A 94824-nucleotide genomic window follows, 5' to 3' on the forward strand; every position below is an offset into this window, starting at 1 on the left:
ACCGTCATGTGTCCGCCGCTCCGCTAAACACGGGGGCTGCGCGGCGGACACGCCGACGTCAACGCAATGCCACGCCATTTTGCAGAACTTGACGCACACAACTCCAACTTGGACGCCTGCCGCCTGTGCCGAGCCCCCGCCGAGCCATTGCGAGCATCTGCGCACGAGGCCGGATTGTCGTTAGCTTGGCATCCAAATACTTATCCTGGTGTACATATTCGCTGTAGGCGCCGCGCTCCTGCACCTTCTCACTATCGGTGCGGAGCTCCCGCATCGTCCCGGCTGACCTATACTATCTCGGGTTGCCGCAAGCCCACGCAGTCCCTTGGCAAATTTCGGGACCTGGTCAGTCCATCAAAAGCACCACAGCGGGATGCAGCTTCTTCAGATTCGGCAATGATTTCGACTGCCAGGGTATGTCGGGCGTTCCACGCACGACGAGTCGAACATCGGGATGCTTGCGCACCTCGATGGTAAATTTCGCCAGCAGGTTGATGCCGGAAGAGTTGAGAAAGTGAAGGTCCTTCAGATTGAGCGTAATGGAAGCGGGTTTCGAGGCAAGAACACTGGTCGCCAAAGCCGTGATAGGCGCACCGGCCTCGGAACTGGCAAGCCGCATTGCACCGTCGAAGAAAATTTCGCTTCCTTCAGTCCACACACGATAGTCGTCTGTCTTGATTTCCATAGCCTGGCTTCGTTTCTTCTAGTTGTGAATTTGCGAGATCGGAATGGAGGCATATGTCTCCACGCAGATCCGATCGCTTTCGTCGGCGGCGCTGAATATCCAAGCCAGGCGTGCGCCGTAGTCACTCATCAACGTCAGCAATCCAAGTCCGGAGCCTCCTACGTCGGGGTTGGCGGCATTGGCTTCAATTCGCTGTATCAGCAGGTCCATGGGGTCGCCAACCGTGATGTCCGCCAGGAGACTTTGGAACTCAGACGCATCTTCACCATCGACGTCATTCGACACTTTCAGCTTGAAGCACTCCGAATCCATCGACGCCTCGATCAAGATCTCACCCGGTGCGCGAAACTTGACGGCATTTTCGATGAGTTCGTTGACCAGATATCCAATGCTGTGCCGCACTTCCATGTAGTCATTGCGGGACGACCGGAAGCGCAATGCGAAAAGATCGGCGATGAAGTCCGAGGTCGTGGCACAATGACGCCAACTCAAGTCGAGAGGTCCGTCGAACAGCCGCACGCGACTGACGCTCTCCTTCATCCCGATTGCAACGTCAGGGGTCCCGAACAGCGTTGTCATGGCTATGTGTGCCTTATGATCACGAGGGTGATGTCGTCGTGGATCTTCTGGATCCCGATATGGGCCATGAGATCCTCGATGATCCCGGTTTTGATTTCCTCGGCGCTCCCGCCTTGACGTCTTCGTGCGCTCTGGCAGAGGCGCTCGAACCCGAACAGCCTTCTGTCTTGGTCTTCCGCCTCGGTCACACCGTCAGTGTGCAGCACGATCACGTCGCCACTGCCGAACAGGATGTCGCGCGTGGCAATGAACTTCGAGATGTCATTCTCCAGGCCAACCGGCAGACCCAGATCCATCGTATCGATGCGTTCGACGTCCCCGTCCGCACGCACGACGAGAACGTCCTCATGCTGGCCGGATAGCGTTACCCGCTCATCCTCGAAGTCAAGGAAGGCCAGCGAGAGATGCTTTCCGGTGTTCGTCCGCTCGATGTTCTTGTAGATCGCTCTGTTCAGCCGATCCAGAAACTGGTGCGGATCCGCCTCGCTGGTCTCCTGCAGCGCGCGTGCAACAGATTGGACCATCAGCATCAGCACGCCGCTCTCGAGACCATGACCGGTCACGTCGCCGATGCCGATCTTGACCCGTGACCCGTTCTGCAGGACGTCATAATAGTCACCGCCGACCTCGTCGGCCGGCCGCATATAGGCCGCGATCTCCAGCCCCGGAATCGCTTCGAGTTCGAATTGTTTCGGCAGGACCATCATCTGTATCTGCCTGGCGACCGCGAGTTCGGCGCCAAGGCGGACGTTCTCGTCCTGCAGCTTTTCGTTGAGTGCGGAAATCTCCTGATTGGCGTCCCCGAGTTCCCTGGTTCGTTCGTCGACGAGTTGCTCGAGGTTTTCCGTGTGAAAGCTGATCTGCTCGGCCATCCGGTTGAAAGCGATTCCTGCCGCTCCAACCTCGTCGCGCGTCGGAATGTTCACGCGGACTGAATAATCTTTGGACTGGAGCCGCTGGGCGGCGCTGGCAAGTGCCCTGAGGCCCGCGGTGATCCGTTTCGAAATTCCGAGCACGGCCGCAAAAACAATCAGAAGCGAAACGGCGATCGCCGCGATCTGAAACAGCAGGATACGATTGGTTGCGCGAGAAATACTCTCCTGCGCGGCGAACAGGGATGCATAGATCTCCCGTTCGGGAACGACGATCCCGACCGACATCGTTTCGGACTTGATCGGTCCCGAACTCCACAAGTTGGTCGGCTTCAATCTCTTGAGGACAACAATATAGGGAACGTGTTCGCCCTTATTGTCGAGCATGATATGCTGAATGACACCGTCATTGTTCTTGTCTAGAGGTAGTGACGCGATAGCCGGCTGCGTACTTCCCCGCAGAGACCTTTCCAAGCCGGTGACGCCCTGCGTGCCCGCATCGCTCGATGAAGTCAGGCCGATGATCGCCTGGCCCGACGGATTGATCGCCACCACGTTGCCAGTCGACATCGTGAGGAAGCCGAATCCGGTTTCAGCGATCTTCACCCTTTCGACGACTTTCGCGAGCTGATCGAGAGTGATATCTGCTCCCGTCGTACCGGCGATACCGGTGCGATCGCGCGTCCAAAGCGGGTGGAAAAAGCTGACGATCAACTTTCCCGTGATTGCATCGGTGTAAGGCGCCGTCTGGGTAATATCGTCAGGGACCGGACGTGAGGCGGGATCCCTGGCCCATTGCTGCCATGAACCATAGATTCCCGGAAAGAAGAACTCCCAGAATTCCGCCTTGTTGTGACCTGGATAGAGTCGGTCGAAGGTCTGTGCCTGATCCGTATACGGTACCGTCCGGAAGATCGGCCGTTCCTTTGGACCAATATAGTACATCTGCAGTTTGGACGACCCGCTGGCCATGAGAGTCGGCGCGACGAGATCGATCAGAGTACTGTCTTCTATTTCCTGCCGAACGCTGGGCAGCGGACTGTGGTCGGCGCCCAGCAGGTAGCCCCAGACGCTTACCACGGAAGGCGCGCCCGGCAGATTCTGCGCCCAATCGCCCTGCGCGTTGTAGACAACCTTCACGGAGCCGGGCGCCTCATGCGAAAGCGTGGCGCCGACCTGTTGCTGCCTCCTCGGATCGTCGATCTGGGCCTGCAGCACGCCAGCGAGCGCCTTGACGTCCCCGTGAACCCGATCGAGCAGCAGGTCAACGCTCAACGCTGTCGACTCGGCATAGGAACGAATGTATTCCTGGTTTGCGTTCGTCAGGCCCTCACCGACTTCCGAGGTGGCGTCGCGCGACAGCTTTTGAACGTTCCAAAGCGCCAGACCACCGCTCAGCAGGAGGTCGAACAGTACGGCGCCGCCAACGACCAATACGAATTTCGCTCGAAAGGAGCGCAGGCCGAAGCGCGGTGTAGGCTCGTTATCGGCTTTCATTGTGGCCGTCGCCCCGATGCGACCCAGATCGGCCAACCCGCATAACCCTTGGGGTGTAGTGCAGCGAAAATGTGATCCTGGAAGCCCTGCCGGAACCGTGCGACGAACTCCGGTCCGTCACCGCGTCTGCTCGCCATCTCCCCGGCATAGACATCCGCCCAGGCCGCAATGACGTCGGCGAAGTCCTGCGGATCGCCGTCCAGGTTAGTGACCATGAAGGTCTCCACAAGGATGTCTTCGAATCCGGCTTCCACCAGGTATCGCCGACTCTTGGGCCCAAACTCGACGTCCATCTCGAAATGCCCGAACAGCTTCGCCACCTCGTCGTAGGTCCAGCGAATGCTTTCGGCGCGCGGCTCGCCGAGGCAATGCGAATTCTTCTCGTTGGTGATATAGACCCGACCGCCTGGCTTGCATATGCGGTAGAGCTCCTTGAGGATGAGTTCAGGTCGATTGAAGATTTGAAGCGAATGTCGGCAAGTGACCAAGTCGAACTGCGCTTCGTCGAGCAGCATCTCCGACGCATCGCCATAGGTGTACTCGATGCCCCGGATATCGAACTCCCGCATCACTTGTCGAGCATAGTTCAGGCTTGACATGGAGTGGTCGAGGGCGACGATCCGCGATGGCTGGAACTCCTTCTGCGCGAGCACGGCGAAATCACCGATCCCGCAACAGATGTCGGCCATGACGATGCCGGGCCGCATGCCGTGTCGCGGCAAGATTGCGCGCTCGTGGCGCCAAGTCATCTTTGTCTGAGTGCGCAGGATCGGTACGAACCCTCCTTCCTCAAGGAAGCCCTGCCCCGGATAGAATTCGGTGTCATACTCCTTGACCGTTATGTTCGGTTCTATTCCGCTCAGGCGACCGAATTTTCGCGAGGTCCATCCGACGACGCTTGATGTGATGACCACGAATTTGAGATCGGGTCGAGCGCGACAAGCGTCGATGATGATCCTCGATAAGGTGTGAAACGCAGCGTTGTTCATCTGCGTCAGGCGCCTGACATTGACGTAGAGAACGCCGCGCACACGGCCAATCGCATCGCGAAGCAATGCTATCGCGGGCCCAAGCTCATCGATCGCCTGAGGCCGGACCACTCCCGATATGGAGAACTCCTGGTTGTTCGCGTCGTATTGCGCCTTGAAGCGCGGGAGAAGGTCGTAAGGGTTCAATTTTGAAAGCCCTCGAGCGGAAGATCCACGACAAGCTTGATTGCATCGCCGTCGGCCTCCTCGGTCCAGAGTGTCGCGTTGTAGTCGACAGCCAGTTCCAGGAGTACGACCTCGCGGCTAGGCGCGAGATCCCCAGACAAGGAATTGAGGTATCGTTCTCTGGCCTCTATTCCAGCAACTTGCGATACGGCTTCTTCGTAGAATTGGCGCTCCTCCGGCACACAAGGAATTGTCAACTCGATCCTATCCGTCGCGCCATGGCGAGACACCCTGCATGCCAGTTCGCCTTCGGCATGGCGCGTACGAAAGGCGACTTCCAGCAATTCGTTGAAGGCAGAGGAAAAGAGATTTGCATGATGGACCGAGTCTGACCTGTTTTGACTGATCATCCGGGCCATGTATGTCGAGACATAATCGCAATGTTTCCAAGCGGAGACAAAAGCTTTGATCTCCAAGTCGATCTGGATCATCGGCTCAAAAGTCGCCTCGCCAGTCAGATCATGATGAACGGGTCCCATCGGCATCTCACTTGTTCCATCAGTATTGAGGCCTCGCGGGCCTCCGCGAAGAAAAATTTCACCGCGCCCTTGATGAGTCAGTCTCGCACCCACTCGAAGCTATGCACGGTATCTGCCTCGATCGTTCTACAAATCTCGACTTCACCGTTAACAAAGGTGCAAGGCGCTAGAGCGCTCGATTTGCCTCCCTCGCTCGTACCACCCTCAGCGGGGACCGCTTGATGAAATCGCTGATGGCCTCGGCTCCAAGCGGCTTTCCCAGGAAGTTGCCTTGCAGGCAATCGCAATTCTCCTTGATCAGCCACCGTGCCTGTGCCGACGTCTCCACCCCCTCGGCAGTGACATTTATTCCCAGGCCGTGCGCCAGATTCATGATCGATCGCACGATCGTTTGGCTTTTGAGATCGGTCTCCAAGTCCGCAATAAAGTACTGATCGATCTTCAAAGTATCGAAGGGGAAATTCTTAAGGTAACTTAATGATGAATAGTATGTCCCAAAATCGTCGAGCGAAATTCGTATTCCCAGGACGTTCAGAGTATTTAAGGTGTCGATATTATCGATCGTCTTCTCAAGAAGAACCTGCTCGGTTATCTCGAGTTCAAGTCGGTCAGCCCGGATTCCAACTGAGTCGATGATTTGAGCAACCGTATCCGTTAGCGAACCGCTAAGGAACTGAGCCGGCGACACGTTCACTGCGACCGTCAGCGAGGAAGGCCACGTCAATGCCTGGCGACAGGCTTCCTCGAGCACCCATCGTCCAATCTCGTCCATCAGACCGTCCGCCTCGGCGATCGGTATGAACACGCTGGGTGGAATGATTCCGACCTCGGGGTGCCGCCACCGCAGTAACGCTTCGAATCCGATCACCGACGCGGGAGGTCGAATGAGCGGCTGATACTCAAGATAAAGCTCGCCGCGCTCCAGCGCGGTTCGAAGGCTGCGCCTCAGATTCTCGCGTTGCTCGAGCAAGAGCAGCATCGAACGGTTGAACGTTCGAGCGCAACCGCGTCCATCCGTCTTGGCTGCGTAAAGAGCAATGTCGGCGGCTTTCATCAACTGCTCGCCGTCGGTCCCGTGCTCCGGCCCGAAAGCAATTCCGATACTCGAGCCGACGAAGACGGGAATGCCGTTGATGACAAACGGTTCCTTGAACGCATCGACAAGCGATCCAGCGAGGCGCTCGGCTTCCGCGGGCTGATCCTTTCCCAATTGGATGACAGCGAACTCATCGCCGGCATACCGATACGCAGATTCGCCGTCCTGCAGCGCGTCGCGGATTCGACCTGCCGCGAGTTGAAGAAGCGTATCGCCTGCTCCATGACCGAGCGTGTCGTTGACCGCTTTAAAATCGTCGAGGTCGATTTGCAGCAGGGCGGCTTTCGGCTTTGGTCCGCCGATGGCCGCCAGTGCTTGCTGCAGCCGTTCACCGAATCGCCGCCGATTCTGCAGTCCGGTCAGCACGTCGTGCGTTGCCTGATGGAGCAGAACTACATGCTCCTGCTCTTCCGCCGCGCTCCGCCCGCCGCGTTCCCTTGATTCGATGATTCCCACACCATTTGCAGTGGGGAAGACGAAAACGGACCGGGGCGCTTCGCCTGATGATGACGGCAAGTCGATGCTTGCCGGAGAGCCGCCCTGGAACACACGAAGGAAATCGTCGCGATACCTCGCATTGAGAAAGCTCGGGTAGATCTCCATACGGCGGCGCCCAGCGCCACCGCGCCTCCGTACACGCCCTTGAGCCTGGTTGCGTAGTGCGTCAGGCGGAAGTCGCGGTCATAGATTGACAAAAGTTCGGTCGTGTTCGCCAAAAGGTCAGCGAGTATCCCATCGCCGGCACGTGGAGCATCGCTCGAGGAAGGCCCCTCACTCTCCGTGCCGACGCCTGATGCCTGTGGGCGCAAGAGCCACCTCCATAGGCGGTGCAAATTCGCGCCCCCAATCTAGGAATAGCATAACTGTCAACCTTAGCAAACTTTCCACTCGCAGTCTTAACAAGTGCCGCATGCAGCGCAGTTGCAATGTATGCTCCGTCGTGACTGGCGACAAATTATCGGTAACGTCGAACAGTCACAGTTCGTTAATAAATCGCGAATTGGCGGGAATCAGCTATGTGATTGATGGCGCGGTGGACGCGACACGAAGATATTCGTGCGGCGTGGTCTTCCCCGCCCCGGCAAGCCTGTTTTGGGCCCGCCCCATCAGCATCGCCGATCCTGTACTCAGCTTCCGAGCGCTTTGAGCCAACCTTCAAAGGAAGAGGCTTTCTCCTGTCCGGCAAGCGAAACAGAGTTGGCGGGGCGCGGCAACACCACAGTGCTGCGGCCTTCGCGGGGGCTGTAACCGAATTCCTTGCTGAATGCCCGGCTGAAATTAGCCGCTGAACTAAACCCGAAGGCTTCAGCAATTTCAACAATGCGCCGGCTGTCCGCCGGATCGCTTAGCGCAACATGGGCTGCCAGAAGGCGGCGACTTTGTATGTAATGGAGAACACCACCGCTTGGTTCGAACAACTGATAGAGACGAGAGCGCGAGACGCCGAGCGCCCGGCACATCGAATCCGGTGTCAAATGAGCCGCATCCAGATTGTGGTGGACGTATCGACGCGCTCGCTCCATTAGCGCGACACCCGTCAATTGTTCGACGGCCGCAGCCTGTTCCGCCGGAGGCCCGAGGCAGGCAATAATCATGCTGCGTGTTGCGTGCACGATGCGGGGCAGATCGTCAGCCGTGAGGCTGCGCAGTCTTGCTTCTATGCCATTGACGTAGTCGAGCAAGAGGTTGGCAAAGTTGCCGGACAGAATTGAATTGTTCTTGGCGTCCAGGGTTGCCGCCGCATCGGCGAACAAATCGCGCGGCAAATAGAGAAAGAGACTTTCGGAGTCCGTTGTCCTCCCGCGAAACGGGTAGCCAAGCGATCTGATCTCCAATTTGCCCGGCTGGTTCTCCGCTACGCGGCGATCGACCTCCGTCCACGACCGGCCAGTACGTGGAAAGGCGATATACCAGTGATCGATCGAGCTGGACCGAAGCTTCGCGGCAGAACGCATATAACTATGTGCCGGTGCGCGCTGTTGAACGATCAGCATGCCACCGAGATTCCAAGCCGTGTGGTCCGCGGGAAAGCCATCGTTCAGCGATTTGTCATCCGGCAACCTGACCTCTATCAGCGGCGCCATATGCGCCTGCCAAGCGGCTAATTGATCCTTTGGCGCTAGTTCGAGCGTTGAAAAGGACAGAGGTTCAGACACCGACGCGAGCGACGAAGCGTCCTCATTGTGGGACTGACCTTCGCGTGGCCAACGACGCCGATCGAGGTCCCGCGGCTGCCTCGCAGGGGCCTCGTCTCTCCTCTTAGTGTCCATCGCGTGGTGCCATATCCGAATCGGCTATGCCCCATGCCCCTCTCAATCATGTGATGTACTTCAGGATCTGGCAAGGCTGGTGAACTCGAGTCGACTGAAACGGCGATCAAGCTGGTTTACGGAAGAAATGCATTCCGAGATAAGTTTCTGGATGGGAAGCTAACGACACTCTTCAACTTGGTACGTATAGAATCGGTCGTCGTGAAATTAGTTGAGGAGTCCACCGAAATGACCGCAAAGCTCGACAGCGAAGCTCGTCGCAGGACAATTCTTGATCAATACAGTAAATTTGGTTGCATGCGAACTCCGAAAGAGGCGGCGGAATTCCGGCAAGGATTTCATGTCCCAGAACAAAGCTGGACGTCTAGAGCTCGCGAGTGCGCGCTGATTTTAGGATTATTGAAAGTACCAGTCAGCGAGTCACCTCATTTCAACAAACGCCCCAGCGGTTCATCAGCAAAAAGAGGCCCGCCGCAACCACCGGCAGCGGGCCCTGAAAGGTTCGCACAGATGCTGCGTCCGCGTTTCGCTCGCACCTGCCTCAGCCATATTGATCTGGCTATTTGTGAAAGCGTGTTTGATCAGGTTTGCGCAGATGATCTCATCGACCCTTTAAGCCGGGACGCCGAGGCCTTAGCGGTGGCAATTGTCGCAGTCTTCCGAAACATTACTACCAACGAGCGCGAACTGCTGGAGGACGTTAGGTCTTTTCGTCCCTCAAAGGGCTCAGAGACGGCCCACTAGCTTGGCGGCGTTGGGAGGCGAATTGTTAGCCCTACTTTGGCATAGCCGGATTCGCATCTGTATTGGCCATTGACGCCCGCCAAAGTGTAGCCACAGCGCTTGTGAAGGGGATGGAAATGGGTTTAGCCCAAGACTTGTCTGATGTTGCCCTCACATTCGATTGTCCGGATTGCTCGCATCCGGCGGTAAGGAAGGGCTCTGCGCTAAGAACGATCGCGCACTTCAGATGCAACGGGTGCAACGCCAAGGTGCGGATCACTTATCCGCAGAAGGTAGCGATCTTTGAAAAGCACAAATTAGCCGCCCAAGGGGCAGTGCGATAAACCCCCAACGCTGCGGGCGTGATACCTCTTGGCATGTCCTTGGGCGGTGGCCCGGCATGTTCCCGGAAGCGCTTCCACAGCCGCTCCCGCATCTCGCCCGGCCAGAGCATGCGGCTTGAGCAAGCCGGCGCCATCAAGGTCTTCTCCGACGTCAATTCCGGCAGGAGCATGGACCGGCCGGGCTTGGCCGAGCTACTAGATTATGCCCGCGCTGGCGACACCCTGGCCGTCGTGCGGCTCGACCGGCTCGGACGCTCGCTGGCGGAGCTGCTGGAAACGGTGAAGATGCTGCGGGGACGACAGATCGACCTTCTCAGCCTTGAGGAGAAGATCGATACGTCCTCGGCGCCGGCGAGTTGATCTTCCACGTGTTCGGCGCCATCGCTCATTTCGAACGACGGCTGATCTCGGAATGCACGAAAGACGGGGTGGCTGCTGCACGGGCGAAAGGGAAACGACCTGGGCGACAACCGCTCGACCTGAATCAAGCTGATCAAGGCCGAGGTATCGCCGGCTGAAGCTGCGCGGCAATTGGGTCTCGGCCGATCGACCGTTTATCGGGAAATGAGACGACTGGGGATCAGTCGGCCAGCGTAGCGAGCATTTCCAACGCTTGCAAACTCTCGCGCTGGGGAACTTCAAGGGCAAATAGTGACCGAAGTCGACCTTCGCCGTCTCGGTCTTTATGGCTTCATAACTGCTCATTCTGGCCATTCGCATTGCCGGCCGCAACATCGAGCGGGCGCGACAGCAGTGGGTCCCTATGGCGCATGGACCATAGCTACCGGTGGCGAAACCATCTTCCTTCCCTACCTGTCGGGTGGAGTTCCGTCAACGGGAGTGCGAGATCCTTAATAAATCGTTGACGCAATGGCACCTACGGTGCTGCCAGACCTTGCTCAGATGTCACGGACTACCGGGATGATGTCAGTCATCAACATGATCGAAAGCGCAGCGGTAGTCATTCTCGCCGTGCTTTTCCTCGCCTTTCTGGGTGACCGTCTCGAGCGTTCCTTCTGGGCAAAGAGCATCGTCTTCGGGATCGTGTTCGGCGCGACCGGACTGATCAGCATGGCATCGCCGGTCGAATTCGCCCCCGGGTATTTTGCTGATGGGCGCAACGTCGTGATGGCGTTCTCTGGTGATTGCAAGGGCTGGGCGCGTCGACAATTTGCCTCAGGCGGCGTTTGTCCTATCGTCGGATACCATACTCTCGTTGATTGACTCAGTTCGCGATGGAACAGAACGCAAAACTGCACGGCGAAGGCCCGCGAGTGCATTGCTTGCACAGCTAAAGCCGCTCGATGCAAGCGTTGTGAAGATGCGTCTTGAGCCTCGGTCTCAAGAGGAGACTGTTGGCGGACGCGGACGTGTATTTTAGTCGTCGTTCATGTCGCGCTATTTGATGAGCTCCCAGTGCATCTTTGACGTGATCAAGAGGCGTAACCTCACCGCTGAACTTTGGTTAGAATCCGCAGACTCGCGCGGCATCTATGCAGACGATATCTGCATCAGTGCAGTGACGCCCATGACCATCAGATGGCAACTTGAACAAGCGCTCACGGCGGCACGGGCAAAGCCCGAAGCCGCCGTGCATCCCGTGCCGGTGATCAGAGACTTCATCGACCAGGCAAGCAGGCTGTTCGAAGATTTCGCGCGCGATGACCGGATCATTGCGATGGACCATCGGATCGCCGCACGCTGGGGGGATTTGCTTGACATGAGGATCACATATTGACACCCCGACGGTCGGCCATTCGATGTGCCTAGCGCGACAAAGGTTGAGATCGCAACAGCGTTGGTTGGGAGGGGAGATTTCCCATTTGTCTACGTGGACTACCATCAGGATGGGCACGCAGAAATCCCGGGGCTAACGGTAGAAAATCCTGAAGACTTTGTTCGCAAGTGAAATGGCGCAGTCCGCTCCCAATAGATTTCAGATCTTGGCACTGAGCGGTGGGGGCTACGAGGGCTCTTCGGCGCCGAGTTTCTCGCCGCATGCGAGTCAAAGTTCAACGTTCGGTGCAATAACCGCTTCGACATCATTTCTGGAACCTCTATCGGCGCGCTTCTTGCTGCCGGCCTTTCAGCATCCGTTCCAGCGACGACATTGGCGGCAATAATGAAAGACTACGGACCGTCGGTCTTCGCTCGTGGTATCGCCACTGGGGTCAAACGGCTTGTGGTCGCGGCACTCTATAGTCCGGTTCCAATCCTTGAGGCTATTCGTAAGACGCTCGGCAAGCCCGTTGCCGAAACGCTACTCAGCGACTACGAACCTCCGCTCATCATCACGGCCATCAACTACTCCACAGGCGAAACGAGTATCTTCCGTTCCAAAGGCATTGCGGGGAAAGCGGCCAGCGCAGTGAGCATCGAAGATGCCATACTCGCAAGCGCGGCGGCGCCGACTTTTTTTCCGACGAAGAAGATTGGCCCTAGCGAGTACATTGACGGTGGTCTCGTAGCGAACGCACCAGATATCATCGCACTTCTCGACGCTTTGAACTTCTGTCACGCGCGGATGGAGGAGGTCTACCAGCTTTCGATCGGCACCGCGTCACGTCGGCAAGGTTCCGCAGTGCATGATAAATCTCGAGCTCCCGGATCTTTTTCATGGATAGCGCGCCGTGGCCTTATCCAAACAATAATGGCAGCCCAAGAACATTTGGTGCTGTCTCAGATGAGCAGCCTCCTTCGAAATCGATTTCTACGCATTGACGAAGAACCTGCGCAAAACCAGGTCGAAGCCATCAAATCACTGGATCTTGCATCTCCGGCAGCAACAGAAACGCTTCAGCTATTGGCGTCACATCGATCGATCGCAGTAACGGCATAGGAACTGAAGCCGAATATTCGCTCCGTAACTTATGCCAGTCGCGCCAACTTCGGCCTGAATCGCTTTTCCAGGGCGAAGGCTGTCATCAGAAGGCTTTCATCAAGAGAATACAGAAATGCACCAGGTGCCCGGCGACCCAGCGCTCATCGGGTGAGCGTGACGCGAACAGAACCTTGTCCGTATTTCCTGTCCATCTAGAGCCCCATCGATCCACTGCGGCGCCCCGATTGCTTCCGCGCTCCTATTTGCTGCAGGCCGGCTCGCCCGGATGCCCGCAGGACGGCTTCTTGCCTGGCGGCTGCTTCGGCAGTCGTCGCTCTTGCATCTGGGGCTTGGGCTGGACATGGAATTCTGGCTTCGGCTGGGCATGAAACTCCGGCTTCTGCGGCAGGCCTCGCTCTTGCATTTGGGGCTTTGGCGGCGCGTGAAACTCAGACTTCTGCGGCTTGGAGAAAACCTGCAGGTTCGACTTTTCCTGCAGCTTGAGCTGGCGCTGCGGATCCTCGTTCGGCTTGTTGACTTTGAAGTTCCGCTGGACGTTGACTTCCGCGCCGGCGGAACCTCCACCGCCGTTCTGCGGCTTGCGAAACTTCCTGTTCCCGTCGCCCGGCGCCAGATCACTCGGTCCGACAACGGCCTGGCCTGCGGACAGGTCCTTGCGCGTCAGCTTTTTCGGCTTGCCGCCACCCTGGTCGGAAAAGTCAGGTGGATTGTTCTCCTTGAATTTTTCCTGCGCGCTCTGGCCCAGCCGGGCTGGCGCACCGTTGACGGTCGGCAGCTTGCGAAACTTCTTGTTCCCGTTGCCCGGCGCCAGATCACTCGGTCCGACAACGGCCTGGCCTGCAGACAGATCCGTGCGGGTCAGCTTCTTCGGCTTGCCGCCACCCTGGTCGGAGAGGACAGCTGGGTTGTTCTTCTTGAACTTTTCCTGCGCGCTCAGGCTCTGCCCGGCCGGTGCACCGTTGACGGTCGGCAGCTTGCGGAACTTGCCGTTCTTGCCCAGCCCATTGCCGGCTCCGTTCTGCTGACCATTCCCCTGTCCGGTAACGCCAGCGCCGGCATTTCCCGTAGACTGCTGGCTGCCACCCAAGATCCCTCGCTCGCTAAGCAGCTTCTTGGACCTGTTGTTGGGTAAATTCTGCCCGTTGAGCACCGGCGGTTTGCCGTTGACGAGCGGCAGCGCCGTGCCATTCGCTCCCGGCAAAGCATGATCCATTGAGAGCGTCTTCGATAGCGGCTTTGCGCCTCCAGGCTGCTTGCCTTGCGCAGCCCCCTGGCCGAGCTTGCCCAGGGCGGCAGGGTTCCGGTTGGAGAGTGCAGCCTTCTTCTGCAGCAGCGGCGGCAGCGCCACTTTTGCCGTTAGCGCGGCCGCTCCTAGACCCTCGGCAGCGCCTAGCTTTTGGGCGGTAGTAAGGCCGCCCGGCGCGTTACCATTGGCCTGCCCAGCCTCACCGTTGGTCTCGTTGTTGATCGTCCTGTTGTTGATGATGGTGGTGTTGTGGATGTTGTTGAAGACGATGTTATCGCGCGGTGGCACAATGTTGCGCGGCGGGTTGACCCATACCGGCACCGGCACGAAGACGGGCACCGGCAACACGAAAATATCGACTGCCGGCCGTGGTGGCGCCAACACAATGAAGTCCGGCGGAGGCGGCGGCAGGAAGATCACTGCGACAGGCGGCGGCGGCTCGAAATGGAAATCGGGATCGCCGAAATAGAGTACGGGCCGATCGACATAGATGATTTCCTCCTCCTCCGGTGGCGGCACATCGTAGGCGTAGACGGTGAAATCCTCCGGCGGCTCCAGCGCTGCATCGAAATGCTCCAGCCGCCGGCGGGCATCCCAGGCGTGCGGACCGTGCGGATAGCGATTGAGGTACGACCAGTAGGCTTCCGGCGTATCCTGGAGCCAGGTTTCGCGCCAAGTGATCGCTTCGCGCCGCGCAGCGATGATGGCACGCACGCGCTTGGCCATTGGATCGTGTGGGAAAGCGCCGACGAAATCCTCGTAACCGCGGAGCGCGTCGTGGTCGAGGGCCGCAACATAGGCGTCGTGGGCGTCGAAGTCGCGGATCTCGCTGGTCCGGTTGGCCCGAGACTCAGCCTCCGAGACCTTGGGCGCGGGCGCATCCGGAGCGCGGTCGAAGAAGACGAAGGGCGCCGTGATCTTTGAGGCGTTCCACGGAACTTCCGCGCCCTGGGTCACCCCGTTGACGCGAAGGCGCGTGCGATCGAAAACATCGTCAAGCGGCAGACCGCCTTCGCGCATCATCTCGGCCAGCGCCTGGGCGTAGGCGCCGTACGGTCCCTTGCCCTCTGGCGCGACGGTTCCCGGAGCGGCATTGAATGCGATAAGCATGTTCGGATCGGGATCGACCAGCGCGAGGCCGCCGGCCAGCGGCTGTTTCATCTGCGGGAATGCATTCGGCCGCGCCGCATCTAGCACGACGATGTTGACCTTGGTCGGCAGTCCGGCCAGCGACTTCGAGACATCTGAGAGCCGCATTCCCTGAAGCGGGACGTCGGTTGGATTGGCGATCTGGGCATCGATTGGCAAGAAATAGTTCTCGCCTTCAAACTGCACGCCACGGCCGGCGAGATAGACGAAGACGACCGCATCGGAACCGGCGGCGGAAACCTTGCCGAGGAAATCGCGCAGCGCGCCACGCAGCGATTCCTGGTCGACATCGCGGGCGCCGACCACATCGAACCCCGCCGCCTGCAAGGTCTGTGCGATCAGGCCGGCATCATTGGCCGGCGTCACGAGCGTGCCCGAAGGATAGGCGGCATTGCCGATGACGAAAGCGAGGCGTTTTTCACCCTGGGCGTGAGCCCCCGTCGCCGAAGCGGCCACGAAAACGACGAGGAGGAAGAGGCAGAGGAATTTCTGGAGCGTCAGCATGACAATCCGCCATCCGTACAAACAATAACGCTGCAGAGACAGAAATCTTCCGCAGACGTTGCAAAACAGAATCTCGCGCCGCTTTGCGGCACAATTTCGTCTAAAAAAAGCGGTTCAGATCGGCGGTATCCAGCAATTGAAAGCGAGACTTCTATCTCGCCGTGCATGAAACAGTCAAAATGGAACTATGAAGGTTCATGGGATTCGGCTCAAGCGTCATAAGACCGCGCGAGCGCGCCACGTGGCGTTGTCAGTCGGCGCTCCGGGACTGGATACCTAAAGCGCGATGAATGCCCGCCCTCGCGTTCTAGACCTCACATGGTCGTTCACGGAAAAGAGCGGGAAGCAGCTGGCAGGCCTTCGGATCGCACCTACTCCGCGCGCGCCCATTGGTGCGACCGCCAGCACATTGGAAACTGCCGCCAGGCAAGCGAGCCGCTGGGCGACGCGCAACGATTCTCTGGGCCCGAGTCTCGATCGGTCGGCCGCTACCAGCCATAGCTGAAAGTAGCGCCACCACTGCCATTGCCGTTCTGCGCGACATTGGCGTCGGTGTTTCGGCCAAACTGGAAGATACCGTAGGCGTTCTCATTGCCGTTCTGCTGCAGCGTGGCGGAATGGCCATTGCCCTCCTGCTGGATGATGCCCAGATTGCCGCGACCGTTTTGTCCGATGCCAGCTGCGTTTCGCTGTCCGGACTGACGAATGCTGGCACCATGCAGGCCGCGATACAACGAATAGAAGCGCAGTCCAGTCGCCAGAGCGCGGGCGTCGCGGGCGTTGCCGGGGGCAAATGTCGCCGAAACCCAGCCGCCCGCGTAAGCCGGTGCGGACAACGCCGCCTGGCCGATGCTGCCGGCAACGAGAACGGCGGCAAGAGTTTTGAACATATTGCGGGTCATCTTTGGTCTCCATTTTCCGGCTGCCCAGCCTATGGCCAACCTTCTCATTTGGTGGCTGAACCCTCCCGGAATCCTTCGTTCAGCTGTCGTTCAGTCATTTTTTCTCCCGGCCTGACGCACATAGAAAAAGGGCGCCGATTGCCGACGCCCTTTTCGTAAATCTGGCGATGCGATCAGGTCGCGCCGCCGAGCCGCTCGGCACAGCTGATGCTCTTGCCATCGACCGTGAGCTCGAGCCTAGCATCATAGACGGCGCCCTTCGCGTCAAGGGTGACGGCGCCGAGCGTAGCTGGCTTGCCGGGCGCTGCGCTGAAGGCGCCGTCCTGCTCGATATTGGTGCCGCCGGTGCGAGCGGCACTTTCAACATGGAACGAGTAGGTGCCGCTCACGCTTTTGTCGGCATAGGCGAGCGCCTCCAACGAGACCATGTCGACTTCCGGCGTAGCGCGGATCTCGCAGCGCACCGGCCCGAGGGACTGATCGGCGGTGGCCATGGCCGCCAGCGCGCCGGCCGGGATCAGAACCAGGGCGAGCGCGGCCATGACGCGGCGGGGATGCTTCACGATGTGTGGCATATTCGTCTCCTTGGCGTTCGTGGGCCGCGGCCGCGGACTACGGGCCGCCCGGCATTGCCGTGTTTATGGGCAGGCCTGGACGAAAGCGGCGACATTGCCACTGCCACCCTGGCTGACATCGGCGTCGCAGCCGTGGCCCACCTGCACGCCGGCAGCAATGTTGCCGTTGCCGTCCTGGGTTAAGATGGTGGTGTGGTTCGAGCCGAACTGGGCGATGCCGGCCACGTTGCGGTTGCCATTTTGATAGGTGGCGCCGTGGTTGCCGATCCCCTGCTGGCCAATGGCCGAAAGGTTGTGGCGGCCGCGCTGCTGGCCGATCACCTTGTTGAAGCGGCCGTTCTGGTAAACCCGGATACGGTTCTTGAAGCCGTTCTGGGCGCCGCCAGCCGAATTAGACCAGCCATACTGCTCGATGCTCACGTCGTTGGCCATGGCTGGGGCAGCGACGACAATGCCGACAAGAGCGGCAAGCGCGGTTGCGATGAAAGAATTGCGGATCATGAGGGCGTCTCCTTTGGCGGACGGGACCGCGAGTTGAACGGCTTCGTTTTAGGAGATGCCGTTCGAACCGATGCTGAAGGCGGCGTTCAGCCGTGGTTCAGGAGGAGAAGCCGGAGGCCGCCTACGTCCCTGCCCCTCATAATTGGGCTGATCGCCACTTCAGGCTGAAGAGGGCGGTGGCCGAAAAGCAACGCCACCTCTTCGATCGAAAAGCCAATTTTGAGCATAACGTTCGACATCCGCAGCTTCGTTACGCCATTGCGGCGGCGGACCACGGCAGCTTCTGCCGCGCCGCGCGGGCGCTCGACAATTGGCGCTACTTGCTCGTTCCGATGCACGCTACTGCAACATTTCCTTCGCCGCCGGCATTGTACTTTTCTGAGCGCTGCACTTTGCTCGTAATTCGTATCTCGTAATTCGTATAAAGACCTGAGATTCGCGGGTCTCTATGCTGGACTCCTCGGCCAGTCTGCGGCTGGCGTACTCCTTCCGGTTTAATTGCTTGATTGCTAATGTCCCGCTAGCCTTCAAATCCAAGTGTGTGACCGGTGCGACGTCCGCGCTGCCAAGCCGGCCTCAAGGGCGAAGGTGCGCATTAACTGAAGTGCGCCGTCTTCTTCCACGAGCGCGGCGAAATCCCGCGACCGATCATTCGAAAGCCAAGCGTTCCGCGCCTCCGGCCTCAACCTCGTCGTTAGCGCGATCGTGCATTGGGATCCGGTCTATATCGAACGGGCCGTCACTCACTTGGGCAAAATGCATCGCGAGGTTCCGGATCACCTGCTGAAGCGCGTCTCGCCGCTGAGCTGGGAACACATCAATGTGACCGGCATCTACACATCTACAGTTGGTATGCAGATCATCAGATGCCAGAAGGCTTCCGGCCGCTCAGATTTCCGGCTCGGTTCCGCCACGCCGCATGAAGTTCATGCTCCGTTCGACCTTATCGTGTCGCTGGGAACAATTCTTGTTCCGACCCTAGAAAAGCCTGCCGCTCGTATTTGTGCGTGCTGATCGGACGGCGACATAGTGCGCCGTTGCGCACAGAGGGCCGTGCCCGTCCATCGGCGGGCTGGGCCTGCTATCGTACTGTCCTTGACGAGTTCGAACTGGATGGCCAGATGCTTGGCGTCATTGGCTGTGCGGTCGGTTCTTCGTTCGCCGTACTGGTGTTGAGCAGCTGTCTGCCTGACCGCTGGCCATCGCTGGGATCAATAACCCGCGCGCCAGGAGTGCCCCGCGGTGTCGTCGCCGCGGCCTCAGCTTGCAACCGCAAGCGGCGCTTTCTTCGTGACGGACGGCTGCCGGCGCAAGCGACGCTTGGCTGCGAGCTTGAGCGCTACCGGCGGCTCGCTTGACAGCGCGCCGCGCACTGCATCGACGATGCTATGGGCAACGAAATCGGCATTGATGTCGCCGGCCAGTGCTGCCGCCGCCTGGCTGTCGTCGTTGCCGGCCTCCGACCAGAACGCGATGCCAACCCTGAGCGCCGGCCTGGCGCGCTTCAGCCGGCGCGCCAGGAAGCGGGCGTGCTTGACGGAATCGGGGTTGAGGAAGCCGACAACGACGGTATCGACAGCGGCAAGATCGAGCCGGCGAATGCTCGCCGGGTCCATATCGGCGAAGCCCGCCGTCGACACCGTCGCGCCTTGAACTTCGAGCACCTGCGCCAGCATGGCAGCGGCGGCATCATCAAGCTCGCCGCGCCCGCCGCAACACAGCACTGACATGCCGACGCCGTTAGGCAGTTCGATCTCGTCCTCGGCTTCCTTGCCCTCCCCGGCTGTTTCCTTTCCCACATCCGTCTTGCCATACTCGGCGAAAGCCGGCTCATCCTCTTCGACCGCTTCTTCGTGTGCGCTGTCGTCGAGATTTGCCACCAGCGTCAGCGCGCTGGCTGCCATCTGCCGTCTCTGCTGGTCGTCCATGACGCCGCGGACACGATCCTGCTCGCCGAGCAACAAAGCGGGAATGACGATCTTGTCGTAGAACTCGACCAGATATTTCTCAAGCATCTCTTCGGCGTGGTCGGTGGCTTCGTCCGGATCGCCGGCCAGGAGCCGCTGGTAAAGCCGGGCATGCGGTTCGAGCACTGGCTGGTTGCCGAACAGCACGTCGAGGAATTCGAACTGCGGCACGTGCCTGCCGAGCACAACCAGACAGACGGTGAGGGGCGTCGACAGGACCAGGCCGAGCGGGCCCCACAGCCAAGTCCAGAAGATCGCCGCAACGATGATGGCCAATGGCGAGAGTCCCGTGCGCGCGCCATAAAGCCAGGGTTCGATGACATTTCCGGTGAGCAACTCCATCACCATGAAGAGGGCGGCGGTCCACAGCACTAGCGACCAACCGGGCGCCACCGCCAGCGCCAGGAACAGTGGTACGAGCGCCCCGATGACCGGGCCGATATATGGAACGAAGCGCAGCGCCAGCGCCAGCAGGCCCCACAGCAGCGCATTGGGGATGCCCAGAATCCAGAGCCCGATAGCGATCGGTATGGCATAGACGATATTGAGGACCAGCTGCATCAGCAGATACTGGCCGACGCGCTTGCCGGCATCCTGCAGCGCCTGGGTGGTGCGGTGCAGATCACCATAGCCGACTAGGCGGATGAAACGATCGCGCAGATCCTCGCGCTCCAGCAGCATGAAGATGACGACAACGACGATCAGAACCGCCGAGGCCAGCGGGCTGATCAACGGACCCATGAGGTTCTGCAGGATCTCGAGTGGCCGTTCTCTCGCGACGATCTCGACCGGCACGGGCTCGGGCCTCGGCGCGTCGGCGGCGGGCGGTGACGGTTCCTGCAGATCGATCTCCTGCCCGACGCGCTGGATCACCTGACTCAATCTGGCAATGATCCCTCCTCCTGCCCCGGTTTCCTTGAGCGAGCGGATCTTGGTCAGGATATTTGTCTGGTAGGCCGGGATGTTCTGCGCCAGTTCGCTGACCTGCGACGCGGCAATGAAGGAGAACAGAGCGAGTGCCGCGAATGCACCGAGCACACTGACGATGACGGCAGGAAGGCGGGGAATGCCGACGCGCTTCAGAGCCGACACCACGGGCGCGAGCGCGAAGGTCAAAAGCAGCGCAATAGCGATCGGCAGGAACACTTCGCGCCCGAAATACAGCGCCGCAACCGCCGTCACGATGGTAGCGACGGTGGGCAATGAAGTGCGCGGACGGGCATTGGGGGCGAACGGAATGCCCACCAGCCCGGGCTCTGATGGGTAAATTCCGTTTAGACGATTTGCCGCCACTGAATACCTCGCCCTGCCAGCCGCCATGATATCGGGCATATTTAGCTGGCGTGCAACATCAGTGGGTCTACGCGCGCTTGCCGGATTCAGCGAACAGTCCGGCTCGCACGTTGTCGTGCTGCGCCGGTTAGATTCAATCCGCGACACGAGCCGTCAAGTGTGTAACAAGGGCCGAAGAGGAGGCGAAGGCGCCTCCAGATCGGCCTTGAGCCTTGTTCCACCCAATTGCGAATATCGAGGACGCGCAGACGCTGTCGCAGGCCATCGTCAACACGATCGCCGAACCGTTCCTCGTCCTCGACGAAAAGTTTCATGTGCTGGCGGCCAGCCGCTCTTTCTATCAGACCTTCAAGGTCGACCCCGAGGAGACACACGGCGCCCTTCTCTATGCGCTAGGCGACGGCCAGTGGGACATTCCGGCACTGCGCCTGCTCCTAGAGACGATCATCCCTGAGAAGACCGCCATGGACGGCTTCGAGGTCGAGTATGATTTCCCCAACATCGGCAAACGCACGATGCTGCTCAACGCGCGAAAGGTACTTTACGACCACAATTCGGCCGTCACCATCCTTCTCGCCTTCAACGACATAACGGCGCGGCGTGTCATCGAGCGGGAGAAGGAAGAGCTTCTCGGCCGCACCGAAGACCTGTTGCGGCAAAAGGATGTGCTACTACGTGAGATGGAGCATCGGGTTGCCAACAGCCTGCAGATTATCGCCAGCATCCTGTTGCTGAAGGCCCGTTCGGTCACCTCCGAGGAAACCCGCCAGCATCTGAAAGATGCCCACCAGCGGGTCATGTCGGTGGCTGAAGTGCAGCGCCATCTCCACACCTCAGCAGGCATCGACGAAATCGACGTCGGCTCCTATCTGCCGAAGCTGTGCAGCAGTCTGGCCTCGTCGATGATCGGGGATGCACAGCCGATCGCCGTCAAAGTCACCGCGGAAGCCGGCAGGATCGACTCGCAGAAGGCGGTCAGCTTCGGGCTGATCGTCACCGAACTTATCCTCAACGCGATCAAATATGCGTTCCCCCGGGAGAAGACCGCAGCCCTGATCCAGGTGTCTTACGAGACCAATGGCAGCGACTGGAAACTGACGGTCTCCGACAATGGCACCGGCAAGCCAGCCGGCCGCGCACCAAATAGCGGCTTGGGAACAGCCATCGTGGAGGCACTGGTGAAGCAGCTCGAGGCCCGGGTGGATGTTATCAGCGACGCCAACGGCACGAGCGTATCGGTGTCCAGGGCAACGTTCACGTCGCGCATACCGCGGGCGGCGTAGCCCTTCCCACAACTCTCAGACCCAAAAAACAGCAAACCCGAACATCGTATTCTGCGTCAACGGCGTGGGCGACGTGCCTCTGGGGCTGGGACCAGGCCGATTGCGAAGTCTGGTTCGGCGAGCCACGCGGAGGTACGGCGAGCAAATACTATTCTCGAGACTACCTGCTTTGCTTGCTCGCCCCCGCCAATGGCAGCGAGTTCACCTCGAACGCCATCCTCTCCTGGGCGGATCAGAACCGCGTCGAATGCCATTACAACGCGGTGTATGTCCATGCCGATAATACGCACGGCTCCCTCCATCGTTGGTCACGAACAGGGAGCGAGCGGGCAACACGACAAATACGGATCCGCGCTCGCAGCGCATCCGGGCGAGTCGTAGGGGCGGCCAGATAATGTGCTCGAACTCGCAGTTCATCTGCATACGACGGACCTGCCCGCACTAGCGTGCTCCCGGTGCCCCGTGGCCCGGATGCGCCAAGCTTACCGAACCTGACGTACCGAACAAACGATGGCACCAAGAACATCATGCCGGATAATGGCTTCATCGAGAGCTTCAACGGCCGACTGCGCGATGAACTGCTCAACGAGACGCTGTTTACTTCGCTGGCTCAGGCACGCGTCGCATCGCCCTGTGGCGCGCCGACTACACAACACCGCGCGGCCGCATTCCCAAATCGCCTGGCAGACACCGGCCGAGTTCGCCACTACCTTCAATCTGCGACGGTCGCTCGCGCGTGCGCGAACTCGATCCCTTGCCGCCGGGGGCGCGCGAGCCGCTGTCCGAATGGATCGACGATTGTGCCAATGCGCTGGTCGAGGCGATCATCGCCATCACCTCCGTCATCGACATCGAGGCGATCGTCCTCGACAGCATCCTGCCGCGGCCGATTCATCTCGAGCTGCTGGCAAAGGTGCAGACCCAGTTCAACAGGATCAGCGCCATCGGCATCGTGGCGCCGGAAATCGTCTCGGGACAATTCGGCCCCGAGGCTTCGCCGATCGGCGCGGCGATGCTGCCGTTCTCGGCACTGTTGGCGCCCGACAGCGGCGTGCTGATGATCGGCAAGGACAGAACAATGCTGCTGGGCAGCCTTTCGAGGCTTGCCAGTCAAGGCCAACCAGCAAGAAGCTCAGCGCCTTCAACGGCATAAGATAGTGCCGCGAAAGAGCATCAAGCTCCAGGCATCATCAACATCAGCTCACAGTCAGGCACGGGCACGGCGGGCTTTTTGCGCCGGCACCGGAACTTTTAGCGGCTGCTAATCTTCATTCGTCACCGACATTGCAATGCCGATCGGTCCGCGCTCCGCTTCAGTGCGGGCCCAGGAAGCAAGGAGGAACATATGAACTGGGATCAAATCAAGGGAAAATGGACGCAGTTCAAAGGCAAGGCGAAGGAGCAGTGGGGTGACCTCACCGACGATGATCTTGATCGGATCGAGGGCAACCGGGACCAGCTCTTGGGGCGTATCCAGGAGCGATATGGCATCGCCAAGGAAGAGGCAGAGCGCCAGGTTGACAACTGGTCCAGAAGCATCAGCTGAGCCTTGGACGCAACGCCGTCTTCTGCCCCCACCGGGGTGAAACTCTGCGTCGCCCGTGCCGACTGGTGCGGTGGGCTCTTTCGACAGCGAGGCCCGCGAGGATGCTTTAGCCATATCTGATGTTCTACTTGCGTGGCGGGCTTCGCCTCGGCGTGCCCAGCCCGTAGGCGAAGGAGCGTAATCATGAACAACATTATCTGGCTGGTCGGCGCGATCGTGATCGTAATCGCCATTTTGAGCTTTTTGGGTCTGCGATAGCATCAGAGCCCTCTCTTCAAGCCGGCGACCGTCCCCGCTCGGCATGGCCTCAGCACGCCCAAGCTGGTCAGACTTAGGTCCCAAGCAAGATACTCCAGGATTGGACCGAAGCCCCGGCTGAGGAACGTAGCCGGCTGGCTCACGTTGTGGTGAGCTTTGGCGCGACGAAGATGCGTCCGGGCGGAAGAGTTCAAGCCAGGGAGGAGAGGCCCGACGCTCCGAACGGGCATCGGGCCTGGGCGTAAATGCAAACAATCAGCAGACTGTTCAATTCCCATGCCCAGGCAGCACGTGCCGTGGCCAGGCTTCAGGCTGCCGGGATTCGTCGCCGGCAAATCAGCGTGGTCGGATCTTACAACGACAATGATGAACCGATCAGCGTTGCTGGATATTACGACGATGAGATGAGCGCTCTCTGGCGGGGTGCGATTGCTGGTGCCGCACTTGGCGCCACGGCTGGTCTATTGGCCGGCTTCAGCGCTTTTGGAGTTCAAGACGTTGATCCTGCGGGGATGACCGGCATGGCCCTGGTCGGTGCGGCGTGGGGCGGCTTTGCCGGCGTGCTTCTCGGAACTTTCGCCAATTTTGCCCAGAAGCCGCGCAAGCCGAAGATCGCAGAAGGTGTCGTACTGGTGATGGCCCGCGTCGATGAAAGGCAGGCCGGCGCCGCGCATACGGTGCTCCGGAGTTTCGCGGAGATGCCTTCCGGGCCGATGAAGAGGAACGCTTTGCCAAGTTCAAGCCGGCTCCGCGTCCGATCCGGTGCCCGATGAAGTTCGTTTCGCGAAACGGCAATTCAAACCGGAGGCGCCCGACGAAAGCTTGGCAAACCAACACTTTGGAAGCACGCGGGCTACTTGCCGTCGTGTTGTCCTTTATTATTACCGTTCTGTTGGTTGGTCTCATCCTTGGCTGAACCATGCCCTTGCCACCGGCGACACTATGCCGGGCAATTGGCGAAGGTTGTGGCCAGTTCGAAGGATTAACCATTCGTGCTAAGCGTTTTGGCCCCGGTCAAGAGCGGCGGTGTTTTTTGCTTTCTCATGCTGTCGCCTTCGAGGGTGACGCGATGGGCGTTGTGGACGATCCGGTCGAGAATGGCGTCGGCGATTGTCGGCTCGCCGATCATGGCATGCCACTGGGCGATTGGTAGTTGCGCGGTGATCAGCGTCGATTTCCGGCGGTAGCGCTCCTCGAAGATTTCCAGCAGATCGAGACGCTGCTGGTCGGTCAGGCTGTGGGTGCCCCAGTCGTCGAGGATGAGCAGTTGCACCCGAGCCAGTTTGTCGATGAGACGGGGAAAGCGGCCGTCCAGACGCGCCAGGGCGAGATCTTCGAACAGACGCGGCATGCGCAGGTAGAGCACGGAATGGTCGAGCCGGGCGGCCTGACGTCCGAAGGCGCAGGCCAGCCAGGTCTTTCCGGTGCCGGTCTGCCCGGTGATGATGAGGTTTTCATGCGCGTTCAGCCAGGCGCCATGGGCGAGCGATAGCGTATTGCGCCGGTCGAGCCCGCGATGTGCGGCGAAGTCGATATTCTCGATGCAGGCATCGGCAAAGCGCAGCCTGGCAACGGCGAGATGGTTGGTCACACGCTTGTCGGCACGCCTGGCGGCTTCACGATCGAGCATCAGGCCAAGCCACTCGTCGCGACTGAGATCGTCGGCGTTGCTCTGGTCGGCCAGGTCCCGATAGGCGGCGGCCATTCCGCCAAGGCCGAGAGCCTGCATCTGGTCGAGGGTTGGATGTGTCAGCATGGTTGGTTTCCTTCCTTCACTGATAATAGGAGCCGCCGCGGATGTTGGTGTGCGATGGCGTGGGTTTGGCCGGCTCGGCCGCGGGCGGCACGCGGTCGAGGCCGGATTTGAGGATGGCGTTGACGGAGGAGTAGGTGATCGCATTGATGGCCAGCGCCCGCTCGCAGGCCGCCTCGAGCCTATCCCGCTCGTAGCGACGGGCCAGCGAGAGGATGCCAAACGCGGAACGGTATCCCTGCTCGGGATGGGGACGGTCGCGCATCATCCGCTCGACCAGGATGGCGGTGTTGGCGCCGATCCCGGCTGCCTGCCGGATCAGGTTCGCCGGCGTCGTGTTGGCATAGCGCTGATGCGCCTTGGGCATGTGCTCGTTGACGGTGACATGGCCGCAGCGCTGCGAGCGGCGGACATGGCTGGCGACGCGCTTGTGATCATGGAAGAGCTCGACCACCCGATGGGTGAGCCGCACATCCACGCGCCGCCCGATCAGCGCGTGCGGCACCGAGTAGAAGGTCCTGTCGATCTCGACATGGTAGTCGGGATGCACCTTCGCCGATTTCCACTCCGCATATTCGAACGGCGCCGGCGGCAGCGGCGACAGGGCCGTTCGTTCGATCTCCTCGAACAGCTCCCGGCGGCTTTTGCCACGTGGCGCATGGGGCGATTGTTCAAATCCTCCAGCAACACCGCGATCGCGGCGTTGAGATCGCCGAGACTGAAGAAGCGCCGGTTGCGCAGCCGGGCCAGGACCCTGCTCATGCGTCAGGCGCAGGATTGATTGTAGGTCTTTCACTGTCGTTCGTCTCGCTTGCTTCCGTCTTGGCATGGCCTCTCTCAACCCGATGATGAGAGGGCAAAATGCCAGAACGGTGCTCCCGAGAACCGACCGTTATCCGCCCTGAAAACTGTCCGGGAATTAGCGGAATCACGGTCCCGTAATTACTGAAATCGCTGTCCGCGAATTAGCGGAATGGGTGTCCGCGAATTTCTGAAACACGCAATCCGCCAGCAATCGGCGCCCACCGACGCGTGGACTACCGAGATCAAAGGGACGGATGCGGAGGGCAAGCGTGTCGAGGACAACGCGTGAACAGTCGCTCCCGATTTATTCCTGGCCTTTTCTGTACTCAATCTCTGAAACCACCCACCCTGCCGGTTGCCGCCACCGATGCACATGCCAGCGTGCCAATGCGCACGACCGAGTGCGCTGGTGTAGCGAAGCTTACGCAGCTACCGCGTGCTCATGCACCACAGCCTAAGCCTCATGCTAATCACCCAGCCGGTTGAGTGGAGCAGGTACAAACGTCCGCCTGTAGAATGTCCTTCTTGCCTATTATTGCAGACGCTCTACCTCGTCCCGATGATTTGGGCTGCCGCTGGAAGGTTCTGCGATGCCGGCGAAGTCGCCAATCCACCGCCGATGCACGACCTGGTCATTCTGCGGCTGGTCAAAGAAACGGGGATCACCGTCGAACAGGCGCGCGATCTCATCAACCTATTGGGCAACCTCAACTGGGACTCGCTCTTGCGAGAAGCCCGATTCCTTACCAGCGCCGCTGAGGCGATAGGCACTCAGTCACGGATATTGAAATATTGAAAGCGCCACAAAATCCGCTAATCTCAACTGGGGTCGCCTTTGCTTGCCACGGGGTGACCACCTAGCCTAACCCCGCTCCGGCCAAAGGGTCCCCCGCCCTCGCCCCAACGCCGGAGCGGGGCTTTGGTTACCCTGGGCCTTGTCAGGCGCATCGTGGTCCTTGCCACGATGGCCAGTAGCCACGGAGTCGGTGCGGTACTTCATTGTCGCTCAACGTCGGCATTACGATTTCGATTGTCGCGCTAAGGTGGGGATCGTGCCTCAAGCGTCCGTCCCGTCAAGGATCACCCGCGACCAGCATCTTCTTCTCGATGGCGGCAGCCTTGAAACCGATGCGGGCGTCGTCGGGTGATAGCTCGCCGGCTAGTGCCGCCATGCACACCCTTTCCGCTTTATTCCATTTAGGACCGCGCTTGGTCCATCTGACCACCGCCAAGCTTACCACCTCGACCATCTGACTATCTTGTCGTTGGCAAGTTGGGGACGTCTATGACTGCACTGATTTTTTGCGTTCTTATTCGTGGTGATGGTCACCTGCCTGGGTGCGGCTTGACGCTTGACGTTGCCCAGTTTCTATCCATTTTTGAGTTCGTTTCCGGCGTGGGTTGTGCCCTGCTGGGCGGGTGAAGCGATTCGAACGCCCAGCTTGCGCGTGCTGTCTTTGTCAACCGCAGAGTATGCTTCCGGTGCTCCAGTCACTGGAGCACAACGGCTGGATCGTGAGGCGCGCTTCCGCGAAACGTGGTTCACGACATTTCCTATTGGGCCGACATGCAAGCGACGACCGCCTCACCAGGGGGGAGCCGACCAAGGTCCACCATCTCGACCGCGACCCCGAATAACGGATCGAGATCCACCGTGTCATGTCGATGAGCAGGGTCTGCGTGTATTTTGGCCAAACAAAATATCGGATTGATCCAGTCAACGGAATATCCCCGTGGAAAGCACAACCCCAATTGTTATCGTTGGTGGGCGCTTAAACAGCCTGACCGCCGCATCGCTTCTGAGCCATCAGGGCGTCTCCTGCATGGTTGTGGAGCGCCATTCGCCAACATCAGGATGCCGATCCTTGTCTTGGGCATGAAAGCCACGTAGGCGCCGAACCCGTTTGTGGAGCCGGTTTTGTTGAAAGGTTTCGGCTCCGAAGGAATCTCCACCGGCGTAGTTGCGTCGCGGCATTGCCCTCCGTGATCATCGTGCCAGAGTGACCGAGCTCAGACAGATATGAGATTCCTGCAGTTGAGGAGGGGTTCTCCGCAACTCGGGTTGCGAAGCTCAAATCATAGGAGAACCACATGCAGGTTTTTCGCCTGCCCGGTCATCTTATACGCAACGCCGGGCGGGCGTCGCGGCTTCTCGGCGCGAAGACCCCAACTATCGAAGCTGAGAGAAGACGCAACGCGGTGGCGCGCGATGCTCAGGTGGCTGAAGGGTCTTTGTCGCTCTTGATCGCTCTGCTTCAACTCCGGCCCAAGCCGGTCGCCGCTAGAGCGCGGATTGTTCACGGTCGACTACTTGCCGAAGTTTGATGTGGCGCAAAGGATCACCGGAAGCTAACATATCTTGTTCTTGGAGGCTGTCGTGCGTACGAGACGTTTCAGAAAGCCCGTCGTCGTTCAACCCGGCCGGATCGATCGCGACAGAGTTGTTGCATCAGTATCCGACGCGGCCGAAGTTCTATTGAGGGATTGGCCGAGGCCGGCGGGCAAGTCGCGGCTCGCCGCAATCGAAGCATGCCTTGCCGTAATCCGTGGAGAAAAACCACCAAGGATAGCGCGCCAGGCGTTCATCGCTGCGGCCAAGGAGGCCAGGATACTGCTCGGGGAAGAAATTTAGGCTTGCCCAGCACCCGTATGGGCATGCCCTTGAAGCACGGAGCGCTGCTGGATTCAGCGGCTTTGTTGCTTAGTGGCATCGAGCAGAGTGTGACGTATCGATGTAGTGCGATTTTGTCGATATGATTTGATTGTCTGTCGAGGGCGACGATGTATCGGCTCGACTTGTCGATCGCACATTGATCGACCTCCCCTGCCCCGTCAGGATACGAGGACGTGAAGACGCAAGCCGTGCAGAAGCTTGTGTTGTGGCGTGAGCGGCGCTTACTGAACCGCGAAGCCAGGCAGCTCATTCTCAGCCAGGCCACCTAGACCATCTAGACCTAATGGCATGGCCCGAATTCGTGCACTGTCAGGCTTTGGTCTTGCGCTTTGCTGGTGCTTTCTTTGGCGGCGTTTTGTCAACCGCCTTGCGGCCGAGACCGGCAGCTTTGGCAAGCGCAGACCGCTGAGCCGCATAGCTGGGCGCTACCATAGGATAGTCCCACGCCAAACCCCACTTGGCTCTGTACTCATCAGGTGTCATGCCAAGCAAGCCCAGGTGGCGCTTCATCGACTTGAACTTGCGCCCGTTCTCAAGGCTTATAATGTGATCGGGAAAGATCGACTTCTTAGGATTTACCGCGGGCGTCAGTATTGGCGATGCTGCAGCGACCGGCTCAGCCAGGCCAGACAACGCAGAATTAACACTGGCGATCAAATTCGGCAGATCCGCCACGGGCGTTGCGTTGCTCTGGACATAGGCTGCGACGATATCTGCTGTCATCCCTAGCAGATCAGCCCTTCGCTGCCCAATTGCTTCATCCATCAAAATCGTTCCCTTGTTGATCTCCGGCGTTCCTATTTGGAAAATTCGGCCTGCGCAATTGCAAACAATGATTATTTGACGCTAGATTACTCCAAGGCCGACTGTGCTGGTCATCGCCTGCGACACGCGTGTGTGCGGCCGATTCCCTTCAGGTGTAGCACCCTCATTCACCCGAATGCGATCAGCAGATCGTTGGCTGAGGCAGCAACGCTTTTTTCTCCCCACCTAGTTGGTGCGTGAGGACGATGATCCCGCATTTACTCTATGTCGAGTCGGCGCTTGTTTCGCCTGTCACTTTCATGCCCTCTGCTTAGGCTTCACCAATCCGAAAGGCACCAACATGTCAGACAGCTTCCTTCTTCAGCAGAAGGCCCCCAAGCTGATTGTCGTCACCGCCTTCGACCCGCGATGAGAGCGGCGACTTCCAGGCAGCCTATGGGCCAGCCGAGCAGCAGACCGAAGACCGAGCGATAAGGACCGCCAAAGCTCTGGCGACGAAACATGCCGATGTCATTGCGTGGTCGCGTGATGCTAACCCGGCGCTGGACGAATACGGCGAGCCGACGACGCTCTTTGGTTCGGAACGACGTGCCCGACATGGAGTGACGATTAGGCCGGTATCCCCAAGGCTCCCCTGAACTTCTCCTCAGGGTGTAGCCGAGGGGCACAGGGACACAGGAGACCTAACCAGAGGAGCGTAACACCCCCTCCTCCTTGGCAGCAGCCTCGAAAGCCTGACGGACCTCTTCCGGAATCACACGGTCCTGGAGGGCTTCTATGCATAGTTGCACAGCCTTCCTCCACTTAGGTCCCATCCTGGTCCACTTCATAAGTTCCTCGGCGGCATCCTCGACATTGTTGCACGCGTAGGTGGCCCCACGTCGGTCGGTGACGTACACCGGAGGGGAGAACCAATGGGTTGCCATTGGGTGGAAATTGGAGGGGACTCCCTCAGTAACCAGCTTCCGATCGCGAGTTTTGATAAACTTTCAATCACCAGCTCTAATCTGAGGACCGTAACGTCCCCTCCTCTTTTGCAGCAGCCAGGAATGCCTTACGAGCCTCCTCAGGTTCCATCTCGTCGAATATCACGGCCATACAAACGCGCACCGCGAGGTGCCACCAAGGGCCACGCTTGGTCCACTTCATCAGCTCCTCGCCGGCCGTCTCGGCGTTGTTGACGTTGCGGATGATCCCGGGACGCTCGGTCTTGACCGGGACCGGAGGGTTGAACCAGTGGCGAGCCATGCGGTCACTCTTTGTCGACCTTATCAAGTTCCTCCAGCAAATACCTTTGCTCAGCCGGCAGTTCCCGTTGTACAGGCAGATTCAGCAGGTTGCGAAGGTAATTGCGGATTACCTCTGACCGTTGGAATTGGCGCAGGGCGGCGCGCCTCCGTCGCCATGCCACAGTGACTGAAGTTTGGCTGACAGCTACTCGCGACCGTCGAAAGCCACGTAGAGGCCCATGGCCGTTGCTGCCTCGACTATCGCCTCGGTTAATTCTTCGTCGGAGGCCACCAAATAAGGCGCAGCCTCCCGCGCTTCGCGTAGCGCCACTTTGATCGAGACCGTGTCGCCACGGTCCGCCCTGTTGAGGAGTACGTTGATTGCTTGCCCTAAAAGCGGACCTACCCTTTGCGCGACGCTCATCCAGCCCTCCCCAGGCACACGCCGAAGTGGACTTTACTCCCTGCCTGAGCGACATCAAGGCCATGTACGAGTCGTACAAATTGGCACGGTGCTAGGCCGCAACAGTCAGCATTTTTTAGCTGGAGTTTCTGATCGGATGATCGGGTAATTGGCTCGCGCGAAAACCCCCGTACCCCTCTCGACCTATAGAGCGCGCCCCGATTCGCCTTTCGTCCCAACCTGGGTGCTGTCGGTCCTGCCGTAGACTGGAGGGGACAACCAATGGCTTGCCATGCGGCTATTCACGAAGATCGAACCCGACAAACAGGCCAAAGGCTGGGGCAACATTGACAATAAGCTCCACCAACTCGCAGTCAGTTTCCGCCAGATGTGGCCCGTCTCGGCGCACCGCTGCAATGGTATCTTTTATGGAGATGATTTGGCCGCGACGGGCCTGTAGGATCAGCTGTTCAACAAGCTCATGTGCAGTCATTATGTCGGGTCGGCGGTTTCGTCAAAAACTTCATACGAGGCCTCCCACCTCGGCGAGAACCCAAGCGGCCATCTTATGGGTCACTCCACGGAAAAATCAATCTTCGAATCATACGAAATAAAGGACTGAATATTGGGAGAAATTTCAGCCCCTCCTACGGGGAAAGACACATCTTGGCTTCCTTAGCGGCAGCCTCGAAGGCCTTTCGTACCACCTGAGGGTCAATCGGATCGCCCTCCAGATCTGACAGGCAGAGGGTCACCGCCTTTTGCCAGCGAGGTCCTCTCCGGGTCCACCTCTTGAGCTGCTCAAGGGCTGCCTTGGCATTGTTGCAGCCACGCCTGTCGCCGGTTTCAGTCTTCACGAACACCGGAGGGACGAACCAATGGGTTGCCATGGGGGTAAGTAGGGCGGCACGAACCCGCCGACCATCCGAATCATGGTGGGTCATGCTCGGTCCCTTCTCGGCAGGGAGCGGGCAACAAACCGAAGGTGTTCGTAGAGAACGGCCTCGTCGAACTCGCCGTCCGAGAAAAGTGCCATTGCGCTCACGCTCAGGCGCTCCGCCTGCTCGCTTCCTACTGGAATGTCTTGCTCGGCGCATACACGATCAAAGACCTGCTTCAACAGAATCAGGTCGCCAGGATAGGCCGTACCACTAGTTGAGCTGCTGCTGGTCATAGGCTGTCACCATTGGGGCGGACGCGCGGTGGGCTCTCCTGCCAGAGCCGAATGCCCGAGCCCCTAAACCTTCAAGTCGCGCGACTCAGAGCAGATGAAACTACAGCCGCTTCCGTTCCCGGCAGTTCGAACAGCATGGGCAGGTGGCGACACTCGGCTTCGTCCACGATCAGCTCCTCGATAGTCGCGATGGAAAGATGGCTTTTGAGGCGCAGCCGGACAACCGCCGCCAGTTTGTGAACGGGCACTGGCACCGCCCCCGCGTGATCGTCTAGCAGACTATTGACCTCAGCAACTACCTTCGGATCGACGGCGTGGGGCAATGGCAGCATAAGAGCGCTCCTTTCGGAAGTAATTCTAAGCCGATCGCGGCGATGAGTCTTGGCGCGTACGTTTTTAACCAAATGTCGCGGACATTGGAGGTCAGTCCATGGTTGTTATCGGTCGGCGTGATTTAGAGCGACAAAGGCCTGCTGACCAACCAATTGCTAGGCAAGCGTGAACCATTCCCGCCATGGTGTGTTTGTAGGAATGCCTCGCTTTTTCTTCTTCACCGACACCGGCCAAGTCTTCCCAGACCTGGAAGGCACATATCTGCCCAACCTCGAAGCTGCAAACCAAGAGGCGGTAAGAGCCTTGGTCGAAATCACCAAAGATAAGCTGCCGGATGGTCTCTATCGAGAGTTTGTGATGAAGGTACGCGACGAAAGCGGCCACAGGTTCGCAGAGGCAATGCTCAAGTTTGAGCTGCGGGAGCGCTAGACGTCTTCAAAATGCTTTCGGCCTGGGACAAGTCTGAAATAGTAGCTGCTCGATTGAATGAGCGCCGCGCGCGCGCAGACATCGAAGACCTTCGGCAGACCATCGACGAAACCCGCCGTGTAATCGCAGCTTCGCGTAAGCTGTTGGACCGGCTAGCCGAAGACCACCCGGCCATCTTGTCAGTAAGCAGCTCCTGCCGGCCTACCAAGGCGCGTTGACGTTGCGGGGCGTCCTGTAGGGTCAGTTCCGAAAATGCAGCCCAGGGCCGGTTTCAGCTTGTCGGCGCTCTCGACGCGCCAGGAGTCGATGCCGAAGCTCTTGGCAATTTCAGCGAATTGCGGCGAGTAGGCGCCGCCATTGCCCATATTGAATTCGCTGGCGGCATGGCGGCCGAGGATCTTTCGCTGTCCGCTGCGGATCGCCATGTAGCCGGAATTGTTTTGCACGACGACGATGATCGGGATGTTGTGCATCGCTGCCACCGCCATCTCTTGCATCGACATCATGAAGTCGCCGTCACCGAGGATGACGCAGACCTTTCGGTCCGGGCAGGCGAGCTTGGCGCCGAGGGCAGCCGGCAGCGCCCAACCCATCGAGGAGTAGCTGCCGGAGGTGATGTGCGTGCGTGGCTCGTAAACCGGATAGCTCTGTTTCACGACGCCTTGCGTGTTGCCTGAGCCGACGAGAAGAATGTCCTCGCGACCCATGATTTCGCGAAGTTCCTTCAGCGGACGCTGCATCGTGAAAGGGAACTGGTTGCTGTCGCGACGTGCGGCGAGCTGCGTTTCCCAATCAGTCTTCTCACGAGCGACCGCGTTGTGGAATGCTTCCCGCCGGGCAAGTGCCTTGTTTGACTGCTCGGACGAAATGGCATCGATGATATCGGCAAGCGCCATCTTGGCGTCGGCAACAAGTCCGACCGCCGTCGGGCAGTTCTTGCCAATCTCCTGATGGTCGATGTCGATATGGACAAGCTTCGCCGGCGGGATAGAGAAACTGACGCCTTTGCGCCAACTGGACGCCGATCGGTGAAGCGGCAGCCGACGGAAACAATGAGGTCCGCCCCGGCAGCGATATTGTTGCCGGCCGAAGTTCCCGTCTGGCCTACTGCTCCTGCGTAAAGGACATGACCTTCCGGGAAGGCACTCTTGCCGTTCCAGGTCGTGACAACCACGGCGCCGGTCTTTTCGGCCAGCTTCCTCACTTCCGGTGCTGCTTCCGCCGTGATGGCGCCGCCGCCAACCACGATCACCGGACGCTCGGCCGAAAGCAACGCCGTGGCGGCAGCCTCGACTGCCCGCTGGTCAGGTCGGGCGCGGCCCATCGCCATCCTGAGATCAACGTCGTGGATGTCCACCTCGGCTGCTTCCGACTGGATATCCATCGGCACTTCGACATGCACCGGACCCGGATGACCGCTGAGCATGGCGTTGAAGGCGCGATGCATGATGAAGGGCAATTCATCGACGCGACCAGCTTCGAAAGATCGTTTGACGGCGCCGCTGGCGATCTGCGGGAAAAAATTGGTGCGGTGGCGATCGAGCTCCTGCATGACCCCGTGGCCGCGCATATGCGTCGCCGGCCCGCCGGTGAAGAGCGGCACCGCCGTCGAGTCGGCGTAGGCTGTCGCCAGGCCGATGATGGTGTTAGCGGCACCGGGTCCAATCGAAGTCATCGCCGCCATCGGCTTGCCCGAGGCGCGCCAGTATCCATCGGCCATGTGGACGGCGCATTGCTCATGCATCACCTGGATGACCGGGATTTCGCTGCCCTTCTGCAGGAAGGCATCGAGCATCGCCCAGCATCCATGCCCCGGGATGGCTGCCACGTATTTGATGCCGTACTTCTTCAATGCGGTCGCGATGACCTGGCCGCCAGTAAGCTTCATGTCTGCAGAACTCCCCTCGTCAGCGGTCGGCCGTCGCACGTCTTCGTGCGCCGGCATGCATTTGCTGCGCTCTTTTCTGGCTTGCCTCCGGTATGCACGACCACTTCTCTGGGAGGTCGGTCCGGATCGGCTGATTGTCCTGCGATATGACTTCGCCGACAGCCAACTCGCAATTTCTCAATGATGTCTAATGTGACGCAAGCTGAAGCTGCCAGTGCGTAAAATGCTGTCAGCTTATGCTGCCGCCCGTTCTGCGATGGCGCCGGGCTTGCGAAGCGAAACCAAATCGGCCGTTGAAATTTCGGCGCCAGACCCTCTGCCCGCTGTTGGATCGACGGCTCGACCATTGCCGCTGTCAGGGCAATGCCAGCCAGTGACGCAGGGCGTCTGCGAAATTGCTGAAGCCCGCCCTTTCTGTCCTTTTGATCGTCAGTCGATGTGACATGGCGACAGCGGTCGCAGGACGGCATCGCCCTACGGTCGCGATGGGTGGAGGAACGATATGAGTGTTCATCGGGGCACCGGCCTGCTGCAGCATCGATCTCTGAATTTCGCGGACGATTTCGTCGCCGCCGATTTCTTCGAAAATGGCGCCGGCCTGCACGTCGAAAGCAGCATCGTCGTCAACCTGTCGAGCGACCGGCTGATCATCGACGATGCGATCAAGACTTCAATTGCGCCGTGGCGCTCGGCTATGCTGTCGAAAGCGACGATCGAACAGAGCGGCCGGATCGCTGTCCTGAAAGTTTGCAAGACAGTCGACCTGGGCGGCGTCATGTTCCGCGGCTGGGACTGGCTCGGCAACCGCATCCGGTCTTTCCCGCGCCAGACCCCGCTCTTCATCTCGCCGCAGGACACGATCGGCGAAGTCGAGCTCGACCCGCTGTTCTTTTCCGGTGAGATCGCCGTGGAACGGCAATTGCAGCGCTTCGTGCTCAAACTAACCTCTGGTGGTCACCCGCTGGAACCGACTGGTTCATTCACCACAACCCTCCCTTCCTCGAGGTCCACACGCAGATATTGGGAACCGGCCGCATGCAGAAATTCCGGGAGAAAGACCAGGCAACGCTTTATTGAGATGTCCCCATGGTGCCGGGCTTTACCTATGAGGCGTTTTGCCGGGTCAGCGGAACGAACCAGTGGCAATATCCGTGGCATCGCTATTTCGCCGACGCCGACGCGGTTTGGTTGGCTATCGAACTGCACCCGATCAGCTGAGTTGATCGTTATGGTGAGCGACTGTGGGCAGTTCTTGCCGTGGGCTCGAATCGTCCAGTCAATGGTAGAAAATGTCCAACCGCATCAGATCGTTCACTGACTCGGTAACTGCCCTCAGGGTCGCCCCGCGCCTCCCCGATGCTCTGGCAGCGGCCCGTTTTGTAAGATCCGACGCACGGCTCGCCCCATGCTTGTCGACGAGGCGACGAGCAAAGTCGTGAACCCTGGCCAAATATCGCCACCTTTGAGATATGCATTCGACTAATGAGCCGACGTCAAAATGCTGCAGTTCCAAACTGTGTAGCGCTTTGATTTGCATTTTCGATCTCCATCGATGGAATCTTTGAGAATTGACCTAAAGTCCTTTTGTGCTTGCGGAACCTCCTTGCCTTGGTGGGTTTCATCTGAACGGCTTTTTATTGTACCTTTTTGGAAATAGACGCCCTTCGACCGCGAGCTCGATCTAGGAGCGCTTCTGCCGATTCCGGTAGACATCAATGGTCACGGCCGTGACGATGATCAGGCCCTTGACGATTTCCTGATAGTAGGCGTCGACCCGCAAAAACGTGAATCCTGACGACATCACGCCCAGGATCACCACGCCGATTACGGTGCCCCCTATCCGGCCGACCCCGCCGGCAAGCGACGTTCCGCCGATCACGGCTGCGGCAATCGCATCGAGCTCATACATGTATCCCATGCCGGATTGAGCCGTCTGCGCGCGCGCTGCGGTGACGATGCCGGCGAGCCCGGCAAGCATTCCGGCGATCGCGTAGACCTTAACCAGATGCCTTTCGACATCTATGCCGGAGACCCGCGCTGCCTGGACGTTCGCGCCGATCGCATAGGTGTACTTGCCGTACCGGGTGTAGCGAAGCGCAACATGGAAAATTGTTGCGACGACTATGAAGACAAACACCGGCCAGGCAGCCGAGCCGATGGCGGTGAATTGATCGGTCAGCCCCGAAATGGGCTGGCCCTTTGTATACCATTTCGAAATACCCCGAGCCGAAACCATCATTCCGAGCGTTGCGATGAACGGCGGGATGCGGGCATAGGCAACAAAAACGCCGTTGGTTATGCCTGCAATCAAACCGATCAAGACACCAACGGCGATCGGGACGATCGCCGGCAAACCGGTCAGTGATGGATAGAGAGCTTTCGACCATTCCGCGGATTGCGCAAACCCAGCCGCCATCATCGCACTTGCCGCCACGACGGACCCCGAAGAAAGGTCGATGCCGCCGGTAATGATGACCTGCGTCACGCCGATTGCGATGATCCCCACCACGGACACCTGGAGGATGGTGATCGTGAGGCGTTGCGGATTCCAGACGAAACTCTGCCCGATCAAAAGCCAGCCGCACACCTCGCAGAGAAGAACGATCCCCACCAGGACCAGGAAGATATTGAGCTCCTGAGGTTTTCGCCAACCGTCAAAGCTGCCACGGTAATCAGGAATGGCGGCGGCTGTTGTGTCTTTTCCCATCGTACAGTTCCTCTTTCCTCGCCTACTTCGAAGCGAGTTCCATTATTTTGACCTGCGTCGCCTCATCGCGGTCCAGAACGCCGGTGATCTTGCCTTCATGCATCACCATGATGCGGTCACTCATTCCGAGGATCTCCGGCATCTCCGAGGAAATCAGAATGACGCCGGCGCCCGCGCTGGCGAGCGCTGAGACCAGAGCGTGGATCTCGGCCTTGGCGGCAACGTCGATGCCGCGTGTCGGCTCGTCGAGGATGAGGATGCCCGGTCTGGTCAAAAGCCAGCGTCCGATCAGCACCTTCTGCTGGTTGCCGCCGGAGAGATTTTCGACCGTGGTGTGGATACCTGAGCTCTTGACGCGCAACGTCCTGCTCATCTCGCGGCATGCCGCGGCAATCGCCTTGCCGTGCACGAAACCGGCATTGACGAATTGGCTTTGAAGAGCCGCAATCTGCATGTTCTCGAGAATGTCCAGGACGAGAAAACAGCCGCTTTGTTTTCTGTCTTCTGTCAGGAAGGCCATTCCGTTGGCGATCGCATCGCGTGGCGATCTCAGATCGACGCGTTGCCCCCTTATCCGTATCTCGCCGCTGGTGGCGGGTGTCACCCCGAAGATGGTTTCGGCAACATTGGACCGCCCCGACCCAATCAGACCGGCGAGGCCCAATATCTCGCCCGCCCGCAGATCGAAAGAGACGCCCGAGAAGACGCCGCGCAAAGTCAGGTCCCGAACCGAAAGCAAGACATCGTCGGTCGGCACGTTCTCTTTCGGAAACAGCGTCGAGATGTCTCTGCCGACCATCATGTGGATGATCTCGTCCCGGCTGGTGGCTGCTGCCGCATGGGTGCCGATATATTTGCCGTCACGAAAAACGGAGATCTCGTCCGATATTTCGAAGATCTCGTGCATCTTGTGCGAGATGTAGACGATGCCGATGCCCTGCTTTCTCAAATCCCCGATTATCTCGAAGAGATGGGCCGACTCGCGCTCTGTCAGTGCCGAGGTGGGCTCATCCATGATCAGGACACGCGAGCGATAGGAAACCGCCTTGGCGATTTCCACCATCTGCCTGCTGGCAATCGACAGATGGCGAACTTCCGCCTCCGGATCCAGGCTGATCTTCAGCTCCGCGAGAAGATCGCGCGATAGGCGATTCATGCGCCGATGATCGACGGTCCCAAATCGATTGCGTGGCTCTCGGCCGATCCAGATGTTCTCCGCGACCGTCATCGAGGGCATCAGGTTCAATTCCTGATGGATCATCCCGACACCCTGTGTCAGCGCGTCGAGCGGGGTCTTGAACTGGGCGGAAATGCCGTCGAGGAAGATTTCTCCTGCATCGGGTTGGTATATCCCCGCCAGGATTTTCATCAGCGTGGATTTGCCGGCGCCGTTCTCGCCCATCAGCGCATGGACGGTACCCCGCCTGAGTTGAAAGCTCACGTCGTCGAGAGCCACCACGCCCGGAAACGACTTGCTGATTCCGATCACGCTCAGCAGGCAGGGCTGACGCTTGTCCTCAAGACAAGGTGGGGTTGAGGTAGCGGCGACTGTGGTCTGCATCGAAGTCGTCCCAAATCCAGATCGAACGGAACAGTCCGCGCGCCGATCAATGACCGGCGCGCGATGCTGGCGGTCAGTTCCTTTTCAGGTATTTGTCCATGTTGTCCTTGGTGACGAGTTCGAGCGTGGTGAAGACCTTCTTGTCGGTCTTCTCGCCTCGCGCCAGCTTCAGAACTGTGTCGAGCGCGCCTTTTCCTTGGCTGATGGCGTCCTGGAAAACGGTCACCTTGAGGTCGCCTGATTTCATGGCTGTCAGGGCGTCCTGCGTTGCATCGATGCCGGCAACGACATAATCGCCGGTTGATCCCCCGCTTGCCTTGATGGCCTGAAGCGCACCCAGTGCCATCTCGTCGTTGTTAGCAATGACAGCGTTGAAGTTGAGACCAGCTGACATCCAGTTTGTGGTCAGGTCGAGCGCCTGCGTGCGAGACCAGGTCGCCGTCTGCTCTTCGACGATTTCGATGCCCTTGCATTCGTCGGACTTGAAGACCTCGTGCACCGCCTCGGTGCGGCCACGCGCAACCAGCGTTCCGAGTTCACCCATCAGAATCACGGCCTTGCCCTTGCCATCCAGCAAACGACAGACCTCGCGCGCCTCCAGGCTGCCTGCCTGGATCTGGTCCGAGCCGACGAACGCCTGCTTCTCCGGCAACTGATCGACGTTGGAAGGCTGATTGTTGGCGAAGACCAGAGGGATTCCGGCTTTGTCGGCCGTCTTGGACATCGCGACGCCGGCATCGGCCTCTACCGGGATCACGATCATCCCATCGACCTTGGCGGCAATAAAGTTTTCGATCTGGCTTTGCTGCCGGGCGATGTCGCCCTGCGCATCCTCGATCAACAACGTCACATTCCCAAGGTCTTTGGCGTGTGCCTCCAGGCCGCTGCGAAGAATCGCAAGAAAATTGTCGTCGAACCGCTGCATGCTGAAGCCGATCGTTTCGGCGTGAGCAGGGACACCGAGTAACGTTAGACAAGCGGCAGCTAGCAAAATCTTTTTCATGTTCCGTCTCCGTCGGTTTTTGATGATTGAAAGTTTGTCATTGCCAACTTCGCCCCGGTACCCGTCGGACTAGCGGCGGCATCGCAAAAAACGATCGTGCAAGTTTCAGGCGTCGCGTTGCCCTTTGCCAAACATGTTCGGCGCCGTTCAGCCTGCTGCGAAGCTCTTCGGCTTGCTTACAGTAGGTAAAACGATACACTAGATTTTTTTCATCTGTCAACTGCCACTTGAGGAGTTTGCCTCCCATCAGAGTCAGGTGATTCCTGCAAACCCCATAATACCAGCGGCATTACCTCCGATAGCCTCAGATCGACCCTCGATTGACACAGACGATTTTTAGTGTACCGTTTTACCGACTTTCTCGATCGCACAGCTGCGGGGCCGGACTCGCGACCATCGAGGTTTCGTTCTCCTTCGGGAGTCGTAGAATGAGGGTCTCTGGGACCTTGGGAGATTTGAACGTCATGCCGCCGAAGAGTGGATCGCCCACAGATGCTGCGGACCGCGCCACCATTCAGGACGTTGCGAAAGCGGCGAGCGTATCGGTGAGCAGCGTCTCGAATTACATGAACAATCGATTCCATCGGCTCGGGACGGAGACCCGGACGCGGATTGCGACGGCAATTGCCGAGCTTGACTTCCGACCAAACCAGGCAGCGCGCCAACTAAAGACTGGCAAGGCCCGGGTAATCGCCCTGGTCGTGCCCAGCATTGTCAACCCGTTCAATGGCCAAATGGTGTTCTCGATAGAACAGGCTGCGGTGAAGGCGGGTTACAGGGTTCATCTGTGCAACACCATGCGCGATCCGAAGCTCGAGAAAGAGTTTTTGGACAATCTGGCCGCCATCGGCGTTGCCGACCTCATCACCATTGCACCCCTAAACACCAGGCGCGGTTACTACTCGGCGTGGAGCGATCTTTCGATCGTTGCCGTGGACGCCAACAGGCTCGATTTGAAGCTTGCTCGGCTCGATACGGTCAATCTCGATCACGAGGCGGCAATCGGGATTGCCGTGGAACATCTGTTTGCTCTCGGTCATCGGCGGATAGCCTATGTGACCGATCCCCTCATCACCCACAGCCGGGTGATGAGGTTGTCCGGTTTCAAGAAAGCAATGAAGGATCACGAACTCGACGACAGTCAGGCTGTCGTGCTCGAGCGTCACCAGAGCGCACTTGATATCGCAGACGCTCAGATGGTCGAGGTCGGTCGTGATGCCGCTTCCGATGTGGCGGCGCTGTCGCCCAGGCCCACAGCCATTATCGCGTTCAACGACATGATCGCGCTGGGGTTGCTTGCGACTTTCCGTTCCGCCGGCATTGCCGTTCCAAAGGACATGTCGATTATTGGCGTGGACGATGCCTGGATCAGCCAGCTCTCATTTCCCGCACTGACGACCATACGTCAGCCTATCGAGGCGATGGCCAGCGCAGCCGTCGAGCGTGTTCTCAAACCGAATGCGGCGCCGGCCAACGCCGGCTCCGACACGGTCTTCCTGCCCGAACTCGTCATTCGAGACACATGTGCGCCGCCACAGGAAGATGCCGCCACGCGTGTCGGCAAACGACACTTGGAATAGCAGTCCCAAACAGCGCCCTTCTTCCAACAACCCCAGAATATCCGGCCGGATGCATCCGCGCCGGCACGAAAGAGGCTTGCCTTATGGATACCCACGCCACCGAGATCAAACCCAGCGCAAATCATATCAGGATGGCGTGCGACACCGGTGGTACTTTCACCGACCTCGTCGTTGAAGATGGCAACGAGATCAGGCTGTTCAAAGCGTCGACGACACCTGACGACCCGGTGCGCGGCGTGCTCGATGCCTTGGATCTCGCAGCTAGGCACTATCGACTAGGCCTCGGGGATTTCCTCAGCCGCGGCGCCATGTTCGTGCACGGCACCACCCGGGCCATCAATGCGATCATCACCGGCAAGACGGCGAAAACAGCCTTCATCACGACCAAAGGTCATCGCGATATCCTGGTCATGCGCGAGGGCGGGCGTATTGAACCGTTCAACTTCACGGTCGCCTACCCTGAGCCCTATGTGCCTCGGCGATATACGTTCGAAGTCAATGAGCGCGTCGATGCGCGCGGCAACATCGTCGAGGATTTGAACGAAGCCGACTTCATCACGACAATCAAAAAACTGGAGGCACTGAAAATTGAAGCGGTTGGCGTTTGCCTTCTGTGGTCTGTCGTCAACTCGGCTCACGAGCGACGCATCGGAGACCTGCTGAAGGAGCATCTGCCTGACGTTCCATACACGCTCTCGCACCAGCTCAATCCAACCCTGCGCGAATATCGCCGAGCTTCCGCGACCGTCATAGATGCATCGCTGAAGCCGCTGATGTTCAAGTATCTCGATGGCTTGACCAACCGGCTGCAGGACGCCGGTTTCAACGGCCGGACACTGATGGTTACCTCAAGTGGCGGCATCATGGATGCCTCGGCAGTTGCACGCGCTCCAATCCACTCGATCAATTCTGGACCGGCGATGGCGCCCGTCGCCGGCCGCTACTACGCAGAGCGCGATTTTGGCAACGCCATCGCGATTGTCGCGGACACGGGTGGAACCACCTTTGACGTCAGCCTGGTGCGTGACGGGCGCATCCCCTGGAGCCGCGAAACATGGATTGGCCAGCGCACGCGCGGCCATATGACCGGCTTTCCATCTGTCGATATCAAGAGCATCGGCGCCGGAGGTGGCTCGATCGCATGGGTCGACAATGGCGGAATTCTGCAGGTCGGTCCGCAGAGCGCGGGCTCGACGCCGGGGCCGGTCGCTTACGGCCGCAGAGGAACCGAACCCACCGTCACGGACTGCGCCTTGATCCTGGGCTATATCGACCCGGACTTCTTCCTGGGCGGCGCCATGGTCCTCGACCGGGAGGGCGCGACCCGGCAATTGCGTCTGAAAGTCGCCGAACCGCTCGGCATCAAGGTTGAGGAAGCCGCTGCCGCTGTGTTGAGGCTTTCAACCGAAAAGATGGTCGGAGCGATCGAGGAGATCACGGTCAATCAGGGTATCGATCCCACCTCGGCCGTCATGATCGGCGGCGGCGGTGCCGCCGGACTTAATGCGGTCGCAGTTGCCAGGCGCCTTCAATGCGCTGGTGTCCTCATCCCCGAAGCAGGTGCGGTCATGAGCGCGGCCGGGGCCTTGATGTCGGAGCTTTCGTCGGACTATGCGCAACTGCAATTTACGACCAGCGACAGATTTGCGGGCGACAAGATCAACGAGGTTCTGGCAGAGCTGAGGAAGCGATGCCTTGAGTTCGCGGAAGGGCCCGGCGCCGGGGCTCTCGACTACCACATCGAGTATTCCGTAGAGGCGCGGTATCCGCATCAGATCTGGGAAATCGACGTTCCTCTCCCGCTTGATCAGGTGAAGAGCGACGGCGATTTGAAGCAGGTCTCGGATGCCTTCCATGACACCCACCAGCGTATTTTCGAGATCAGCGACCGCAATTCCAATGTCGAATTCGTGACCTGGCGCGCCAAGGTCAGATGCAGACTGACTGATCGGGCCACCGGCACGCTCCCTCCTGAGGGTGATTTTGCCGGTGGTCGCGCAAAGCGGCCGGTTTACTTCACGGAACTCGGCTGGAGCGACGTCTCGGTTCATCGCTACGAAGCCATGCAGCCGGGCGAACCGGTTGCCGGCCCGGCCATCATCGAATCGTCGTTCACCACCGTCGTGGTCGATCCGGGCACAGTCGCAGAACGCACGGCCAGCGGTGGCCTGCGTGTGACATTCTAAGGAGGCGCTTACCCATGTCTGAGCAAGTTTTGAAAAAGGCGCCTGACGGCGTTCAGATGGCGATGATTTCCAGCCGTATGGAGACCATCGCACGCAAGATGCAAAACACGCTTTTCCGAACCGCCCGCTCCGGTATCCTCAACACGGCCCATGATTTCTCATGTGTTGTTCTGACTGCTGACTGCAAGCTTCTGGCGGCTGCGGAAAGTCTGCCGAACCACACGCTCATCGGCCCTGATTTGATGTGCCGGGCGGTCCTCAAACACCATCCGATGCTCAAGCGCGGCGACTGTTTCCTTCACAACAGTCCATACGAGGGAAACTCCCACGCGGCCGACCACTGCATGATCGTCCCGGTCATCGACGACGAAGGCATCCTGCGCTTCTTCGTGCTGGCCAAAGCACATCAGGCGGACTGCGGTAATTCCCGCCCTTCCAGCTATCTGGCGGACGTGAAGGACCTGTATGAAGAGGGTGCCCTGATTTTTTCTGCGACGAAGATACAGGAAGACTACAAGACCAACGACGACATCGTGCGCATGTGTCAGGCCCGCATCCGGGTTCCGGACCAATGGTGGGGCGATTTTCTTGCGAGCCTTGGATCCGTCCGCATCGGCGAACGCGAACTGCTCAACCTTGGCCGCGAGATCGGCTGGCATATGCTTGAAGGCTATGCCGACCGCTGGTTTGACTATTCCGAACAAAAGATGATTGAGGCAATCAGGAGATTGTCTTCAGGACATGTCGTTTTGGTGTCTGCTCACGACCCGTTCCCCGGTATCCCGGAGGGCATTCCCGTCAAGGTGGACGTTGAAGTTGATACGCACGAGGCCAGGATCATTGTCGATCTGCGCGATAATCCCGATTGCCAGCCCTGTGGCCTCAATCTTACTGAGGCAACCGCCAAAAGCGCAGCGATGATCGGGATTTTCAACGGCATCCTCGATCACCGCGTTACCGCCAATGCGGGCAGCTTTCGACGAATTGACATTCGGGTTCGCGAAAATTGTTGCGTCGGCATACCGAGGCATCCGGCCTCTTGCTCGGTGGCGACCACCAATCTCGCCGACCATGTCACCAATCCGGTACAGCGCGCAATAGCCGAGCTTTCGGCTGGCTTTGGGCAAGCCGCGACCGGTCCAATCCAACCACCAGGAATGGGTGTCATCTCCGGGCGCGATCCCTACAACAATGACGAGCCCTTCATCAATCAAGTCCACATCGGCATTAGCGGTGGCGCCGGCACGCCGGTCACCGACGGCTTTCTGACCATGATCCATGCCGGCAACGCGGGCATGTGCCATATCGACAGTGTCGAAGTCGATGAGCTCCACCATCCAATCATCGTCTACGATCGCCATATTCTCGACGACAGCGAGGGAGCGGGCACGTTTCGCGGCGCGCCGTCGGTCTACAGTGAGTACGGCCCGTGGGGCGGAAACTCCTTGACGGTCCTCTATACCGCAGATGGTACCATCACGCCTGCCGCAGGCGCTCGCGGCGGTGGCCCCGGCGGTCTGTCCAGAGCGGCAATGCGCAAGGCCGATGGTTCGGTCGTCGATCTTCCCCCCTGCTACGGGGTCACTCTGCAGCCGGGTGAGCACATGGTCTCTCACTCCGCAGGCGGTGGTGGATATGGTTCTCCACGGGAACGCGATCCCGCGCGCGTGCTGCACGATCTTGCAGAAGGGTGGATCAGCGTGCAGCGCGCACGAGACATCTACGGAGTAGCCGTCAAGGGATCTCCCGAAGACGACAATCTTCAATTGGACATCGTCCAAACACGCATCCTGCGCGCCAGCCGGAGCGAACTGGCGGTGGCCGTTTAGCCCGGCCGATACGCCGGGTGTTTCTTGTCAGGCTGCCCGACAACGGGCACGATTTTCAGGTCAAGGAGAACTACGATGACAGACGTCGATTGGTCCGCTGGCGCGGCCTACATTGATGGTGAATTCATGCCTCTCAAGGATGCCAAGCTCGGTATCACCGAATGGGGCTACCGCCGGTCCGACGTTACCTACGATGTCGCGGGCGTCTACTACGGCGCATTCTTCCGGCTCGACGATCATGTCAAACGCTTTCGCACCTCGATGACGAAATTGCGGATGAATCCGAAGGAAAGCGACGAAGAGATCAAGAATATTCTCGCCGAACTGGTGCGGCGTACCGGGTTGCGCGAGGCTTATGTGGCGATGGACTGTGTCCGCTCCCGCCCGCCGCGCGGCGTGCCGCTTCATCCCATAAACGGCCGCAGTTATTTGATTTGCCATGTCATGCCTTGGGTGTGGGTATTCACCCCCGAGCAGCAGGAACGCGGCGTGCACGCAATGATCGCGTCCCCCCAACGGATTGCGCCGGAATCACTCGACCCGACAATCAAGAATTTCCATTGGGGCGACCTGACGCGCGGGAATTTCGAGGCGCACGATCAAGGCGCCGAAACCTGCATTTTACTGGATCGTGATGGAAACGTCACGGAAGGACCGGGCTTCAATGTCTTCGCCGTCATAGATGGCAAGGTCATCACGCCGAAACGCGGTGCGCTGGAAGGTATCACTCGAAGAACAGTTCTGGAACTGTGCGACGAGTTTGGAATTCGCTGTGAGGTCCGGGATCTCTGCCGCGACGAATTCGAAGCCGCCGATGAAATCTTCTTCTCGACAACCGCTGGTGGCATTATGCCGGTAAGCCGTCTTGGAAAAAGGATCCTGGGGAACGACCGACCGGGTCCGATTTCCGCGCGGCTGAGAACAGCTTTTTGGGACAAGCGGAAGGACGGCTGGCATGCGACGCCAGTGTCTTACGCTTCCTGATCGAAGAGCGAAATGCAGATGCGATGGCTTTTCGACCTCAACGGCAAGATTGCCCTGGTTACAGGCTCGGGCCAGGGCATTGGCCTGGCGCTTGCCCGTGGCCTGGCGGAGTGTGGTGCCCTGGTTGTCCTGAACGGTCGTCGTGAACAGTTGTTGAAGGACGCTGCCACAGACCTGCTCAAGGACGGTCTGTCGGTGGAGGTGGCGGCCTTCGACGTCACGGATGCCCTGTCTGCGCGACACGGGGTCGAGCGGATTGAGACCTCGATCGGTTCGATTGACATTCTCATCAACAATGCCGGCATCCAGCATCGATCAGCATTGGAGGATTTCCCGGAAGAGAAATGGGACGATCTTGTTCGAACCAATCTCTCCAGCATTTTCTATGTGAGCAAAGCCGTCGCCAAAGGCATGATAGGCCGCGGTCGCGGAAAGATCATCAACATCGCCTCTGTTCAGAGCGAATTGGCTCGTCCGGGTATCGCGCCCTACACGGCGACAAAAGGGGCTGTCAGAAATCTGACTCGAGGCATGTGTGCGGATTGGGCAAAACATGGTTTGCAGATCAATGCCATCGCGCCTGGCTATTTCAAGACGCCGCTCAACGAAGCACTTGGTCGGGACCCCGAGTTCTCCACGTGGCTGGAACGGCGCACGCCGGCCGGTCGATGGGGCAATGTTGAAGAACTCATCGGGGCTGCAGTGTTTTTCGCCAGCGACGCCTCCTCATTCGTCAACGGGCACACGCTCTACGTGGACGGTGGCATGACAGTGACGGTGTGAATGACTGGCCATGCTTGGGGCAAGCATGTCCTTTCGCTTCTCCATCATCCACAAAGTGGACGCGGATTCTCATGCAGGGAAGACATTCTCGAAGAAACTCAGCCTGCTACCCTTCGCTCAAGGGCAAGGTCATCTTTGTCACCGGAGGCTGCTCTGGTATTGGCGCAGCGCTGGTCCAAGGATTTTCCTGGCAAGGAGCTAAGGTAGCCTTCGTGGATATCGAGAAATCTTTGGCTGAGGCGCTTGTGACGTCCCTGTGCGAGCACGTATTTCCCCCGGTGTTCATCGAATGTGACATCCGCAATATCGATGCGCTCCAGATGACGATAGAGCGCATCAGGAGAGACCTCGGTGATATTTCAGTTCTCATCAACTATGTCGCCAATGACAGACGCGACAACAGGATGGCAGTCAACCTGCGGCCGATGTTCTTCGCTGCACAGGCTATTATCCCGCAGATGAAGCGTCTCGGAGGCGGGTCGATCATCAACTTTGGATCGTTGAGCGCGCGTACAGCGTCGAACATCCCCACATACATGACCGCCAAGGCTGGCGTGCACGGCCTGACAAAGGGGCTGGCTCGAGAACTTGGTCCTTTCAACATCCGGGTCAACACGCTTCTTCCGGGATGGGTGATGACGGAGAAACAGAGGCGCGCACATCCGACTCTGGAAGGAGAAGCCCAGATTGACGCGATACAGTCCATTCGAGCGCGCATTCGGCCCGAAGATATTGCAGCGATGGCACTGTTCCTGGCCAGTGATGATAGTGCGCTCTGTTCGTCGCAAGAATTCGTCGCAAATGGCGGATGGACCTAGCCCTCTGCGCGGCGACTTCACGGTTCCAGTGTTACAAATCTGACAGGCTGAATTGCCGCAAATCGGCATCAGAAAGGCTGAAGGGCCTTTGCGAGACTGGCTCCGGCCCGCACTAAATCGTCGAGGCGGTTTGTTGGCGTATCGTGCTCGAGCACGAGACAGTCGATCTCGCTGATCTTGCACCCGATAGGCCCTTGTCATTGAGCACCATGATTTCGCCGACGATGATGGCGTTCTCGACGTCTACCGTTTTTTGGCACTACGGGCGACGTCGCGGTATTTCGACGTCCAGTCGACGTCGCGGCGGGTGGAGATGCGAACGCCGCCGGCGTCTATAACAATCTGGAGCGATAGCCGTCGAACTTGACCTCGTGAGACCACCCGTCGTCCTTCGGGCGGCTTGGCGACGAGCTTGCGTTCCATCGGCGGAATGAACCGAGCGGGCCGGAGCCGGCACTTACAATTTACGCACTTCTTCGATTCTAGGCGACCTGATTATATTAGCCAGAACTAACAAAGATGATTCCGCACGTCGCTAGCAACAAAACGTTCAGCATCGCGTTGCAAATGAGCCAAGCCTTTGGAGGCACAAAATGGGCGACGACAACAGCAAGCGAGACTTCAGTGACCGCAACCGTGTCGGCGGATGAGTAGCACGAGGTCGAATATTTCGCGCGGGAAACGGCGCTTCGCCAAGCCAGGTGAGCAAGCGATCAAGGCCTACGGCAAATAATCGCACTCGCCTGACCCAAGCCGCCAAGTCTTTACTCGATGCGAATGAGGCGTCGCGGCGGGGGCGTCTCACATAGACGAGGACATTTCCGACCGAGACCGACCAACTGAAATCGGCGTTATCGGCAATGCCGCGATATTTTTTCGACTTCGCAGATGCGAACGAACTGTACCCCGACGATCAAGGTACCGATCTGCCGGACGTCGAATCCGCCAGGCTCGAGGCAGCAAAGGCTCTGGCGGCGATAGTAAAAGACAAGGCGGACGGATCTAGCCGCGACTTTACGATGATCGTTCGCACCGAGACAGGCCAGGTTTTGCTACACGCTAGGATCAAATTCGAAATAGAGATGGCGCATTAGGGGCGGGGCGTCATAGAAAATACGAACGAGCGACCGTGTACCCTGCCAATCGTAGTAGCGAGAGCACATACAAAACCAAGACCAACGCAACCACAGACCTGCTTTTCAGCGGGACGTTAGATCGCCAGCGCTGCTGTTTTTCCCCGGTGTACAAACCCCCTTTTTGAGCGGCCAGTTGACGGCCGTCGAAAATGATTATTAAGTTCGGTCATAGAACGAATTAATCGGAGCTGCTGTTGAACGACCTGCCGCGCATTTCTCGTCAGTTCTCGCAGCGCTCCGTCATGGAGGCGATCGTGCAAGGTGGGCCGATCTCGCGCGCTTCGATCGCAAAGCAGACCGGCTTGTCCAAGCAGACAATCTCCGAGATCGTCAGGACACTTGAGCAGGAAGGCTGGGTGCAGGAGACAGGGCGCACGAGCGGACATGTCGGACGCACGGCTGTCACTTACGAACTCGTATTTGACGCGGCCTACATCGCGGCCGTCGACCTCGGCGGCGCCAAAGTCCGGGTCGCGCTCACCGATCTTGCCTGCCAGATATTCGCGGAGGAAACGGCGCCGACCGATCCTCGGGGCGGACAGTTCATCGTCGACCAGATCGTGGATCTAGCGCTTCAGGCGGCCGAGAGGCACCGAATCTCGCGCACAAAGATAAGGCTGGCGGTGATTGGTGTTCCCGGTGCACCCGACAAGAAGACGGGCCGCGTCCTGCTTGCCCCGAATATTGCCGGCTTTGGCACGATGAATGTCGTTGGCGCTTTCGAGCACGCATTCGGATTTCATGTGGTGATCGAGAACGATGTCAATCTGGCGGTGCTCGGCGAAAACTGGCAGGGGTGCGGCCGGGGTATCGACAACCTCGCCTTCATTGCGCTGGGTACCGGTATCGGCAGCGGCCTCATGGTTGGAGGCAATCTGGTGCGGGGCGCCAGCAATGCAGCCGGCGAGATGGGCTTTTTGCCGATTGGCGCCGATCCATTCGCGCCGACATCGTTGCGCGCCGGCGCTTTCGAGCGCGTGGTCGCAACCAGCGCCATGGTTGAACGCTACGCAACGCTGACGGGCAACATCGTCAACGTGCCGACGATTTTCCACTGTGCATCCGCTGGAGACAGGCATGCCGCGACGGTACTTGACGAAACCGCGCGCTACCTCGCACAAGGCATTGTGGCCATAGCGGCAATTGCCAATCCGCAAAAGGTCGTCCTAGGCGGCTCGATCGGGCTGCGGCCGGAAATCCTGTTGCGCGTTAGGGACCTGCTGCCGCGCTGCTTCCCCTACCCTATCGCCGTTGAGGCCAGCGAACTCGGGTCGCGGGCAGCGCTCATCGGCGCTGCCGCGATCGGGCTCGGCCAGTTGCACAACACACTGTTCGGCGTCGACGCGCCCGACGGACGCATTTCGCTTCCCCCAGCCAGTTCGGCCGTGCTGCGCGAGGCCACGCTATGACCGCCTCAAAGGACATCACCACCCGCTTGCGCGCCGCCCTCGATTGGGACGCAGCGGTTGAGCTTCTGCAGGGGGCAATCGGCCGCGAAAGCATAACCGGTCACGAAGAAAATTTTGTCGCCTTCCTTGAAGACCGCATGCGCGTGCTTGGCTTGAGCGAAATTCGGCGTGCGGAATTCGCGCCCGGCCGGCCCAACGTCTGGGGTGAGCGCAAAGGTGCCGGCGCCGGCAAGCGGCTGCTCTTCATCGGCCACACCGATACGGTCCATGTCGAGGGCTGGCGCGAGCACTGGGCTGGCACCGCCAGGCAGGATCCGTTTGCCGCGCCAATGATCGACGGGCAGATCTGGGGCCGCGGCGCCGGCGACCTCAAGGCCGGCATCTGCTCCGCGCTGTCGGCACTCTCTCTGCTCGACACCGCCGACATCCAACTGGCCGGCGACGTTGCCTTTGCCTTCGTCGGCGACGAGGAGAGCGGCCAGCCTGGAACCGGCGTCTCCGCCGGCATCAAGGACTTCGTCGGCCGCATCGAGAAAGGCGAAGTCGTGGCGCCCGATTTCGTCGTCTATGTGGAGCCTACCCGCCTTTCGGTTTATCCGGCCCAAATTGGCTTCTTCATTACCGACATCACCATCACCGGACGATCAGCCTATTTCGGCGTACCCGAACTCGGCAAGGATGCCTTGCGTGCAAGCCACGCCGTCATGAGCGCGCTGTGGAAGCATTCGGAAGATGTTGCAACAAGAGCCGAGCACCCGCTGATCGGGCGTGGCTTCCTGCTGATCACCGGGCTTGCGGGCGGCGGCTACATCGCGGTGCCCGAACGCTGCACGTTGTCGCTGATCCGCAAGCTGTTGCCGGGCGAGTCGCTGGACGAGGCCGCCGCCGAAATCGAGGCAGTGGTGCGCGGCGCCGTCACCGATCCCGAAATCATGTTGGCGTTCGCCTATCCGGCCGGTCGCGATCATCCGCTCGGGGGTAACGCCGCCGAGATTGCACCTGACAGGCCGGAGGTCGGCGCTCTTGCTGCCGCCATGGCCCGATCGATGGCTGGTCGCGGCGCCATCGAAGGCGCGCCATTCTGGTCAGAGTCATCATTTTTCACCAACCGGCTCGGCATCCCCGCCGTGTACTGCGCGCCAGGCGACATTCGCAACTGCCACACCTTCAACGAACACGTCGATGTCGAGGAATATCTGGCCGGCGTCGTCGGCTTCGCCCGGTTCATGGTGGAGTATTGCGGCGTTACGGAATGAAGGACAACTGAGAGCGAAAATGGGAGAACTATCATGCTGATAGACAGACTTGTTGCTACAGCACTTGCAGGTAGCCTGATGCTCATGGCCGGTGGAGCCGGCGCACAGACAGTGGGACCGAGCGGCGAGACGGCGACACCCAGCGCCGAGGTTAGATTGTCGGATGCAGACCTGGCCGCAGTAAAGGAGAAGGGCTACAAGGCCGCGCTGCTGTGGCACACCTCCTCCGACTTCACCAATGCGGTCACGTCCGGTGCCAAGGATGAATTTGCCCGTGCCGGCATTCAAATCGTCGCCACCACCGACGCGGGCTTTGACGCCGCGCGCCAGCGCAGCGACATCGAAACCGCGCTCGCGGCGAAGCCAAACGTCATCCTGTCACTGCCCCTCGATCCGGTCACTTCGGCCGAGGCGTTCCGTCAGGCGCTCACCGACGGCACCAAGCTGGTATTCCTTTCCAATCTGCCGAAAGGCTACAAGCACGGAACCGACTATGCAGCCATCGTCACTGACGACCTGTTCCAGATGGGCAAGCAGGCGGCCGATGCACTGGCCAAGGCGCTCGATGGCAAGGGCAAGGTCGGCTACATCTTCCACGACGCCAGTTACTATGTGACGAACCAGCGCGACCAGGCTTTCAAGACAACGATCGAGAAGGATTATCCCGGCATCAAGATCGTCGCCGAGCAGGGGATCTCCGATCCGGCGCGGGCAGAAGAGCTGGCCAGCGCGATGCTCGTGCAGCATCCCGATCTTGACGGCATCTACGTCACCTGGGCCGAACCGGCCGACGGCGTGCTGTCGGCCTTGCGGGCAAGCGGAAACACCAAGACCAAGATTGTCACGCTCGACCTCGCCGAACCGGTGGCGCTCGATATGGTCAAGGGCGGCAATGTGACCGCACTGGTGGCCGACAAGGCCTATGAGCTCGGCCGCGCCATGGCCGCTGTCGGCGTCAAGGCGCTGCTCGGCCAGGAGACCCCGGCCTTCGTCGTTGCCCCGGCGCTTACCGTGACCAAGCAGAACGTTGCGCAGGGCTGGAAGGATTCGTTGAACCGCGACGCGCCGCAATCGGTGCTCGACGCGGCCAAATGACAGGGCAATGCCCGGCGGCCAATCAGGGCCGCCGACATCATAAAAACAAGGGGAACCGACATGCGCATAGCAATTGGAATGTTGTCGGCACTGGTAGCACTCGTCGCTGCCAACGCCTTCGCAGCCGAGGGCACCACCACGGGACCGAACGGGGAAAAGCCGACGCCGGCAAAGAGCGTCGTGCTCACACCAGCTGAGGAGCAGCAGATCAAGGACGGCAAATACACCGCCGCGCTGGTCTGGCATGAGATGAGCGAATACACCAACGCGGTGAACAGCGGCGCCCAGGACGAGTTGAAGCGGCTCGGCATCACGGTCGTCGCTCAGACCGACGCCGGCTTTGATGCGGCCCGTCAGAAATCCGACGTCGAGACAGTACTCGCCAAAAGGCCCTCTATTATACTGTCCCTACCGGTCGATCCCGCAAGTGCGGCCACCGTCTATGATCCTGCGCGCCAGGCCGGCGTGAAATTGGGATTCGTCGACAATTCGCCGGCAGGCTACGTTCACGACAAGGATTATGTGACCATCGTTTCGGACGACCTTTTCCAGATGGGCAACAAGGCCGGGATCGCAATGGCCGACGCGCTCGGCAAGCAGGGCAAGGTCGGCTACATCTTTCACGATGCCGATTTCTACGTCACCAACCAGCGTGACGGAGCATTCAAGCACACGATCGAGCAGGACTATCCCGACATGAAGATCGTGGCCGAGGCCGGAATGGCCGACCCCGCGCGCAGCGAGGAAATCGCGCAGGCGATGATCACACAGCACCCGGACCTCGACGGTATCTATGTCACCTGGGCTGAGCCGGCGCTTAGCGTGCTGTCCACTTTGCGGGCGGCCGGCAACAGCCACACCAAGATCGTCACGCTCGACCTGAACGAACCGGCGGCACTGGACATGGTGAAAGGCGGCAACGTTGCGGCACTCATCGCAGACGAAGCCTACGACATCGGCGTGACGCTGGCGCGCGCCACGGCCGCCTCGTTGATCGGCAAGAAAGCCGCGCCGTTCATCGTGGTCGATTCCCTCGCCGTCACCAAGGACACTGTCAAGGACGGGTGGAAGCGGTCCCTCAACAAGGACGTGCCCGCGACCATCGCGGCCGCCATGAAATAGCGGCGGACAATGGCGCCCCGCCGGAGGAAGTGAGAATGTCGAGTGTCAACACCAGCCCCGGCCGGGCAGCGAGCTTGGTCAGCCGCTTCAACCTGCAGCAATATGTCGTCTATCTCGGATTTCTGGCGATCTTTCTGTTCTTCGCGATCGTACTGAAGGACAGCGGTTTTCTGACGGTCCGCAACCTGTCGAACATCGTGCTGCAGACGGCACCCGTGACGATCATGGCGATCGGCCTTGTCTTTGTCATGTCGGCTGGCGAGATTGATCTTTCGATAGGTTCGATCGTTGCCGTGGCAGCCCTTGCCGCCGCGGTGGCGATAAACGCCTACGGCTTGGTGGCTGGGGTGCTGGCCGGCCTCGGCGCCGGCCTGCTGATCGGCCTTCTCAACGGCGCCCTCGTGGCTTACGTCAAGTTGCCTTCATTCCTGGTAACGCTGGCGACGCTCGGGCTGTTTGCCGGCGTATCTCGCTCGATGACCGATTTGCGGTCGATCCCGGTCACCAACGACGCCTTCACCGGTTTCTTCGGCTCGGGTTCTTTGCTGGGTGTTCCGTCTTTGATCTGGTGGACGGTAATTGCCGTTGCGATCGCGCATCTCATCTTTCGCGAGACGCGCTTCGGCGCCCATGTGCTGGCCACCGGCGACAACAGCCGTGCCGCCAGTGTTTCCGGCATCAGCGTGGCGCAGATAAGGCTTGCCGTTCTGACCACAAGCGGCGGGCTCGCCGGCCTTGCCGGGCTGCTCTATGCGGGCCGGCTGCAGGCTGCGAAATACACGCTCGGCGAAACCGACCTTATGACGGTGATAGCGGCCGTCATTGTCGGCGGAACCCTGCTTAACGGCGGCAAGGGATCGATTGTCGGTGCGCTGGTGGGCTCGCTGATGATGGGCATGCTGAACAACGGCCTCATCCTGATGGGCCTGTCCGTCTCCGACCAGATGATCGTGCGCGGCTTGATCATTCTTGCGGCCGTCGCCGTATCGCTGCGCGAAAAGTCCCGTTGAAGGAGTTTTGTCATGTTCCTCGATGTTCTGCGGCGCCGCAATCCGAGCTTTATAGAAAGCGCCATGCGCCTGCACCAGGAAGGAAAGCTGCCGGCTAATTCCTATGTGCTCGACCTCGATGCCGTCGAAAGCAATGCCCGGGTCCTGAAGCGCGAGGCCGACCGGTTCGGCCTGAAGATTTTCGCCATGACCAAGCAGGTCGGCCGCGCCAGTTCGTTCTGCCATGCGCTCAAGCGTGGTGGCATCGATCAGGCCGTCGCCGTCGACATGGCCTGCGCGCGGGCAACGCACAGAGCAGGCCTGAGGCTCGGTCATCTTGGCCACCTGCAGCAGATCGCAAGGCACGAGGCCAATGCGGCGGCCAAAACGTTCAGGCCGGACTATTGGACCGTCTTCAACGACACCAAGGCTGAAGAAGCCGCTGCCGGCGCAAGGCTCGCCGGGTACACGCAAAACCTGCTTGCCCGCATCCGCGCCGATGGTGACGTTTTCTACCGCGGCCACGAAGGTGGTTTTGAGGCGGCTGATATCGCCGCGGTCGCCGAAAAACTGGATGGTCTCGACGGCGGACGGTTCGCTGGCATCACCACCTTCCCGGCGCTGTTGTTCGACCAGACCACGCGAACGGTCCTGCCGACACACAATCTGGCGACACTGGGCAGAGCTGCCGAAGCGCTCGCCAAGTCCGGTCGCAGCGACATAGAGGTGAACGCGCCCGGCACAACGTCGAGTGTCCTGCTTGGCGCGCTGGCCGAAGCCGGCGCCACGCAATGTGAACCGGGCAATGGCTTGGCCGGCACCACTGCGCTGCACGTCATGGAAGATCTGCCGGAGCTCCCTGCCGTTCTGTATTTGACCGAGATCTCGCATTTGTCTGGCGGCAAAGCCTACTGCCTGGGTGGCGGCTTCTATATCGATCCGATCTTTCCGGACTATGAGGTGAAGGCAATCGTGTCCGCAGAACCCACCACGGCCGCCGCCGCGCTCAGAAGCGTCGAGGTGCCGCCGCCTGCGGCAATCGACTATTACGCAATGATTGACGCTAGCGGCGCCAATGCGCCACGCTCCGGCGACACGGCGGTGTTCGGCTTTCGCGGCCAGGCGTTCGTGACCCGCGCCTACGTGGTCGGCATCTCCGGTGTCTCAAAGGGGGCGCCCCAAGTCGAAACGATCGAAAACGGTTTTGGCGAAACCGCTGCCTGGCCTGTCTAGGAGCAAGTGATGAACGCGACCACGACCGGCACGCCCCCTGTTTTGCAGCTGCGCGACATCCGCAAGAATTTCGGCGGCCTCACGGCAATCGAAAATTTCTCGCTCGAGCTCTATCCCGGCGAGATAGTGGCGTTGGTCGGCGATAACGGTGCCGGCAAGTCGACGCTGGTCAAGATCGTGACGGGGGTGCATGCTCCGACATCCGGGACGATCATCATCGAGGGGCAGGCGGTGGCAATGTCGAGCGCCACCATGGCGCGCGCCCACGGAATTGAGGTGGTCTATCAGGACTTGGCGCTCGCCGATCAGCAGACCGTCTACATGAATATGTTTCTTGGCCGCGAGCCGGTGAACCGCTTCGGCCTGCTCGACCGACGCCGGATGATCGACGACACCGAAAAGCTGGTGAAGGATCTCGACGTTCGCATCCCATCGGCTCACGCCACCATCCGCGATCTTTCGGGCGGCCAGCGCCAGGGCGTGGCGATCGCGCGCGCCACGCACTGGGCAAGCAAGCTGATCCTGCTCGACGAGCCAACCGCCGCGCTCGGCGTTGCCGAGACCGCCAAGGTCGAGACGATTGTTCTGTCGCTGAAGCAGCGCAATATCGGCGTGCTGATCATCAGCCACAGCCTCGACCAGGTGTTCAGGCTCTCAGATCGGATCTGTGTTCTGCGACGTGGCAAACAGATCGGCGTGCGCAAGACCAGCGAGACCGACAAGAACGAGATCGTCGCCATGATCACCGGGCTTCAGCACTAGCCCGGTCCGACAGAGGCGCGCCGTTCAGATATTGCGTTACCCGAGCAGCGAGTGGCATGATTTCAGATCCACGATCAGGCCTCGGCCACAGAATGTCGTCAGCATCAATCCAGCGCGCGCAGATGGCGGATGGGGCGCCCACCAGCAATCCGGTCGGCGGCTGTGGCTATGGAATTGGCGTCGATGCCGAAGTGGCGGTAAAGGTCGCCGATAGTCCCTGACTGGCCAAAATGCTCGACGCCGAGACTGCGCGTGCGATGGCCGTACACCGAACCCAGCCAGCCGAGTACCGCCGGATGACCGTCGGTGACGGAGATGATGGTGCAATGCGCAGGGAGATCGGCAAACAGCCTTTCGATATGACTCCTGGCGTGAACGAGGCCGCGTTCGCGCGCGCGACTTGCCGCTGTCCAGCCTGCGTTCAAGCGATCGGCCGAAGTCACGGCCAAAAGACCGACGTCGCGACGGTCCTCTGCCATCATGCCGATAGCTTCGATGGCCTCCGGCGCAACCGCGCCGGTATAGGCAACAATCACTTCGGCATTGGGACCCGGAGCCCGCAGCCAGTAGCCCCCGTCGATGATGTCCTGCTCGAGCTGTGGCATCATGGGACGAATGATCTGCTCGACCGGGCGCGTCGAGAGCCGCAGATAGACCGAGCCGCCGGTCTCGTCGCGCAGCCAGGTGCGCTCCGACTGCACGGCGTCGCCGTCGCGCTGCATATAATCCAGCGCAAAGCGCATGATGACGCCCAACTCGTCGACGAAGGCCGGCTCGTAAGCCGCAAGCCCGTCTTGCGCTATGCCGATCAACGGTGTGGCGATCGACTGATGCGCCCCACCTTCCGGCGCCAATGTGACCCCGGATGGCGTCGCGACCAGCAGGAAGCGCGCATCCTGATAGCAGGCGTAATTGAGCGCATCGAGACCGCGCTGGACGAACGGATCGTAGAGCGTGCCGATCGGCAGCAGCCGTTTGCCGAAAATCGAATGCGACAGCCCAAGTGCCGACAGCAGGATGAACAGATTGTTCTCGGCGATACCCAGTTCGATGTGCTGGCCGGAGGGGCCGAATTCCCATTTCTGCGCCGAGGCGATGCGTTCGCTGCGGAAAGTGTCCGCAAGTGACTGACGCGCGAACAGGCCGCGCCGGTTGACCCAGGGACCGAGATTGGTCGAGACCGTGACATCGGGCGATGCCGTGACGATCGCGTCGGCGAGCGGCCCGCCAGCGCGCGCAATCTCGTCCAGAATTCTGCCGAAGCCGACCTGCGTGGAGACGCTGCCTTTGGCTTCCGCAACGAGACGACCGGGGACCACGATGCGCTGGGCGTGCCGGCGCCGCTGGCCCTTTGCCGCGAACGGAACGGCGTCGAGGAACCGTTGCAGCTCCAGATCTCCAACAGCCAATCCCTCGAAGGCGTCCCACTCCCGCCCGTCGCCGACCGACATCGAGGCACGAAGGACCGCCATCTGATCCCTGGTCATCAAGCCGGCGTGGTTGTCCTTGTGGCCGGCGAGCGGCAGGCCGAAGCCCTTGATCGTATATGCAATGAAGCATGTCGGTCGATCGTTGCCGCGTGCCGTCCCGAAGGCCTCGATCAGGCATGGCAGGTCGTGGCCGCCGAGATTGGTCATCAGCGCGGCGAGCTCGGCATCGGAGCGCCGGTCGAGAAGCGATGCCAGGCCCGGCTTGTCTCCGATGTCGGCGACCAGGCGCTTGCGCCAGGCGCCGCCGCCTTGAAACGTCAGCGCCGCATAGAGCTGGTTCGGGCAGGCCTCGATCCAGGCCTTTAGCGCCTCGCCGCCGGGTTCGGTGAAGGAGGCTTCGAGCAGCGAGCCATATTTCAGGATCACGACGTTCCAGCCGAAATTCCGGAAAATGTTTTCGAAGCGTTCCCAAAGGCCTTCGCGAACCACGGCATCGAGGCTCTGTCGGTTGTAGTCGACGATCCACCAGCAGTTGCGCAGGCCGTGTTTCCACCCTTCGAGCAGCGCCTCGAAGATGTTGCCTTCGTCCATCTCGGCATCGCCGATCAGCGCCACCATGCGGCCCTCGGGCATGCTTTCGTCGCGGGCGCCGAGATAATCCTGCACAAGCGAGGCAAACAGTGTCTGCGCGACGCCGAGGCCAACTGAGCCGGTGGAGAAATCGACGTCGTCGACATCCTTGGTCCGCGACGGATAGCTTTGCGCGCCACCGAAGGCGCGAAACCCTTCGAGCTTCTCCCTCGTCTGATTGCCCAGAAGATACTGGATGGCGTGAAACACTGGCGAGGCATGCGGCTTCACCGCGACCCGGTCGTGTGGCCTCAGCACCGAGAAATAGAGCGCGGTCATGATCGTCACCAGCGACGCCGAGGATGCCTGGTGTCCGCCAACCTTCAAGCCGTCCGTATTTTCCCGCAGGTGATTGGCGTTATGGATCATCCATGTCGACAGCCAGAGCACCTTTTTCTCCAGTGCCGAAAGTGCCTCCAGTTTTTGTTTGTCCATGCTGCAAGACTCCCGGTTGCGATGTCTCAATCCTAGGGCTGAGCAAAAGCCAATTGTCGCTAAACTTGCATGAGATTGGCAGCCGCGTTAGCTGGTTGTGTCAATATCAGCCAATGGAGTAACGTTCGATGCCAAAAGGTCGACTGGACAATATCGACCGAAAGATCATTGCCGCGCTGCAGGTCGATGGCAGGATGACGGCGCAGCAGCTTGCCGAGCGGGTCGGCCTTTCGGCCTCGCCCTGCGCCCGCCGGGTCCGCCTGATGGAGGATATGGGGGTGATCACCGGCTATGCCGCACTGATCGACCAGGACATGGTCGATCTGCCGATCTCGGTGTTTGCCTCGATCAAGCTTGAGCGCCAGCGCGAGAGCGAGCTGAACCGGTTCAACGCGGCAATCGCGCGCTGGCCGGAGGTGGTCGATTGCTATCTGATGACTGGCCAGCGCGATTATTTGCTGCGTGTGGTGGTGCGCGACCTGCACGCCTATGAGCGCTTCCTGAAGGAAAAGCTGACGCGGCTCGATGGCGTCTCCTCGATCGAGTCCAGCTTCGCGCTTGCCCAGATCAAGCGATCGAACCGGTTGCCGGTAGAGCCATGATTTTTTGGACGGACCCGCGTGTCGCAGGTCTTGCAGCAAGTGGGCAATATGGGTTCGGCACGCCTCAATACTGACTGTGATTTCTGGTATTTCCGCCGGCTGCAATTGGAGCTTATGCGTCATGATTGCGGCGATTAGATAAAGAATTTTTTGTTGCGCCTGGCGAGCATCGTCTGCCTTCCGGCGCATCAGCCGCCGCCGCGCGGATTGCTCAAGAACCTGGCTGACCGCCAAAGCCAGCCAGGCTGCAATGGCGCGGGACGTCCACCATTTGGCGGTCCTGTTCCGGGAAAACCGGTCAGAGGCGATCAGAAAAGCGCCGGTGCCGCTCGACATAGCGCGCCATGGCACTGGAGGGGTCTGCAGATTTTGCGCAACGAAGAACGCCGTCTTTCCGGTGCGACGGCGGAACGTCAACCCGGAAGGGACAAGGACAATGCGAGTTGAACCCAAGAAAACGAAACAGGCAGCTTCTGACGCTATGAATGCGCTTTGGGTGTAACGCCGGGAACAACAGTCTTGGCGATCTCGCACAGGTGCTGGTGATGCGTCAGATAAATCACCTGGCCAGCGCTTGCCATCTGACCAAACAACCTGAAAACCTCCTCGGACCGGAAATGGTCGAAGGTCATGATCTCGTCGGCAATGAATGGCACAGAGGGGTCGAAACTGGGCGAACTCGTAATATCCGGCAAGCCGCAGGGCCAGCTAGAGCTGAAAACGCGCACCCTTTGAGAGCGCGTCGGCGACCTTGGACTGCCCGTCGCGCTGCAATGCGATGAGGACTTCTCCGCCCTTCACGGGTTGGGTCGCAAGCCCCGAATACTGACCGCGCGTGATAAGTGCGAAAGCATCAGATGTCCGTTTGATCATCCCGGAGCGATGGTCCCGACGGCCAGCGGCTACTAAGCCTTGCCTATGCGTTCAACGCAATCTATATTCTGTTCAACACAGGAGGTTCTCATGGCTGCGCAGACACGGACGGCTGCAGAAAGCGAAGCAACGGTCGCATCGACCCGCAATAAACTTGTACTGGAGCAAGCGAAAGCCGCCGGCCTCCTCGGCGCCGCGAAGAATACCCGTCTTTCGGCGCGGGTGCCCGCGGAGTTGATCGAGGCGGCCAAGAAGCGCGCCCATGTCACCTCGGACACGGAGCTGTTGGAACTGGCGCTGTCGCGCCTGGCCCTCGAAGATGACTTTGGCGCCCGCCTGGTCGGACGTAAGGGCAGTATCCCGGCGGACATAGATCTTGGGGTTTGATCTTTCCGAAACGCTCCGATCGCTAAAGCCCCAAAAGCACAACGGAACGCTGAAGCGCAGGGCCGACGACGATCTCCCATGGGTTGCTGACGAACCTGCGATCGGGGGACCGCTGTTTCTGGATACGAGCGTCTATCTGGATGTCCTGCAGGGACGATCGCCGGTTGAAGTCGATACGCTGCTTACCTATCGCCGATGCCACCATTCCGCTGCCTGCCTGTCTGAGCTGACCCAAGCCTTTGGTCGGCTGGACCCTAAGCATGCATCCACAAAAGCTGTCCTCGAGACGATTGAAGCCACGGTAGAGGACATTCCGGACTACCGACTTCATGCACCGGACGATGCGATCTGGGGACAGGCCGGGGTCTTGGCTGGCTTGCTCTTCCGGCTGAGCAATCTGCCCAAGAGGGAGGGGCACGAGCGGCGCTTCCTAAATGACGCCCTCGTGTTCCTGCAGGCGCGTCAGTTGGGTGCGAGCGTGCTGACCGGCAACGTCCGCGATTTTGATTTCCTCACCCAGGTTCTGCCGACGGGACGGATCATCCTCTATCGAGCTCGGCCGGAACGGCGGTCATCATGAACGTCACGGTTGGTCCTCCTGTCGATATTCTTCACGAACTGGAACAGCTGGATCGGGGGCCGGCGACTGAGGTCAATCATCTGCAGAATACGCCGGCCTTTCTGGGTTTTGTGAAGCTGGGTCAAACTCGATACCCCACATTAGATCCGGCTCTATTTGGCGGTTTTCGCTTGCCTTGGCGGCCCGCCAGCTAGGCTTGCCTGTCTCGTCCGTGGCCAGGGTTCCGGTTTGGCGGCGAGTGCAACCGGGATCGCGGACCGGCTTGATAACGCGACGAAAAGTACAGCGTCGAGGCGACTGCACCTCTGCCCGCTTTATCTGGCATCACACCTTCCGGCAATCTCGTTCGGTCCAAACCAAGTGCAGCGCTTTTCTGCGATCGAGCTTGAGCAGCTTTTTGATGTTCCGCAGCTTCACCGCGCGAATGAAAAGTGGTCGTTCGATAGCGGACGTTTCTCCCAGTTCCGACGCGGGCGTAGCTTATCCGGCTCATAATGTGTCACCTCAATGTCTAGACTCGAGGCTTGGTCACAAATAGTCGATGCCAACTCCGACGTTACGCGCCCAAAAAGCCATTGATCCGGAGCACGACCCCTGCAAAGTCCGACCTTTACAGGAACATTTCGCCTATGGCGGAGTTGGGCGCGTTGCCCGCGATAAGGTGCCAACGGTGGTCCCGGCGGACTTTTGGGAGGAAGCCATGATACGTGCCATCCCTTCACTCCACCTTTCCCGTCGCCGCGCATTGCAATTTGGGCTGGGAGCCAGCCTCGCCGCCACGACGGGCCTGGCGCCGGTTTCTCGCGCCTATGCCAAGGAGGAAGTGCAGGACGAAGACATCTTCCGTTTTGCGCTCAACCTGGAATACATGGAGGCCGAATACTACCTTCGCGGCACCACCGGGAAAGGCATCGACGCCGCCGATGCCGGTTCCAAACCCGGCGATGTCGTCGGCGGAAAGAAAGTGTCCTTCGAGACACCCGCCATCGGCGAATTCATGCAGGAGGTTGCTGAAAACGAACTCGCGCATGTCCGGTTCTACCGCAAGACGCTTGCAAAGAACGCAGTCGACAGGCCGGCCATCGATTTCGATGCGGGGTTCAAGGCGGTCGCGGAGGCAGCGGGCCTCGGGCGGGACTTCGATCCCTTCGGCAACGAAACGAACTTCGTTCTGGGCGGCATGCTGTTCGAGGATGTCGGCGTCACCGCCTATGCCGGTGCTGCGACGGTTCTGAAGGACAAGGACTTCCTCGCAGCCGCCGCCGGCATATTGGCGGTCGAGGCCTATCACATGGGAATGGCGCGCTCCACTCTATACCGGAAAGGAGAGAAAGCCTGGAAGGCCGCCAACGCCGTCTCCGATGCACGAGACAAGATCGACGGGCCGGAAGACAAGGACCAGGGCATCCAGGTGAATGGCAAGGCCAATTTCGTTCCTTCGACGCCCGACGCGATCGCGTTCACCAGGACGCCGCAGGAAGTGCTGCGGATCGTCTATCTCACCGATAAGGACGGCGTAAGCAAGGGCGGCTTCTATCCGGAAGGGATGAACGGGACCCTGAAGAGCACCTGAGTCGCTCGCGACAGGCGATCGGATCGCCGGAAGAGATGCAGCGGGCCTGCGGGCGGCACTGCTGGTACGGCTGCGCGACGATCACGAATCAAATCCGCCGCAGGAGTCTTACGCTCCCGGTTTGTCCATCCTAACGATGCCAACCCCGGCGGAGCGGGAGCCTTCCATCGCGTCGATTTTGAGCAGCTCTTGTTCTGACCCTTTGTTGACCGCGGTTTTGAGACAAATGCAGGAGCTGTCCGGTTCAGCGCGATTCCTGAATTGACATCAGGGCCGCCGCGCCCTGACCTTACCGGGGCCGCAGCGTCTCGCACTTGGCGAAGTCTTGCGCTGCCGAGTTCTGCAATAGGGACAGGCAGGCTGTCAACTCACCCCAGCCAATACCTCGGCCCCGGCCCCTTGCGTCCTGCCATATCGGCAGGGTTCGCAAGGCTACACCGGTCCATCGACAGGCAGCCGCAACCGATGCACTCGGTAAGCCCCGACCTCAGGCGCTGCAACTCGGCGATGCGCTGGTCGATGCGCTTGGTCCACTGGCCCGACAACCGCGACCAATCCCGACGCGACGGCACGCGATCGGCCGGCAACTTGGCCAGCTCGGCGCCGATCTCCTCAAGTGTCAGCCCAATTCGCTGCGCGAAGACGATGAAGGCGATCCGGCGCAGCACGGATCGCGGGTAGCGTCTGTGTCCCGAGCCGGCCCGCTCGGACGCGATCAGCCCGCGCTCCTCGTAGAAGCGCAGGGCCGATGAGGCGACGCCGCTGCGCCGTGACACGTCGGTGATGGTCAGCATGGAATCCATGCATGAACCAAAGCACAATTCCCGCTTGACTTCAAGTTAACTTTAACTTGTAGCAAGAGGCATACGGATTAAGGGAGCACTGGCAATGCAGACGAATATCGAACTTCAGGGACTTCGCGTGGCGGTTACGGGCGGCACGTCCGGTCTCGGACTGGCGCTTGTGCGGCAGCTTGCCGCACAGGATGCGTGCGTCGCCTTCGTCGCCCGCACCGCCGCGAACGTCGCACGCATCGCTGACGAGACGGGCGCGCACGGCGTTGTCGGCGACGTCGGCAAGAAGGAGGACACCTACTCGATCGCGCTACAGGTAACCGCGAGCCTCGGCGGGCTCGACGTCCTGATCAACAATGCCTCGAGCCTCGGCCCTGTCCCTCTGGCGCTCCTCGCCGATACTGAGTGCGAGGAGCTGGAAACAGCGCTCGCCGTCAACCTGGTCGGCGCGTTCCGGCTGACGAAGGCTCTTTTCGGTGCGCTTGCGGCGTCCGCGCGCGGCGGCCGTGGCGCGATGGCGATCAACATTTCCAGCGACGCCGCGGTGAACGCCTATCCCGGCTGGGGAGCATACGGCGCGAGCAAGGCCGCTCTTGCCCATCTGACGGCGATTTGGGACGAGGAGGCGAAAGCAGACGGCATCCGGCTCCTCGCACTTGACCCCGGCGATATGGACACCCCACTGCACGCGCTCGCGATCCCTGATGCTGATCCGGCGACCTTGAAGCGCCCCGAGGAGGCAGCTGCCGAGATCATCGAAAAGATGCTCGACGCGTTGCCGGTCCGCTCTACGCGTCTCGCCGGAGCACATGCATGATCGCCGCCGATCGTCCCGATCAGCGCTCCGCCAGGCTGTTCGTCGTCGAGGCGGACGGCACGATGCGCGACCTGCCGCGAGCTGGACTCGCGACGCTGTTCAACCCCGGCGATCTGGTCGTCGCCAATGACGCCGCGACCTTGCCTGCCAGCTTGCACGGCACGCATGTCCCAAGCGGTGAGGCGATCGAGATCCGCCTGGCGGGCTGGCTATCACTTCCCGATCCAACCCGTTTCGTGGCGATTGCCTTCGGCTCGGGCGATCACCGCACGCGCACGGAAGACCGGCTGCCTCCACCTCCGCTGTCACCAGGCGATCGCCTCCGGCTCGGCTCGCTTGACGCCGTCGTCGAGCGCCTTCTCGACCATCCACGCCTTCTCGAATTGCACTTCCCAGGCAATCGCGCAGCGCTGCTTGCAGGACTGGCGCAGCACGGCCGGCCGATCCAATACGCGCATGTTCCCGAGCCGTTGGCACTGTGGGATGTTTGGACGAAGATTGCCGCCGGGCCGGTCGCGTTCGAGGCGCCATCGGCAGGCTTCGCGCTCGACTGGCGCACGCTCCAAGCCTGGCGTCGGCACGACATTGGCTTTGCAACACTCACGCATGCTGCGGGCGTCTCTTCTACCGGCGATCCCGCGCTCGACTCGCGCCTTCCCTTCGACGAGCCATACCGCATCCCTGGGCGCACCGCGGCGCAGGTCGCGTGGGCGAAGCTGCGCGGCGGCCGCATCATTGCGATCGGCACGAGCGTAGTGCGCGCACTTGAGGCAGCTGCCAATCCCGGCGGCAATGTGCGTGCCGGAAATGGCATTGCAACAGGGCGCATCGCGCGGGGCACGCGGCTTCGCGTGGTCGATGCGGTTCTCACGGGCGTCCACCAGCCCGGCGAAAGCCATTTCGAGCTCTTGCGCGCCTTTGCCGACGATGCTCTGCTCGCCAAGGCCTCCGCAGCCTTCATCGCGTATCGATACCGCGCGCATGAATTCGGCGATTCCATGCTGCTCAATCGCCAACCGCTGCTTCTATCGCGCGAACGGAACCGTGCCGAGGTGCTCCCGAGATGCGCGCCATGCGCAACTATGCGGGCCATCGGCTCTCGCCCTGGCTTGGCCATCTGATGGTGTCGCGCTCCGAGACCGCCAGACCGCTGCTAACCCGGGCGAGATCATGCAGCTCCCGCCCGCCGACGAGATCGTCATGGTGGCGGGCACGCCGCCGATCCGCGCGAAGAAGGCGCGCTACGAGGATCGCCGTTTCAAGGACCGGCTCATGGCGCCGCCGGTGCTTGCCAGGCCGGCACAGCCGGGCACGGACGACTGGAGCCCGGCTGCCGCTTCGGGCCAGGCCGGCGAGCATCGTGTGATCTCGTGAAGCCAATCGGCGCCGTCGGGCGCTTCGTCGACCAGGCGCGTCAGCTGAGGCTCGATCCATTTCGGCGGATGCGTTTTATTCGGCTGAGGGATCCACCGTCTTCCGCGCCAATTGAGATAAAGCGCCGTCATGCGGGCCAGACTACCACATGATGACGGTATATCCGCTGCAGCTTCTATCGGAAATTCCGCGTCTTCACCTTGATGCCGTCGATGTGCTCGTATGGATCGACGATGTTTCGGCCCTTCGACAGGCTCCGCGGATCGACACTCGGCGCGCCGTGATGGGCTTCGTCACCGCGGCCATGCGGCACGGGAAACGGCGTCTCGCGGTTTCCCAGGCTGGCCAGCTCGGGCGACAGGTCGGTCAACTGATGGGAGACGAGATGCACCACCTCCCCTTCCCGCTGGATGCGGCCGCGCACGCCGAGCATGGCCGACGAAAGAAGCACGCGACGGAATTTCTCGAATACCTTGACCCAGACGACGACGTTGGCGGCGCCCGTCTCATCCTCCACGGTGAGGAACATGAGGCCTTTGGCCGAGCCTGGCCGTTGCCGGACCAGAACCAGGCCGGCAGCCTCGAGCCAGCTTCTGTCTCGCGCCTGCATGGTCTCCTGACAGGTCACGATGCTGCGCCGGCGAAGATCGGCACGCAGAAACGACGCCGGATGGCTGCGCAAGGTCAGCCCAACATGGCCATAATCCTCGACAACGTCGCGGCCGGCCGTCATGGGCCTGAACGCAACAACAGGCTGGTGGATCTCAGGCAAAGTCTTCTTCTCACGGCAAGCAGCGGCCGCAAACAGCGGCAGAGGTTCGTCGCGAAACCGGCAACGCTGTCCAACGGCGTGCGCACCCTGGTACCGCTATACATCAGCACCGGCACCCGCGTCGTGGTGATGACTGCGGATGGCGCCTACGTGGAGCGCGCGAAGGAGGGCGTGCAGCGATCTTCAGGGCGGTCAAACAGCTTTGTGCTGGCGTATCGCCAGACGAACCTCGCTGGCGACCTATCGAGTTCGCGCCTCGGTGCGGACGCTCATCTCTCACTGAGAACCGGCATTTAATCAAGAACTAGCTAAATTAGCACTTTCTTGCACACCTTTGGAACTTTGTAGCTTTCGTTACATTTTCAACCGCATGCGAGACTCTGTGGTCCACGGCCCTGGAATGACGGTGAACAGATCACCGCCTCGCTACTCGCTCGTCCTGCCCATATACAATGAAGAACAGGTGCTGCCTCGGCTGATCGAGCGGATCAGTTCGCTTATCGACCGGCTGGACGGCGAGGCCGAGGCCATCTTCGTCGATGACGGAAGCCTTGATGGAAGCGTCGAATACCTCCAAAAAGTGGTTGCCGCCGAGCCGCGCTTTCGGCTGATCGAATTTTCCCGCAATTTCGGCCACCAAGTGGCGATTACCGCCGGTATGGACGCCGCTGCGGGCGATGCCGTCATCGTCATGGATGCCGACCTGCAGGATCCGCCGGAAGTCGTTCTCGATCTGGTGGCCAAGTGGAAGGAAGGCTTCGAGATCGTCTATGCCCGCCGGGTCAAGCGCGAGGGCGAATCCTGGTTCAAGCGCTTTACGGCAAGTCTTTTCTATCGCCTGCTGGAGAAAATGACGTCGGTCGATATTCCGCGCGACGTCGGCGACTTCCGCCTGGTCGGCCGCAAGCCGCTGGAAACCTTCAAGCGCATGCCCGAACATGACCGCTTCGTCAGGGGCATGTTCGGCTGGATGGGCTTCAAGCAAACGACCGTGCCATTTGAGCGCCACGCGCGAACCCTGGGCCAGACCAAATACCCATTCTGGAAGATGGTGCACCTTGCGGTTCACGGCATCGTCAGTTTCTCCGAGAAGCCCTTACGCCTGGCGCTCTGGGGCGGATTGGCCATTTCCGCGCTTGCGGTGGTCTTTGGCGCCTATGCCATCTTTGCCTCGTTTTTTGAAACCGGCATCATTGCCGGGTGGACATCCACGGTGGTGATCGTGTCGCTCCTGTGCGGCATCAATCTTTTCATGACCGGTGTGGTCGGGCTCTACGTTGGCAGCATCCACGCCGAGGTGAAACGCCGCCCGCTTTATGTGATTAATCGGCTCACCGGCTTCGACGAGGCGATGCGTACCGTCTCTGGTAAGCGCCGCCTATCGTTTCACAAGCCCAGGAGTGGAGTCCCCGCCAATGGCCGAACTCTTCGACAGCTATAATTCCAACTATGGCGAGGCGGTCGAAGGGTCCATCCGATTTTCCGGACTCGGGCACGACTTCTTCCTTGTCGCCAAGGCGGACCTGCTGCGGCGTCTGGTGGTCGAGCGAAAGCTTCGGCGGGGTGGGGCGGCTGTAAGGGCGCTGGATATCGGCTGCGGCGTCGGCTCGCTCCACCCCTACCTCGACGGCGCTTTCGACAGCCTCGATGGCTGCGACGTGTCGGAGCAATCAATTTTGCGCGCCGGCCAGGACAATCCAAGTGTGACCTATAGGGCCTGCACGTCGCCGAGTCTGCCCTACGAGGATGGCGCGTTCGATCTGGCTTTCGCCAGTTGCGTCGTCCATCACGTTCCGCCCTCCTCCTGGTCCGATTTCTTGCTGGAATTGCGGCGTGTCGTGCGGCCAGGTGGCGTCGCCTGCATCATCGAGCACAATCCCTATAATCCGCTGACGCGTCTTGCGGTGTTCCGGTGTCCGTTCGACCACGACGCGGTCCTCCTCAACGCTGCCAACGCAGCGTCCCTCTTTCGGGAGACCGGGTTCCGGGACATCCGATCCGAGCATTTCCTGCTGCTGCCGTCGGCAAGGCCTTTCGCCAGAAGAGTCGAGCGCGCGCTCGCGTCGCTGCCGCTTGGAGCGCAGTATGCCTGCAGTGCGCAAGTCTGAGGGCCCCTCGACCAGCGACGCCGGCCTGAAACTGCTGGTGCGTTTCGGGTCGGTCGGCATCGCTGCAACGATCCTATATGCAGTGATGGCCACCGCTTTGGTCGAATGGCAACGGTTCGGCCTCTCGCCGGTCGGTGCCTCGCTCGCAGCTTATACCGCTGCCGCCCTGTTTTCTTATCTCGCGCATAAGTTCGTGACCTTCGCGTCGAGCGGATCGCATCGATCGGAGGCTCCGCGTTTTCTCTTGCTGACGGCAACCGGCTTCGCGGTGGCTTACGCGGCGCCGGCGCTTTTGACTGCGAAACTCAGTCTGCCGCCGATCATTGCCATCCTGGTGACATGCTTGCTTGTTCCAGCGGTCAATCTCCTCATGCTCGACCGATGGGTTTTTGCGCAGCGAAGACGCGGCCGGCAGCGCGATCGCCCGCCCTAATCCGCATCAGTGGGATCGAGCCGGAGCGACAACAATTTGATGGAGCGCTTATAGATGTTGCTGGCGGCAGGAGTTTGCGGAATGCCGTCGAGGTAGTCGAAGGCGATGTCGAGTGTCTTGGCCTTGGCGAGGGCCGCCGGTGGAATGACGAACGATACCGTGCGTGGCTCTTTGCCGGTCAGCGTCACCGCATGTACCCGAACGCCGTTCACCGAGATCACAACCCTTTGCGTGATCTGGGGCGGACGAATGACGGCGGCCATTTGCAGCGTGGCAGTCAGACCGTCGCGAAGCGGCGGTATGTCCAGGCGAAGCCGCGAGGTCTCGCCCAGCGAATGGGTGCCGTCGGCTACCGGCCCCGACCAGCCACAGACCATCATGCCGGTTGCCTTTTTGGCTCCGTCGGACCGGAACGACACCGTCTCGCCAAGTGTGTAGCTGCCGACCGCATCGCGATTGAGGCAGGTCGTCGTCCGGTCGATGTAATAGGCGCGATAGTCGGCATTGACGTCTGGATTGAGAGCAAGCGCAAGCATGATGATTTCTGTCCCGGCCAGAACCGCCGCCAGCGCGTAGCCACCAAATCTGGCCGCGCGCCGATACCGGCCCGAAATGTCAGACCAGGGCAAGATAACCCCCGATCCATGCGACGGTCATGAAATAGCAGGCGCTCAGGAAGAGACCCAGAGCCGCAAGAAAAGTCAGCTTCGACGCCGACAACAACGTGGTCAGCAACATTGTCAGAGGCGCAAGCCCAATGACGTATCTGACCATCGAGGCCAGGTTCGTGATCAGCGGCAGGATGATGCAGCAGGCGCAGAACAACGCGGCGCCATATTGCCTGCGAACCGCCAGAACCGCCGATAGTGCCAGTCCTATGAGTGCGGCGAGCGCGCTCCATTGCGGCGCCGTAGGCAGCCACCCAGTCGTCGGAACGGCCGAGAGTCCATCCCATATGAAGGCGAGCGGATTGCCCGCCACACGTCCAAACGCACGCTGGACGTGCAGGAAGGCAAAGCCGTCCCCGACCGTCAGATAGAGGAACAGGATGTAGGCGAACAAGCCGGCAGGCGAGATGAGAATTGCAACGAGCAGATCCGGTCGGCCAAGCACCCAACGTGGGAACGAAAGCGCCGATCCGCCCTTTGCGCGGTAATCCCTGAACATCTGAATGACGGTCGCAAATACAACAAGCACTCCGACGAGCCTGGTTGCCGACAGCAGAGCCGATGACAGCCCCGCGGTCAGATAGCTAGAGCGTTTGAGTGCCAGAAAAACGCACGACGTCAGGAGCACGAAAAGAGGTTCGGTCAGGAAAGTCGTGAAGTGAAAGGAGAACGGGCCGCTGAGCAGAAAGGCGCAATATAGCACATAAGCGCGCATGTTCTTCTCGAGCAGCGGCCACGCCACCAGACAGGCCGCGTAGCTGCACGCAACCGATGTGATCGACGCGAGCAGTATCGTCGGCAAAGGGAAAACAGACCGGATTGCCGCCACCAGCATCGGATACAGTGGAAAGAAGCCCCAGCGTCCGACATTGCTCTGGTTTGGAATGGGAAAGCGCTCATAACCGTGTTCGGAAATGTCGACATACCACGCGCAATCCCACCGGCAGAGCGCCTGGGCATAGGCTGCGAAGCCTGGTTCCGCCGAGATCGAGGCAAATGCCGCATAGCGAATGGCCAGTCCACCGACGACGAATAGCAGCGGCACCACCACGACCGCAATAAAGCGGCCACCGGCGTTCGGACGCGCGACAGCTTCGAGCGCCACAATCTGCCTCCACCCGTTCAAGTGACTGGCGCCACTCAAAGCTAGATGACGCGCGCCCAGGCGAATTCAAGGCATGCAACGCGGCTCAGATGGCATAGAGCTACCCCGCGCTTCTGAGCCAGACCAGCATCTCGCCGGGGTCGCGATTGTCCCAGGTAAAGTACGGCACGGCGGTGAGTTTCGCTTCCGCCACCGCGCCAGGAGATGCCGGCCGAACAGCTTGCCGAAGATAAATTGCAGCACGTCGCTGCCTTGCACGGTGATAATCAGGAAAGCGATCAGCAACAGGTTGCGGCCTTCGAAGCTTGGGCGATCCGGGTGAGGTGATCGATCATTCAACATAAGCGCGTTTCCGCTGAATCGGCGGCGGAAATTAGGTCGAAGGTATCGCCCGGGTCCTGGAATCCAAAAACCTGGAGGACGCGAATGCCTTCTGGCGCAGTACCGCCAAGACAATTCTCGTTCAACTCCGGCAGGCACCAACTGAGCGGCCGACATGCGGGCGCTTCTCTGAGTTTCAGTTCTCCTCGCGGGCCGCAGTTTAATAGCGGCCATTCGACAAAAGGAACAAAGTGCGGTGTCGCTGGTTGAGATTTGTTGAGACCAGAGCGGAGGCTTTCGCCGCTGTCTCATCCAGCGCAAGGATTCGCCGTGGGCATTCTCGAGAGCCCGAAGAAAGCTACCGAGCAGGCGACGGGTATCGCGCGACCGAGAAAGCAAGAACTCGCCGAATTCGTGAAGATGAAGAAGCCACTCGAATTTCGGTTCAAGGATGACGGCCTCGTCCCGAACCAACCCTTCTGGCCGTTTGTCGTCTATCGCGGCGCCGTAAGGTCGGTGGAACAATTTGATTCCGCAGCGGTGCTGGAAGAGCTTTTCGAGGCCAATGGCTGGAGTAGCGGCTGGCGGAACGGCATCTACCACTACGTCCACTACCATTCCCGCAAAAATAAAGTGTTTGGCGTTGTGGGCGGAACCGGCAAGGTTCGGTTCGGGGGCAACAGGGGCCGTACATTATCCTGGAAGGCCGGCGATCTGGCAGTTCTTCCGGCCGGTACCGGTCACCAATGTTTCTCCGCGTCTGTTGGTTTCCTGGTGGTCGGCGCTTATCCCGCATCCGAGGCTTATGACGAATGCACGACAGCCCAGGAACATGAGCGGGCATTACGAACGATTCCGCTGGTGTCAGTGTGGAAAAAATGAAGCTTGAAGATGAAGTCCGCCACGTTTCCGAAGACTTGGACGATGATGTACTGAGTGACGCTGTGCGGGCGCTGCATCGTCGGGTGAAGATCGTTCATGATTTCGATATCCCCTACATTGCTGGATACAGCAAAGATGGCAGGACGATTTATATCGATCGCCATATGCCTCGCACTATGGATTGGAAATCGGCCAAGGTCCGGCTTGCCCCATTTCTGCTAACGCACGAAATCGTTGAAAAGGCGCTCCTAGACGAACTCGGGCTTCATTATCTGCACGCGCATCAAATCGCTCTTCGAGCCGAACGCGATGCAGTGAAGGCGGCGGGTGTTGGCTGGTCCGCTTACCAGGCCTTCAACAAAAAGAACGAAAAACCGATCTCCGAAGAGAAGCTCAAGAAGATCCCCAAGGATCTTGACCTGACGCCCTACCGCGACATGAGTGACTTTTCAACGCTCGAGCGTCTGCTGAAGGCGCAACGATAGCGGACAAGCCAATGGTCCTCGCTTGCCAGTTCTATGACCGCCGCCTCGACAGTTCAGCATCGACGAGCTCGCGGCACATGTGCAAATGAGCGCATCGACCCTGCACCATCGTTTTCGCCAGCTGCAGCTCGTTCGCATGGCGCTGCGTGCATCGAACTTTCGCGGCGGTCCCGTGTTCTCAACCGAGATACACAAAAAAAGTTACCCGTAAAAGCGAGTCGTTCAAGCCGCTTGGGTTTTCATGTCTTCGCCGCTCACCATTTTGGTCACAGCGGAGAAATCGAGCTTGCCTGAGCCGAGGACAGGCACTTTCGCAACGACGCGCACTTCGGCCGGCACCATCAGGTCCATGGCGCCGTTGGCCCTGGCGAAGGCCAGGAATTCGGCACGCGTGGCGTTGACCGCCTCGGTAATGAGGACCAGCTTTTCGCCCTTGCGCGCATCTGGCACGGCGGCGACTGCCGAGAGCGAGCCTTTCCACAATTCGCCCGCCAGTGCCTCGACGGCGGCCAGCGAAACCATCTCGCCACCGATCTTGGCAAAGCGCTTCGCGCGGCCTCGAATGGTGATGAAGCCGACGTCGTCGACGGCGACCACGTCACCGGTGTCATGCCAGCCGTCTTCGAGCGGCTCGAGCACGCCCGGCTTCTCGGTGCGCAGATAGCCCGCCATGACATTGGGCCCGCGCACGAAAAGCCGTCCGCCATCCTCGACGCCAGGCACCGGGTCCAGGCGGTACTCCATACCCGGCATGATTTTGCCGACACTGCCGGAGCGGTTGTACATCGGCGTGTTGATGGAGATCACGGGCGCGGTTTCGGTCACGCCATAGCCTTCGAGGATGCGCAGGCCGAACTTTTCCATATAGGTCGCGCGCGTAGAAGCCTTGACCGGTTCCGCGCCGGCAAAGCAATAGCGCACTGAGCGGAAGTCGTAAGGGTGTGCCGTACGCGCATAGCCGCTGAGGAACGTATCGGTGCCGAAGATGATCGTCGCGTTCGATGCGTAGACCAACTCCGGCACCATGCGATAGTGCAGCGGGGAGGGATAGAAATAGACCGGCACGCCCGATATCAGCGGCAGCACCGTACCTGCTGTCATGCCGAACGAGTGGAAGATCGGCAGCACGTTGAAGACCTTGTCGCCCGAATGGAAGTCGATACGCGAGGCGGCCTGGGCGGCATTAGCCAGGATGTTGCGATGGGTGAGCACCACGCCCTTAGGCGTGCCTTCAGAACCTGAGGTGAACAGGATCACCGCCGGTTGGCCGGGCTTGCGGGCGACCCGGGGTGCATTTTTGCGCAATAGGCCGAGCAGCTTGTCCTTGAGGCCAATGGTGGCCCTCAGATCATCAAGCCACACAATATCGACCGAGCGGCCGAGTTCCTCGACCACGGCGCCAAGTTTCGCTTGTTCGACAAAGGCGCGTGAAGTCAGCACGGTGCGCACCTCGGCGGCCTTGCAAGCGGAGAGGATGTTGGCCGCACCGGCAGTGAAGTTCATCATCGCCGGAACCTTGCCGGCGGACATGACACCGAGCAGCGTCGCACAGGCGCCGTTGGCATTGGGCAGCATGATGCCGAGCGTCTGCTGGCCGGCATAGAGGTTCTTGAATTTCTCTCCAAGCACGGCGGCGGCTGTCAGCAGCTTGCCGTAGCTCAGCGAACCGGTGACGGGGTCCTGCACGGCCAGTTGCTTCATGCCGCGTTCGCTCGCCGTCTGGATGATCTTCTCCAGCACAGTCTTGTCGATGTCCTGGGTGCGGAAGACGAGATCCGACATGACCTGGTAGAGGGCAGCACCCGCCGCTGCGCGGCGCTTCCGGCCCTTGAGGTCCGGCGGTACTTCAAGTTTGGCCGGTTCTAGTATCGTCACCCTGACCTTTGGGAACAGCTGGCGGCGCACATGCAGCGAACTCAGCCGCGAAAAATAGCTCTTCTCCAGGCCGTCGATGCGCACTGGCACGATCATCGAGCCGGTCTTGTCGGCCACCATGGCGCCACCGTCATAGACCTTCATTAGGCCGCCGGTCACGGTGATCCGGCCTTCGGGGAAGATGACAAGCGGATCGCCGCCTTGCACGGCCTTGATAAGCGTGCGGGTCGACATCGGCTTGGCCGGATTGAGCGGCAGGGCGCGCGCAAGTTTCATGAACGGCTTCATCCACCAGGCTTGGGCGATGGTGTAGTCGATGGCAAACACCGGCTCCTCATCCGTCAGCGTCAAAGCCAATGGGCCGTCGAGGAAACTGACATGGTTGAGCGCCAGGATGGGTGCCGGGCCGGCCGCCTTAAGGTTTTCCAGCCCCTCCACCTCCAGACGATGGAAGGCTCGGAACAGAATGGAAACGAAGTCGCGGAAGGCGTTGGTTGGCAGATATCTCAGCATCAGCCAGGCGGCGACCACGTTGAGTGCGGCGAGGCCGAACAGGATACCTCCAGTGGAGACGCCCACTGCTTGAATCGCGGCGACAAGTATGCCGCCCACCGTCATAAAGCCTGCATTGACGATGCTCACCGCGGCGACGACGCGAGCGCGGCTGGCTTCGGGCGCCCAGGCTTGTACGGCGGCGAAGGTTGGTACGACAAGAAAGGCGCTGGCAATAGCCATGCCGGCAAGGTCGATCGCAACATGGACCGTGTTTGGCCTGGCGAAGAATATTGCGAGCGTTTCGGCCCCGATCGAAGGCTGCATGCTCCAGATGGTCCAGGCCAGGTCCAAGCCGAACAGTGCCATCAACGCAGTGCCAACCGGGGCTGGCAAGAGCACGATGCGGCCCTGCGACATCCATGCGGCTATGGCAGAGCCAATGGCGATCGACACGGCGAACACCGCGAGATAGGCGGTGACAGCGATTTCTCCGCCACCGAGCGAATCCTTGACCAATGTAGGCAGGATCGAAAGGACAATGGCCCCGATCAGCCAGAACCACGACGTCATCAGTCCGGCGCGCCAGATCCGCTTGTCGGCACGCAAACCGTTCACCTGTCGCCAGGTCGAGCGAAAGATGTTTTTGTCGATGACTAGGTCGGGAGCCGCAGAACCGGTGGACGGGATGTAGCGGCTGACAAACCAACAGGCCACGGCAAGGATCATCATGATCGGCCCGAACACCGAGACGCCAATGCCATCGGCCGAGACGACGCCTCCGGCGATAGTGCCGCCGAGGATGGCGGCGAAGGTTGCCGATTCGATCCAGGCATTGGCGCGGGGCAATTCCTTGCGCTCGAGGTGATCCGGCAGGATGCCGTACTTGATCGGTCCGAACAGTGCCGAGATGATGCCGAACATGAGCAACGCGATCATCAGCACCGGGATCGACGACAGGGTGATTCCAACGACAGCGACAGCCGCAGCGGCGATCTCGGTGAATTTCAGCCGACGGGCGATGAGCGCCTTGTCGAACCGGTCGGCGATCTCGCCACCAACGGCGGACAGGAGCAGGAAAGGAGCCATGAAGACGGCACCCGCCAGCGTGACCAGTGATGCAGCCTTGTCCGCCGCCAGGGTGAACAGAATAAGGAACACCAGCGTGTTCTTGAGGAAATTGTCGTTGAAGGCGGAAAGGAACTGCGTCCAGAAGAGAGGTGCAAAGCGCCGTGACGTCATCAGATGGCTAGTCGTTTGGCCGTTCGTGGCGATTTCCATTGGGGCGGCTTCCGTTAGGGCAAGACCGTTGAAGATCGTGGCCGTATCGATCAGCGGTCTTGCGCGGTTTGAGCTTCTTGTAGTGGGAACCCGGTTACACTTCGTTACTGCGGCTCAAATCGATCAGCGGCTTTTGGGTTTGGGGTCTTCTAGCCGCTTCATGAAGCGGCTCGCCTCTTCTGCGTCTCGCAGGATCTTGGTGATGGTGATCGAGGTATGCACGAGCCTGATCGCCGCCATCGGGCAGAACCCCTTGGCGGCAAAGCTTGCTCCATGAAATTGATGGCGCCGTCATTATCGAAGCGGCGATGGCGAAATTGGCACGGTGAATGTTTGCAGGCGCTTGAACCCTTCGGAGCATAGCTGTTGAAGGTCATCGATATTGTCTTTTGGTTTCAGGGTGAGGTTGCGCCGGCGTTTGTCTGTCTCCAGGCCGGATACAATCAAGCGGTCTTGCGACGGTCCGGACGAACGCAGCGTCAGCGCTGCTCCGCAGCAGCGGGCTGCAGACGGCGGTCGCCAGCCAGCTTGAGGCGCAGTTGCCGCAACCACTCGCCATCCTCTCCGAGCGGATCGCAGGACAGCTACGCGATTCTGAGCACTGCCAAATCGGCCTAATTTTCCACTGCCGAATGGACGATGAGACGCGTAAGCGAGTTTCCGGACCGGAAGCTATGGTTGGGTTGCCCAAACGATGCAGAGGCGCTGCTGTGTTGGCGCGACACGCTCGACCGCAGGTGCGGACGGCATAAGAATTTTGGAGAGGCCCGTGGTGACTGGGGATTGCCCCGGTATTGACGACGCGCGAAGACTGGGTCGATATCTGGGCGAAGGCAGCCCCTGCGACGCAGCTTCATACCGGAGAATGCGCTGGGAGGTTGTTGCCTCGGCTACCAACTCAAAGTGATTGTCCGGGAGAGTTCGGCGATGTCGCCATAGATCATCGAACCTGCGACGAGAAAACATTTATCACCGAGGACTTCGAAGAGTGAGCTTGCCGCGGTACAAACCGGCAGGTTCTTCGAATTGGCGTGCGTGCCGAGGGTCGCGGTTTCGACCTTACGGTCGGTCGCGGTTTCGACCTTACGGTCCTTGGCTTCGGCACAGCCGACACCGATCGCGAGGATTGCGATAGCAATGAGAGTCGTCTTGCTCATATTTTGCCCCTGGAGCCAGCTCTTGTCGGGTAAGTCGCGCGATGCATCAAGTAGCACCGGCCCACGATCGGCTTCATCCATCGATTGGAGGAAGCGGGCTCATCCATAATTAGCAATATCTTGAGTAAGGCGCCGAGCGCACCAGACTCATGGAACGGCGCGCGGAATTTCCATTCGTGACGAGGTGGCGATCCCGGCCGCCTTCGCAAACGGGTCACTCAGCACTGCGTAAACGTCTCGATTCCGAGCTATAGCTTTCCGCATTCGGTCATCGATCATACCAAGGTGAAGAAGGGGCAGCAGATCGAGCTTACCGGAGAGATCACGCGCGTAGACGAGGAAGGCGGCAGGGTGACTGTCGATCTGGGACCGCTGGTGACGATCGACATCGACAAGGTCAGGCTGGTCGAGAAGTACAGGACGCCAAAGCGCAAGAAGCCGCTGCGCGACATGGTGGATTAGCTCGCGGACCGCCGCTTATCCACGCGACATCGGTACCACTCAAACGAATGGCAATTTTCTGTCTGAATGCGTTTAGGGTCCATGCTCGCAGACCACGCATGGGTATCGCGCGGAGACAGGTGACTCTCGGTTTCAAGGCGTCGAGATGCTACGAGCACTGAAAAGTCAGTTCCTTAGACCTAAAGATCGGGCGATCTGCCAGCGGGTTGTCGACCAGGTAACCGCCGACGCCAAATGGTACAGCACCCCGATAGACGGTCAGATTCTGGCCTCGACCACGCTGAATCTCTTTCAATCAGGGGTCGTAAACGAAACGAATTTGCTGGCACATGTTCGCGCGCGGCGCCACGACTTCACTAAACTGACAGGCTAGTTCTTCACCCTCGCGACATGGGCGCGAAATGCGGTTCTTCGTAATCCGCCGGGCGGTCATGCAGCAAGTTGAGCGCCCGCTTTAGGCCCCGATGCAAATTGTCGATGGCGTCGTAGTGCGGACAGAACGGCCTTGGGGACAACTGCGCGACCCACAGTTCCTTCGTCAGTAGCCAAGCCTGCCGTTCGATCTTGGCAAGCATGATACTCGGAAATCTGTTCATGGCGGCGACGGTGCGGCATCCCGCAAAATAGGAATATATTCTGCATCCCGTCAAGGCACATAGACTCGTCTCGCCCTCAACGCATGCTCGCCGCGCACATTTTGGGGAAGCCCCCGACCGCTATCCGCGTCGATCTTGCCGCAATATTTGGCTCGTTAGAACTGTCTCGTTCAAAATGGCTCGTGACTTCGCTTTCGCCAGGTGGGGGCGAGAGAATGTCGAGACACCTCGTGCCGGGGGCGACATTCCGGGTTTGCTCGATCACTTCGCAGAGCTGCAACGAAAGGCGGAAGTGCGGACAGGGCAGCGTTTCCGGGTCATATCAATCCAGGAAGCTGGTCTGGATGGATTCTGGATACATCGGGTCCTCGAGCGCGAAGGCATCGAGAGTTATGTCGTGGACCCGGCATCCATTGCCACATCGCGTCGCCGCCCGCGGGCCAAGACCGACAGGATTGACGGGAAGCACTGGTTCGAGCGTTGTTGGCCTACAACCGCGGCGAGCTTCGGGTTTGCGCGATGTTGCGAGTGCCAACGCCGGAGGAGGAAGACCGTCGCCGGTTGGTGCGGGAGCGGAAGGCGCTGACGAACGAGCGGATCAGGCACGTCAACAGGAGAAAGGGCCTTTTGTTCAGCCAAGGTGTGTCCGGATACGAACCGTTGAAAGGCGATCGAGGCAGATGCCTCGACGCGCTCATTACCGCAGATGGGCGTCCACTGCCGCCAGCGCTCATGGCGCAGATCAGCCGCGAGCTTGATCGCATCGAGTTGCTGATCCAGCAGATCAAGGATGTTGAAGAGGCACGCGACGCCTTGCTCGCGGCAGATGAGCCAACACCGGCCCTGCTGCTCAGCCTCAAGGGAATAGGTCCGGAGTTCGCGGCCGTCCTGTGGTCTGAGGGATTGTCGCGCAAGTTTGACAATCGACGACAGGTTGCCGCCTACGCTGGTTTGGTGCCAACGCCCTGGCAAAGTGGGCAGATTAATTGCGAGCAGGGAGTCTCGAAGTCCGGCAATCCTAGGCTCCGGTCGACGCTTGTCCAGGTTGCGTGGCTCTGGGTGCGCCATCAACCCAATTCCGCACTCAGCCAGTGGCGATCATCGCCCTCGCTCGGAAACTGCTTGTTGCGCTGTGGAAATACGTGAACGCCGGAGTCGTTATAGAAGGAGCTTTCCTGACGGAACCATCAGCGTAGACGCCAATCGATTCTAACAATCTCCAGGACCGATCAGGCCTGGCAGATCCTCGGTAGACGAACCGACGAAACTCATGGCCTCAAACAGCCGCCGCTGAAGAATGGTTTCGTCTCTTGGGTCCGAATCCGCCGCAAGCGGGATCATGGAACAGGTGTATGCGCCTGACCGAATATAAGGTGGACTGGGTTCGTTCGCGAACCGCGTCACGCAAACGGACTCATCGAATGGATCTACGGATTGCGCGGAGGTACATGACAATGTCGACGTGATGCCGCTTTGTAGTTGACCATCCCCATATAAGAGTTTCGAGCGCCGGCAGGCGTCCTGAGCGCCCAGTCCGGTCGGTGACGTGGTTGCGATCCCGGCCCGCGGTACGGAGGGGGGTCACCGACGACCGTATCAGCGATACACGCACTTCCTTAGCAGGCGGCCCAGCAGCTTGGGTTAGGGGGCCGCTGAGCCTGACCAGCGAGCCTTCGGGAATGCCCGACTGGCTGGTTAGTACATTAGATAAATGTAATGTAATCGAACAATGTGAACGAAGTACTCGGCGGTAAGAAATTGACTGGCACGATTCACTTACCGCGCGCCTTTGCCTTGGGTTCTGGCGAGCTTTCGGACGGGTTTGCAGCCAATTTTGCAGATCGCCGATCTGTTACCCACAGGGACTTTTTCCTCGCCACCAAATCGTCACGATCGCCCTCAGGGGTCGCTCGGCTATGCATGGCAGCTATGGCGAAGTCGGCTCTGTTGGTTCGATAGTCTTCTTTTTGGACAGTCATCGTTTTCTCCCAGTTTCATAGCCCCTCTTTTGCCCTTGCGGGGAGATTAACTGCCTGTGCATTACGGGAGTCAATCGATGGAACGACCACTCCGCAGTCGCGAGGGCGGGAAGCAAGCCGACAATTTTAACGTTGGAGCGGCTTACAGAGTGCCGGCAACACAGCCGCCCTTTCGTCGGGCTGCGTTGATCGCGTCCATGTTGCGCTTCAGCTCGCCGATCTTGGCTTCACCTGCCTTGATGTCTGTGTTGTCCATCATGGCGATCGAGCACTGCCGCACCGCGACCCTTGGCGGTCACGTGGAGGCCTGCGAGGATGCGGCCAGTGGGTCCCAAGCCAGTCCGCACGATCACAGCGACGCATCGGGAAATTTGGCCAGGCCCTCAAGAATTGTGTCCGTCGCCTTCACCAGGCTCTCGGGCGTGAACTGCCCAAAAAAAGAAATTGGATCGAAGGAGAAGTCGTACGCTCCAAGATCCGGTGTGTCCTTTTCCCAGACCTTCTTCTTCGATTTCGATGCCAAGGCTGGTACCGCTTGCCCCGGAGCGCCCGTCTTTGGACACCTCCGCCTTTGAATGGCTGTTATGGCGCGAGGCAGACAGCCGATTTGCACGCGATAGTACATCGCCGCCCTCTGCGAGTGCCAGGCAGCATGTTCGTTCGAGGCGTGACGCCCAAAAGCGGACGGCCCGCGGTCAGGCCAGCCGCTTGAATGGCGTTTCGGCCCAAATCACAGGCTCCGTTATGCGGTAGAATTGTCGCGTCGCGATCAAGGCTGACGGGCTGACATCAACCATCAGACCGATGATCGTCATATCACCATGTGCGAGCGCAGGCCCAAGCTGCTTCGGATTCCAGCCAATCGATGCGAGGCGGTCGAACCAGTACTCCTCGCACACGATTGTCAGATTGCTGATATGTCGCTGGATACAGAATTCCAAAATTCCGCAGTAGATCACGCCGGCTGCCTGGCAAGGTCGGCCGGGCTCACGAAGATCCCGCGCCACGAAGAACCTGGTCCATTCAAAGATATTGGGTCGGCGCGGAACGCCGCCGTCGGCGAGTTGCGGAAAGGTTTCGCTCATCAGATGTGGCCGAAGGCTCGGCACGAAACGGGATCCGGCAACGACGCCTCTTCCTGGCTGGATGCCGAGCAGATGAATCGCTTCTGGAGTATCGAACGCGTCGATCTCGCGACCGTCGGGGCGTCTCAGGTCCTGCCATCCACGTTCATCGACATAGATTTCATGCCGCAGGCGGAAGTAGCTGTCGAGATCCCCTCGATAGGCAAAGCTGTTTGACGCGTCAACGACATGGACCTGAATCATTGCGGTTCCTCGCGATGGAACCCCATCCGACCACGCGACGATTGCCCGGGAAATACCCAGATCTGGGGATGGATCAAAGTTCGATTTCGTGCCTGCGAAACGCCTCCACGATCGCGTGCACAACGTTGGCGGTGCTGAGTTTCTGCTTGATGTTGCGCAGGTGGGTCGTCACAGTGTTTTCCGAGATGCCAAGTATTCGGGAAACCTCCCATGCGGTTTTTCCTCCCGCGACCCACTGCAGGATTTCACGCTCTCGTTGGGAAAGCTTCTGTCTCGGCCGCCTGCGCGAGTTATCAACGAGGCGTTCGGCAGCCGAATAGGCATGGCGCGCAAGGGCATGAATGGTGCAGCGCACCGTCGGCGCCAAATCAATTTCATTTCCGGCAACCGTTACACAGGCCGGATCGCCAAACGCGGGCTGGATCGGGATACAGATCCCGTCGCAAAGCCCAAACTCTTTCGCTTCATCCATCACCCTCCTGGCATTTCGGTCCGTCAAGCCATGATGGACGTCCCGCCAGAGGAAGGGCCCGATCGCACCACGGCACACAGCAACACAAGGGTCATGGCGATAGTGTCCGGCAGCCATATAGCGGTCGTACCATTCCTGCGGCCAACCGTTAACAAGGATGTGTCCATCCAGTGATCCGGTGTCCTGGCGTGGCAATTCGGTGACGAGACAGGCTGCGTAGCCGTGACATTCGATGCTCTTGCGCAGTTGCCGAATGATCTCGGGGGCGCTGGTTGCACGGTCAATCTGTGCGGTTGCTTCAAAGATTTGTATTAGCTGCTCCTGTAAGACGCCCCCGTGAACCGCCGCCATTGTAGGCCCTTTCAATGTACTGAGACAAAGAAAACAAAATAAATAACTTAGGTCCGACCGCAACGTCCGGCATGACTTTTGCCTACTATAGTAGGTGGCACTAAAGGGCGCGTTCTGACTGCCTCGCTGCATGAGGCTGAGGTCTGTTTTTGCTCGCAATCTGAGGTTGCTTCGCCAAGGCACCGGCTTGTCGCAGGAGCAGCTCGCGGACCTTGCCGGCCTCGACCGCAACTATGTCGGCAAGCTCGAGCGGGAGGAAAACTCACCGACCGTCGATACGCTGGAGGTACTGGCGTTGGCATTGCAAGTTGACGTGGAGCAGCTCATCCGTCGAAACGCGCCGTGATGCGCTGGTCAGCAGGCCGCCGAGAGCATCAGGATTTTCCCTTGCGCCGCTCACGCGGCGCCACAGCACAATCACCAGCTGGGGCTCGGGCGTTTTTGCCGGGCCGTTTCGTCAGCTCCTCAATGTCGACGCTCAAAGCGGTGGCAAGCTTTGCGAGCGACAGGAGTGTGGGATTGCGACGGCCGGCCTCGAGACCACTCAGATAGGCGCGCGTGAATCCTGAACGGAACGACAGTTCCTCTTGAGAGAGGGCCTGTGCGCGCCGAATCCTCTGTACGTTGAGGCCGACAACCAACCGTAGGTCCATGACGACATGGTCGTCGATGGGCACACTTTAGGACGACACACTATAATGAACATTCGTCATTGACAGGCGCGGCCATTGCTGCTTTTCTCATCATATTAAGGAACGCCATTCCGAAATAAGGAACGCCAGTGACAGGAAATCTTTCGTTGGAACGTGGGCTTGCGGTTCTCAATGTCCTCAAGGAAGCGGACGAAGCTGTCGGGGTGCGCGAACTCGCCCGCCGGCTTGAGCAGAGTGCTCCCGCCGTGCAGCGAATTCTGAACACCCTGGCAGAGCAGGGCTATGTCGAGCAGTCGCCAGACTCGCGACGTTACCGGCTGGGTCACTCCGTGCTGGCGCTGGCGCGGAAGGTCCTGGGCAGAGATCGCCTGGTTGGTTTGGCTGAAATCGAACTGCAGGCGCTGGCCTCCGAAGGGTGCTTCAACGCATTCCTCGGTATCAGGCGGGGCAGCTGCGGAATTTATCTTCTGACCGTGCAAAGCAAGAGTCCGGTCGTCATTCGTTCTTCACCTGGCGAGACCTTCCCCTTGCACTCCACCGCATTGGGCAAGGCGCTCCTGATGGAGCTGAGCGGCGAGGCGGTCATTGCGATTCTTGGACGAGGTCCACTGGAGCAGGTTGCCGTACGCACAGTCACCGATCCGCACAAGCTCGTTGCTCAAATCAGAGCGTCCGAGCCCATTGGTTACACAACATCCCTGGACGAGAACTTTACCGGGCTGATTGCGGTCGGCGCACCGCTTCGCGATGCATCAGGCACAATCATCGCGGCTATAAGTGCGGCCTACCCCCGGTCAGTGGGACCGCATGTGGAGATCGCTGAGATTGGAGAGGCAGTAATGGCGGCTGCGGCGCGCATTTCCGCCGGCCTCGGCTTTCTGGAAGCAAAACAGGCCCGGGATTCCCATCATGCTGCTTAACGAAGCGCGCCTGAAACAATGGATGACGGCAGCCGGGCTTGACGCAATTATAGCGACTGCCCCGGAAAACGTGACCTACATGAGCGGCTTCTGGGCTCTGCCGCAATGGATCCGTCGCGGCCCGCAGGCTTATGTGGTGTGGCCGGCTCCTGACAAGGGCACGCCTGAAATCATCGCCAGCTCCAGCACGCTCGACCTCGTAGCCGATCAGGAACTGTGGGTAAGCAAGGTCCGGCGCTACGGCGACTTTTACGCCGATGTCGGTTCCTCGACGACCGTGGACCTCGCCAATGAACGGCACCTCCAGCTTCGAGACCTGCCGAGGCATGGCAATGCCATCGCGGCTTTGGTCGCCGCATTGGAAGAAGCTCAGCTCGGCCGTGGGCGGATCGGCATAGACGAGGCCGGGCTCGCACCAGGATACCAGGAAGCCCTCAGAGCCCATTTTCCCAATGCGTCGTTCCTACCAGCCACCGCATTGCTTCGCGAGGTTCGTGCCGTAAAAACGGCAGATGAAATCGAACGGCTCGGCCAAGTTGCCCAGATTGCCGAACGCTCCATTCAAGCAGCACTCGGCGTTGCTCAGGAAGGCGCCACCGAAGCAGATCTGGCGCGCGCTTTTCATGTCAGGACGGTCGAGGAAGGCGCCCTGCCCGTACTGGGATGCATCGGCTTTGGCGAGCGCAGCGCGCTCATGAACGTCCAGCCGTCTGACCGCAGGTTGCGCGCTGGAGAAATCATCCGCTTCGACGTCGGTGGCCGGTTCCGGCACTACCGCGCCGACATTGCCCGCATCGCCACGCTGGGCGAGCCGCCGCCGCAGGCGCATCGACTTCAGCAGGCGCTGCTGCGCGGCGTTCAGCATGCCTGCGACATTATCCGTCCGGGCATGGCAGCAGCACAGCTCTTCGAGACGGTCGTGCGTGTGGTGAGGCGCGAAGGAATTGCCCGCTACGAGCGCGATCACGTCGGACATGGCATCGGCCTTGATGGTTATGATGCGCCGACGCTCTCGGCGCGCAGTACAGACATCCTTGAAGAAGGAATGGTGCTGTGCGTGGAGACCCCCTACTACGAAATCGGCCGCTGGGGACTCCAGGTGGAGGACATGGTGGTTGTTCGCGAGCGCGGAGTGGAGCGGCTGACGCAGACGCACGATGCAATCACGCGGGTGCCGTTATGAGCCGCGCGGCAGGGTTTTCCTGTATTCGATGCGGCGCCTTGTTCCGGATCGATACCAAAATCGACTCACGCGGCTGCCCGAAATGCTGTGCCGAAGCACCGGCCAATCTTAAGGTCGTCTACGATCCGTCCGGAGCTACATCGGCCGCTTCCGCAGTGGGTGCCGCCCTGCCCTCGCTCTGGCGCTATGCCGACATGCTTCCTTGTGGACTCAGCGATGCAATCTCCTTGGGCGAGGGCCTGACGCCGTTGCTGAGCGCCGAGAAGCTGGGAAAGCAGCTCGGCGTCCCCAAGCTGCTTATCAAGGACGAGGGCGCAAACCCTACCTGGTCCCACAAGGACCGCTTCTCGACGGTGGCGGTGTCGATGGCACGTTTGAGTGGCGCACGCGTGGTGGCGACTGCTTCGTCGGGGAACGCCGGGGCCTCACTTGCCGCCTATGCTGCACGGGCGGGCCTGAAATGCGTCGTTGTCACATTCTCAGGCACCGCCGGCGCAATGTTGGCGCAGATCCGCAAATACGGCGCAAGCGTCGTATCCCTGGCCGACAAGTCCCATCGCTGGCCATTGCTTGCCGCTGGTACCGAGCGCCTCGGATGGTTTGCAACATCACCGTTTCACAGCCCCGTGGTGGGCAGTCATCCTGTCGGGATCGAGGGCTACAAGACCCTGGCTTACGAAATCGTCGAACAAATGCACGGTGCAGTGCCGGACTGGTGCGCCTTGCCTGTTTGCTACGGGGACGCGCTTGCCGGGCTGTGGGCCGGATTCAAGGATCTTCTCAGCCAAGGCAAGATCGAGCGGTTGCCGAGACTCGTGGCGGCGGAAGTGCATGGATCTTTGGCCAGAGCCCTTGCCGGCAAGGGAGATCTGGTTGCCGAAGTCCCCGCAAGCTTCGACACGCTTGCCATCTCGATCGGCACCACACGAAGCACGTTTCAGGCGCTCAACGCCCTGCGTGAATCTGGCGGCACGGCAATGCCAGTCGGCAATATCGGCTTGATAGCGATGCAGCAGCAGCTTGCGGCCACCGAGGGTGTTTTTGCCGAGCTTGCCTCGGTGACGCCATTTGCAGCTATCGAATCCTTGAGGCGAGAAGGCACCATCGCGCGGTCGGACAGCGTCGTTGCCATCGTGACAGCGAGCGGCCTCAAGGATTTGGATCGTTCGACCGGTCCGAACAAAGCACAACCATCGTTTCAGTCAGTTGCCGAAGCGTGGGAATACGTTGCCGAGGGCGGTGACTATTTCACGCCCTCACTTGAACGACGCGCGACCAAGATGTCTTGAAGAGAAGATAGAGGCGATCATGAACGGATGCGATTTCTGATCGATTGATGATCTCGTCCACCATTGGACGGTATTGCGACTTCCTAAAAGCTATCCAGGAGAGGCAAATTCAACTCGCTCAGCGAGCGGAACCTCGATTATTCAAACATGATGTAAGGGGAATGTCCATGCTTCACAAAACGCTCATCGGCTGGCTCGCAGCCCTCAGTGTCGCAATGGCAACTCAGACGATGGCTGAGGAAACGCTCAGAGTCGGCGTCACGCCAACCGGAGTGCCGTTCACGTTTGTCGACACCGCAACCCAAAAGCCGACAGGCGCGATGGTCGATCTGGCAAGTGCGATTGCCGCGAGCCTTGGCACGACCGCCGATTTTCAAATAAACGCTTTTCCAGCCCTGATCCCGGCACTGACGACCGACAAAATCAATCTGATTTCCGCCAGCATGTTCATAACGGACAAACGAAAGCAGGTAATCGATTTCAGCACGCCGGTTTACGCCTATGGCGAGGCGATGTTTGTTGCTGCCGGCGATAGCAAAAACTACACGATCGAGGAACTCAGAGGTGCGACCGTCGGGGCGCAGATCGGCTCGACCTACGCTGATGCTCTGGAAGCGCTTGGCGTCTTCGGTCAAGTCAAGCTCTACGACTCAATCGCTGACATGATGCGCGATGTGGTTCTGGGCCGCATCAAGGCCGGTTTCGGTGACGCCCCGATCGTCGCATATCAGCTTTCAAAGAATCCCGGCCTGGGTGTTCGCCTCGTCGACGGCTATCAGCCGATGAAAAAAGGCGAGGTCGCGTTGGCAGTTGCCAAGGAAAATCCACTGCTTCTCGAAAAGGTGAATGCCTCCATCGCCAAGCTGAAGGAAAGCGGCGAATTAAGCCGAATATTTGCCAAATATGGCCTTTGAGGCCGACCCGCACTGACCTCGACAGAAGCGCCGGCTGGCAGGACCAAAGGATCGCATCGGAATGACCGGCTTTGACGGCCGGGGTACGTGCCAAGAGGAAGCCGGCCATGACCAAATTCATCGCGCATGCAACGGAATATCTGCCGCTTCTTCTTAACGGCGTTTGGCTGACCGTCATGATAACCCTTCTTGCGCTGTGTCTTGCGACGGCGCTCGGCCTTGTTTGGGCGCTGTTCAGGACATCGGGGATACGCTGTCTCGCCGTGCCGACGCGGCTCCTTGTCGACTTCGTGCGCGGCATACCATTGTTGGTGGTTCTCTTTTATATCTACTTCGTCGCGCCCGAGATCGGCATCAACCTGACTGCGCTCCAGGCTGGCACGATCGGGCTGGGGCTGGCGCACTCCTGCTATCTCGGGGAAACCTTCCGGGCTGGCATCGAGGCGGTCGATAAGGGTCAGGTCGAAGCGGCAAAATCGATCGGCATGAAGCGTCCGTTGATGATGCGCCGCGTCGTGCTGCCGCAGGCATTCAAGATCATCCTGCCGCCTTACGCCAACAATATGGTCATGCTGCTGAAGGACTCCTCGCTTGTCTCGGTGATTTCGGTTCAGGAGTTGACCATGCAGGGCAAGATGCTTGCGTCGTCCACATTCGACAACATGACAGTTTTTACCTTGGTGGCACTGCTTTACCTGTGCCTGACGGTTCCGCTGAACCTGTTTATGCGTAGAATCGAAAGCTATCTTGGGGCGGCGGGATGATCACCTTTGAAAACGTGCACAAGTCCTTCGGCTCCCACGAAGTCCTCAAGGGAATCAACGCCGAGATCGCCAAAGGACAGGTCGTATGTCTGATTGGGCCCTCGGGTTCCGGCAAATCGACGCTTCTGCGATGTGTGAACGGGCTTGAGACCTATCAGCGCGGTCGCATCAGTATCGACGGCACCGTGGTCGATGCCGCCTCGCCCCAGGTTCACGCCATCTGCACCCGCGTTTCCATGGTTTTCCAACGTTTCAACCTGTTTCCGCACCGCACAGCCCTGGAAAATGTCATGGAAGGGCCGCTCTACGTGCTGAAGGAAAATAGGAACCAGGTCCGGGAGCGGGCCACGGCATTGCTCAATCGCGTCGGGTTGGCCGACAAGACGAATGCCTATCCCGCGTCATTGTCGGGGGGTCAACAGCAGCGCGTGGCCATCGCCCGTGCCCTGGCGATGCGCCCACAGGCCATTCTTTTCGACGAGCCCACCTCCGCACTTGACCCGGAAACGGTCGGCGAGGTCCTGCAGGTCATGCGCGCGCTCGCAGACGAGAACATGACCATGCTCGTGGTTACGCACGAAATTCAGTTCGCCCGCGAGGTTTCCGACAGCGTCCTCTTTCTCGACGGCGGCCGGATCGTTGAGCAAGGTCCGGCCAAGGAACTGCTTCGAAATCCGAGACACGAACGCACTAGGGATTTTCTTCACCGGGTCATGCACCCTGTGTGACTGCTGGCCGATGTTGTTTGTCGCCTAGCCTCAGTTCGGACCTGTCACTGCGTAGGGGACAGGCCGTCCCCCGCGAGGACGGCGTTTAAAGTTCTGCGGTTCCAAGGGAATCTCGTCCATGCCGTCTCTTCGGCCGGACGAATTTGCGTGAGAACAGTTGGTTCAAGGGGAATGGAGATTGGCCAATGCTTCAAACCGGCGAGCCAGTCGGGGTTGTAGACTGTATCGGAATGACGATGCCCTTCATCTGGCATTATCACGACGGTGGAGGCTTCCGGATTGTGCCTGGCGAACCAGGCGCCGACCAAGGCTGCGGCGCCGCTGGTCGGCCCCATGAACAGCCCGTGATCGCGAAACAGCCCATGCGCCATTGCGTAGGCCGGCAATGCGCCCACCCAATGAATATCGTCGATCATCTCATGACGAACATTGTCCGGCAAAACGCTGTTGCCGAGCCCGCGCAGCATGCGACGTCCGACAGGCTGGCCAAAGAGCATGCTTCTGTGGGTATCGACAGCAATCATCCTGAGATCAGGAAAGAGCTCACGAAGGAAGCCTCCGGTTCCACAAAGCGATCCCCCAGTGCCCACGCAGCCGACGAGGCAATCGATGCGGCCGAATGATCGAACAACGAGGTCCGCCAGGCGCGCGTAAGCAAGGCGGTTTTCCGGATTGTCGTATTGCCGAGGCCAATACGTGCCCGGGCTATCTTGCAGGGTCTGCTGAAGATACTGGAGCCGACCGCGCTGATTGCCGTCTCCTTGAGGATCGTCGATGGCCATGACTTTGGCACCAAGTTGTTCCAGTCGCCGCCTGAGTTTCAGGTCGATGAGGCTGGAGGCCGTGACAAGTATAAGCGCATAGCCACGAGCCGCAGCCAGCATGGCGATGGCGAGGCCGAATGTGCCCGACGTCGTTTCGATGATGTGACCTTCCCGCCTGAGGCGCCCTGACGCTTCCGCCTGATCGACCATGAACCGGGCGGGGATCAGCTTCATGAGGGAAAAGCAGGCGGCGTTGAGGTTAGGTGCGAGTTGGGCAAAACGCGGCGTCTCGTAGGCGCGTAAATAGTCTTGCGCCGCGGTCACTGGATTAGCCTCGTTTCGGCATTAAGGGCAAACGTATGGACGCCTTGCAGACCTGTGCCGCTCACCTGCCTTGCGAGCTCAGCAGCGCGCATGGCCGCCCTGGGCGCAGTCGCATCCAGAAGGATGCCGATCAATGTTCCGCTGTGGGCCACCTGCACACCGCACGCGTCATGCGCCCGCGCTATATCCAAAATGGTGTCGAAGGATGCCTTCGGCAGGTGCTTCTGACTGATACTGGCGCTGATGGTTGCGACACGTCCAAGCAGGCGGGGATCTTGTTGCCGGATGGAGCGGTTCGCCAGTCCCCGCAGAACACGGAACAGCCCGATTTCCTCACTGTCGTAGCGTGCTCGTCGCATGCCTAGCGTGTCGATCGGTCGGGCACTGCCGTCCCTGAAACCCACCACGAGAAAGGGCGGGAACTCGCCTCCGAAATGTTCGATTGTACGGCCTTCCCGGTGAGCGAAGAGGAGAGCTTGGTCGCAGTAGGCGATGGCGTCGCTTGCGCTTTCCGCGGCAACGGCCAGTCGCGCAACAGTTGACTGGCGCAGCGTGACGCGCGCCGAAGCCGCGACCGCGCGGATCGAGGCAATGACGTCTGCCGTGGAGGAACCGTAGCCGTGCCCTATCGGAATAGAGCTTTCGATCGTCAATTCTCCCCCCCTGCCAGCTACCCCGACATGCTCGAGCGTGAGGGCCGCCGCGCGCGCCGCTTTGACCCGGTTTGCGGGTCGCGGCCGAATGCCATCTTGTTCATCCGGCCAGAAGGTCGCTAGCGACCCTTGCGACGTCAGCGGAAGCGTGACGAGTCCGCGACAAAGCCGTCCGTTGTCCGCTTCAAAGACGCCTTGGAGGAATTCCCCGTGATGGGCGTGTGCCCGACCGACTCCTACCACCAGAGGCCATGTGACAGTCTCCTTGTTGATCTTCCTCGAATGTGTCTGCTGGCCGGATCTCGGTGTGCTTGTCTGGGTCACCGCATCATCTCCTCACCATGGCATTGGGCGATGATGCGTGCGACTGACCCGTGCTGTCACTCGCCAAATCTCGGTAGTCCCATTGGCAAGCACATCATGCAAAGATACGGACAAGATTGCCCCACCAATTGGAGCCTCCAATACTGGACTAGACACAGCAGCACTCGTTTCGGGAACCGTTGGTCTTGCGGCCAACCATTCCGAAACAAGTGCGGCCATGCACGGTATTTTCAGTATTGGTCTTGTAAGGAGGGTTGGACTGCTCACCCTGAGTCAATACTGAGATCTGGCGATAGCCCATAGCGGCCTCACCCAGGCGTCGGCGCTTTAGCTCCTTGCCTCTGCGCGTCTTGCGCGGCTAGGCTGCGTGGCGGCTTGAGCGTTCGATTGCGACCTCACCGGCCCTGCATATCGTCGCGCACGAATCTCTTGTCGTCGAAGCGGTGGTGATGACGGAGGCACAGGGTGGCGACGCCTTGATCGGTGCAGGATCTACCATGGACCGCGGCAGTCGGGAGGAGTTCCTCACCGGGTTCGTCACCCTTGCCGTCTCGTTACGGCCTGAACTGCACCGCTATTGCGCGCGTCTCATGGGGTCGGTCGTCGACGGCGAAGACGTTGTGCAGGATCTTTGCTCGAACCCTCGTTGCTCTCGACCAGTTGTGCAAGATTCCGCAGCTGCGACCCTGGTTCTTCCGGATTGCCCATAGCCGTGCGCCGGACCTGCTGCGCAGCCGTGCGATCCGCGCAGCAGAGCCTATCGAGGCGGCCCTTGAAGTCGTTGTCGACGCCGCTCCGGACCCCGTGAAGATTTTGATGCTTCAGGAAGCGATACAAACTGCGGTGTCTCGCTTTACGGAACTCCCGATCCTCCAGCGCAGCGTCATTATCCTGAAGGATGTGCTTGACGAGCCGCTGGCTGAGATCGCCGGTCTGCTCGATATCACGGTCGATGCCATGACGGGGCGAATCTCCTGCTGCTCCGCTGACTCGACGTTACATCAGGGGGCGCTAATTATCGGTCCTCGGGTCAAAAATCTTAGAAGGCCAACATGCTGAAACCATCGTGGAACAACGCTCGAGGAAGCCGACTTCTATCTCTTTTTCGCAGCTATGCTGATCGTATCACAACGCGGCGGGTCACACGCAAACTTGATTCGTACGGAGATTGGCTGAGAGCCCTCACCCTGACACTACTCCCGACGAGGAAGGCTCATCACTGCAATGCCTGCGATCGCGGTGTGGCGGCTTTTTACCGTTTCGGGGGATACACGCTTATTTGCCCGCTTTGTCATGCCCTGGATCGTGAGCGGTTTTTGATTTGTGCTCTAGACCGTAAGCTTCTCGGGCTTCCGGCGGGACCGCTTAGAATTCTCCAGATTGCGCCGAGCGAAAAGGGGCTTTCAAAGAGACTATCTCAGGCGGGCAACCTCATTAAAGGCGATATTGAGCCCGGACGGTACGGCCCCGATACCGTGCAGGTTGACCTAATGAACATGAACGGCATCAGCGATCTCGATATTGTCGTCTTGTGTCATGTCATGGAGCACGTACCTGACGATCGGCATGTCTTTCGGCAAGTTTGGTCATCCCTTAAGCCTGGAGGACAGGTCTGGATCCAAGTACCGCTTATCTATCGTCAAACGCTCGAAGCGACGCCATCCATGTCACGGAGCGAGCGCGACGAACGCTTCGGCGGATCAGATCACGTGCGAGCCTACGGTCCCGATATCAAGGAGCGTATCGAGGACGCGGGTTTTACGGTTGCTCGAATAAATTCAGACCGTATACCTGCCGCCGATCGCGAGCGTCTTGGGCTTCTCCCCGATACTCTCTTTATTGCCGAACGGCCCGAGTAACACAATTCGGATTGAGAGCGCGAAGTTCCCGACGCCATCCCTGGTGGCGATCATCGCTACTGTGGGCAGGCGCATCACCTGTGACCTCTGCCTTCGGAGGGCAGCTCGCGCCCTCGATGTCGGGCGCTGGCGCCTGCGAGTACAGTGTCATGCGCCACCCGCAGGTTGCACAAGCTATCCCCTCCTGGACTTCACTCGACCTGTAGGCTTGGCCGGATAACCGCGGCCGACACCCGGATCAGAGGTCTATGACTTCAACCCCCTGTCGGCCCATTCTTGCGGATTTGCGGGGCATAGACCACGCGACCACCCAACTTCCGATAGGCAGGTCCGGTGCCGTACGTGCGATGCTTTAGTTGTGTGCGTCAAGTTCTGCAAAATGGCGTGGCATTGCGTTGACGTCGGCGTGTCCGCCGCGCAGCCCCCGTGTTTAGCGGAGCGGCGGACACATGACGGT

At 59.8% G+C, this 94824-nt stretch carries 91 protein-coding genes and 13 pseudogenes; 58 read left to right on the top strand and 46 right to left on the bottom strand.

What is annotated here, in order from left to right:
* Window positions 1-346: 346 nt before the first annotated feature.
* The 7 genes and pseudogenes from NKJ81_RS26885 to NKJ81_RS26915 form a co-directional block, all read right to left on the bottom strand.
* Window positions 347-685: a slr1659 superfamily regulator gene (locus tag NKJ81_RS26885; RefSeq protein WP_352542257.1), complete on the bottom strand. Its 339-nt coding sequence runs from the start codon at window positions 683-685 to the stop codon at window positions 347-349.
* Between the two features lie 18 nt (window positions 686-703).
* A complete protein-coding gene (locus NKJ81_RS26890; RefSeq protein WP_352542258.1) occupies window positions 704-1264 on the bottom strand; it encodes a slr1658 superfamily regulator in 561 nt (186 codons plus the stop codon).
* Window positions 1265-1266: 2 nt separating this feature from the next.
* A complete protein-coding gene (locus NKJ81_RS26895; RefSeq protein WP_352542259.1) occupies window positions 1267-3633 on the bottom strand; it encodes a SpoIIE family protein phosphatase in 2367 nt (788 codons plus the stop codon).
* Complete coding sequence (locus NKJ81_RS26900; RefSeq protein WP_352542260.1) at window positions 3630-4808, bottom strand: methyltransferase domain-containing protein; 1179 nt, start codon at window positions 4806-4808, stop codon at window positions 3630-3632. The genes NKJ81_RS26895 and NKJ81_RS26900 overlap by 4 nt, the downstream gene beginning before the upstream one ends.
* On the bottom strand, window positions 4805-5326 hold the full coding sequence (locus tag NKJ81_RS26905; protein ID WP_502904341.1) for a ubiquinone biosynthesis methyltransferase UbiE: 522 nt from the start codon (window positions 5324-5326) through the stop codon (window positions 4805-4807). The genes NKJ81_RS26900 and NKJ81_RS26905 overlap by 4 nt, the downstream gene beginning before the upstream one ends.
* A 166-nt stretch (window positions 5327-5492) precedes the next feature.
* Window positions 5493-7231, bottom strand: a pseudogene (locus NKJ81_RS26910) (putative bifunctional diguanylate cyclase/phosphodiesterase).
* 318 nt (window positions 7232-7549) lie between these two features.
* Window positions 7550-8692, bottom strand: coding sequence for a helix-turn-helix domain-containing protein (locus tag NKJ81_RS26915; protein WP_502904338.1), 1143 nt, complete (start codon window positions 8690-8692; stop codon window positions 7550-7552).
* 228 nt (window positions 8693-8920) lie between these two features.
* Between NKJ81_RS26915 and NKJ81_RS26920 the strand changes: the two genes are divergently transcribed.
* The 6 genes and pseudogenes from NKJ81_RS26920 (at window position 8921) to NKJ81_RS26940 (ending at window position 12598) form a co-directional block, all read left to right on the top strand.
* A complete protein-coding gene (locus tag NKJ81_RS26920; protein WP_352542264.1) occupies window positions 8921-9436 on the top strand; it encodes a hypothetical protein in 516 nt (171 codons plus the stop codon).
* A 431-nt stretch (window positions 9437-9867) separates the two neighbouring features.
* Window positions 9868-10277: pseudogene (locus tag NKJ81_RS26925) on the top strand (recombinase family protein).
* Window positions 10252-10356 carry a helix-turn-helix domain-containing protein gene (locus tag NKJ81_RS32735; protein ID WP_502904342.1) on the top strand — a complete coding sequence of 35 codons (105 nt, stop codon included), beginning with the start codon at window positions 10252-10254 and terminating at the stop codon, window positions 10354-10356. The pseudogene NKJ81_RS26925 and the gene NKJ81_RS32735 overlap by 26 nt, the downstream one beginning before the upstream one ends.
* 324 nt (window positions 10357-10680) lie before the next feature.
* Complete coding sequence (locus NKJ81_RS26930) at window positions 10681-10983, top strand: LytS/YhcK type 5TM receptor domain-containing protein (protein WP_352542265.1); 303 nt, start codon at window positions 10681-10683, stop codon at window positions 10981-10983.
* 166 nt (window positions 10984-11149) lie between these two features.
* Window positions 11150-11497: a PIN domain-containing protein gene (locus NKJ81_RS26935; RefSeq protein WP_352542266.1), complete on the top strand. Its 348-nt coding sequence runs from the start codon at window positions 11150-11152 to the stop codon at window positions 11495-11497.
* Between the two features lie 195 nt (window positions 11498-11692).
* Window positions 11693-12598, top strand: coding sequence for a CBASS cGAMP-activated phospholipase (locus NKJ81_RS26940; RefSeq protein ID WP_352542333.1), 906 nt, complete (start codon window positions 11693-11695; stop codon window positions 12596-12598).
* Between the two features lie 241 nt (window positions 12599-12839).
* Here NKJ81_RS26940 and NKJ81_RS26945 read toward each other — a convergent pair whose 3' ends face one another.
* From NKJ81_RS26945 to NKJ81_RS26960, 4 genes are all read right to left on the bottom strand, one after another.
* Complete coding sequence (locus NKJ81_RS26945; protein ID WP_352542267.1) at window positions 12840-15500, bottom strand: caspase family protein; 2661 nt, start codon at window positions 15498-15500, stop codon at window positions 12840-12842.
* 488 nt (window positions 15501-15988) lie between these two features.
* Window positions 15989-16402 carry a curlin gene (locus NKJ81_RS26950; RefSeq protein WP_352542268.1) on the bottom strand — a complete coding sequence of 138 codons (414 nt, stop codon included), beginning with the start codon at window positions 16400-16402 and terminating at the stop codon, window positions 15989-15991.
* Between the two features lie 173 nt (window positions 16403-16575).
* Window positions 16576-16977, bottom strand: coding sequence for a curli-like amyloid fiber formation chaperone CsgH (gene csgH / locus NKJ81_RS26955; protein WP_352542269.1), 402 nt, complete (start codon window positions 16975-16977; stop codon window positions 16576-16578).
* A gap of 63 nt (window positions 16978-17040) precedes the next feature.
* Window positions 17041-17478, bottom strand: a complete 438-nt coding sequence (locus tag NKJ81_RS26960; protein ID WP_352542270.1) for a curlin — start codon at window positions 17476-17478, stop codon at window positions 17041-17043.
* A 176-nt stretch (window positions 17479-17654) separates the two neighbouring features.
* On the opposite strand from NKJ81_RS26960, the gene NKJ81_RS26965 reads away from it, so the two are divergent.
* On the top strand, window positions 17655-17894 hold the full coding sequence (locus tag NKJ81_RS26965; RefSeq protein WP_352542271.1) for a hypothetical protein: 240 nt from the start codon (window positions 17655-17657) through the stop codon (window positions 17892-17894).
* 129 nt (window positions 17895-18023) lie between these two features.
* Window positions 18024-18401 (top strand): annotated as a pseudogene (locus tag NKJ81_RS26970) (Tn3 family transposase); the annotation flags it as partial.
* Between the two features lie 336 nt (window positions 18402-18737).
* Here NKJ81_RS26970 and NKJ81_RS26975 read toward each other — a convergent pair.
* On the bottom strand, window positions 18738-20738 hold the full coding sequence (locus NKJ81_RS26975; RefSeq protein ID WP_352542272.1) for an AI-2E family transporter: 2001 nt from the start codon (window positions 20736-20738) through the stop codon (window positions 18738-18740).
* A 212-nt stretch (window positions 20739-20950) separates the two neighbouring features.
* Between NKJ81_RS26975 and NKJ81_RS26980 the strand changes: the two genes are divergently transcribed.
* The 4 genes and pseudogenes from NKJ81_RS26980 (at window position 20951) to NKJ81_RS26995 (ending at window position 23567) form a co-directional block, all read left to right on the top strand.
* On the top strand, window positions 20951-22021 hold the full coding sequence (locus NKJ81_RS26980; RefSeq protein WP_352542273.1) for a sensor histidine kinase: 1071 nt from the start codon (window positions 20951-20953) through the stop codon (window positions 22019-22021).
* 536 nt (window positions 22022-22557) lie between these two features.
* Window positions 22558-22732, top strand: a pseudogene (locus NKJ81_RS26985) (integrase core domain-containing protein); the annotation flags it as partial.
* Between the two features lie 25 nt (window positions 22733-22757).
* A complete protein-coding gene (locus tag NKJ81_RS26990) occupies window positions 22758-23174 on the top strand; it encodes a hypothetical protein (protein WP_352542337.1) in 417 nt (138 codons plus the stop codon).
* A gap of 192 nt (window positions 23175-23366) precedes the next feature.
* The gene (locus tag NKJ81_RS26995; protein WP_023719429.1) at window positions 23367-23567 is read left to right on the top strand and encodes a CsbD family protein; all 201 of its coding nucleotides are present in this window, start codon (window positions 23367-23369) and stop codon (window positions 23565-23567) included.
* Between the two features lie 719 nt (window positions 23568-24286).
* On the opposite strand, the gene NKJ81_RS27000 is transcribed toward NKJ81_RS26995, so the two are convergent.
* From NKJ81_RS27000 to NKJ81_RS27010, 3 genes and pseudogenes are all read right to left on the bottom strand, one after another.
* Window positions 24287-24499 (bottom strand): hypothetical protein, encoded by a 213-nt coding sequence (locus NKJ81_RS27000; RefSeq protein WP_352542274.1) that lies wholly within the window; start codon window positions 24497-24499, stop codon window positions 24287-24289.
* A gap of 308 nt (window positions 24500-24807) precedes the next feature.
* Entirely contained in the window at window positions 24808-25581 is a 774-nt protein-coding gene (gene istB / locus NKJ81_RS27005; RefSeq protein WP_352542275.1) for an IS21-like element helper ATPase IstB, read from the bottom strand.
* A 16-nt stretch (window positions 25582-25597) separates the two neighbouring features.
* Window positions 25598-26331: pseudogene (locus NKJ81_RS27010) on the bottom strand (Mu transposase domain-containing protein); the annotation flags it as partial.
* A 586-nt stretch (window positions 26332-26917) separates the two neighbouring features.
* Between NKJ81_RS27010 and NKJ81_RS27015 the strand changes: the two are divergent.
* Window positions 26918-27178: a hypothetical protein gene (locus NKJ81_RS27015; protein ID WP_352542276.1), complete on the top strand. Its 261-nt coding sequence runs from the start codon at window positions 26918-26920 to the stop codon at window positions 27176-27178.
* Between the two features lie 277 nt (window positions 27179-27455).
* Here the strand turns inward: NKJ81_RS27015 and NKJ81_RS27020 are convergent, their stop codons facing one another.
* Window positions 27456-27632, bottom strand: coding sequence for a DUF982 domain-containing protein (locus tag NKJ81_RS27020; protein WP_352542277.1), 177 nt, complete (start codon window positions 27630-27632; stop codon window positions 27456-27458).
* Between the two features lie 483 nt (window positions 27633-28115).
* Here NKJ81_RS27020 and NKJ81_RS27025 point away from each other — a divergent pair, with 483 nt between their 5' ends.
* Together NKJ81_RS27025 and NKJ81_RS27030 are read left to right on the top strand one after the other, a co-directional pair.
* Window positions 28116-28262 carry an FAD-dependent monooxygenase gene (locus NKJ81_RS27025; RefSeq protein ID WP_352542278.1) on the top strand — a complete coding sequence of 49 codons (147 nt, stop codon included), beginning with the start codon at window positions 28116-28118 and terminating at the stop codon, window positions 28260-28262.
* 497 nt (window positions 28263-28759) lie between these two features.
* Window positions 28760-29014, top strand: coding sequence for a DUF982 domain-containing protein (locus NKJ81_RS27030; protein WP_352542334.1), 255 nt, complete (start codon window positions 28760-28762; stop codon window positions 29012-29014).
* 351 nt (window positions 29015-29365) lie between these two features.
* On the opposite strand, the gene NKJ81_RS27035 is transcribed toward NKJ81_RS27030, so the two are convergent.
* Entirely contained in the window at window positions 29366-29821 is a 456-nt protein-coding gene (locus NKJ81_RS27035; RefSeq protein WP_352542279.1) for a Ros/MucR family transcriptional regulator, read from the bottom strand.
* 340 nt (window positions 29822-30161) lie between these two features.
* Here NKJ81_RS27035 and NKJ81_RS32740 point away from each other — a divergent pair.
* Window positions 30162-30427: pseudogene (locus NKJ81_RS32740) on the top strand (hypothetical protein).
* Between the two features lie 77 nt (window positions 30428-30504).
* On the opposite strand, the gene NKJ81_RS27040 reads toward NKJ81_RS32740, so the two are convergent.
* The 7 genes from NKJ81_RS27040 to NKJ81_RS27070 form a co-directional block, all read right to left on the bottom strand.
* Window positions 30505-30747 carry a DUF982 domain-containing protein gene (locus NKJ81_RS27040; protein WP_352542280.1) on the bottom strand — a complete coding sequence of 81 codons (243 nt, stop codon included), beginning with the start codon at window positions 30745-30747 and terminating at the stop codon, window positions 30505-30507.
* Window positions 30748-30823: 76 nt separating this feature from the next.
* Window positions 30824-31069, bottom strand: a complete 246-nt coding sequence (locus NKJ81_RS27045) for a DUF982 domain-containing protein (RefSeq protein WP_352542281.1) — start codon at window positions 31067-31069, stop codon at window positions 30824-30826.
* A 186-nt stretch (window positions 31070-31255) separates the two neighbouring features.
* Window positions 31256-31474 carry a hypothetical protein gene (locus NKJ81_RS27050; RefSeq protein WP_352542282.1) on the bottom strand — a complete coding sequence of 73 codons (219 nt, stop codon included), beginning with the start codon at window positions 31472-31474 and terminating at the stop codon, window positions 31256-31258.
* A gap of 277 nt (window positions 31475-31751) precedes the next feature.
* Window positions 31752-31946, bottom strand: a complete 195-nt coding sequence (locus tag NKJ81_RS27055) for a hypothetical protein (protein WP_352542283.1) — start codon at window positions 31944-31946, stop codon at window positions 31752-31754.
* Between the two features lie 154 nt (window positions 31947-32100).
* Window positions 32101-32397, bottom strand: a complete 297-nt coding sequence (locus NKJ81_RS27060; protein WP_352542284.1) for a DUF982 domain-containing protein — start codon at window positions 32395-32397, stop codon at window positions 32101-32103.
* Window positions 32394-32627: a hypothetical protein gene (locus NKJ81_RS27065; protein WP_352542285.1), complete on the bottom strand. Its 234-nt coding sequence runs from the start codon at window positions 32625-32627 to the stop codon at window positions 32394-32396. The genes NKJ81_RS27060 and NKJ81_RS27065 overlap by 4 nt, the downstream gene beginning before the upstream one ends.
* 71 nt (window positions 32628-32698) lie before the next feature.
* Window positions 32699-32959 (bottom strand): hypothetical protein, encoded by a 261-nt coding sequence (locus NKJ81_RS27070; protein ID WP_352542286.1) that lies wholly within the window; start codon window positions 32957-32959, stop codon window positions 32699-32701.
* A gap of 166 nt (window positions 32960-33125) precedes the next feature.
* Between NKJ81_RS27070 and NKJ81_RS27075 the strand changes: the two genes are divergently transcribed.
* A complete protein-coding gene (locus NKJ81_RS27075) occupies window positions 33126-33389 on the top strand; it encodes a DUF6894 family protein (protein WP_352542287.1) in 264 nt (87 codons plus the stop codon).
* Between the two features lie 179 nt (window positions 33390-33568).
* Here NKJ81_RS27075 and NKJ81_RS27080 read toward each other — a convergent pair whose 3' ends face one another.
* On the bottom strand, window positions 33569-34096 hold the full coding sequence (locus NKJ81_RS27080) for a thiamine pyrophosphate-dependent enzyme (protein ID WP_352542288.1): 528 nt from the start codon (window positions 34094-34096) through the stop codon (window positions 33569-33571).
* Window positions 34097-34113: 17 nt separating this feature from the next.
* Entirely contained in the window at window positions 34114-35277 is a 1164-nt protein-coding gene (locus NKJ81_RS27085) for a thiamine pyrophosphate-binding protein (protein WP_352542289.1), read from the bottom strand.
* Window positions 35278-35779: 502 nt separating this feature from the next.
* Here NKJ81_RS27085 and NKJ81_RS27090 point away from each other — a divergent pair.
* On the top strand, window positions 35780-36595 hold the full coding sequence (locus NKJ81_RS27090; RefSeq protein WP_352542290.1) for a hypothetical protein: 816 nt from the start codon (window positions 35780-35782) through the stop codon (window positions 36593-36595).
* 363 nt (window positions 36596-36958) lie between these two features.
* Here the strand turns inward: NKJ81_RS27090 and NKJ81_RS27095 are convergent, their stop codons facing one another.
* From NKJ81_RS27095 to NKJ81_RS27105, 3 genes are all read right to left on the bottom strand, one after another.
* Entirely contained in the window at window positions 36959-37984 is a 1026-nt protein-coding gene (locus NKJ81_RS27095) for an ABC transporter permease (RefSeq protein ID WP_352542291.1), read from the bottom strand.
* Window positions 37985-38006: 22 nt separating this feature from the next.
* Entirely contained in the window at window positions 38007-39545 is a 1539-nt protein-coding gene (locus NKJ81_RS27100) for a sugar ABC transporter ATP-binding protein (RefSeq protein WP_352542292.1), read from the bottom strand.
* A gap of 73 nt (window positions 39546-39618) precedes the next feature.
* A complete protein-coding gene (locus tag NKJ81_RS27105) occupies window positions 39619-40548 on the bottom strand; it encodes a sugar ABC transporter substrate-binding protein (protein ID WP_352542293.1) in 930 nt (309 codons plus the stop codon).
* A gap of 464 nt (window positions 40549-41012) precedes the next feature.
* Here NKJ81_RS27105 and NKJ81_RS27110 point away from each other — a divergent pair, with 464 nt between their 5' ends.
* The 14 genes from NKJ81_RS27110 to NKJ81_RS27175 all read left to right on the top strand — a co-directional run bounded on the left by NKJ81_RS27110 (window position 41013) and on the right by NKJ81_RS27175 (window position 57730).
* Window positions 41013-42128 carry a LacI family DNA-binding transcriptional regulator gene (locus NKJ81_RS27110; RefSeq protein WP_352542294.1) on the top strand — a complete coding sequence of 372 codons (1116 nt, stop codon included), beginning with the start codon at window positions 41013-41015 and terminating at the stop codon, window positions 42126-42128.
* Between the two features lie 83 nt (window positions 42129-42211).
* Entirely contained in the window at window positions 42212-44314 is a 2103-nt protein-coding gene (locus NKJ81_RS27115; RefSeq protein ID WP_352542295.1) for a hydantoinase/oxoprolinase family protein, read from the top strand.
* A gap of 14 nt (window positions 44315-44328) precedes the next feature.
* Window positions 44329-46143, top strand: a complete 1815-nt coding sequence (locus NKJ81_RS27120) for a hydantoinase B/oxoprolinase family protein (protein WP_352542296.1) — start codon at window positions 44329-44331, stop codon at window positions 46141-46143.
* A gap of 75 nt (window positions 46144-46218) precedes the next feature.
* Window positions 46219-47127, top strand: a complete 909-nt coding sequence (locus NKJ81_RS27125; protein WP_352542297.1) for an aminotransferase class IV — start codon at window positions 46219-46221, stop codon at window positions 47125-47127.
* Window positions 47128-47145: 18 nt separating this feature from the next.
* On the top strand, window positions 47146-47910 hold the full coding sequence (locus NKJ81_RS27130; RefSeq protein WP_352542335.1) for an SDR family oxidoreductase: 765 nt from the start codon (window positions 47146-47148) through the stop codon (window positions 47908-47910).
* A 71-nt stretch (window positions 47911-47981) separates the two neighbouring features.
* Window positions 47982-48728, top strand: coding sequence for an SDR family NAD(P)-dependent oxidoreductase (locus tag NKJ81_RS27135; RefSeq protein WP_352542298.1), 747 nt, complete (start codon window positions 47982-47984; stop codon window positions 48726-48728).
* Window positions 48729-49588: 860 nt separating this feature from the next.
* The gene (locus tag NKJ81_RS27140) at window positions 49589-49822 is read left to right on the top strand and encodes a DUF6894 family protein (protein ID WP_352542299.1); all 234 of its coding nucleotides are present in this window, start codon (window positions 49589-49591) and stop codon (window positions 49820-49822) included.
* 236 nt (window positions 49823-50058) lie between these two features.
* Window positions 50059-51273, top strand: a complete 1215-nt coding sequence (locus NKJ81_RS27145; protein WP_352542300.1) for an ROK family transcriptional regulator — start codon at window positions 50059-50061, stop codon at window positions 51271-51273.
* Window positions 51270-52529 carry a M20 family metallopeptidase gene (locus tag NKJ81_RS27150; protein WP_352542301.1) on the top strand — a complete coding sequence of 420 codons (1260 nt, stop codon included), beginning with the start codon at window positions 51270-51272 and terminating at the stop codon, window positions 52527-52529. Before NKJ81_RS27145 ends, NKJ81_RS27150 begins: the two co-directional genes overlap by 4 nt.
* Window positions 52530-52562: 33 nt before the next feature.
* Window positions 52563-53624 carry a substrate-binding domain-containing protein gene (locus NKJ81_RS27155; RefSeq protein ID WP_352472940.1) on the top strand — a complete coding sequence of 354 codons (1062 nt, stop codon included), beginning with the start codon at window positions 52563-52565 and terminating at the stop codon, window positions 53622-53624.
* Window positions 53625-53684: 60 nt separating this feature from the next.
* A complete protein-coding gene (locus tag NKJ81_RS27160) occupies window positions 53685-54746 on the top strand; it encodes a substrate-binding domain-containing protein (protein ID WP_352542302.1) in 1062 nt (353 codons plus the stop codon).
* Window positions 54747-54781: 35 nt separating this feature from the next.
* The gene (locus NKJ81_RS27165; protein ID WP_352542303.1) at window positions 54782-55756 is read left to right on the top strand and encodes an ABC transporter permease; all 975 of its coding nucleotides are present in this window, start codon (window positions 54782-54784) and stop codon (window positions 55754-55756) included.
* Window positions 55757-55768: 12 nt separating this feature from the next.
* Window positions 55769-56968 carry an alanine racemase gene (locus tag NKJ81_RS27170; RefSeq protein ID WP_352542304.1) on the top strand — a complete coding sequence of 400 codons (1200 nt, stop codon included), beginning with the start codon at window positions 55769-55771 and terminating at the stop codon, window positions 56966-56968.
* Between the two features lie 9 nt (window positions 56969-56977).
* Window positions 56978-57730: an ATP-binding cassette domain-containing protein gene (locus NKJ81_RS27175; protein WP_352458022.1), complete on the top strand. Its 753-nt coding sequence runs from the start codon at window positions 56978-56980 to the stop codon at window positions 57728-57730.
* Between the two features lie 104 nt (window positions 57731-57834).
* On the opposite strand, the gene NKJ81_RS27180 is transcribed toward NKJ81_RS27175, so the two are convergent.
* On the bottom strand, window positions 57835-60225 hold the full coding sequence (locus tag NKJ81_RS27180; protein ID WP_352542305.1) for a thiamine pyrophosphate-binding protein: 2391 nt from the start codon (window positions 60223-60225) through the stop codon (window positions 57835-57837).
* A 128-nt stretch (window positions 60226-60353) separates the two neighbouring features.
* On the opposite strand from NKJ81_RS27180, the gene NKJ81_RS27185 reads away from it, so the two are divergent.
* Window positions 60354-60827 (top strand): Lrp/AsnC family transcriptional regulator, encoded by a 474-nt coding sequence (locus NKJ81_RS27185; protein ID WP_352542306.1) that lies wholly within the window; start codon window positions 60354-60356, stop codon window positions 60825-60827.
* 479 nt (window positions 60828-61306) lie between these two features.
* Here NKJ81_RS27185 and NKJ81_RS27190 read toward each other — a convergent pair.
* Window positions 61307-61721 (bottom strand): annotated as a pseudogene (locus tag NKJ81_RS27190) (ATP-binding protein); the annotation flags it as partial.
* 69 nt (window positions 61722-61790) lie between these two features.
* Here NKJ81_RS27190 and NKJ81_RS27195 point away from each other — a divergent pair.
* The 4 genes from NKJ81_RS27195 (at window position 61791) to NKJ81_RS27210 (ending at window position 64240) form a co-directional block, all read left to right on the top strand.
* Complete coding sequence (locus NKJ81_RS27195; RefSeq protein WP_352542307.1) at window positions 61791-62087, top strand: hypothetical protein; 297 nt, start codon at window positions 61791-61793, stop codon at window positions 62085-62087.
* A complete protein-coding gene (locus NKJ81_RS27200) occupies window positions 62077-62667 on the top strand; it encodes a type II toxin-antitoxin system VapC family toxin (RefSeq protein ID WP_352542308.1) in 591 nt (196 codons plus the stop codon). Before NKJ81_RS27195 ends, NKJ81_RS27200 begins: the two co-directional genes overlap by 11 nt.
* Window positions 62664-62861 (top strand): hypothetical protein, encoded by a 198-nt coding sequence (locus tag NKJ81_RS27205; protein ID WP_352542309.1) that lies wholly within the window; start codon window positions 62664-62666, stop codon window positions 62859-62861. Before NKJ81_RS27200 ends, NKJ81_RS27205 begins: the two co-directional genes overlap by 4 nt.
* Window positions 62862-63367: 506 nt before the next feature.
* The gene (locus NKJ81_RS27210; RefSeq protein ID WP_352542310.1) at window positions 63368-64240 is read left to right on the top strand and encodes a ferritin-like domain-containing protein; all 873 of its coding nucleotides are present in this window, start codon (window positions 63368-63370) and stop codon (window positions 64238-64240) included.
* 368 nt (window positions 64241-64608) lie between these two features.
* Here the strand turns inward: NKJ81_RS27210 and soxR are convergent, their stop codons facing one another.
* Window positions 64609-65034, bottom strand: a complete 426-nt coding sequence (gene soxR / locus NKJ81_RS27215) for a redox-sensitive transcriptional activator SoxR (RefSeq protein WP_502895522.1) — start codon at window positions 65032-65034, stop codon at window positions 64609-64611.
* A gap of 94 nt (window positions 65035-65128) precedes the next feature.
* On the opposite strand from soxR, the gene NKJ81_RS27220 reads away from it, so the two are divergent.
* The 3 genes and pseudogenes from NKJ81_RS27220 to NKJ81_RS27230 all read left to right on the top strand — a co-directional run.
* Window positions 65129-65851: an SDR family NAD(P)-dependent oxidoreductase gene (locus tag NKJ81_RS27220; RefSeq protein WP_352542311.1), complete on the top strand. Its 723-nt coding sequence runs from the start codon at window positions 65129-65131 to the stop codon at window positions 65849-65851.
* Complete coding sequence (locus NKJ81_RS27225; protein WP_352542312.1) at window positions 65848-66972, top strand: S-adenosylmethionine:tRNA ribosyltransferase-isomerase; 1125 nt, start codon at window positions 65848-65850, stop codon at window positions 66970-66972. Before NKJ81_RS27220 ends, NKJ81_RS27225 begins: the two co-directional genes overlap by 4 nt.
* Window positions 66906-67177 (top strand): annotated as a pseudogene (locus NKJ81_RS27230) (type IV secretory system conjugative DNA transfer family protein); the annotation flags it as partial. The gene NKJ81_RS27225 and the pseudogene NKJ81_RS27230, both read left to right, overlap by 67 nt.
* A gap of 223 nt (window positions 67178-67400) precedes the next feature.
* Here NKJ81_RS27230 and NKJ81_RS27235 read toward each other — a convergent pair.
* Window positions 67401-68051 (bottom strand): annotated as a pseudogene (locus tag NKJ81_RS27235) (OB-fold nucleic acid binding domain-containing protein); the annotation flags it as partial.
* Here NKJ81_RS27235 and NKJ81_RS27240 point away from each other — a divergent pair.
* From NKJ81_RS27240 to NKJ81_RS27255, 4 genes and pseudogenes are all read left to right on the top strand, one after another.
* A pseudogene (locus tag NKJ81_RS27240) lies at window positions 68052-68165 on the top strand (elongation factor P); the annotation flags it as partial.
* A 232-nt stretch (window positions 68166-68397) separates the two neighbouring features.
* Window positions 68398-69438, top strand: a complete 1041-nt coding sequence (locus NKJ81_RS27245; protein WP_352542313.1) for a glycosyltransferase family 2 protein — start codon at window positions 68398-68400, stop codon at window positions 69436-69438.
* Window positions 69413-70105: a class I SAM-dependent methyltransferase gene (locus tag NKJ81_RS27250; protein ID WP_352542314.1), complete on the top strand. Its 693-nt coding sequence runs from the start codon at window positions 69413-69415 to the stop codon at window positions 70103-70105. Before NKJ81_RS27245 ends, NKJ81_RS27250 begins: the two co-directional genes overlap by 26 nt.
* The gene (locus NKJ81_RS27255; protein WP_352542315.1) at window positions 70083-70538 is read left to right on the top strand and encodes a GtrA family protein; all 456 of its coding nucleotides are present in this window, start codon (window positions 70083-70085) and stop codon (window positions 70536-70538) included. Before NKJ81_RS27250 ends, NKJ81_RS27255 begins: the two co-directional genes overlap by 23 nt.
* Here the strand turns inward: NKJ81_RS27255 and NKJ81_RS27260 are convergent.
* The 3 genes and pseudogenes from NKJ81_RS27260 to NKJ81_RS27275 all read right to left on the bottom strand — a co-directional run.
* The gene (locus tag NKJ81_RS27260; RefSeq protein ID WP_352542316.1) at window positions 70535-71074 is read right to left on the bottom strand and encodes a hypothetical protein; all 540 of its coding nucleotides are present in this window, start codon (window positions 71072-71074) and stop codon (window positions 70535-70537) included. The two genes, NKJ81_RS27255 and NKJ81_RS27260, sit on opposite strands and share 4 nt — an antisense overlap.
* A gap of 79 nt (window positions 71075-71153) precedes the next feature.
* Complete coding sequence (locus NKJ81_RS27265; RefSeq protein ID WP_352542317.1) at window positions 71154-72311, bottom strand: putative hexosyltransferase; 1158 nt, start codon at window positions 72309-72311, stop codon at window positions 71154-71156.
* A 195-nt stretch (window positions 72312-72506) separates the two neighbouring features.
* Window positions 72507-72626: pseudogene (locus tag NKJ81_RS27275) on the bottom strand (phosphatidate cytidylyltransferase); the annotation flags it as partial.
* A gap of 336 nt (window positions 72627-72962) precedes the next feature.
* Here NKJ81_RS27275 and NKJ81_RS27280 point away from each other — a divergent pair.
* Together NKJ81_RS27280 and NKJ81_RS27285 are read left to right on the top strand one after the other, a co-directional pair.
* Window positions 72963-73514 carry a cupin gene (locus NKJ81_RS27280; RefSeq protein WP_352542318.1) on the top strand — a complete coding sequence of 184 codons (552 nt, stop codon included), beginning with the start codon at window positions 72963-72965 and terminating at the stop codon, window positions 73512-73514.
* Complete coding sequence (locus NKJ81_RS27285) at window positions 73511-73999, top strand: hypothetical protein (protein ID WP_352503494.1); 489 nt, start codon at window positions 73511-73513, stop codon at window positions 73997-73999. Before NKJ81_RS27280 ends, NKJ81_RS27285 begins: the two co-directional genes overlap by 4 nt.
* A gap of 222 nt (window positions 74000-74221) precedes the next feature.
* Here the strand turns inward: NKJ81_RS27285 and NKJ81_RS27290 are convergent, their stop codons facing one another.
* A complete protein-coding gene (locus NKJ81_RS27290; protein WP_352542319.1) occupies window positions 74222-77647 on the bottom strand; it encodes an acyl-[ACP]--phospholipid O-acyltransferase in 3426 nt (1141 codons plus the stop codon).
* Between the two features lie 28 nt (window positions 77648-77675).
* Between NKJ81_RS27290 and NKJ81_RS27295 the strand changes: the two genes are divergently transcribed.
* Window positions 77676-77924: a hypothetical protein gene (locus tag NKJ81_RS27295; RefSeq protein WP_352472966.1), complete on the top strand. Its 249-nt coding sequence runs from the start codon at window positions 77676-77678 to the stop codon at window positions 77922-77924.
* A gap of 613 nt (window positions 77925-78537) precedes the next feature.
* On the opposite strand, the gene NKJ81_RS27300 is transcribed toward NKJ81_RS27295, so the two are convergent.
* Window positions 78538-78885 (bottom strand): hypothetical protein, encoded by a 348-nt coding sequence (locus tag NKJ81_RS27300; protein ID WP_352542320.1) that lies wholly within the window; start codon window positions 78883-78885, stop codon window positions 78538-78540.
* 204 nt (window positions 78886-79089) lie between these two features.
* On the opposite strand from NKJ81_RS27300, the gene NKJ81_RS27305 reads away from it, so the two are divergent.
* A complete protein-coding gene (locus NKJ81_RS27305) occupies window positions 79090-79266 on the top strand; it encodes a hypothetical protein (RefSeq protein WP_023680685.1) in 177 nt (58 codons plus the stop codon).
* Between the two features lie 377 nt (window positions 79267-79643).
* On the opposite strand, the gene NKJ81_RS27310 is transcribed toward NKJ81_RS27305, so the two are convergent.
* Entirely contained in the window at window positions 79644-79841 is a 198-nt protein-coding gene (locus tag NKJ81_RS27310; RefSeq protein WP_352542321.1) for a hypothetical protein, read from the bottom strand.
* Between the two features lie 104 nt (window positions 79842-79945).
* Here NKJ81_RS27310 and NKJ81_RS27315 point away from each other — a divergent pair.
* Window positions 79946-81058 (top strand): annotated as a pseudogene (locus tag NKJ81_RS27315) (IS110 family RNA-guided transposase).
* A gap of 1132 nt (window positions 81059-82190) precedes the next feature.
* Here the strand turns inward: NKJ81_RS27315 and NKJ81_RS27320 are convergent.
* From NKJ81_RS27320 to NKJ81_RS27330, 3 genes are all read right to left on the bottom strand, one after another.
* Window positions 82191-82466, bottom strand: a complete 276-nt coding sequence (locus tag NKJ81_RS27320) for a hypothetical protein (RefSeq protein WP_352542322.1) — start codon at window positions 82464-82466, stop codon at window positions 82191-82193.
* Between the two features lie 70 nt (window positions 82467-82536).
* Complete coding sequence (locus NKJ81_RS27325; protein ID WP_352542323.1) at window positions 82537-83169, bottom strand: acyl-homoserine-lactone synthase; 633 nt, start codon at window positions 83167-83169, stop codon at window positions 82537-82539.
* A 73-nt stretch (window positions 83170-83242) separates the two neighbouring features.
* Window positions 83243-83992 (bottom strand): autoinducer binding domain-containing protein, encoded by a 750-nt coding sequence (locus NKJ81_RS27330; protein ID WP_352542324.1) that lies wholly within the window; start codon window positions 83990-83992, stop codon window positions 83243-83245.
* A gap of 130 nt (window positions 83993-84122) precedes the next feature.
* On the opposite strand from NKJ81_RS27330, the gene NKJ81_RS27335 reads away from it, so the two are divergent.
* Window positions 84123-84338 carry a helix-turn-helix domain-containing protein gene (locus NKJ81_RS27335; RefSeq protein ID WP_292654544.1) on the top strand — a complete coding sequence of 72 codons (216 nt, stop codon included), beginning with the start codon at window positions 84123-84125 and terminating at the stop codon, window positions 84336-84338.
* Window positions 84339-84366: 28 nt separating this feature from the next.
* Here NKJ81_RS27335 and NKJ81_RS27340 read toward each other — a convergent pair whose 3' ends face one another.
* Entirely contained in the window at window positions 84367-84645 is a 279-nt protein-coding gene (locus NKJ81_RS27340) for a helix-turn-helix domain-containing protein (RefSeq protein ID WP_352515859.1), read from the bottom strand.
* Window positions 84646-84773: 128 nt separating this feature from the next.
* On the opposite strand from NKJ81_RS27340, the gene NKJ81_RS27345 reads away from it, so the two are divergent.
* The 6 genes from NKJ81_RS27345 (at window position 84774) to NKJ81_RS27370 (ending at window position 90443) form a co-directional block, all read left to right on the top strand.
* Window positions 84774-85565, top strand: a complete 792-nt coding sequence (locus tag NKJ81_RS27345; RefSeq protein ID WP_352542325.1) for an IclR family transcriptional regulator — start codon at window positions 84774-84776, stop codon at window positions 85563-85565.
* Window positions 85555-86748, top strand: coding sequence for a M24 family metallopeptidase (locus NKJ81_RS27350; RefSeq protein ID WP_352503482.1), 1194 nt, complete (start codon window positions 85555-85557; stop codon window positions 86746-86748). Before NKJ81_RS27345 ends, NKJ81_RS27350 begins: the two co-directional genes overlap by 11 nt.
* Window positions 86745-88037, top strand: coding sequence for a threonine synthase (locus NKJ81_RS27355; RefSeq protein WP_352542326.1), 1293 nt, complete (start codon window positions 86745-86747; stop codon window positions 88035-88037). The genes NKJ81_RS27350 and NKJ81_RS27355 overlap by 4 nt, the downstream gene beginning before the upstream one ends.
* 167 nt (window positions 88038-88204) lie before the next feature.
* The gene (locus tag NKJ81_RS27360; RefSeq protein ID WP_352542327.1) at window positions 88205-88951 is read left to right on the top strand and encodes a substrate-binding periplasmic protein; all 747 of its coding nucleotides are present in this window, start codon (window positions 88205-88207) and stop codon (window positions 88949-88951) included.
* Between the two features lie 107 nt (window positions 88952-89058).
* A complete protein-coding gene (locus NKJ81_RS27365; RefSeq protein ID WP_352542328.1) occupies window positions 89059-89715 on the top strand; it encodes an amino acid ABC transporter permease in 657 nt (218 codons plus the stop codon).
* The gene (locus NKJ81_RS27370; RefSeq protein ID WP_352542329.1) at window positions 89712-90443 is read left to right on the top strand and encodes an amino acid ABC transporter ATP-binding protein; all 732 of its coding nucleotides are present in this window, start codon (window positions 89712-89714) and stop codon (window positions 90441-90443) included. The genes NKJ81_RS27365 and NKJ81_RS27370 overlap by 4 nt, the downstream gene beginning before the upstream one ends.
* A gap of 44 nt (window positions 90444-90487) precedes the next feature.
* Here NKJ81_RS27370 and NKJ81_RS27375 read toward each other — a convergent pair whose 3' ends face one another.
* Together NKJ81_RS27375 and NKJ81_RS27380 are read right to left on the bottom strand one after the other, a co-directional pair.
* On the bottom strand, window positions 90488-91531 hold the full coding sequence (locus tag NKJ81_RS27375) for a cysteine synthase family protein (protein ID WP_352542330.1): 1044 nt from the start codon (window positions 91529-91531) through the stop codon (window positions 90488-90490).
* A complete protein-coding gene (locus NKJ81_RS27380) occupies window positions 91528-92184 on the bottom strand; it encodes a GHMP family kinase ATP-binding protein (protein ID WP_352542331.1) in 657 nt (218 codons plus the stop codon). Before NKJ81_RS27380 ends, NKJ81_RS27375 begins: the two co-directional genes overlap by 4 nt.
* A 942-nt stretch (window positions 92185-93126) precedes the next feature.
* Between NKJ81_RS27380 and NKJ81_RS27385 the strand changes: the two genes are divergently transcribed.
* Window positions 93127-93567, top strand: coding sequence for an RNA polymerase sigma factor (locus NKJ81_RS27385; RefSeq protein ID WP_502904340.1), 441 nt, complete (start codon window positions 93127-93129; stop codon window positions 93565-93567).
* Window positions 93561-94367, top strand: a complete 807-nt coding sequence (locus tag NKJ81_RS27390; protein WP_352542332.1) for a class I SAM-dependent methyltransferase — start codon at window positions 93561-93563, stop codon at window positions 94365-94367. Before NKJ81_RS27385 ends, NKJ81_RS27390 begins: the two co-directional genes overlap by 7 nt.
* A gap of 258 nt (window positions 94368-94625) precedes the next feature.
* Here NKJ81_RS27390 and NKJ81_RS27395 read toward each other — a convergent pair.
* Window positions 94626-94732, bottom strand: a pseudogene (locus NKJ81_RS27395) (helix-turn-helix transcriptional regulator); the annotation flags it as partial.
* Between the last annotated feature and the right edge of the window lie 92 nt (window positions 94733-94824).

The sequence above is a fragment of the Mesorhizobium sp. M0018 genome, from assembly GCF_040323955.1.
GTDB lineage: Bacteria > Pseudomonadota > Alphaproteobacteria > Rhizobiales > Rhizobiaceae > Mesorhizobium.

What these genes read in the sequence shown, in the direction of transcription:
- NKJ81_RS27080 (WP_352542288.1), bottom strand. Translation starts at nt 34,096, where the DNA reads ATGGGTCGCGAGGACATTCTTCTCGTCGGCTCAGGCAACACGCAAGGC.
- NKJ81_RS26945 (WP_352542267.1), bottom strand. Translation starts at nt 15,500, where the DNA reads ATGCTGACGCTCCAGAAATTCCTCTGCCTCTTCCTCCTCGTCGTTTTC.
- soxR (WP_502895522.1), bottom strand. Translation starts at nt 65,034, where the DNA reads ATGCTGACCATCACCGACGTGTCACGGCGCAGCGGCGTCGCCTCATCG.
- NKJ81_RS27350 (WP_352503482.1), top strand. Translation starts at nt 85,555, where the DNA reads ATGCTGCTTAACGAAGCGCGCCTGAAACAATGGATGACGGCAGCCGGG.
- NKJ81_RS27205 (WP_352542309.1), top strand. Translation starts at nt 62,664, where the DNA reads ATGAACGTCACGGTTGGTCCTCCTGTCGATATTCTTCACGAACTGGAA.
- NKJ81_RS27300 (WP_352542320.1), bottom strand. Translation starts at nt 78,885, where the DNA reads ATGGATGAAGCCGATCGTGGGCCGGTGCTACTTGATGCATCGCGCGAC.
- NKJ81_RS27355 (WP_352542326.1), top strand. Translation starts at nt 86,745, where the DNA reads ATGAGCCGCGCGGCAGGGTTTTCCTGTATTCGATGCGGCGCCTTGTTC.
- NKJ81_RS27250 (WP_352542314.1), top strand. Translation starts at nt 69,413, where the DNA reads ATGGCCGAACTCTTCGACAGCTATAATTCCAACTATGGCGAGGCGGTC.
- NKJ81_RS26920 (WP_352542264.1), top strand. Translation starts at nt 8,921, where the DNA reads ATGACCGCAAAGCTCGACAGCGAAGCTCGTCGCAGGACAATTCTTGAT.
- NKJ81_RS26885 (WP_352542257.1), bottom strand. Translation starts at nt 685, where the DNA reads ATGGAAATCAAGACAGACGACTATCGTGTGTGGACTGAAGGAAGCGAA.
- NKJ81_RS27290 (WP_352542319.1), bottom strand. Translation starts at nt 77,647, where the DNA reads ATGGAAATCGCCACGAACGGCCAAACGACTAGCCATCTGATGACGTCA.
- csgH (WP_352542269.1), bottom strand. Translation starts at nt 16,977, where the DNA reads ATGCCACACATCGTGAAGCATCCCCGCCGCGTCATGGCCGCGCTCGCC.
- NKJ81_RS27045 (WP_352542281.1), bottom strand. Translation starts at nt 31,069, where the DNA reads ATGGCTCGCCACTGGTTCAACCCTCCGGTCCCGGTCAAGACCGAGCGT.
- NKJ81_RS27370 (WP_352542329.1), top strand. Translation starts at nt 89,712, where the DNA reads ATGATCACCTTTGAAAACGTGCACAAGTCCTTCGGCTCCCACGAAGTC.
- NKJ81_RS27070 (WP_352542286.1), bottom strand. Translation starts at nt 32,959, where the DNA reads ATGCTGCCATTGCCCCACGCCGTCGATCCGAAGGTAGTTGCTGAGGTC.
- NKJ81_RS27330 (WP_352542324.1), bottom strand. Translation starts at nt 83,992, where the DNA reads ATGGCGGCGGTTCACGGGGGCGTCTTACAGGAGCAGCTAATACAAATC.
- NKJ81_RS27060 (WP_352542284.1), bottom strand. Translation starts at nt 32,397, where the DNA reads ATGACCCACCATGATTCGGATGGTCGGCGGGTTCGTGCCGCCCTACTT.
- NKJ81_RS27090 (WP_352542290.1), top strand. Translation starts at nt 35,780, where the DNA reads ATGAGTGTTCATCGGGGCACCGGCCTGCTGCAGCATCGATCTCTGAAT.
- NKJ81_RS27185 (WP_352542306.1), top strand. Translation starts at nt 60,354, where the DNA reads ATGCCAAAAGGTCGACTGGACAATATCGACCGAAAGATCATTGCCGCG.
- NKJ81_RS26905 (WP_502904341.1), bottom strand. Translation starts at nt 5,326, where the DNA reads ATGGGACCCGTTCATCATGATCTGACTGGCGAGGCGACTTTTGAGCCG.
- NKJ81_RS27210 (WP_352542310.1), top strand. Translation starts at nt 63,368, where the DNA reads ATGATACGTGCCATCCCTTCACTCCACCTTTCCCGTCGCCGCGCATTG.
- NKJ81_RS27325 (WP_352542323.1), bottom strand. Translation starts at nt 83,169, where the DNA reads ATGATTCAGGTCCATGTCGTTGACGCGTCAAACAGCTTTGCCTATCGA.
- NKJ81_RS27160 (WP_352542302.1), top strand. Translation starts at nt 53,685, where the DNA reads ATGCGCATAGCAATTGGAATGTTGTCGGCACTGGTAGCACTCGTCGCT.
- NKJ81_RS26935 (WP_352542266.1), top strand. Translation starts at nt 11,150, where the DNA reads ATGTCGCGCTATTTGATGAGCTCCCAGTGCATCTTTGACGTGATCAAG.
- NKJ81_RS27095 (WP_352542291.1), bottom strand. Translation starts at nt 37,984, where the DNA reads ATGGGAAAAGACACAACAGCCGCCGCCATTCCTGATTACCGTGGCAGC.
- NKJ81_RS27310 (WP_352542321.1), bottom strand. Translation starts at nt 79,841, where the DNA reads ATGCTTGCCAAGATCGAACGGCAGGCTTGGCTACTGACGAAGGAACTG.
- NKJ81_RS27110 (WP_352542294.1), top strand. Translation starts at nt 41,013, where the DNA reads ATGCCGCCGAAGAGTGGATCGCCCACAGATGCTGCGGACCGCGCCACC.
- NKJ81_RS27225 (WP_352542312.1), top strand. Translation starts at nt 65,848, where the DNA reads ATGATCGCCGCCGATCGTCCCGATCAGCGCTCCGCCAGGCTGTTCGTC.
- NKJ81_RS27365 (WP_352542328.1), top strand. Translation starts at nt 89,059, where the DNA reads ATGACCAAATTCATCGCGCATGCAACGGAATATCTGCCGCTTCTTCTT.
- NKJ81_RS27220 (WP_352542311.1), top strand. Translation starts at nt 65,129, where the DNA reads ATGCAGACGAATATCGAACTTCAGGGACTTCGCGTGGCGGTTACGGGC.
- NKJ81_RS27085 (WP_352542289.1), bottom strand. Translation starts at nt 35,277, where the DNA reads ATGAAGCTTACTGGCGGCCAGGTCATCGCGACCGCATTGAAGAAGTAC.
- NKJ81_RS27360 (WP_352542327.1), top strand. Translation starts at nt 88,205, where the DNA reads ATGCTTCACAAAACGCTCATCGGCTGGCTCGCAGCCCTCAGTGTCGCA.
- NKJ81_RS27050 (WP_352542282.1), bottom strand. Translation starts at nt 31,474, where the DNA reads ATGAGCGTCGCGCAAAGGGTAGGTCCGCTTTTAGGGCAAGCAATCAAC.
- NKJ81_RS27120 (WP_352542296.1), top strand. Translation starts at nt 44,329, where the DNA reads ATGTCTGAGCAAGTTTTGAAAAAGGCGCCTGACGGCGTTCAGATGGCG.
- NKJ81_RS27020 (WP_352542277.1), bottom strand. Translation starts at nt 27,632, where the DNA reads ATGGTCGAGGTGGTAAGCTTGGCGGTGGTCAGATGGACCAAGCGCGGT.
- NKJ81_RS27170 (WP_352542304.1), top strand. Translation starts at nt 55,769, where the DNA reads ATGTTCCTCGATGTTCTGCGGCGCCGCAATCCGAGCTTTATAGAAAGC.
- NKJ81_RS27390 (WP_352542332.1), top strand. Translation starts at nt 93,561, where the DNA reads ATGCTGAAACCATCGTGGAACAACGCTCGAGGAAGCCGACTTCTATCT.
- NKJ81_RS27180 (WP_352542305.1), bottom strand. Translation starts at nt 60,225, where the DNA reads ATGGACAAACAAAAACTGGAGGCACTTTCGGCACTGGAGAAAAAGGTG.
- NKJ81_RS26915 (WP_502904338.1), bottom strand. Translation starts at nt 8,692, where the DNA reads ATGGACACTAAGAGGAGAGACGAGGCCCCTGCGAGGCAGCCGCGGGAC.
- NKJ81_RS27165 (WP_352542303.1), top strand. Translation starts at nt 54,782, where the DNA reads ATGTCGAGTGTCAACACCAGCCCCGGCCGGGCAGCGAGCTTGGTCAGC.
- NKJ81_RS27285 (WP_352503494.1), top strand. Translation starts at nt 73,511, where the DNA reads ATGAAGCTTGAAGATGAAGTCCGCCACGTTTCCGAAGACTTGGACGAT.
- NKJ81_RS26960 (WP_352542270.1), bottom strand. Translation starts at nt 17,478, where the DNA reads ATGATCCGCAATTCTTTCATCGCAACCGCGCTTGCCGCTCTTGTCGGC.
- NKJ81_RS27140 (WP_352542299.1), top strand. Translation starts at nt 49,589, where the DNA reads ATGCCGCGATATTTTTTCGACTTCGCAGATGCGAACGAACTGTACCCC.
- NKJ81_RS27135 (WP_352542298.1), top strand. Translation starts at nt 47,982, where the DNA reads ATGCAGGGAAGACATTCTCGAAGAAACTCAGCCTGCTACCCTTCGCTC.
- NKJ81_RS26895 (WP_352542259.1), bottom strand. Translation starts at nt 3,633, where the DNA reads ATGAAAGCCGATAACGAGCCTACACCGCGCTTCGGCCTGCGCTCCTTT.
- NKJ81_RS27125 (WP_352542297.1), top strand. Translation starts at nt 46,219, where the DNA reads ATGACAGACGTCGATTGGTCCGCTGGCGCGGCCTACATTGATGGTGAA.
- NKJ81_RS27335 (WP_292654544.1), top strand. Translation starts at nt 84,123, where the DNA reads ATGAGGCTGAGGTCTGTTTTTGCTCGCAATCTGAGGTTGCTTCGCCAA.
- NKJ81_RS27000 (WP_352542274.1), bottom strand. Translation starts at nt 24,499, where the DNA reads ATGCGCGGCGCCGGCCTGCCTTTCATCGACGCGGGCCATCACCAGTAC.
- NKJ81_RS27105 (WP_352542293.1), bottom strand. Translation starts at nt 40,548, where the DNA reads ATGAAAAAGATTTTGCTAGCTGCCGCTTGTCTAACGTTACTCGGTGTC.
- NKJ81_RS27255 (WP_352542315.1), top strand. Translation starts at nt 70,083, where the DNA reads ATGCCTGCAGTGCGCAAGTCTGAGGGCCCCTCGACCAGCGACGCCGGC.
- NKJ81_RS27340 (WP_352515859.1), bottom strand. Translation starts at nt 84,645, where the DNA reads ATGGACCTACGGTTGGTTGTCGGCCTCAACGTACAGAGGATTCGGCGC.
- NKJ81_RS27260 (WP_352542316.1), bottom strand. Translation starts at nt 71,074, where the DNA reads ATGCTTGCGCTTGCTCTCAATCCAGACGTCAATGCCGACTATCGCGCC.
- NKJ81_RS27320 (WP_352542322.1), bottom strand. Translation starts at nt 82,466, where the DNA reads ATGTACTATCGCGTGCAAATCGGCTGTCTGCCTCGCGCCATAACAGCC.
- NKJ81_RS27065 (WP_352542285.1), bottom strand. Translation starts at nt 32,627, where the DNA reads ATGACCAGCAGCAGCTCAACTAGTGGTACGGCCTATCCTGGCGACCTG.
- NKJ81_RS27175 (WP_352458022.1), top strand. Translation starts at nt 56,978, where the DNA reads ATGAACGCGACCACGACCGGCACGCCCCCTGTTTTGCAGCTGCGCGAC.
- NKJ81_RS27150 (WP_352542301.1), top strand. Translation starts at nt 51,270, where the DNA reads ATGACCGCCTCAAAGGACATCACCACCCGCTTGCGCGCCGCCCTCGAT.
- NKJ81_RS27245 (WP_352542313.1), top strand. Translation starts at nt 68,398, where the DNA reads ATGACGGTGAACAGATCACCGCCTCGCTACTCGCTCGTCCTGCCCATA.
- NKJ81_RS27055 (WP_352542283.1), bottom strand. Translation starts at nt 31,946, where the DNA reads ATGACTGCACATGAGCTTGTTGAACAGCTGATCCTACAGGCCCGTCGC.
- NKJ81_RS27155 (WP_352472940.1), top strand. Translation starts at nt 52,563, where the DNA reads ATGCTGATAGACAGACTTGTTGCTACAGCACTTGCAGGTAGCCTGATG.
- NKJ81_RS26890 (WP_352542258.1), bottom strand. Translation starts at nt 1,264, where the DNA reads ATGACAACGCTGTTCGGGACCCCTGACGTTGCAATCGGGATGAAGGAG.
- NKJ81_RS27035 (WP_352542279.1), bottom strand. Translation starts at nt 29,821, where the DNA reads ATGGATGAAGCAATTGGGCAGCGAAGGGCTGATCTGCTAGGGATGACA.
- istB (WP_352542275.1), bottom strand. Translation starts at nt 25,581, where the DNA reads ATGCTGACACATCCAACCCTCGACCAGATGCAGGCTCTCGGCCTTGGC.
- NKJ81_RS27195 (WP_352542307.1), top strand. Translation starts at nt 61,791, where the DNA reads ATGGCTGCGCAGACACGGACGGCTGCAGAAAGCGAAGCAACGGTCGCA.
- NKJ81_RS26950 (WP_352542268.1), bottom strand. Translation starts at nt 16,402, where the DNA reads ATGACCCGCAATATGTTCAAAACTCTTGCCGCCGTTCTCGTTGCCGGC.
- NKJ81_RS27100 (WP_352542292.1), bottom strand. Translation starts at nt 39,545, where the DNA reads ATGCAGACCACAGTCGCCGCTACCTCAACCCCACCTTGTCTTGAGGAC.
- NKJ81_RS27130 (WP_352542335.1), top strand. Translation starts at nt 47,146, where the DNA reads ATGCGATGGCTTTTCGACCTCAACGGCAAGATTGCCCTGGTTACAGGC.
- NKJ81_RS26930 (WP_352542265.1), top strand. Translation starts at nt 10,681, where the DNA reads ATGATGTCAGTCATCAACATGATCGAAAGCGCAGCGGTAGTCATTCTC.
- NKJ81_RS26995 (WP_023719429.1), top strand. Translation starts at nt 23,367, where the DNA reads ATGAACTGGGATCAAATCAAGGGAAAATGGACGCAGTTCAAAGGCAAG.
- NKJ81_RS27040 (WP_352542280.1), bottom strand. Translation starts at nt 30,747, where the DNA reads ATGGCAACCCATTGGTTCTCCCCTCCGGTGTACGTCACCGACCGACGT.
- NKJ81_RS27115 (WP_352542295.1), top strand. Translation starts at nt 42,212, where the DNA reads ATGGATACCCACGCCACCGAGATCAAACCCAGCGCAAATCATATCAGG.